Consider the following 83,518-nt stretch of genomic DNA (forward strand, 5'->3'; position numbering starts at 1 on the left):
TACGTCGGCGAGCAGGACGGCGCGGGTGGAGTGCCGTTCCGCACGCTGCTGGGCGAGCACGTCACCGGCGGCACCGGCCGTGACCAGCCCGGCGACGGCTCCGCCGATGGCGATGACCGCCCACACGGCGAGCACGATCCACGCCTCGACGATGTCCTCGTGGCGCCGCAGCGGATTGCTCCGGAACCGCCACAGCCTCTTCCTTCCAGACCTGCCGCCCATTGTCCTGCCCCTCCTCCTCGTGGTCACGGCACGACGGTGCCACCTGGCGGGGCGTGCGGGGATGGGCCGGTCAGGCGCCTACCCGGGGTCCGACCGGGACCCACCTCCCCGCGGCGCCGGGCCGTTCAGCCCCCGGTCCTCAGCCCGCGGCGGCGGTCAGTCCCACCGGCTCCGGCCCGGGGGTGAGGGCCTCGGACAGGCGGGTACACACGTGGAAGACGCCCGCCAGGCCGGCGGGGCGCAGCAGCCGAAGGAAGCCGGGGTCGTCGGAGACCAGCCGCAGCCGGCCGTGCCGCGCCAGGACGCGGTTGCGCACCCGGCACAGCACTCCCAGTCCGGAGCAGTCGATGAAGGACACCGCCCGCAGATCCACCACCACGTCGGGGTTCGGAGACGACGTCAGCGCGTCGAGCCGAGCCGACAGGGACGGTGCCACGAGCAGGTCGATCTCGCCGCGCAGCGCCACGACGGTCCTCCCGGCGACGGTGCGCACGGTGGGGTCCGGCGTGCGGCTGGAGTGGGTTTCGGCCATGGTCAAAGACAAGCCGTCCGGGGCCCGCGCGGGGAAGTGCCGATCGGCCCACCGCATCGCGCCGGGCCTGGGCCGGACGGGCCGAACCGGGCCGGTAAGGATCCGTCCGGCGGCGCCCGCAGGGCCGACCGGCCCAAGCGGGCAGGGCCGTGGCGGCCCAAGCTGAAGCTGCGGGGCAATCCCGGCGCCGCACCGGCATCCGGTGACCCCGGACTCACGGGCCCGGGGAACCGAGGAGGGAAAGATCGCCATGAAGGGCTATGTCTTCCACGGCCCCGGCCAGTCCTCCTGGGAGGACGTCCCGGACCCCGGCATCCAGGAGGCGACCGACGCCATCGTCCGCGTCGACGCCGTCACCATCTGCGGCACGGACCTGCACATCCTCAAGGGCGACGTGCCCGAGGTCCGGCCGGGTACCGTCCTCGGCCACGAGGCGGTCGGCGAGGTCGTCGAGACCGGCAGCGACGTGCGCACCGTACGGCCGGGGGACCGGGTCCTGGTCTCCTGCATCAGTGCCTGCGGACGCTGCGCCTACTGCCGCACGGGGATGTACGGCCAGTGCCGGGGCGGCGGGGGCTGGATCCTCGGCCACCTGATCGACGGCACCCAGGCCGAGTACGTGCGCGTGCCCTACGCCGACCTGTCCGTCCACGCGCTGCCCAGCACGCTGGACGCCACCCAGGCCGTGCTCCTGGCGGACATCTTCCCCACCGCCTACGAGGTGGGCGTCCTCAACGGGAAGGTGCGGCCCGGCGACACCGTGGCCGTCGTCGGAGCCGGCCCGGTCGGACTGGCCGCGATCGCCACCGCCCGGCTGTTCAGCCCCGAACGCATCGTCGCCGTCGACCTCGCCCCCGCCCGGCTGGACGCGGCCAAGCAGCTCGGCGCCGACGCCGTGGCCGACGCCCGCGAGGCGCCCGAGCAGCTGATCGCCGACCTCACCGACGGACTCGGCGCCGACGTCGTCATCGAGGCCGTCGGCACCCCGGCGACCTTCGAGATGAGCACGCGCATGGTGCGCCCCGGCGGGCACGTCGCCAACGTCGGCGTGCACGGCAGCCCCGCGACGCTGCACCTGGAAGACCTGTGGATCAAGAACGTGACCATCACCACCGGCCTGGTCGACACCAACACCACGCCGACCCTGCTGCGCATGGCGGCCGCCGGCCGGCTGCCCGTGCAGGCGCTGGTCACCCACACCTTCCCGATGCACGAGATGCAGGAGGCGTACGACGTCTTCGCGCGGGCCGCGGACACCGGCGCCCTGAAGGTGGTGCTCGGTGGGGAGAGCCACGAGACCCTCGCCGTCCGGACGGCATGACACGGACGTGACCGGAAGGAGTGACGGGGAATGACAGCAGCGGGTCCCGGCGCGCCGAACGCCCTCGCGGCGGGCGATCTCGGGCGCCGTCTCGCACGCAGGCGCAACCGTCTCGGGCTCAGCCGCGAGGAGACGGCCGCCCGGGCCGGCGTGGCCCCCGGATACCTCCAGTACCTGGAGGAGCAGCCGGCCGCCGCACCGGGCACCGGCACCCTGCTGAGGCTCGCGGAGGTCCTCGGCACCACCATCACGGAGCTGACCGGCGGCGAGGCCGACGCGCCGCCCGGTCCCGGCAGGGCGGCCCGCCACGCGGAGTTCACCGAACTCAGCGTCCAGGAGTGCCGCGCACTGCTGTCCACGCACGGCGTGGGACGCATCGCGGTGCCCACCGTCGAGGGACCCCTCGTGGTCCCCGTCAACTACAGCCTCGTCGACGGCGCGATCGTCTTCAGCACCTCGCCGGGCACCGTACCGGCGCAGGCGGCCGGCTGCCGGGTGGCGTTCGAGGTCGACCGCATCGACGACGTCTTCAGCCAGGGCTGGAGCGTGCTGGTCCGCGGCCTCGCCCGGACCGTGACCGACCCGGACGAGGTGCGCCGGCTGGTCGAGGGCTCCTACAGCGAACCCTGGGCCGGCGGGCGGCGCGAGGTGTGGGTGCGCATCGAGCTGCTCGCTCTGACCGGGCGCCGGATCACCGTGTGAAAGGGCTGTTGTCCATCCTGGTCGGGACCCATGGCCCTAAGCCGGCGGTCCCGGCCGACACATGATGGACCTGTTCCCATACCGCCGCACAGAGCGGTCCCCACGCGCTGAAAGACGGCCGGCCATGTACCCCAACGACGGATTCCGAGAACTCGATCGGCAGGAGTGCCTGCGTCTGCTGGCGAAGGTGCCCGTCGGTCGCATCGTCCACACGCGCAAGGCCCTGCCGGCGGTGCTGCCGGTGAACTTCTGCCTCGACGGGGACGGCGCCGTGCTGCTGCGCACCTCGGCGGCCTCCGAACTGGTGCGGGCGATCGACCAGGCGGTCGTCGCGTTCGAGGCGGACGAGGTCGACGCGGTCGCCCACTCCGGCTGGAGCGTCGTCATCACCGGACGGGCCGCGGTGGTCACCGACCCCGTACGGCACGAGATCCTGGCCCGCACCGGCCCCCGCTCGTGGGTGGCCTCGCCGCGGGAGGTCTTCGTCCGCATCGAGCCGGAGCTGGTGACCGGACGCGAACTGGTCGCCGGACGCACCCTGTACGGCGTCGATCTCGACATCCCCGCCTGAACGCGCCGGCCCCGCCCGGGGACCGTACGGCCCTCCCACAAGGGGCCGTACGGCGTGCCCGCCGGTTCCCGCGGGCCCTGCCCCCCGGCGTCCCCGTACCGCGAGCATCGGACCCGTAGCCGTAGCGGGATTCCCGCGAGCCGTCCGGCGGGGTACACGCCCCGGTTCCGGCGGCCCCTTCCCGCCGCACGAGAAGACAACGGCACCAGAAGGGAAACGGGACAATGACTCTCCACCACGTGGTCGTCGGCGTGGACGGCACGCCGGCCGCCGTACGGGCTCTGGACCTGGCCGCGGACGACGCCGCGCGGCGCTCCGCCGAACTGCGCGTCGTCTACGCCGTGCCCGACCGCGACGAGGCGGGACCGATCCTGTCGTCGGCCGCCGCGCGCATCCGCGAACGCCACCCCGGCCTGCGGGTCGTCACCACGGCCGCGCAGGGCGGCGCCGTCCGGGCACTGGCCGCCGAGAGCGAGGGCGCCGCCCTCACCGTCGTCGGCACCCGCGGCTTCGGCGGGGTCACCGGGACGCTGTTCGGCTCGGTGAGCCTGCGGCTGGCCGCGCAGGTGCACGGTCCCCTCATGATCGTCCGCGGGGACCACGTCTGCCACGGGGAGACCGCCGGGAGCGACGCGGGCGAGCGGCTCGGCACCGGCCACGAGGTGCTCCTCGGTCTGCAGGACGACACCGACGTCACCGCGGCGGCCTTCGCGTTCGAGGAGGCGGAGCGCCGCGGCGTGTGGCTGCGCGTCCTGCACTCCTGGGACCGCCCGCACATCACCCCCGAAATGCCGTCGCTGGTGCCGGCGACGAGCCCCGGCCAGCGGCGCATGGCGCAGCACGACCGGGCGGAGGAGGCGGTGGCGCGCTTCAGCCTCGCCCGGCTGCAGGAACAGCACCCCACGGTGGGCGTCGACGCCCGCACGGTGCGCTCCGGCGCCGCCCAGGCACTGCTGGAGGCCACCCGCGAGGCCGCCGTCGTCGTGATCGGCTCGCACGGTCGCGCCGGCCGGCTCGGCCCCCACCTGGGCACGGTCGCGCACACCCTGCTGCACCACGCCCACTGCCCCGTGCTGCTGGTCCCCTCGACGGACCGCTGACGGGCGCTGTGCCGGGCCCCAACTGGTCCGGCACAGGGGGCCGTTCGGACTGTGCGGTCAGGCCTTGCAGCCCCTGCGGCAGATGCCGCGGCCGCGAGACATTGAAGGTGCAACAAGGGCTCGGAAAGCCCGAGTGACACTCTCGGAGGGGATGAAGATCATGGCAGTCCACAACCACCCGCAGCGCCTTCACGGGTTCCACTTCTCGTTCCAGCGCAAGGCCGCGACCGCCCCGCAGACCGTGGACACCGCGGCATCGACGGCGACCGTCGCGCACGCTCTCGCCGGGCTGCGACTGCTGACCGGCTTCGTCTTCCTGTGGGCGTTCCTCGACAAGACCTTCGGCTTCGGCTACGCCACCCCGTCCGGCAAGGGCTGGATCGACGGCGGCTCGCCCACCAAGGGCTTCCTGAGCTCGGTGGCGGTCGGTCCGATGGAGTCGACGTTCCACGACTGGGCGGGCGCCGGCTGGGCGGACTGGCTGTTCATGCTGGGCCTGCTGGGCATCGGCGTCGCGCTGGTCTCGGGAGTGGCCCTGCGGCTCGCGGCGGTGGCGGGCACGCTGATGATGGCCTTCATGTGGATCGCGGAATGGCCGCCGGCCAAGCACCTCTCGGACGGGTCGCTGAGCATGTCGACCAACCCGTTCGCCGACTACCACGTGATCTACGCGGTCGTGCTGATCGCCCTCGCGGCAGCGGGCGCCGGCGCAACCTGGGGCCTGGGCAAGGTGTGGGCGCGGCTGCCCTTCGTCAGCCGTAACCGCTGGCTCATCTGACCGCTCGATGCGCACCGGACCGGGGCGCCGCCACTGAGGAAACCCACCTCAGCGGCGGCGCCCTTTCGCATGCCCTGCGCCGGCCGCGCCGGGCGGTCCCCCGTGTCGGGCGGTCCGCCGCGCCGCGCGGGATGCGGTGTCCCACGGACCGCGGCACCGCGCCGGGCCGCCGTGTCGCGCGGGCCGCTCCGGCCGCCCCTGCGACACGGCAGCCCGTACGAGGCGGGCGGCGAGGCACAAGCCGGCGCCCTGCGACACGATGGCCCGCGCCCCGGGGCTTCCCGCACACCGCGACGGCCCACGCGACGCAGACGGCATGCAACACGGCAACCCCGCACCCAGGTGCGGCCGGAACGGCACAATCCGGCGCCCCGGCGCGGCGCAACCGCCCGCCCGGAGCATCCCGTGCACCGACGGTCCACGCCGCAGGACGGCCCATCCTGGGCGCGGGGCCGCACCGGGCCGCAGTGCTCCGCCGGAGCGCGCGGGCCGCTCCCGTGTACGGACATCGCGTCGTACGGGCCGCTCAGGGGACGGGGCGGCGCGGGGAGGGGTGGGACTCTCAGGGGTCACTCGGGGACCAGTGGACCTATCCGGGGCGGGTGGTGGGACAGCACAGTGGGGTCCGACACGAAGGAGGCCCGATCATGTTCCGCACCGTCACCGTCGGCCTGGACGGCTCGCCCGAGAGCCTCGCCGCCGCCGACTGGGCAGCCAGGGAAGCCCGGTTGCGGGCGGCCGTGCTGCGCGCCGTGTACGCCGGAGAGCAACAGCCCTCCGTCTACGTGCCGTTCGCGGGGGAGGCGGTCGCACAGCCCGACGAGGACCGCACCGAGCGGATGCTGCGGGAGGTCCGGGCGTCGCTGGCCCACCGCCACCCCGGACTGGACGTCACCGCCGAACGGCTCGCCGGCCGGCCCGCCGCCGCCCTGGTGGAGGCGGCCGGGGAGAGCGTCCTGCTGGTCCTCGGGTCCCGGGGGCTGGGCCGGGCCGCCGGTCACCTGCTCGGCTCCGTCGCCTCGGCCGTGACGGGCCGGGCCGACGGGCCCGTGGTGCTCGTACGGGCCGGCGCCGAGGCCCCGGGCGAGCACCGGCCGGACGCGGACGGCACCCCCTCGGCGGCCACCCCCTACCGCGACGTCGTCCTCGGCGTCGAGCTGGCCGACCGCACCGGTGACGCCGTGCTGGAGTTCGCCTTCGACGCCGCCCGGCGCCGCGCGGCCGGCCTGCGGGTGGTCCACGGCCGCCGGCTGCCGTCGCACGCCGACACGCCCGCGCGGCCGGAGGACGGGCCGGAGAGCCTGCTGCGGCCCTGGCGGGAGAAGTTCCCCGACGTCGAGGTCACCGAGGAGGCCGTGGTCGGACACGCGGGAGCGCACCTCGTCGACGCCTCGCGGGACGCGTCCCTGATCGTGATCGGCCGCAGGAACCGCCGGAGCGCGACCGCCGCCCGCCAGGTCGGCCCGGTCACCCACGAGGTGCTCCGCCACGCGGTCGCCCCGGTGGCCGTGGTGCCGCACGACTGAGGACCGGCAGGCCCCGGTCGGAGGGGGTCAGGGCCCTACGTGGAGATGAGCCGCCCAGAGGTCGGGTCTGCCGGGGTGGGCTCGGCGGATCTCGGTGGTGGCTGAGTGGAGGGCTCGGGCGGCGTCGTCGGGGCCGTGGGCGGCGATCAGGGCGTAGAAGTGCTCGGCGATGTCGGATGCGACCCGGTCGTCGACGGGCCAGAGGGTGCCGATGACGTGGCGGAAGCCGGCCAAGTGGAACGCGGCGGTCATGTGCATCGCTTCGTCGGCGCCGGTGAGGACGACGTCGCTGGTGGCGCAGGCCGACAGGTAGGCGAGGTCGGCGTCCAGACGTCCGGGCAGGTCTCGCGGGGTGAGCGGCTTGTCGTGGAGAAGCAGGCGGCTCAGGGTGGGGACGCGTGTGTCGGGCTCCGCGTGGCAGGCGAAGTGGACGATCCGGGTGCGGGGCAGGGCGGCGAGTACGGCGTCGCGGGTGGCCTGCTCGTTGTGCAGGACCGTGGCGCCGAGCAGCCGGGTGAGGCTGTTCGCCTCGGAGACGGCGCCCGCCAGGAAGGCTTGGTCGGGCGTTCTGCTCATGGCGACCGCGAGGGCTTCGCCCGGCGGGGCCGGGGCGCGGCGGGCGGCAGGCATGGCGCGGACGGTGGGCAGGTAGGAGGACACGGTTCTGGCCATGACGGAGTCCTCGCCGTCGCCCGCCGCGTGCAGGGGGAAGAGCGACATGATGCCTGCCGGGCACCACCACAGGCGGGAGCCGTTCCACCCCGTCGCGGTCAGCGCATCGAGCACGGGGCGGCCGACGGTGTGCCAGAGCCAGCCGAGGACGCCGACGACATCCTCGCCCGCCCCGGAGCCGAGGGCGTTGTGGAGGACGTCGAGCCGGGCCCGGGCCTCGCCGAGGGTGAGGCCGGGCAAGGAGACGGGCTGGACGCCCGCGGGAGTGACGAGGAGCGCCAGACCACCGGTCTCGACGGTGCTGACCGTGACGACCGGGCCGCGGTCGGTGTTGCCGCAGAGCTCGCCCGCCGTGCTCCGCGGAGCGCCGCGCACGGTGTCGGCGAGGATGCCCCGCGCCCTTTCCAGCAGTTCCAGGGCGCGGTCGGGGCGGTGGGCCCGGACCGCGGCGTCGGCTGCCTTCGCGCCCAGACCGGAGTGCACCTGGAGCATGAATTCGTTGTCCTCGTAGTACCTGCTGCGCATGCCGAGGTCGGGCAGCAGGCCGACGGCCGCCTCGAGGGCCTGGAGTCTTTCCGTCGGATCCGCTGTGGAAAGCGCGGCCAGTTCGGCCTGTTCGAGTCTGATCTGCAGCTGGGTCCTCGACGACAGACCGGGAAGACGGATGGCCTCGGTGACCGCCGCTTCCGCCCGGTGGAGATCGCTCGCGTCGTCGGAGCGGCCGAAACGCAGTCGGAGGGCGGCGCCGAGGTCCAGGAGACTGTCCGCCCGTGAGCCGGGAGGGGCGAGCTCCAGGGCGCGTTCGCCCACCGCGACGGACTCGTCGAGCAAGGCGCTGTCGCCCGTCAGTTCGTACGCCTGCCAGAGCGTCGTGGCCAGCATCGCGTGCGGGTGGTAGCGGTCGGGTGCGCTGGCGATGGCGGCGCGGAACAGTCGTACCGCCTCGGGCACGGCGTCCGGCTCACGGCGGCATGTGAAGCGTGTGAACCAGACCACGCCCAACCCGCCCAGGAATTGGGAGCGGCGCGGGTCGGTGGCCGCCAGCAGGCCGACGGCCGCCCGGCCGTTGGCGGCGGCCCTGTCCAGGTCCTCGATCGAGCCGGTCCGCCGGTACCAGTGCATCTGGGCCTGGCTGAGGGCGTGCAGGGCCCCGGCCCGTGAGTGGCCGTCGTCAGCGGGAAGTCTCCGTACGACGCGTTCCCTCCGCCCGAGGGACCGGTGGAGGCGCTCGCTGTCTCCCGTACGCCGGTACTGGGCGAATTCGATGTCCGCGGCGAGAGCGGTGAGGGGAAGCTGACGCGGAAGACACATCCCGGCCTCGATCACCGCTGCTTCGGCCCGGTCGAGGTCGTCGGCGGCGCCTTCTCGCTCATAGCGCTGGAAGTACAGCCCGGCGAGATGCCACTGCAGGACCGGGTGGTCCTTGTGGTTCCGCTGGACCAGTGCCTCGGCCTGCTGGGCCGCGGCGACCGCCTCGGGCAGGAAGCCGGGGTCCTTGGCGGCGGCCAGCGACAGGGCGCGCGAGAGAAGCAGCAGCCGGGTCGGCTGCTCGGGACCGGGGAGTGCGGCCGACTTCCGCAGGAAGCCGATCGCGCGGGCCAGATCCGGAACGTCGAAATCGCGGAGGAACCGTTGCCAGAGCTTCTCCCCGCACAGGAAGGCGAAGTAGCGGCCGTCGGGATCCTGTCCCGGGGACAGCGCGGCCAGTTCCTCGGCGCACTCGAGCGCGGCCTCGTGGTCCGCCGTGTCACCGGTCGCTTCGTAACGGTGCTCCAACGCCAGGAAGAGTTCATGCAGAGTGGCGAGGCGCTTGCGGCGGCCTCGCGGGGCGAGTCGTTTTCGCGCCACGGCGACGACCTGGTCGACTTCCGTCGTGTCACCCTGCCGTGCGGCGAGCAGCCGGACCGCCCTCACCATGGCGGTCATGCGTTCCACGCGCTTGGGATGGTCGTCGTCGGTGGCCATGACGATGCGCCGCCAGGCGAACGCCGCACGCTCGGCCTGCACCGGATCGGGCGAGTCGCGGGCGTCCTGCCGCAGCAGTTCCGCCTCGCAGACGCCGAATTCCGCGAGGAAGGAGAGCATGTCCGGCGGCAACGCCGTGTCGCTGTACAGCAGGCAGGGAGTGAGCGCCATGACGGCCGAGCGCATGTCGGTCGGCTCGTGTGCCGCCAGATAGCGGTAGAAGAAGAAGATCCCGACCGTCCGGGACGCCTCCGTGGCCTCACCGTCCCAGTCCACCCAGGCTTCGACGAGGTGGTCGTGCATGCCGTCCGCAAGGGTGAGCCGCACGTCGCCGGCCGAGTGCACCCGTTCGACACAGGCTGCGAGTTCCCGCACTGCACGAGAAACCATCAGGTCGTCCCCACTGAGGTCCGGTCACGCGCCCACGCGCGCTGGCGACGGATGACAGTCACGAACGCCCGGACCGCGAGGCAGAACGCGGGTGCCAGGACGATCGTGACGAGCGGCTGAGGTACGGGGAGGAACAGGGCGATCTCACCGAGAGCCAGGCTCACGCCCGAGATGACCGATGCGGAGGTGACCGGGTGACGCAGGACGAGGGGCAGGAGACAGGCCGACAGGCATACCGCGCTCACCACGAGCGCCGGCGGGCCGTCCCAGATGCCGGGGGCCGTCGCCGCCACCGCGACGGCGAGCAGGGCAGCCGCGTCGGCCGCGGCCCGGCGACGAATGCCACGATCCAGAAAGAGGGCCCTGAACAACCAGCCGAACTCGCCCGCGACGCCTGCCGCGCAGACGGCCAGGACCGTCCAGCGGGCGCCGGTGAGCGGGCCGCGCGGCACGCAGGCGACGAGCAGTCCGGTGAGCAGCGCGACGATCCCGGCGTGGTAGAAGCCGCGCGCCGCGTTCGCCCAGCGGTGGGCCTGCAGCAGGTGGCTCCGCTGCATTCCCAGCAGGAAGGGGGTCGGAACACCGTCCGTCTGTTCACCGGGGAACCACTGCAGAAGGTCCCCCGGCGTGCACACGTAGCGTCGGGTCCACGCCGTTGCCTGGACGGTCGCGATCTGCAGCAGGCCGGCCGCCACGAACAACGCCAGCGACGCGTCCGGCCACCGGCTGACGGCCACGGGGCCCGGGACGGACGACTGCAGCGCCAGCACCGCCAGCGTGAAGCTGCCTCCGGCGAGCAAGGGGGCGGCCACCCCGCCGACCGCCTGGATGCTCTCCAGGTAGCCCATCGGGACGGGCGGCCGCCAGTTCACGTTCCCGCCCTCGGGCACTGTTCGGTGTGATCGCCGTCCACCCCGCCGCAGGAGCAGTAGTAGCCGCGCCCGGCGACTCCCCGCTCAGCGGCGGTCTCCTGCTCGAAGGTGATCCGCGGCGAGGGGAGGGCCAGCGCGTTTGCGACCGCGTCCCCGAGGGCGATCAGGTCGGCCGTCTCGGGGATCGCGACCGGCAACCGGATGTCACCGGGGGCGACGCCGATCACCCCGTCCAACTCCGCACCGAACGGTGCGAGCGCGGCGGCGATCAGCGCCGTGTCGGGTCGTTCGGCGTGCCGCCACGCCCCGCGTAACCGCAATATCAGCTCTTCGCGCACGGGGTCATGATGTCAAGCCTTCCGTCACGCCGGTGCTGATTCCGGCCATCCGCTCGGGCCGCGACGCCCGGTGAGCCGGCCCGGCCGAATCGGGGCCTTTCCGGCTCAGGTGTCGGCGGGGGTCAGACGGATGCCGGTGATGAGGTCCGGGCGGATGCGGACGGCGAAGTCCATGGCCTGGCCGACCCAGGGATGCAGCATCGACTGGTAGCGGGTCAGCAGCACCGGATCGGTGACCAGATGGGCGTAGCCGGTGACCACCACGCTCCAGCCCAGGTGGGTCGCGGGGTCGATGGTGTCGGCCTCGTAGGCGACGACCACGCCCGGCGAGCCGGCCTGCCGGGTGCGGGAGGTCAGGGCCGCGCCCTCGTGGGTGCGGATGACGATCTCCCCCTCGTCGAGGACGTGGTTGACCGGCCGGATGGTCGGCAGCGCGTGCTGCGTGAAGACGATTCTGCCGAACGAGACGCTGCCCAGCAGCTGGAGAGCCTCGGCGCTGTCGAGCGCGACGCTGTGACGGGGGCCGACGGGAATCGGCTGGGCTTGGTCGAGGGCCATGGGCGGCGTCCGTACGTTCACTCGGCGGTCGGGCGTGGGGTGGTGCGGGCTCGGTCGAGCAGCTCATTGCAGCGGGCACGGGCACGCTCGCGCTAGGGCCGTTCGGACCTTTCCCCGGGCCCGGGTGGGCCCTTCCCACCGCATCGGCTTTCCGGGCGAGCCCGCCCGCGAACAGGTGGGAGCGGCGCCACGGGGGATTGGCGCCGCTCCCGATTCCACTGTGCCGCGGTGCCCCCCGGCCGCCCAGGGCCGATGGTCCCCGCACCGGGTCCGACAGGCCCCGTGCCGCCGCACCGCGCATGACGGGCGGCGTCAGACTCCGGACGGCCGGGCGTCGTCGACGCGGTAGGTGAGGCCGTTGACGACGCCGACGACCCCCTCGACCCGGTACGCCGACCGCACCGCCGGAGGGATGTCGCTGCGCCGCTCCACCCGGCCCGCCAGCGTGACCATCCCGTCGCGGACGGAGACGGCGACGGCGTCGGGCGGCAGACCGAGGGCGCCGACCACGATCTCGTCGATGACCTGACGGCGTATCGTCCCGTCGGTGCGCAGGAAGACCCGCAGCAGGTCGCGCCGCGTGACGATGCCGATCAGCCGGTCCTCCTCGTCGATCACGGGCAGCCGTTCGATGCCGTGCCGCTCCATCACGCGCGCGGCGTCGGAGACCGACTGCTCCGGGTGCACGGTGACCGCGGGCGTCGACATCAGCTCCCCGGCGGTCCGCCCGCCGGCCGGCGCGCGGGCCAGGTCGGTGCCCGAGACCATCCCGAGCACCTTGTCGTCGTGGTCGACGACCGGAAGCCCGCTGATCCGGTGCCGTTCCAGGAGCCGGACCAGCTCCCGTACGGGCGTGTCGCGGTGGGCTACCACGACCTCACCGGTCATCACCTCACCGACGGGATGCGGTTTCACGACGTCTTCCTCCTTGACCTGGCGGCCGGGTGCGGGAGCGGCGCCGTCGTCCCGGAACGACGGGACAGGCGCCGCTCCCGCCGCGGGCCCTCAGCCCTGCCGTGCGTCCGCCGGCCCGCCCCGCCACGGCGGGGGAGCGGCCGACCTGCGGGCGGTGGCCCAGCGGTCGGCGAGCCGGTCCAGCCGGCCGCGCAGCCGGTCCTGCAGCCGGTCGGCGAGTTCGTGGGCGCTCGCCTCGTCGGCGTGGACGACGAGCAGCTCGCTCCCCACCCGGATCTCGGCCGCGGCCGACCAGGGCTGTTCCACATGGTGCGCGGTGGCCTTGGCGATCCGTACCTCGCCGGTGACGGCCGGCAGACCCGGCCGGTCGAAGACCGCGTTCACCTTGGTCCGGACGTAGCCGAGGGTCGCCTCGTCCACGTCGCCCTCGGCCCGTACCTGTACGGCCTGGGTCGTGCGGGCGTCGGTACCGGTGTCCCTGGGAGTCATGTGCTCCACTCCTTATGCGCTTTCGTGATCGGTTACAGCCTCTCCCGGGCCCCGGCCGGGCCCCAGGGGCCGCCCGGCCCCCGCACCCGGGCCGTCGGTCCCGGTGCGCCGCTCAGGTGCGGGAACGTCGGTCCCGGGTACCCGGCAGCCGTGCGCGCGGGGCGGCAATCAGGGCCGACCGGCCCCTGGCCCGTCCACCCCGGGACGACGAAGATCTCCTGGTGGACACGGTTCCGTCGCGCCGAGCGCGGGACCACGAGACGTGACGAGGAGCATCTGATGGCGGACAGCCAGCGGCCCGGCCCCGGCGAACCGATCCGGGTCTTCCTGCTGGACGACCACGAGGTGGTACGGCGAGGCGTGCACGACCTGCTCAACGACGAGCCGGACATCTCCGTCGTCGGGGAGGCCGCGACCGCCGAGCAGGCGCTGGTCCGCGTCCCCGCGCTGCGCCCCGACGTGGCGGTGCTCGACGTACGCCTGCCGGACGGCGACGGCGTCAGCGTGTGCCGTGAACTGCGTTCGCGCATGCCGGAGTTGAGCTGCCTGATGCTGACCTCGTTCGACGACGAGGAAGCCCTGCTGGACTCGATCATGGCGGGCGCCTCCGGATACGTGCTGAAGCAGATCCAGGGCTCCGACCTGGTCTCCGCCGTGCGCACGGTGGCCTCCGGGCAGTCCCTGCTCGACCCGAGCGCCACCACCCGGCTCATGGCCCGTCTGCGCCACGACCAGCAGCACGAGGAGGAGCCGGACACACTGCCGGGCCTGACCGACCGGGAACGGGAGATACTCGCCCTGATCGGCGAGGGACTGACCAACCGTCAGATCGGCCAGCGGCTGTTCCTCGCGGAGAAGACGGTGAAGAACCACATCTCCCGCCTGCTGGCCAAGCTGGGCGTGGAGCGGCGCATCCAGGCCGCGGTCATCGCCACCCAGGCCCAGGACCGGCTCAGGCAGCAGGGCCACTGACGTACCGCCCGGCGCGACCGGTGGGTCCGAATGTCCCCCCGGTCGCCCCCGTACGGCCCATGCCCCGCCGGGCCCGGCCCGAGCACGCTGGCATCGCATCCCGGACGCCACCGGGTTCCCAAGGGGAGGACGAACGGACATGAACGTGCGCGTGGGCATCAACGGCTTCGGCCGCATCGGCCGCAACTACCTGCGCTGCGTGCTGGAGCGCGCCGAGGCCGGCGGCACCCCGGTCGAGGTCGTCGCGGTGAACGACCTCACCTCGCCGGAGGCCCTGGCCCACCTGCTGGCCTACGACTCGACCTACGGCCGGCTGGGCCGCACCGTCGAGCACGACGACTCCTCGCTGACCGTGGACGGCCACCGGGTCGCCGTCAGCGCCGAGCGCGACCCGGCCGCGCTGGCCTGGGGCGACCTCGGCGTGGACGTCGTCATCGAGTCCACCGGCCGCTTCCGCACCCGGGAGACGGCCGGGGCGCACCTGGCGGCGGGCGCGCGCAAGGTCCTGCTGTCCGTGCCCGGCAAGGACGTCGACGCGACCGTGGTCATGGGCGTCAACGAGGGGACGTACGACCCCGCGCGGCACGACGTGGTCTCCAACGCCTCCTGCACCACCAACTGCGTGGCCCCCATGGTCAAGGTGCTCGACGAGCGCTTCGGCATCGTCAAGGGCCTGATGACCACGATCCACGGCTACACCAACGACCAGGTCGTCCTCGACGGTCCCCACAAGGACCTGCGCCGCGGCCGCAGCGCCGCCGTCAACATCATCCCCACCAGCACCGGCGCCGCCCGCGCCGTCGGCCTGGTGCTGCCGGAGCTGGCCGGGACGCTGGACGGGATCGCCGTGCGCGTGCCGGTGGAGGACGGGTCGCTGACCGACCTGAGCCTGGTGCTGGAGCGGCCGGTGACCACCGAGGAGATCAACGCCGCCTACCGGGAGGCCGCCGACGGCCCGCTGAAGGGCATCCTGCGGGTGTCCGACGCACCGATCGTCTCGCGCGACGTGGTGGGCGACCCCTCCTCCTGCGTCCTGGACGCCCCGCTGACCCAGGCGCACGGCGAACTGGTCAAGGTCTTCGGCTGGTACGACAACGAGTGGGGCTACACCAACCGGCTGCTCGACCTCACCGAGCACGTCGCCGCCCGGCTCTGACGGCCTTGTCCGGCCCGGCGGGCAGCGGTCCCCACGGGATCCCGTATCGTCCCCTTGCCTGGACCGTTACCGTGGCACGTGACCGGAACGGCAGGCCGACGGCACGCACGGCATGGGATGTGGAGGATCACGGGTGGGACGCTCCGAGGACGCCGGGGAGGCCCGCATTCGGCTTCCGCAGCTGAGGCTGGACGAGCTGCTGGAGGAACTGCAGGCCCGGCTGGACGCGGCCCGCGGCACGCGCGACCGGGTGCACAGCCTCCTGGAGGCGGTGCTCTCGGTCGGCCGGGAGCTGGACCTGGAGCAGGTCCTGCACAGCATCGTCGAGGCCGCCGCGGCCCTGGTCGACGCCGAGTACGCGGCCCTCGGCGTGATCGGCCCCGACGGCAAGCGGCTGTCGGCGTTCTACACCGTCGGCGTCAGCGAGGACCAGATCGCCAGGATCGGCCCCTACCCGGAGGGCCACGGCATCCTCGGCGAGCTCATCCGCCGTCCCGCGCCGCTGCGGCTGGCCAAGATCTCCGAGCACCCGGCGTCGTACGGCTTCCCGCCCCACCACCCGCCGATGAACACCTTCCTCGGCGTCCCCATCCGGGTGCGCGACCAGATCTTCGGCAACCTGTACCTCACCGAGAAGCGCGGCGGGATGCAGTTCGACGAGGAGGACGAGTCGGTCCTGTCGACCCTGGCCGTGGCGGCCGGCGTCGCGATCGACAACGCCCGCCTGTACGAGGAGTCCCGGCAGCGCGAACGGTGGCTGCAGGCCAACGCGGAGATCACCCACCGCCTGATGTCCGGCAGCGGGCGCGGCGAGGTGCTCGGCCTGATCGCCGGGCGGGCCATGGAGATCACCGGCGCGGCCCTGGCCGTGGTCGCGATGCCGATGGAGGACACCGACGCCCTCACCGTCGAACTCGCCGTCGGGGAGGAGGCGGAGACCCACCGGGGTCTGGTGCTGCCGGTGGACGACAGCCTGATCGGCGAGGCGTTCTCCAGCGCCGCCCCGGTCACCAGCCCGGACATCTCGCACGACGACCGGGTCTCCGCCGGGCCGCCGCGCTTCAGCCGGCTCGGCCCGGCCGTCGCCGTACCCATCGGGACGGGTGAGGGCGGGGTGCGGGGCGTCGTCCTGCTGGTGCGCGAGACCGGTCAGATGGCGTTCTCCGAGAAGGAGATCGAACCGCTGCAGAGCTTCGCCGCGCAGGCCGCGATCGCCATGGAGCTGGCCGAACGCCGTCAGGACTCCGAGGAGATCGCGGTGCTCAAGGACCGCGACCGCATCGCCCGGGACCTGCACGACCTGGCCATCCAGCGGCTGTTCGCCACCGGCATGACGCTGCAGAGCGCCGGCCGCTTCATCGAGCACGCGGAGGCCGGGCAGCGGGTGGCGCGCGCGGTGGACGACCTGGACGAGACCATCAAGATCATCAGGTCTACGATCTTCGGCCTGCGGGCGCGTGACGGGGGAGCCGGGACCGGGCTGCGCGCCCGCGTCGTCCGGGCCGTCGGCGAGGCGTCGCCGGTGCTCGGCTTCGCGCCGAGCGTGCGCATGGAGGGCCTGGTCGACACCGACGTGCCCCGCGAGATCGCCGACCACGTCATCGCGGTCCTGTCCGAGAGCCTGACCAACATCGCCCGCCACTCCGGGGCCGACCGCGCGGACGTGGCCCTGGTGACCGACGGTCACGAGGTGCGGCTGACGGTCTCCGACAACGGCGTGGGCATCCCGTCCGGCGGCCGTCGCAGCGGCCTGCGCAACATGGCCGAACGAGCGGAACAGCTCGGCGGCTCCCTGACGCTGGACTGCCCCGAGAACGGCGGCACGACCCTGGTGTGGCGGGTCCCGCTGGACTGAAACCCCGCGACAGGGCCGGCCCGGCCCGGCGCCGGGCGGCCCGCCCGCGGAGGGCCGGTGCGTGCTGTCCCGGCTGGGGCGCCGTGCGCGTGCTGCCCCGCCCGCGGACGGCCGGTGCACGCTGCCCAGGCAGGGGCCGGCCGGGGCGCCTGCCCGTGGATGACCCCGCCCGCCGTCCCTGGCGCCCCGCCCTGCCCCGCCCCCGTCCCTGGCGCCCCGCCCCGCCCTGCCCCGCCCCCGCCCCCGCCCCCCTGGCGTTCCCACGCCGGGCGCCCCCGCAGGAGCGCCGGGCCGGTGTGTGCCCGGGTGGGGCGGGTAGCAGACGGGCACCCGTGCAATGCCGGCCGACCGGGGCCGTGCGGTCGGCCCGGCGGGCGGGTGGCACCCTTCTCACCGCCCGGTCCGCCGAGTGGTCCCGCAGGGCGGGGTCCGGGAGGGAGGAGGCTCCGGCCGGTCGGCGGCGCGGGGTCCGAGCGGCCCCGTGAGCGGGGTCCTTCGGCCTCTGCTGCCCGCCCCGCGCGCGCGTGAGGCTGGTGGACCGGACCGGGTAGGGAAGGCACGGGAGGTGCCGTGGACGCTCGGCACGTCACCGGGACGCACGCGACGGCGCGCCCCGGCGCACCCGCTGCTCACCGCCTCGCGGCCGGGAACCCGCCGCACTGCGTGACCCGGCTCCAAGCACCCCCGCCTGCGGACCAGTTGAGGAGCAGACCATGAAGGCAGCGGTCGTCACCGACTTCGGCAAGCCCCTGGAGATCCGCGACCTGCCCGTCCCCGAGCCCGGTCCCGGCCAGGTGCTCGTGAAGATGGAGGCCTCCGGGCTCTGCCACACCGACATCCACGCGGCCCACGGCGACTGGCCAATCAAGCCCCGCCCGCCGTTCGTCCCCGGCCACGAGGGCGTCGGCCCCGTCACTGCCGTCGGCGCGGGCGTCAGCGCCGACCTCGTCGGCAGGCGGGTCGCCGTCCCGTGGCTCGGATCCTCCTGCGGCACCTGCCGCTACTGCGTCTCCGGCCGGCAGACCCTGTGCGAGAAGCAGGTCAACTCCGGCTACTCCGTGGACGGTTGCTTCGCCGAGTACGCCGTCGCCGACGCCGGCGGCGTCGTCCCGGTCCCCGACGGCGTGTCGTCGTTCGACGCGGCCCCGCTGACCTGCGCGGGCGTGACCACGTACAAGGCGATCAAGGTCGCCGGGGTGACCCCGGCCGAGCGCGTCGCGGTCTTCGGCGTCGGCGGCCTCGGCCACCTGGCGCTGCAGTACGCGCGGCTGGTCGGCGGCTTCGTCACCGCCGTCGACCTCGAACCCGACAAGCTGGGCCTGGCCCACCGGCTCGGCGCCGACGAGATCGTCAACGCCCGCACCCACGACCCGGTCGAGGAGATCGAGCGGGCCGGCGGCGCGGACGTGGCCGTCGTGCTGGCCGCCGCGCCCACGGCGTTCGAGCAGGCCTACCGGACCCTCAACCGGGGCGGACGCCTGGTCATGGTCGCGCTGCCCGGCGACGACGCGGCGATCAGCGTGCCCGTCTTCGACACCGTCCTCGGCGGCATCTCCGTCATCGGCTCCATCGTGGGCACCCGCCAGGACCTGGCCGAGGTGTTCGCCCTGCACGCCGCCGGACGCACCCAGGTCGTCGCCGAGCCGCGGCGGCTGGAGGAGGTCAACGACTCCTTCGAGGAGGTGCTCGCGGGCCGGGCCGAGGCACGGCTCGTGTTCGAGTTCTGACCCGGCCCCCGGTCCCCCGGCACACCGGGCCACGACGAGAGGCAGCAGATCATGGGAACCGTCACCGTCGGCGCCGTACGGGGGCGGGCGCCCGGCGAGCGCCGTGTCGCCCTCGTCCCCGAGGCCGTCACCCTGCTGCGCCGGGACGGGATCGACGTCCTGGTCGAGACCGGAGCCGGGGCCGGCGCCTGGTTCGCCGACGCCGACTACGCCGAGGCCGGCGCGGCCGTCGTGCCGTCGCAGGAGCTGTACGCCAGGGCGGACGCCGTGCTGTGCGTGGGCCCGCCGGACCCCGGTACCGCCGAGTCGCTGCGCGCCGGGCAGGTCCTGATCGGCCTGCTCGAACCGCTGCGCCGGCCCGCCCTGGTCTCCGCGCTGGCCGCGCGCGGGGTACGCACGGTGAGCCTCGACCTGCTGCCGCGCACCCTCAGCCGCGCCCAGTCCATGGACGCGCTGACCTCCCAGGCGAACGTCGCCGGCTACAAGGCGGCCGTGCTCGCCGCCGACACCTACGGCCGGTTCTTCCCGATGCTGACCACCGCGGCGGGCACCGTGCGCCCGGCGCAGGTCCTCGTCCTCGGCGCCGGAGTGGCCGGACTGCAGGCCATCGCCACCGCCCGCCGCCTCGGCGCCGTCGTCACCGCCTACGACGTCCGCCCCGAGTCGCGGGAGGAGGTCCAGTCGCTGGGCGCCCGGTTCCTGGACGTCGCGGCCCTGCCGACGCGGGAACAGGGCGCGGGGCAGGGTGCCGGACAGGGCGGCTACGCACGCGAGCTGACGGAGTCCGAGCAGCGGGCCCAGCGGGCGGCACTGGACGCGCACATCGCCCGTACGGACATCGTGATCACCACCGCCCAGGTGCCGGGCCGCAAGCCGCCGCTGCTGGTCACGGCCGCCGCGGTGCGGGCCATGAGGTCCGGTTCGGTGGTCGTCGACCTCGCGGCGAGCGAATTCGGCGGCAACGTCGAGCTGTCCGAACCCGACAGGACGACCGTCCTCGACAACGGCGTCACCGTCATCGGCGCCGGACGCCTGCCGTCCGCGATGGCGACCGCCGCGTCCACGGCCTACGCCCGCAACCTCGTCGCGCTGCTGCGCCACCTCGTGCGCGACGGAGAACTGGTCCTCGACCCGGCCGACGAGATCACGGCCGCGCTGACGGGAGGAGCCCCCGCATGAACAACCTCGATCTCCTCACCGCGATCACCGTCTTCGTGCTGAGCGTCCTGGTCGGCGTCGAGGTCATCAGCAAGGTCCCGGCGACCCTGCACACCCCCCTGATGTCCGGCTCGAACGCCGTGCACGGCATCGTCGTCATCGGCGCCATGCTGATCGCCGCGGAGTCGCACACCTGGCCCGGCTACGCGCTCGCCTTCGTGGCGATGGTGTTCGGCGCGATGAACGTCGTCGGCGGATACGCGGTCACCGACCGGATGCTGGAGATGTTCAGGGCCAGGCCCGGTGAGAAGAAGGACGGGTGACCGCCATGGACACCGTCTCCAACGCCGTCCACTACGTCTTCCTGGCCACCGCCGCCTGCTTCGTGCTCGGCCTGCACCTGATGAACCACCCGCGCACCGCCCGCCGCGGCAACACGGTCTCCGCCGGCGCCATGGCCGTCGCGATCGCCGCCACCGTATGGCTGGTCGCCCACCAGGGCACCATCACCCGGACCGGCTGGCTGGTGCTCGCCTCGGGCGGGCTGATCGGCGCCGCGCTCGGCCTGTACGCCGCGCGCGGGGTCAAGATGACCGCCATGCCCCAGCTGGTCAGCCTCTTCAACGCCGTCGGCGGCGGGGCGGCCGCGCTGATCGCGGTCGACGGCCTGCTGCAGGCCGCCGATCCGGCCGCGCTCGGCGCGCGGGTCTCCCTGCCGGGCGCGCTGGACATCGTCATCGGCGCGGTCACCTTCTCCGGCTCGCTCGTCGCGGCCGGCAAGCTGCAGGGCGTGATCCCCGGCGCACCGGTGGTCTTCTCCGGGGCGCGGCTGCTCGACGTGGTGCTGCCGGCCTCCTTCGTGGCCGGCACCGTCCGGCTGGTGCTCGCCCCGGACTCCCGTACCGCCCTGTTCGGGCTCGTCGCCGTCGCGCTGCTGTTCGGCGTGACGATGGTGCTGCCCATCGGCGGCGCCGACATGCCGGTCGTCATCGCCCTGCTGAACGCCTTCACCGGCTCCGCGGTCGCGATGGCCGGCTTCGTGCTCGACGAGACCGCGCTGATCATCGCGGGCATGCTGGTCAGCTCCTCGGGCGGGATCCTCACCAGGCTGATGGCCGACGCCATGAACCGGTCCGTCGCCGGCATCGTCGTCGGCGGCTTCGGCACGGGCGACGGCGCCCCGGCAGCGGCCGGGGGAGCCCCGGCCCAGGTGCGGTCGGTCTCCGCGGACGACGTGGCGATCCAGCTGGCGTACGCGCGCAAGGTCGTCCTCGTCCCCGGCTACGGCCTCGCCGCGGCCCAGGCGCAGCACGAGCTCGGCGACCTCGCCAAGCTGCTCACCGACCACGGCGTCGACGTCAGCTACGCCGTCCACCCGGTCGCTGGCCGCATGCCCGGGCACATGAACGTGCTGCTGGCGGAGGCCGACGTGCCCTACACCCAGCTCAAGGACATGGACGAGGTCAACCCCGAGTTCCCGCAGGCCGACGTCGCCCTCGTGGTCGGCGCCAACGACGTCACCAACCCGATCGCCCGCCGCCCCGGCAACGCGATCTCCGGCATGCCGATCCTCGACGTCGACAAGGCCAGGAGCGTCGTCGTCATCAAGCGCTCCATGGGCCACGGCTACGCCGGTGTCGACAACGAGCTGTACACCGATCCCAGGACCGGCATGTTCTTCACCGACGCCAAGCAGGGGCTGGCCGAACTGAAGGCGGCCGTCGGCGAGTTCGTCGTCTGACCCGCACCGCACGGCGCCCCCGCGGTGACCCGCGGGGGCGCTCGCGCCGTCCGCTCACGTGGGCAGGAAGCCCTCCCGGCTCAGGTGGGCAGGAAGCCCTCCCGGCTCAGGTGGGCAGGAAGCGCTCCCGGAAGACCCGCTCCGGCGCGACGCCCCCGGCGAGCGCCGCAGCCGTCACGCTCTCCACCAGCGGCGGCGGCCCGCACACGTACACGTCCGGTGCCTCGTCCGCCGCGCGCAGCGCCTCGGCGACCCGTTCGGCGGGTGTGCCGGTCACGCCCTGCCGGCCGGGGCCGGGCCGCCACACGCAGATCTCGTGGTCGAAGGCCGCCGACTCGGCCGCCACCTCTTTCAGCAGGTCCTCCCCGAAGACGTCCGCGTCCTCGTTCACGCCGAAGAAGAACCGCACCGGCTGCGGCTCCTGCCACTCCGCCATCTGCCGGGCCATCGACAGCAGCGGAGCGAGCCCCGTGCCGCCGGCCACGAACCAGCGCGGCCTGAGGCCCGTCTCGTGCAGCCCGAAGGCGCCCTGCGGGCCGTGCACGGTCAGCCGGTCGCCGACCCGGGCCCCCTCGCGCAGGTACCCGGAGAACAGCCCGCCCGGCCGCAGCCGCACGAACAGCTCCACGCGGCCGTCCCAGTTGCCGGTGTTGGCCAGCGAGTAGGCCCGCCGCTCCTCCCGGCCGGGCACCTGCACCTCGACGAACTGCCCGGCGTCGAACTGGAATCCGGCGCCCTGCTCCTCGTCCTCCGCCAGCATCAGCTCCAGCCGTACGGTGTCCCGCGCCACCCTCTCCAGCGCGGTGACCGTGCCCTCGCGCTCCGGTATCCCGCCGTACAGGATGCGGGAGTTGTCGTACGGCAGCGCCGCGCTGAACGCCCCGCGCGGGTAGGTGCGGCACAGCAGCACGCCCCCGGCGTCCCGTTCGGCGCCGGGCAGCGCGTCGGCGGCGCAGGCGCCGAGGTCGTAGGCGCCGTCGGTGACGTCCGCCCGGCAGGAGCCGCAGGTGCCCTGGCGGCACGCGGCGGGCAGGGCGGCGCCCCACTCCGCGGCGGCCTCCAGGACGCTCTGCCCGTCGGCGCAGCCGAACTCCAGCCGCTCGCCGTCGGCGGTGGTGAGGGTGACCGTGGCCGTGGACGACGCCGTCATGCCCCGGCCCTCTGCAGCGCCGCCTCGATGTCCGCCTGGGCGTCGCCGATGATGCGCAGCCCGAACCGGTCCACCATCGCGCCCACCAGCGTGGGCGTCAGGAAGCCCGGCAGGGACGGGCCGAGGTGGATGTCGCGCAGGCCCAGCGCGAGCAGGCTCAGCAGCACCGCCACCGCCTTCTGCTCGGTCCAGGACAGGGCGAGCGTGAGCGGCAGGTCGTTCAGACCGCAGTCGAAGGCGTCGGCGAGCGCCGCCGCGATCCGGATGGCGGAGTGGGCGTCGTTGCACTGCCCCAGGTCCAGCAGCCGCGGGATGCCGTCGATCGCGCCGAAGTCGTGCCGGTTGAAGCGGTACTTGGCGCAGCCGAGGGTCAGCACGACCGCGTCGTCGGGCGCGCCGAGCGCGATGTCGCGGTAGTAGTCGCGGCCGACCGTCGGACCGTCGCAGCCGCCGACCAGGAAGAAGTGCTTGATGGCGCCCTTCTGCACCGCGCCGACCACGTCGTCCGCGACGGACAGCAGCGCGTCCCGCCCGAACCCGACCGTGATGAACCGCTCCTCGCCGTCCTCCTTGAAGCCCGGCATCGCCTTCGCGGCCTGCACGACGGCGGAGAAGTCGCCGTCGCCGAGGTGGCGGACGCCCGGCCAGCCGACCGGGCCGGTGGTGAAGATGCGCCGGCGGTAGGCGGGGTAGGGCTCGATGATGCAGTTCGACGTCATCAGGATCGGGCCGGGGAACTTGGCGAACTCGCGCTGCTGGTCCTGCCACGCGCCGCCGTAGTTGCCCACCAGGTGCGGGTAGCGCTTCAGCAGCGGGTAGGCGTGCGCCGGCAGCATCTCGCCGTGCGTGTAGACGTTGATGCCGGTGCCCTCGGTCTGCTCAAGCAGCGCCGCCAGGTCGCGCAGGTCGTGGCCGCTGACCAGGATCGCCTTGCCCGCCACGGGCGTCGTGCGCACCGCGGTCGGCTGCTGGGCGCCGAACGTGCCGGTGTTGGCGGCGTCCAGCAGTTCCATCACCGCCAGGTTGAGGCGGCCCAGGCCGACCGCGCGCTCCAGCAGTTCGTCGGCGTCCGCCGGCTCGCCCGCCAGGTACGCCAGCCCGTCCTCCACCCCGGCGAACACCTGCGCGCTGTGTTTGCCCAGGACGTGCGCGTGGTGGGCGTAGGCGCAGATGCCCTTGAGGGCGTACAGGTGCAGCGAGCGCAGCCCGACGACGTCCGGGCCGACCACGTCCAGGCCGGCGTCCACGCGGAAGTCGGGCGCCTGCTCCAGCAGCCCGGTGAGGTCGCCGGCGGGCTGCCAGCGCGCCGGCCCGTCGAGTTGCTCCGGCTCCAGGCCGTGCTCCCGCGCCGCCTCCTCGTAGCGGCCGCGCACCCGGTCCCGTACGGCCGCCGCCTCCTGCAGCAGGGCGACGAAGCGGGTCGGGTTGAAGTTCACGTTGGTGAGCGTGGTGAACATGGCGTACAGGATGAAGCCCGCCGCCTCGTCGTCCGCGGCGCCCAGCGCGCGGGCCCGGCTCGCGTACTGGGCGATGCCCTTCACCGAGTGGATCAGCAGGTCCTGTACGTCGGAAGTGGCCTCGTCCTTGCCGCAGTTGCCCAGCGGGCCCGCACAGCCGGGGACCTCGCCCGTGCGGTCGGTCTGCTCGCACTGGTAACAGAACATGCGTGAACTCCTTCGGAGAGGTTCGCTCGTTACGATCAGTGACGCTAGATCCCGGTCACGCGCGGATCCTTGATCCAGGTCAAGCCGGCGCCGTGACGCGGATCACCGCCACTCGAGGCGGGCCGCCAGCCGGGGCGCGTCGTGCAGGGTGACGCACCGGCCCCGGACGCTGATCAGCCCGTCCGCGGTCAGCCCCCGCAGGGTGCGCGAGAGCGTCTCGGGGGTGAGGTTGAGCCGGGACGCCACGGTCTGCTTCGCCGCGGGCAGTACGACCTCCCGGCCGCCGTCCTCGCCGCGCGCCTCGTGCAGCAGGAACCCGATCACCCGCTGCTCGCTGGTGCGCAGCGAGTACGACTCCACGTCGCGCACCAGGCGCCGCAGCCGGACCGCCATGTTGGCCAGCATGCGGCGGGCGAAGGACGGGTCGCGGTCCAGCAGGTCCAGCACCGCGCGGCTGGACACCGACAGCAGTTCCGTGTCGACCAGGGCGGTGGCGGTGACCGGGTAGGTGATCCCGTCGAAGACCACCGCCTCGCCGAAGCTCTCCCCGGCCGGGACGATCTCCAGCACCTTCTCCGCGCCGTCGGCCGCGGACACCGTCAGCTGCACCTGGCCGCGCACGACGAAGAAGAAGCCGCGCACCGGGTCGCCCTGGTGGAACAGGATCGTGCCCCGGTCCACCGCGCGGACGTGCGAGCCCGCCGCGATGACAGTGAGCTGCTCCCGCGTCAGTCCCGCGAACAGCGGGATGCGCGGGAGCAGTCCGGGCATCGTGAGGGTGCTGTGGGTCATGTGCCGGAATCCTCCTCGGGAACCATCTCGATCGCGCCGCACGGGCATTCGGCCACGCACAGCCCGCACCCCTTGCAGTAGTCGAGGTCGATCGCGAACCCCTTGCCGGGGCCCAGCTTGGTGATCGCGTTGTCGGGGCAGACCCCGTAGCAGTTGTCGCACTCGAAGCAGTTGCCGCAGGACATGCAGCGCCGCGCCTCGAACAGCGCGGTGGACTCGTCGAGCCCCCGCACCACCTCGTCGAACGTCGAGACGCGGCGGGCCGGTTCGAGCCGCGGCCGGACCGAGGCGGGCGCGTCGGAGTAGTACCAGGTGTTGAGCCGGTCGAAGGACGCCGGGGGGTGCTTGTCGCCCGGCTCGTACTCCTCGCCGCGCAGGTACGCGTCGATGTGCCGCGCCGCCTTCTTCCCGTGCCCCACGGCCACCGTGACCGTCCGCTCGGCGGGCACCATGTCGCCGCCGGCGAAGACGCCCTGATGCCCCGTCATCAAGCCCTCGGCCACCCGCACCATGCCGTGGTCCACGGTCAGCCCGGGCACCGCCTCCAGCAGCGACAGGTCCGACTCCTGGCCCAGCGCCAGCACCACGCTGTCCGCCTCCAGCTCCTCGAACTCGCCCGTGGGCTGCGGGAATCCGGTCTCGTCGAGCCTCATCCTCTCGATGGTGAGGCGGCCGCCGTCGGCGTGCTTGATGGTGGACAGCCACTTCATCCGCACGCCCTCCTCCAGCGCCTCCTCGACCTCCACGTCGTGCGCGGGCATCCGGTCCCGGGTGCGCCGGTAGACCACCACGGCGTCCGTCGCGCCCAGCCGGCGTGCGGTGCGGGCCGCGTCCATGGCCGTGTTGCCGCCGCCGTAGACGGCGACCCTGCGGCCCAGCAGCGGCGGGCCCGCGCCCTCCATGCTGCCCAGCAGCGACACCGCGTCGACGATGCGGGCGCTGTCCCCGGCCGGGATGTAGGCCCGCTTGCCGATGCCCGCGCCCACCGCCAGGAACACCGCGTCGAAGCCGCCGTCGCGCTGCGCGGCCGGCACGTCGTCCACGCGCGTGCCCAGCTCCAGCGTGACGCCCAGCGCGAGGATCCGGCCGGTCTCCGCGTCCAGCACCTCACGCGGCAGCCGGTAGCGCGGAATCCCGTAGCGCATCATGCCGCCGGGCCGCGCCTGCGCCTCCCGGATCGTCACCTCGTGGCCGAGCAGGCGCAGGTGGTAGGCGGCGGACAGCCCGGCCGGCCCGGAGCCGACGACCAGGACGCGCCTGCCGGAGGTCGTGGCGGGCGCGGTGACGGTCCAGCCGCGCCGGATCGCCTCGTCGCCCAGGAACCGCTCCACCGAGTTCATGCCGACCGCGTCGTCGACCTGCACCCGGTTGCAGGCGGTCTCGCACGGGTGGTAGCACACCCGGCCCATCACGGCGGGCAGCGGGTTGTCCCGCATCAGCTGCCGCCACGCGGACTCGTAGTCGCCGCTCTCCGCGTGGTAGAGCCACCGCTGGATGTTCTCCCCGGCCGGGCACGCCTGGTTGCACGGCGGCATCCGGTCGACGTACTCCGGACGTTCGGTGCGCCAGGCGCCGGTGCGGTTGGCCAGGCTGGAGCCCACGTCCAGCGTGATCGCGAACGGCTTCTCCTTCACGACGGCACCTCCTCCTCCGTCAGCAGTCCGAAGCGGGCGATGTTGCGGTCGGCGGCCTGCTGCAGCCGGGCGATGACGTCCGTGCGCGGCTCCGGCTCGAAGAGGTGCGCGTACCGCTTCTGCGGACGCAGGTACTCCTCGACCGGCAGCCGCCGCCGGATCGGGGTGACATCGGTGACCACGCCGTACTCCGCCTCGAACACCGGGAACAGCCCGGTCCGCTCGGCGAGCCGCGCGATGCGGACCGTGTCGTGGGACGGCGTGCCCCAGCCCAGCGGGCAGGGCACCAGCACGTGCAGGTAGCGGGCGCCGCGCATCCCCATCGCCCGGTGCGCCTTGGCCTCCAGGTCGCGCAGTCCGGCGACGGTGGCCGTGGCGACGTAGGGGATCTCGTGCGCCATCGCGATCAGCGGCAGGTTCTTGCCCTGCCCGAACGGGGCGCCGGGGTCCTCGCCCACCGTCTGGGTGGTGGCCGTGCGCGCGGTCGGGGGAGTGGCCCCGGAGCGCTGCACGCCGGTGTTCATGTACGCCTCGTTGTCGTAGCACACGTACAGCACGTCGTCGCCCCGTTCGAACATGCCGGACAGGCAGCCGAGGCCGATGTCGACCGTGCCGCCGTCGCCGCCCTGCCCGACCACCCGGACGTCCGTGCGGCCCTTGGCGCGCAGCGCGGCGGCCACGCCCGCGGCGACGGCGGGCGCGTTGCCGAACAGCGAGTGCAGCCACGGCAGTTGCCAGGACGTCTCCGGGTACGGCGTGGAGAACACCTCCAGGCAGCCGGTCGCGTTGACGGCGATCACCTTGCCGCCGGCCGCCCGCTGGGCCGCGTCCAGCACGTAGCGGGCGCCCAGCGCCTCGCCGCAGCCCTGACAGGCGCGGTGGCCGCAGGTGAGCGCGTTGGACCGGCCCGGGTCGGCCTGGTCGGACTGGGCCTCCGGGCCCAGCAGCCGGTTCCCGGCGGCGAAGCTGCCCACCTGGTAGAACTTGACCTGCGGCGCGGCACTCATCGGTTGCTCCCCACATCGCGCAGGATGTTCTCCGCCGACGGACCCGACCGCCTGGTCCGCGCCATCCGCGTGAGCTCCCGCTCCACCAGTTCGGTGTTCAGGTCGAGGAAGGTCAGCTGCTCCAGCCGCCCGGCGAGCGCGTCGCCGAACAGCCGGTGCAGGGACTCCTTGGTGATCGCGCGCCCGCCGAGCCCGGCGATCACGGTGTGGCCGTCGAGGTGGATCCCGGACAGCGCGGTCCGCACGTTCGCCGACACGATGCCGCCGACACCGACGGCCAGCGCCCGCTCCAGCACGACCACCTGGCGCGCCCGGCCGAGCACGGTCCGCACCGCCTCCAGCGGGAACGGCCGGAACGACGTGATCGCCAGCGCGCCGATCCGCACCCCGCGCTCGCGCATCTCGTCGACGACGTCGCACACGGTGCCGAACGTGGAGCCGAGCACCACCACGATCGTCTCGGCGTCCTCGCAGGCGTAGGGGTGCACCAGCCCGCCGGAGGAGCGGCCGAACACCGCGCGGAACTCCTCGGCGACCCGGGGGATCGCCTCCAGCGCCCGCATCTGCTTGGCGTGCGCCAGATAGCGCACCTCGGTGAAGGCCTCCGGCCCCACCATCGCCCCGATCGACACCGGGTCGTCCGGGTCGAGCACCTGACGCGGCTCGTACGGCGGCAGGAACGCGTCGACCTGCGCCTGCTCCGGCACCTCGATGCGCTCCCAGGCGTGGGTGAGGACGAAGCCGTCCATGCACACCATCACCGGCAGCGACAGCTCCTCGGCCAGCCGGAAGGCCTGCGGGTGCAGGTCGGCGGCCTCCTGGTTGTCGAGGGCGTACAGCTGGATCCAGCCGGAGTCGCGCTGCGACATGGAGTCGCTGTGGTCGTTCCAGATGTTGATGGGCGCCCCGATGGCCCGGTTCGCCACGGTCATCACGATCGGCAGGCCGAGACCGGAGGCGTTGTAGAGGGCCTCCACCATGTACAGCAGGCCCTGGCCGGCGGTGGCCGTGTAGGCGCGGGCGCCGGCCGCGGACGCCCCGATGCACATGGACATCGCGGCGAACTCGGACTCGACGTTGACGTACTCGCACGGCTTCAGCGCACCGGACTTCACCAGGCGGCTGAGCTCCTCCACGATGTGGGTCTGCGGCGAGATGGGATAGGCGGCGATCACCTCGGGACGGCAGTACGCCACGGTCTCCGCCACCGCGCGCGAGCCCTCAGTCTGCTTGAGCACGGACGAACTCCTCACGCTCGGCGCGGACATGGTCGAACGCCTCCCGGGCCGCGGCGGCGTTGGCCGCGCCCAGCTCTGCGGGGAAACGCTCCTGGACCGCCGCGGTCAGCGAGTCGATCCGCACGCATCCGGTGAGCGCGGCCAGACCGCCCAGCAGCACGGCGTTCGGCACCGGACGCCCGAAGTGCCGCAGCGCGAGCGCGGTGGCCGGCACGGTCAGGGCGACGGCGTGCGGCACGGTGGCGGCGAGACCGGCGAGCCCCGGCTCATCGACGCGGCCGGGCGAGTTGATCAGCACGGCTCCGTCCGGCCGCAGCCCGTCGAAGACGTTCACCTGGTGCAGCAGCGTGGCGTCCTGGATCACCAGGGCGTCCGGTCGGGTCACCGGTTCGCGTACCCGGATGGGGACGTCGTCGATGCGGCAGAACGCCATCACCGGCGCGCCCGTGCGCTCCGAGCCGAAGCTGGGGAACGCCTGCGCGTGACGGCCCTCCAGAAACGCCGCCACCGACAACAACTCCGCGGCCGTGACGGCGCCCTGGCCGCCGCGGCCGTGGATGCGTACCTGGAACACGGCACCTCCTCCGGAGCCCTGGTCCCTCCAGTGGTAACTCCGGGGCGGGCGGCTCCCGCAGGGGCCGAACGTCCCCGCCGCGGGGCCCATGCTCCTTTCAGTCGTGTCCCACGCGTGTCCCACTCGTGTCTCACTCGTGCGGGACGATCGCGACCGGGCACCGGACGTGGTGCATCATCGCGTGGGCGACCGGGCCGGTGTGCGTGCCGAACCGGCCCGGACGGGCCTTCCGGCCGACCACCAGCAGCCCGGCGTCCGCCGCCGCGTGCAGCAGCTCCTGCGCGGGATGCCCGATGCGCACCACCTCGCTGACCTGGACCGCCGGGAACTTCTCACGCCACGGCCGCACCAGCGCGGTCAGCGCCTGCTCGGCCTCGGTCCGGGCCGCGTCGGCGGCCTGGACGTCCGCCGGGCCCGGCAGGCGCGGCGGCTGCCAGGTGTGGACCACCCGCAGCGGAGCGGTGCGCAGGGTCGCGCTCTCGAAGGCGAACCTCAGCACCTCCTCGCACGGGTGCGCGGTGTCCACACCGACCACGACCTCGCGGTACGGCTCGCGCTCGGACGGCCGGCCCCCGGCGTCCGGGACGTGCTCGTCCGCCGCGGTCCGCTCGGCGCGCACCAGCACCACGGGCCGCCGCACGTGGGCCACCGTCGCGAGCGCCACGGATCCGGCCATGAAACCGCCGAAACCGCTGAACGCGCGGCTGCCCAGGACGAGCAGTTCGGCCCCGTCACCCGCCGAGACCAGTGCCTCCGCGGCGGGCCGCGCGATCTGCTCGCCGCTCAGGTACACCTGCGGGTACTGCTCGTTGAGCCGGTCCAGCGCGGCACGCAGGATCCGACCCGCCCAGTAGCGCGGCGCTTCCAGCTCCGGCAGCTCCGACACGTCCGGGGGCAGGCCCTCGTAGGCGTGCACCAGTCGCAGCGGCAGTCCGCGGCGCAGCGCCTCCCGGGCCGCCCAGTCGGCGGCGGCGAGGCTCTCGCGGGAACCGTCGAGTCCTACGACAACGGGGCGAACCACAGTCAACACCTCCCCGGGTCGGTGCCCGCGCGGTCCGCTCCGGCACGGGCCCTCCGCTACCAGCATCCGGGGGCGGCCGATGGCCCGGGCAGGGGCTGCGCGGCCTCCCGGCAAGGGCCGAACGGCCCTTTCGCCCCAGCTCAGACCGTCCTCGGAGCAGGACACCGACCACCTCACCACGCGCCGGCCCGACGCACCCCGGGCCCTGTGTCCGACCGCCGTTCCCGGGCCCTGTGTCCGACCGCCGTTCCCGGGCCCCGTGCCCGACCGCCGTCCCGGGCCCCGCGCCCCGAGCGCCGGGCGGCACCGACCCGCCCCGACCGCGCTCACCGGTCACCGGGGCCGGCAGCCGACTCGTCCCGCTCGCGCCCACCGGCCTCCGGTGTTGAGCGGCAGTCGGCCTGTCCCGGCTCTCGCCACCGGCCTCCGGGGCCGAGTGGCGGTCGGCCTGTCCCGCTCGCGCTCACCGGTCTCCCAGGCCGAGAGGGAGCAGGCTCGTCCCGGCCGTGGCCACCGGCCTCGGGCCGAGTGGCACTCGGCCCGTCCCGCTCGCGTTCACCGGCCTCCGGCGTCGAGTGGCAGTCGGCCCGTCCCGACCGAGCTCACCGGTCCCCGGGGCCGAATGGCGGTCGGCTCGTCCCGGTCGCTGCCACCGGTCCCCGTCAAGGCGCTCGCCCGCGTCCGCCCGTCCCAGCTGATCCCCGACATCCCGCGCAACGCCGAGCCGTGCACCGGCCTGTCGATGGGCGAGCACGCGGCCGTCACCGCCGGCGCCTGGGGCATCACCCGCGAGGCGCAGGACGAACTGGCGGCGGCCAGCCACCAGAAGCTCGCGGCGGGGTACGCACGCGGCTTCTCGGGCCGAGTGGCAGCTGCCCCGTCCCGGTCGCGGCCACCGGTTCCCGGGGGCCGAGTGGCGGCCCGTCCGTCCCGGGGCGGCGGCCCGTCCGTCCCGGCCGTGGCCACCGGTCCCGGCACACCGGGCCCTACGGCGTGCGGCCGGGGCCGTTCGGCCCAACGTGGTACGCCCCGCGGCGCGCATAGCGTCCGGCCTCATGGAGAACGACAAGATCGCGCACCCACCGCAGGGCCGCGGTGCCGAAGGCTGGCCGCTGGCCGCCCGCCGGCTGCTGACCCGCCGGGAGGTCTCGGCCGACGGACGAGCGGTGTTCGGGGAGGGCGACTCCGCATGGGAGGGCTTCTACCGCGACCGCTGGGCGCACGACAAGGTGGTGCGCTCCACCCACGGCGTCAACTGCACCGGCTCCTGTTCGTGGATGGTGTACGTCAAGGACGGCATCATCACCTGGGAGCACCAGGCCACCGACTACCCGTCGATCGGCACCGACTGCCCCGAGTACGAGCCGCGCGGCTGCCCGCGAGGGGCGTCCTTCTCCTGGTACACCTACTCGCCCAGCCGGGTGCGCTACCCCTATGTCCGGGGCGCGCTGCTGAAGCTGTGGCGGGAGGCCCGGCGCCGCCTCGGCGACCCCGTGGCCGCCTGGGCCGAGATCACCTCCGACCCGGCCAAGGCGCGCCTCTACAAGAAGGCCCGCGGCAAGGGCGGCCTGGTCCGCGCCGACTGGGACGAGGTCGCCGAGCTGGTCGCCGCCGCACATGTGCACACCATCAAGACCTACGGCCCCGACCGGGTCGCCGGCTTCTCCCCGATCCCGGCGATGTCGATGGCGTCCTTCGCCGCCGGGGCCCGCTTCATGTCGCTGATCGGCGCCACGCTGCTGTCGTTCTACGACTGGTACGCCGACCTGCCGGTCGCCTCCCCGCAGGTCTTCGGCGACCAGACCGACGTGCCCGAGGCGGCCGACTGGTGGAACGCCGGCTACCTGGTGATGTGGGGCTCCAACATCCCCGTCACCCGCACGCCCGACGCGCACTTCCTCACCGAGACCCGCTACAACGGCACCAAGGTCGTCGCCGTCAGCCCCGACTACGCCGACAACGTCAAGCACGCCGACGAGTGGCTCGCCCCGCACCCGGGCACCGACGGCGCGCTGGCCATGGCGATGGGCCACGTGATCCTCCGCGAGTTCCTGGTCGACCGCGAAGTGCCTTATTTCCAGCAGTATTTGAGGACTTTCACGGACGCGCCGTTCCTGGTGACGCTGCGCGAGCACGGCACGCACGGGCTGGTCCCCGACGGCTTCCTCACCGCGGCCGACCTCGGGCGCGGCGACGAGGAACACGCCGAGTTCAAGACCGTCCTCCTGGACCGGGCCACCGGCGATCCGGTGGTCCCCGGCGGCTCGCTCGGCTTCCGGTGGGGGGAAGCCGGGCGGGGCCGCTGGAACCTCGACCTCGGGGACGTGGTCCCCGAACTGTCGCTGCTGGAGCGGGCCGAGGACACGGTGGAGATCGCGCTGCCCCGCTTCGACGAGGGCGCCACCGAGGGCGGCTCGACGATGGTCCGCGGCGTCCCGGTCCGCAGGATCGGCGGCCGCCTGGTCACCACCGTCTTCGACCTGATGCTCGCCCAGTACGGCGTGCACCGCCCCGGACTGCCCGGCAGCTGGCCCGAGTCGTACGACGACGCCGACCAGCCCTACACCCCCGCCTGGCAGGAGACCATCACCTCCGTGCCGGCCGCGCAGGCCGCCCGCATCGCCCGCGAGTTCGCCCGCAACGCCGAGCGCACCCAGGGCCGTTCGATGATCGCGATGGGCGCGGGCACGAACCACTGGTTCCACTCCGACACCATCTACCGCGCCTTCCTGGCGCTGACGACCATGACCGGCTGCCAGGGCGTCAACGGCGGCGGCTGGGCGCACTACGTCGGACAGGAGAAGGTCCGCCCGGTCACCGGACTGCAGCACCTGGCCTTCGCCTTCGACTGGCAGCGGCCCACCCGGCACATGGCGGGCACCTCGTACTGGTACCTCAACACCGACCAGTGGCGCTACGAGGCCTTCGGACCCGACGAACTGGCCTCCCCGCTGGGCGAGGGCCGCTTCAAGGGCAAGGCGTTCGCCGACTCCCTCGCGCAGGCGGTACGGCTCGGCTGGACGCCCGGCCACCCCGGCTTCGACCGCAACCCGCTCGACCTGACGGACGAGGCCGCCGCGCGCGGCCGCCCGGTCGCCGAGCACATCGTCGACGAACTGAAGGCGAACCGGCTGAAGTTCGCCGTCGAGGACCCCGACGACCCGGCCAACTTCCCCCGCGTGCTGACCGTGTGGCGGGCCAACCTGCTCGGCTCCTCCGGCAAGGGCAACGAGTACTTCCTGCGCCACCTGCTGGGCACCGACAGCGCCGTGCGCAGCGCGGAGACACCGCCCGAGGCGCGGCCGGCGGACGTCGTCTGGCACGACGAGGCGCCCGAGGGCAAGCTCGACCTGATGGTCGCCATGGACTTCCGGATGACCTCCACCGGCCTGCTCGCCGACGTCGTCCTGCCGGCCGCCACCTGGTACGAGAAGGACGACCTGTCCAGCACGGACATGCACCCCTTCGTGCACGCCTTCACCCCGGCCATCGCCCCGCCGTGGCAGGCCCGCACCGACTACGACACGTTCCTGACCATCGCCGACCGCTTCAGCGAACTGGCCCGCGAGCACCTCGGCACCCGCACCGACGTCCTCGCCGTGCCGCTGCTGCACGACACCCCGGACGAACTCGCCCAGCCCGGCGGCGTGGTGAAGGACTGGAGGGCGGGCGAGTGCGAGCCGATTCCCGGCCGGACCATGCCGAAGCTCGTCACCATCGAACGCGACTACGCGGCCGTCGCCGACAAGATGCGCGCCGTGGGCCCGCTCCTGGACACCCTCGGCACCACCACCAAGGGCGTCACCGTCCACCCCGACCGGGAGATCGAGGAACTGCGGCACCGCAACGGCACGGCCCGCGACGGAGCGGCCGCCGGACGCCCGTCACTGGCGACCGCCTCCGACATGTGCGAGGCGATCCTCGCCCTGTCCGGCACCACCAACGGCCGGCTGGCCACGGAGGGATTCAAGGAGCTGCAGCGGCAGACCGGCAGCGAGGGGCTCGTCGAACTCGCCGCCGAGCGCGAGGCGGAGCGCATCACCTTCAGCGACACCCGCACCCAGCCCCGCTCGGTGATCACGTCGTACGAGTGGTCCGGCAGCGAGACCGGCGGCCGCCGCTACTCCCCGTTCGTCATCAACACCGAGCACAGGAAGCCCTGGCACACCCTCACCGGCCGTCAGCACTTCTTCGTCCAGCACGACTGGATCGCCGAACTCGGCGAGCAGCTCCCCGTCTACCGGCCGCCGTTGAACACACCCCGGCACTACGGCGACGAGCGTCTGGGCGACGGCCGGGCGGAGGTCACGGTCCGCTACCTGACCCCGCACTCCAAGTGGTCCATCCACTCGAACTACCAGGACAACAAGTACATGCTCGACCTGTCCCGCGGCGGCCCGACGATCTGGATGTCCGGCGCCGACGCCGAGAAGATCGGCGTCAAGGACAACGACTGGATCGAGGCGTACAACCGCAACGGCGTCGTCGCCGCCCGGGCCGTGGTCACCCACCGGATGCCCGAGGGCACCGTGTACATGTACCACGCCCAGGACCGCAACGTGAACGTGCCGAAGACCGAGGTCACCGGCAGGCGCGGCGGCATCCACAACTCCCTGACCCGGCTGCTGCTCAAGCCCACCCACCTCGCGGGCGGCTACGCCCAGCTCACCTACGCCTTCAACTACTACGGCCCGACCGGCAACCAGCGCGACGAGGTCACCGTCATCCGCCGTCGCAGCCAGCAAGTGGAGTACTGACATGCGCGTCATGGCCCAGATGGCGATGGTGATGAACCTCGACAAGTGCATCGGCTGCCACACCTGCTCGGTCACCTGCAAGCAGACGTGGACCAACCGCACCGGCGTCGAGTACGCCTGGTTCAACAACGTCGAGACCAAGCCCGGCGTCGGCTACCCCCGCCGCTACGAGGACCAGGAGCAGTGGAAGGGCGGCTGGATGCTCGACAAGCGCGGGCGGCTCGTCCTGCGCTCCGGCGGCCGCGTCAAGCGCCTGCTGTCGCTGTTCTCCAACCCGGACCTGCCCGCCATCGAGGACTACTACGAACCGGTCACCTACGACTACGACAACCTCGTCAACGCCCCCGCCGGCCAGGACATCCCGGTCGCCCGCCCCCGCTCCGTCCTCACCGGCCGGCCCACCGCCATCACCTGGGGCGCCAACTGGGAGGACGGCCTCGGCGGCGCGCCCGAGAACGCCGGCGGCGACCCCAACCTGACGGGGGAGTGGGCCGAGAAGGTGAAGTTCGAGTTCGAGCAGACCTTCCTCTTCCACCTGCCCCGCCTGTGCGAGCACTGCCTCAACCCGGCCTGCGTGTCGGCCTGCCCGTCGGGCGCGATGTACAAGCGCGTCGAGGACGGCATCGTCCTCGTCGACCAGGACAAGTGCCGCGGCTGGCGGATGTGCGTGACGGCGTGCCCGTACAAGAAGGTCTACGTCAACCACGCCACCGGCAAGGCCGAGAAGTGCACCTTCTGCTTCCCGCGCATCGAGGCCGGCCAGCCCACCGTCTGCTCCGAGACCTGCGTCGGCCGGCTGCGCTACCTCGGCCTGCTCCTCTACGACGCCGACCGCGTCGGCGAGGCCGCCGCCACCCCCGACGAGCAGGACCTGCTGGACGCCCAGCGCGGCGTCTTCCTCGACCCGCACGACCCCGAGGTCGCCGCGGCGGCACGGGCGGCCGGCATCCCCGAGGACTGGCTGGCGGCCGCCCGCCGCTCCCCGGTGTACGACCTGGTCTCCCGCTACAAGGTGGCCCTGCCCCTGCACCCGGAGTACCGCACGCTGCCCATGGTCTGGTACGTCCCGCCGCTCTCCCCCGTCCTCGACGCGGTCACCGCGGCGGGCGGCGACCAGGACGACCCCGACCACGTCTTCGCCGCCGTCACCCGGCTGCGCATCCCGCTGGACTACCTGGCGAGCCTGTTCACCGCCGGAGACACCGACGTGGTGGCCGGCGTACTGATGAAGCTCACCGCCCTGCGCTCCTACATGCGGGAGGTGACGCTCGGCGAGACCGGCGACGAGGACGCCCTGAAGGCCGTGGGGCTCACCGCCCGCGAGGCGCGGGACCTGCACCGGCTGCTCGCCGTCGCCAAGTACGAGGACCGCTACGTCGTCCCCGCCGCGCACAAGGAGGACGCCGCCGCCCTCACCGCGATGGAGAACCGCTGCCCGGTCGAGTCCTCCGGTGAGCCCTCGGAACGCCGGGTGATGCTCGGCATCCCCACCCTGCGCCGTACCCGGACGGGAGAGTCCGCATGAGCCCGCTGTCGGCCACCGTGCCCGCGATCGTCCGCACCCGTATCCGGGCCGCCGTGCGCCGCCGGCCCGCGCCCGACCCGGTCGCGCCCGAGGACCGCGGTCTGGTGCTGCGGCTGATGTCCCTGATGCTGCAGTACCCGGACGCCGAACTCGTCGCCGCGCGGCCCGCCGTGGCCGCCTCCGTCGCGGCCCTGCCGGCCTCTCCGACCGCCGCCGAACTGGCCGCCTTCGCCGACTGGTTCACCGGTCAGGAGCCCGACGCGCTGGAGCGGCACTACGTCGAGACGTTCGACCTGCGCCGCAGGAGCAGCCTGTACCTGACCTACTACCTGCACGGCGACACCCGCCGCCGCGGCATGGCGCTGCTGGCCCTGGCCCAGCGCTACAAGGCGGCCGGCTGGGACACCGACGGCGGGGAACTGCCCGACCACCTCCCGGTCGTCCTGGAGTTCGCCGCGCTCACCGGCCCGGGCCCGGGCGAGGCCCCGCTGCGCCAGCACCGGCGCGGGCTCCAGCTCATCCACCGGGCGCTGGGCGACGCGGACTCGCCCTACCGGCACGTCCTCGCCGCGCTGCTCACCCTGCTGCCGCCGCCCACCGAGGCCGACGAGAAGGCGGTCGCGGAACTGGCCGCGCAGGGACCCCCGAACGAGGACGTCGGCCTCGACCCGTACGGCGAGCTGTTCGCCCCGCCCGGCACCTTCGTCCCGCCCGCCCCCGCCCCGCCGACGACCGTGGAAGGTCACCGATGAACGTCTCCGGCACCGATCTGCTCCTCTGGGTCGCCTTCCCCTACATCTGCCTGGCGGTGTTCGTCGCCGGACACATCTGGCGCTACCGGCACGACCAGTTCGGCTGGACCTCGCACACCAGCCAGCTCCTCGAACACCGCTGGCTGCGTTTCGGCAGCCCGCTGTTCCACCTCGGCGCCTTCATGGTGATCGCCGGACACGTGATGGGGCTCGCGGTGCCGGCCTCCTGGACCGAGGCGGCCGGCATGTCCGAGCACGCCTACCACACCACCGCCGTGGTGGGCGGCTCCGTCGCGGGCGTCGCCATGGTCACCGGCCTCGGCATGCTGTGCGCCCGCCGGCTGCTGACCCGCCGCATCCGGATCACCACCGACCGCAGCGACAAGGTCCTCTTCCCGCTGCTCGCCGCGGCCGTGGTCCTCGGCATCACCGCCACCGCCACCCACAACGTCTTCGGCGGCGGCTACGACTACCGGGAGACCGTCTCCGTCTGGTTCCGCGGCCTGTTCACCCTCCAGCCGCAGCCCGACGCGATCTCCGGCGCCCCGCTGCTGTTCCAACTGCACGCGCTCACCGCCTGCCTGCTCTTCGCGGCCTGGCCGTTCACCCGGCTCGTCCACGTCTGGAGCGTGCCGCTCGGCTACCTGACGCGCCCCTACCTGGTCTACCGCCGCCGCTCCGGCACGACGACCCCGCTCGCACCGCCCACCCGCGCCCCCGAAGAGGTGCGCTGACCGCCGCCGGGCACGAGGCCGTACGGCCGCGGGCAGCCGCCCGCGCGGCACCTCGCGCGGCACGCCGCGTCACAGCCGGAGCGTGAACCAGGTCGTCTTGCCCTCGTCGGTGGGCCGTACCCCCCAGCTGTGGGCCAGCGCCCGCACCAGGAGCAGGCCCCGGCCCGACTCCTCGTCCTCACCGGCGAGGCGCGGCTGGGGCAGGTGCGGGCTGCGGTCGCTGACCTCGACGGTCAGGTCGGTGGCCGTGCGGCGCAGGTGCAGGCCGATGGGCCCCTCCGCGTGCCGCACGGCGTTGGTCAGCGTCTCCGACAGCAGCAGGAGCGCCTCGTCGGCGGCTTTGGCGCAGTCCCACGAGGTGAGCGCCTTGTGGAGGAACTCCCGCGCCTCCGGCACGGAGGACGGCAGGGCCGGCAGGTCGGTCGTCAGGGCGGCCAGGGGCGCGGCCGGCAGCCTGGCCAGCAGGAGCGTCACGTCGTCGTTGTGGCTCTCCGCGTCGGGCAGCAGACTCGCCAGCACATGGTCGGCCGCGCTCTCCAGGCACGGCGTGCCGCCGGTGAAGTAGTCGTCCAGGACGACGGTGAGTTCACCGACCCGGACCTCTATGTCGCTGCCCGGCGTCTCGATCAGGCCGTCGGTGTACAGCACGAGCGTCGCGCCCGGCGGTATCGCCGTGCAGGACTGCTGGAACAGCACGCCGCCCACGCCCAGCGGCGCGTTGACCGGGGCCAGCAGGCCGCGGACCGTCTCGTCGGCGCCCGCGACGAGCACCGGCAGGTGCCCGGCCGAGCAGACCGTCACCGTCCCGGCGTCCGGGGCGATGACCAGGTAGCAGCAGGTGACGAGCTGGTCCGGCACGTCCAGGTCGGCCACGCAGGTGTCCAGGGCCTGCATCAGCTGCCTGGGCTGCATGCCGGTCTTGGCGAGCGCGTGCGCCGCCGAACGCAGCTGCCCCATCACGGCGGCGGCCTCCAGCCCGCGGCCCATGACGTCGCCGATCAGCACCCCGACCCGGTCGGCGCCCAGCGGCACCAGGTCGAACCAGTCGCCGCCCACGCCGGCGCCCTGGGTGGCGGGCCGGTAGCGGCTGGCGGTGGCCAGGCCCGGCAGGGCGGGAGGGGTGCCCATCAGACTGCGCTGCAGGGTGAGGGCGATGTGCCGCTGCTGCTCGTACAGGGCGGTGAGTTCGGCCTCCGCCTGCTTGCGGTCGCTGATGTCCCGCACTATGGCACACGCCCCGACCACGGTGCCGCCGGCGTCCCGGGTCGGCCACAGGGTGACGTCGACGTCGAGCAGGGCTCCGGTGCTGGTGACCCGCAGCGTCTCGAAGTGCTCGACCTTCTCGCCCTGCCGCAGCCGCTCCAGCAGTACGAAGACCTCTTCCGTCAGCTCGGCCGGGGCGAGCATGGACACGTGGCGGCCGATGGCCTCCTCGGCGGTGTAGCCGTACAGGTTCTGCGCGGCCGCGTTCCAGTAGGTGATGTACCCGTCGAGGGTCTTGGCGAGGATCGCGTCCTGCGACGACTCCACCAGCGCCGCGAGTTCGTTGATGCGCGCCTCGGCGGCCTTGCGGTCGCTGACGTCGCGCACGGCCGCGGACACCAGCAGCCCCTCCGCGGTCTCCAGCGGGCTGAGGCTGATCTCGACCGGGAACTCGGTGCCGTCCCTGCGCAGCCCGTGCAGATCCAGGCCGGCCCCCATGGGCCGCACCTGACGGTTGGCGGCGTAACCGCCGCGGTGGAAGGTGTGCTGGGCGCGGAAGCGCTGCGGGATCAGCAACTCGACCGGACGGCCGAGCAGTTCACCGCGCGGATAGCCGAAGAGGGCCTCGGTCTGGGCGTTGACGAGCCGGATGGTCCCGGTGTCGTCGACGATCACCATGGCGTCCGGCGCCGCCTCCAGCAGCCCCCGGAACCTTTCTTCGGCCCCCCGAGGCATGTCCTCACGGACCTCGTGGACCTCGTGGACCTCGCTGACCTCGTGCACCTGACGTGCTTCGCGGAGCCCCGCGCCGCACGGGCAGCGCCGCAGCCCGTCCGCTGCCGAGTCCTGCTCCGCTTCGACGAAGTCGGCCACCTCCGTCTCACCTCCACCCCTCCGATGATCAGGACAGCTCAGCGCCTCCCTGCCACGGACACGCCGGAATGTCGCCTACTGTCCGTATGCTGTCCTGTCCTGTGCGTGAGGGTTTCGCGGTCGCTCGGTAACCATTCGGCGGTCGCTCCGCCGACGGTTGCACCGCAGTCCGCGGGAAGTGTCCACGGGATCCCCGGTCGGGGCCACTCGGCCCATGCCCGGCGCGTCCCCGTGGCCCAGCCTGAAGACGGGCGCTCACGCGCACCGCGCCACCCCGCGTCCGAGCCACGCCGGAGGACACCATGTACGGCACCCCGCACACCGTGAGCGATGTGATGACCCGCACCGTCGTCGCCGTGACGGACGGTGCCCCCTTCAAGGAGATCGTCCGGGCGATGCGCCGCTGGCAGGTCAGCGCCCTTCCCGTACTGGACGACGCCCACCGTGTGGTGGGCGTCGTCTCCGAGGCCGACCTGTTGCCCAAGGAGGAGTTCCGGGACGACGACCCCGACGTCTACACCCGGCTGCGCCGCTCGCCCGACCTGGCCAAGGCCGCCGCCCGGACCGCCGGGGAGCTGATGACGGCGCCGGCCGTCACCGCCCGGACCGGCGACACGCTGGCGCAGGCGGCCCGGGCCATGGCGCGGGGCGGCGTCAAACGACTGCCGGTCGTGGACGAGTCGGGTGTGCTGCAGGGCGTCGTCAGCCGTTCCGACCTGCTCGGCGTGTTCCTGCGGACCGACGAGGACATCGCCCAGGAGGTGCGCCACGAGGTCGTCGCCGCGCTCTTCCCCGACCAGGCGGAGCGGGTACGGGTACGGGTGCGCGAGGGCGTCGTGCGGCTGACCGGACGGGTCCGCGACACCACGCTGGTGCCCGTCGCCGTGCGTCTGGCCCGGGCCGTGGAGGGCGTGGTGGACGTCGACTGCGCGCTGCTGGGCCCGCCCCGCCGGGTGGACCTCGACCCCGACCTCCCCGACGCCCCCGACACCCCCGGCGAGCAACCCGCACGGCCCGCCTGACCGCCTGGTCCGCGGACCGCTCGCCGGTACCGTTCGGTCCGTGTGCCGGGCCGGGCGGGTCATGAGGCGTGCCCCAACGTCCCGGCGATCGCCCCGGTCGGCCCCTGACCCTCGGGCGGCCGGACGTGAGACGTTGCAAGCGGGGGAACGGAACCTGACGCGGCACGCGCGAAGGGGTGTCTCCCATGAAGAAGGCGCGTCCTACCCGGTCGGTGAAAGTACGGTTCTGGCGCTGGCGGCGGAACCCGCTGCGGCGCCACAGTGACCGCGTGGAGTCCTGGATCGTCCTGGCCGCCTGGCTCCTCGCCCTGCTCGCGGCCCTGTGCACCGGGCTCGCGGTCGGCGGGTGGGTGACGGACGGCCTGGCGGCGCGACGGGCGAACGCCCACCCCGTGTCGGCGGTCCTCACCGACGACGTCCCCAGCGCCCCGGCCATGACCGGGTACGGCTCCGACGGGACCGTGTGGGCGAAGGTGCGCTGGACGGGCGCCGACGGCGCCACCCGCACGGACCGCGTCAAGGTCGACCCCGGCGAACCGGCGGGCACCCGGGTCACCGTCTGGCTCGACCGCACGGGCACCCCGGTCACGCAGCCCCCGAGTGCGACGGAGGCCCGGGTGCAGGCCGCGCTGCTGGGCGTGCCGGCGAGCCTGGGCGCCGGAGCCCTCGTGCTCGGCGGCGGGCGGCTGGCGCGCGGCCGGCTGGACCGGCGGCGGTACGAGGAGTGGGCCGCGGAATGGGAGCGGATCGGCCCCCAGTGGAGGAAGCGCATGCTCGGCTGACCGGGTTGACCGGGTTGACCGGGTTGACCGGGCTGACCGGGCCGACAGGGCCGACCGGGTCCCGTACTGGGCCGGACGGCCCACGCGTCCGCCGGGCCGCGGTAGGAGCCTGGGAGGGAGCGGACGACGAAAACCACGAAGAAGATGACGAAAACCACGAAGACGACGAAGAGGAGGGAGACATGAGCAGCATGATCGAGCGGCTGCCCGGCTGGTCCACGCTCCCCGACCCGTTCGGCTGGGTCGAGGCGCCGGGCACGCACGGCATTCGCATCGAGGAACAGATGAAGGACGGGGCGTACGTGCTGCGGGCGGAGCTGCCGGGCATCGACCCCGCCGAGGAAGTCGAGATCACCGTCGCCGAGGACGTTCTGACGCTGCGGGCCGAGCGGAGCGAGGAGAAGACCGAGAAGCACCACTCGGAGTTCCGCTACGGCACCTTCACCCGGTCCGTCCGGCTGCCGGCCGGCGCCAGGGGCGACGAGGCGACCGCGGAGTACAAGGACGGTGTGCTGACCGTCACGGTGCCGGTGCCCGAGAAGGCGGCGGACACCAAGACCATCCCCGTGCGGCACGTCTGAGCGCTGTCCCGCGCTGAGCCGCACCTGGTGCGCGGCCGGTGGACCCACCGGCCGCGCACCCGCGTCCGCGGTCACTGGAAGACCGCGTGGACCTCGCTCTCCGTGGCGGTGTGCGAGACGATGAGGAGTTCGTCGCCCTCCCGCAGCCGCAGATCCGGTGCGGGCGCCAGCGGCTCGCCGCCGCGCACGACGGCGGTGACGACGATGCCCGGCGGGACGGCGAGCTCTCCCAGCGTGCGGCCGGCCGCACGGGAGTGCGTGGTGATGGTCGTCTCGATCACGTCGACGCCCGCCTTGCTCAGGCGCAGCAGGGCGACGGTGTCGGTGGCGCTGGTCGCCTCCTCGATCAGGGAGATGAGGGGCGCGGCGGCCGGGACGGCGGTGTCGACGCCCCAGTGCGGGGTGAACATCCAGGCGTTGTCCTCGTCGTTCACCCGGGCGAGCACCCGGGCGACTTTGAACTGGCGTTTCGCCAGGAGGCTGATGACCAGGTTGTCCTCGTCCTCGCCGGTCGTGGCCACCAGCAGGTCGGCGGCGCCCGCACCGGCGTCCTCCAGGACGCCCGGCTCGCAGGCGTCCCCCCAGTAGAGCTCGGCGGGCACGTGCCCGCCGAGCTCGGCGACGCGTTCGTCGTCCCGGTCGATCAGCGTGACGCGGTTCTGCGCGGCGCCCAGCACCTGGGCGATCTGGGTGCCGAGGCGGCCCGCCCCGGCGACGATGACGTTCATGTGCCCAGCTCCTTGTCCAGGAAGCCGCGCAGCCGGCCCAGGGCGTCGGCGGCGACGGCGAACGTGACGAGATCGTCGGCCTCGGCCGGGGTGTGGTGCGTCGGCAGGAACGACCGGCCGCCGCGGGTCACCTCCACGACCCGGATCTCGCCGTCGACCTCCAGCTCGCCCAGGTGCCGGCCGGTGAGATAGGCGGGCAGCCGGGAGCGCAGCAGCAGTGTCTCGCCGTTGCCGAAGTCGAGTTCCGGGGTGAGGTGGCGGTGCAGCAGCATCTGGTGCAGCTGGTGCACGGTCCAGCGCACGCTCGCGATCGTCGGGATGCCCAGGTCGCGGTAGATGTCGGCGCGCCGGGGGTCGTAGATGCGGGCCAGCACGATCGGCACCCGGTAGGTCTCCTTCGCGGTGCGGGCGCTGACGATGTTGGTGTTGTCGCCGGAGGTCACGGCCACGAACGCGTCGGCCAGCTCGATGCCGGCCGCCTCCAGCACGGTGCGGCTGAAGCCGTTGCCGGGCAGGAACTGACCGGAGAACCCGGCGGGCAGATGACGTCGCGTCTTCGGCTCGCGGTCGATCACCCGTACGTCGTGGCCCTCGTTGACCAGCTGGGCGGCGAGCGCGGAACCGACCCGGCCGCACCCCACCACGATGACCCTCATGGCGTCTCCTCCTTCTCGTTCCCGGCGGCTTTCTCGGCGGGCTTCCCGGCGGCCTTCCCGGCGGGGGCGGGGGTGCGGCGCACCCACCACTTGCGGGTCTCCTCCGCGGTCAGAAGCAGCATGCCGAAGCCCGCCAGGACGGCCCAGTCGGCGAGTGCGAGGGGCGCGGTGTGGAACACGTCCTGCAGCCAGGGCGTGTAGCTGATGGCGGCCATCAGGAGGATGCCGAAGCAACCGGCCGCGATCAGCCGGGGGTTGGAGAACAGCCCCACCGTGAACACGCTCTGCCGGTCCGTCCGCACGGCCAGCGCGTTGAAGAACTGGCTGACCACGATCGCGGCCTGGGTGAGCGTGATCGCCTTGCGGTAGGCGGGATCGCCGCTGGTGAAGTCGGCGAACGGGATGCCGGCGGAGTGCACCTGCCAGAAGAAGACCGTGCACACGCCGATGGACTGCACGAGCCCCAGGAACACGAACCGGCGCACCAGCTCGGCGGAGAACAGCCGCTCGCGGCGGGAGCGGGGCGGGCGGTCCATGGTGTCCGGCTCGGGCGGCTCCGCGCCCAGCGCGAGGGCCGGCAGCACGTCGGAGCCGAGGTCGATGGCGAGGATCTGGATCGCCGTCAGCGGCACCAGGGGGAACCCGGCGAAGGTGGCGGCCAGGATCGGGGCGAGCTCGGCCAGGTTGTGGCTGAAGAGGTAGGCGAGGAACTTGCGGATGTTGCGGTAGACCGACCGGCCCAGCTCGACGGCCGCGGTGATGGAGGCGAACGAGTCGTCCAGCAGCACCATCACCGAGGCCTCACGGGCCACGTCGGTGCCGGTGGCGCCCATGGCGACACCGATGTCGGCGTGCTTGAGCGCGGGCGCGTCGTTGGCGCCGTCCCCGGTGACGGCGACGACCTCGCCGCGTGCCTGCAGGGCGGCCACGACGCGCATCTTGTGCTCCGGGCTGACCCGGCACAGCAGCAGCTGACCAGACCCGGCGAGCAGTCCGTCGAGCGCGTCCGAGTCCATGGCGTCCAGCCGGGAGCCGGTCACCACGGTGGGGGAGGGGTCGGTGACGATGCCGACGCGGCGGGCGATCGCCTCCGCCGTCAGCGGGTGGTCACCGGTCAGCATCACGATGCGGATGCCGGCCCGGTGGCAGGCCCGCACCGCCTCGGACACCTCGGGCCGGGGCGGGTCGAGCATGCCGATCAGGCCCAGGAACGTCAGCCCCGCCTCGGCCTCCTCCGCCGTGCCCGGCACCGCGTCGACCGGGCGCACCGCGACGCCCAGCACCCGCAGTCCCCGCCCGGCCATCTCGTCGTTGGCGGCGACCACCGCGTCCCGCAACGGTGCGGTGAGCTCCTCGTCGCCTCCCGCGTGGCGCACCCGGGCGCACCGGGCGAGGAGTTCCTGCGGGGCGCCCTTGACGCACAGCAGGCCGCCCCGTGACGTCCGGTGGGCGGTGCTCATCAGCTTGCGCACGGGGTCGAAGGGGAACTCCCCGATCCGCGGGGCCGCCTCCTTCTCCGCCGCCGTGTCCAGCCCCGCCTTGGCCGCCGCGACGAGGATCGCGCCCTCCGTGGTGTCGCCGAGCACCCGCCAGCCCTCGGACCGCGCGGGCGGCACCAGCCTGGCGTCGGTGCACAGCGCCCCCGCCCGCAGCAGCGCGCGCACCCCGTCGGCACCGGCGACCTCGCCGACCGGGGCGTAGCCGACGCCGGAGACCGCGTGCGAGGCACCGTCGCTCCACAGCTGCGTCACGGTCATCTCGGCCTGGGTGAGCGTGCCGGTCTTGTCGGTGCAGATGACGGTGGTGGAGCCCAGCGCCTCCACCGCCAGCAGCCTCTTGACCAGCGCCTGGCGGCGGGCCATCCGCCGCACGCCGATGGCCAGCGACACCGACAGCGTCGCGGGCAGCCCCTCGGGCACCAGCGCGACCATGACCCCGAGGGCGAACACGAACGCCGACACCAGCGGCTGCCCCGTCTGCAGGCGCAGGGCGAACACGCCCGCGCCGATCGCGACGGCCAGCGCCGCCACGCGCCGCGCCATCACCGCCACCTCGCGCTGCAACGGCGTCTTCTGCTGCGGCGCCTCGTCGGTGAGGCGGTAGATCCTGCCGAACTCCGTCGCCGCGCCGGAGGCGTACACGACGGCCTTGCCGGAGCCGGACACCACCGTGGTGCCCATGAAGACGCAGTTGCGGGACTCCAGCGCGGTGTCCGCGGCAGTCTGTTCGCTCACCCGGCCGACGGCCGAGCTCTCCCCGGTCAGCGGCGCGTTGTTCACCGACAGGCCGTGGGCCTCGACGACCCGGCAGTCCGCGGACACCGCGTCCCCGGCCTCCAGGGCCACCACGTCGCCGGGCACCAGCGCCCCCGACGGCAGCTCCAGCCGCTCCCCGTCCCGCAGCACCCGGCACGTGTGCGGCACCATGGCCTGCAGGGTCTGGGCGGTGCGCTCGGCCGAGTACTCCTGCACGAAGCCGATCACCGCGTTCAGCAGCACCACGCCCAGGATCGCGAAGGCCAGTTGCAGGTTCCCCACGTCGCGCGGATCCTGCAGCGCGTAGGCGAGGAACGTCAGCGCCGCCGCGACGATCAGGACGACCGCGAACAGATCGGTGAACTGGGCGGCGAAGCGCCGCCACATCCCCTTGCGGCGGGGCCGCGGCAGCTGGTTGGGGCCGTAGTGCTCCAGGCGGGCCGCGGCCTCCGTGCCGGACAGGCCGCGGACCGAGGTGCCGTACGCGCCGAACACCTCGTCCGGACGCAGTCGCTGGACCGGCGCCGACGAACCGTCGGGCCGCGGCAGGGACTCCCCGGGGCGGGGGTGACCGGCCGGAACGCTCGCGGTGAGATGACTCGGCACCGTACCCCCTGGCTGGACGGCAACTCTCCGTTCCAGCCTGGACCGGCGAAGATCGTGTCGCCAGGGGCCACCCGGCCCACGCCCGGGGTCGGGCAGGCCAGGCGGGCACGGCAGGCCCGGACACGCGAAGACCCCCTGGAGACGACGCTCCCGGGGGCACAGACGAACCTGCGAGGTGGGCTCCCTTCGCCGGCATGGTCCGGATCAGGTTGTGGAGGTCGCCGTCCGGTCTCTCGACCATCCGGCCTCTCAGCCCACCCGTCTGCGGCGTCCTCTGACAGGGGCGGTGACTCCCCTGCTCGGGAACTGCCGTTCCGGGCGGACTCCCTCGCTCGCCCCGCAGGCTGATTCCAGCCTACGTCCGCACGAGTGCGGCAACAGGGCTGTTCGGGCCGGCGGGGGTGGGCCGTTCGGCCCCGCTTCCGACGGCGGGTGGGCCGTTCGGCCCCGCCGCCGGCGGCGGGGACCTCTACGGCCGGCGCGGGCGGTGCGACGCTCCGAGGCAGCCGCCGGGTCCCGGCCGGCGGCGGGGTGGGGCCGGGCAGGACTCCAGGTCAACCCGGCCGGGCCCGGGCCCGGGGACGTTCGGCCCAGTGCACGGGGGTGCGCGCGGGGCGAACGATCGAAGCAGGGGCGAAGCATGGGCGGAAGCCCGGTGGGCTCCCGGCCCGACCAGGCCGGCACGACAAGCCGTGCGCCGGCAGGAACAGGAGCGAGCGATGAGCATCAGTGGTGACTGGTACAACGAGGTCGGCTCGCACATGAGGATCACGGTCGACCCCGTCGGAGGAATCAGGGGGACCTACATGTCGGCCACCGGCCACGCCGCGGGTGCCTACCCGCTCGTCGGCCGCTACGACACGGCCGACTTCCCCGACCACGGGACCACCCTCGGCTGGACAGTGGCCTGGCACAACGAGCGCAGCGACGCCGCGTCGGTGACCAGCTGGAGCGGTCAGTACCACAAGGAGGGCGGAGAGCGGATCTGCGCCACGTGGCTGCTCACCGCGTCCGCCAATCCGGCCAACACCTGGGAGGCCACGGCCGTCGGGCAGGACGTCTTCACGCGTGAACGGCCGTCCCCCGAGCGGATCGCCGACCACGTCCGGCAGAACCGGACCGTCTCCCACCCGCACCACGCCGGGGAGCGGTAGTCCGGGCAAGCCATGAGTGCGCGCGAGGCGCGCAGGTGGGGAGGCAGACCATGGTGAGGATCCCGCCCGACGAGGCGCTGAACGCCCGGCTGGCCCGCTGGGTGGCGGAGGGACTGCTCGACGCCGGCCAGGCGGAGCGGATCGAGGCCGCCGAACGGACCCGCGCGGCAGAGGGCGCCGATCAGGCCGGTGCGGCCCAGACCCGTACGGGCAGGGCCGGTGCGGCCCAGACCCTTACGGGCGAGGCCGATGGCGCTCAGACCCCTGCGGCCGGAACGCATCCGGCCGGCCGGGTGCCGCTGGTGGTCGAGGCGCTGGGCTATCTGGGGGCCGCGATGGCGGTCGTCGCCGGGTTCCTGGCGGCGGACCGGCTGTGGCCGGACATCCCCACGGGCGCGCAGCTCGCCCTCGCGGCGGTGGCCGCCGTCGTCCTGGGCGTCGCCGGCGCCCTGCTGCGCGATGCGGCCGAACCGGCGTTCGTGCGGCTGCGCGGTGTGCTGTGGCTGGCGTCCACCGGCTCGGTGGCCGCGTTCGCGGGCGTGCTCGCCGTCCGTGTCGGAGACTTCTCCCCGCAGGTCACGGCACTGACGACCGCCGGTGCCGCGACGGCGTACGGCATCGTGCCGTGGCTGGTGAGGCCCGCACCGCTGCAGCAGCTGGCGGTGTTCGCGGGCACCGCGGTCACGCTCGCCGCGGGTATCGAATGCCTCGGCGACGACGTGCCGTTGTGGGTGCCGGGGGTCGGTGTCTGGCTGCTGTCCGCGCTGTGGGGCGCCGCCGCGCACCGCGGCCATGTGCGTCCGCGGGAGACCGGGTATGTCGCCGCCGCGCTCGGTCTGCTGGTCGGCGCGCAGCTGACCATGAACCTCGCCGCCGGTCACCTCCTCGCCCTGGCCACCGCCGGCGCGCTGCTCGCCCTGGGCGTGGCCCTGCGCAGGGTCTGGGCGCTGCTGCTCGGCGCCTTCGCGACCCTGCAGACGGTGCCGCAGACGGCGGAACGCTACCTTCCGGGATCGCTCGCGGCACCGCTGTCGATCCTCGTCGTCGGCGCGGTCCTGCTGGTCCTCGCCCTGCTGCTGGCACGCTGGTCGAGCAGGACGGCAGGGACACCCCGGCCACCCCGGTCGCCTCGCGCCGTCCGCTGACCCCCGCGGCCCCGCGCGCGGCCCCGTCTCCCGGTCGTCACCGCGGCCCCGTCCCCCGGTCGTCACCTCCTCGTACGACCGGGGGACGGGGCCCCGCGCTTCCGGCTGCTCACACCGCGATCAGGTGGTCCACCACCTCCACCACGTCCGGGATCCCCGCCACCGACTCCGTCAGCCGCGGGACCACCTCCGCGTCCAGCGAGCCGCTCAGCGTCACCATCCCGTTGCGGACCTGTACGTCCACCTGCGCCGGGTCGATCCCCAGCTCCTCCTTCATGACCTTGGAGACGACCTCCTCGCGGATGGCCGCGTCCTCCCGCACCAGGGCGTGCAGCAGCTCGCTGCGGCTGACGACGCCGACGAGCGTGCCCTTGTGGTCCGTCACGTAGATCTGCCGGATCCGGGAGTGGGCTGCCGTACGGGCCGCTTCGAGCACATGGGTCCACGGGTGGACGGTGAGCGCCGGTGCCGTCATCAGCGTGGCCGCCGTCCCGCCGTCGCCCCCGGGGGCCTGCCGTCGGCCGAACAGCCGCTCGAACGTGCCGGGCCGCTCGTCCGATGCGAGGGAAGCGGCCCGCGCGAGCAGATCGGACTCCGCGATCACCCCGATGACGCGCTGGTCGGCGTCCACCACGGGCGCGGCGCCGACCTGCTCACGGGCCAGCAGCCGGGCGACCTCAAGGAAGGGCGTGTCCGCGGAGATCCCGGCGACGGTCCGTCGCATCACGTGCCGCACCTGGAGCTCCGGGACAGGGATCGCGTGGGCCGCGGGCTGTACGGCCGCACGTGCGGCGGCGGTCGTGGCCGGCTCCCGCGCCGCGGCCTCCGCCGACTGCGACGCCATGGCCTGCAGGTAACGCACCATCAAGTCCTGGCGGAACTCCTCCGCCGGTTTCGGGGCCAGGCCCGGTACCGCACGACGGGCCTCAGCCGACGCCGTACCGGCTTCGCGTGCGTCTCGGTCATCCATGGCAACCTCCGGCCGTACGCAGAGTCGAGAGTCCTCCGAGGCCACCTTCCCGCCCCTGTGGCCGCGACCACAGGGGCCGCACGGCCCCTTGCCCAGGTCAACCGGCCCCTGTGGACACCCCGCGCCACCTCCGTACCGTGGAATGCGAGGACATCCGAGGACAAGAGGACATCCGAGGACAAGGGGACAACCCGGGGCGAGAGGGCATCCCGAGAGGGCGAGCGGTCATCGAGCGGGCCGGGAGGTGCTCATGCCGGACTTCCGCGCGTTCCTCGCGCGTTTCCGGCCGGCCGGTTCACCCGGTCCGGCGGCCGCCGGTGCCGTTCCCGCCGACCGGTCCGCCGAACTCGCGGCCGAACTGCGGGCCCCGCTCGCCGCGACCGACGCCGCCGCGGCCGAGGCCGCAGCGATCCGCGAGGCCGCCGCCCGCGAGGCCGCGCGCCGGCGCCGTGTCGCCGCCGAGCGTGCCGAACGCATCGTGCGCTCGGCCCAGGAGCGGGCCCTCGACGTACGCCACGAGACCGCGGCCCGCCTCCGCCAGGAGGCCGCCGCCGAGGCCGCCCGCGCGGACGCCGCCGCCGAACGAGCCGTGGCGGACCTGCGGCAGCGGGCGCGCGCACGCATGCCGGACCTGGCGGCGCGGCTGGCGGCCCGGGCGACGGACGAACTGACCGGCACGCCGGACACCGAGGACGCCGGGAAACGCCCCGAAGCACCAGCACCACACCGGGAGACGCCATGGGCGCAGGGTGGGTCGCGGGAGTGACCCGGGCCGAAGCCATGGCCGCCGGGCGGGCCGGACCCGACACGGCACGGCGCCTGGCGGCCGCGCCGAGCCTGTCCGACGCACTGCGCGAACTCGCCGGCACCTTCTACCGGCGCGGACTCGACGTGACGGCCGGCGCCGCCGACGCGCAGCGCGCCGTGTCGGAGGCCTTGGTGTGGCAGCTGCGGGTGCTCGCCGGATGGCAGCCGCGGCCCGGCACCGTCGCCGTACGCCTGCTGGCCTCCGCCTTCGAGATCGAGAACACCCACCACCACCTGCGCGCCCTGTCCGGCGGGCCGCGTCGCGCCCCCTACCGGCTGGGCGCGCTGTCGACCGCGTGGCCGCGGCTGTCACGGACCACCTCCCCGGCCGGGCTGCGCGCCGTGCTGGCCACCTCCGCCTGGGGCGATCCCGGAGCCGAGTCACCGGCCGCCGTGGTCACCGGCATGCGGCTGTCGGCGGCCGCCCGGACCGCCGCGAACGTGCCGCGGGCCGCCCGCTGGGCGGCGGGCCAGGCCGCGCTGCTGGTGGCCCGTGAGGTTCATCTCACCGGCCGGCGGCTGACCGGACCCGCCGGGCGGCACGCCGCGTCGCTGCTCGGACCGGCCGCCCTGCGCGCGCCGTCGTTCACCGGCTTCCGTGACCGGCTGGCGGCCCCGGCCCGCTGGGCGCTGGCGGACGTCGAACGGCCGCAGGACCTGTGGCGGGCCGAGGCCCGCTGGTGGCCCGCGGTCGAGGGGGAGGCCCTGGGGATGCTGCGCCGGGCGCGGCTCGACGCCTCACCCGTCGTGGCCGCGGCCGCCGTGCTGGGCGTCGACGCCTGGCGGGTCCGCGCCGGCCTGGAGTGCGCCGCCCAGGGCGGCCGGGCGCTGGAGGCGTTCGATGAGCTCATGGGCTGACTCCCTGACCCCGGCCCGGATGCGGCGGGTGGCCGTCGTCTCCCCGCGCGCGGCGCTGCGGGACACCCTGGTGCGGGTCGCCGACGCGGGCTGCGTCGAACTGGACCACGCCGACGACGCCGACCGCGGCGCCCCGGGCCCCGCCGCCCGCCGGCTCCAGGCACTGGGCGCGCGGCCCGCCCGGCCGCTGCTGTCCGCCACGGAGCCCGACCTCGACGCGCTGCGGCGTCAGGGCCGGGCCGACCTGCTGGCCGGCGAGGCGGAACTGGAGGCCCACCGGGATGCGGCCGTGCTGCACGGCGACGTGGCCGCGCTCGCCGGCTGGTGCCCCGCCGCCGACGTGCCCCGGCTCGCCGGCCTGCTCGCGGACGTCGGAGGCGCCGTGGTGCCGCTGCGGCCGCCGCGCGGAACCGACCCGCCGACCCGGCTGGCCGAGCACGGCACGGTCCGGCGCTCCCTGGTGCCGCTGGTGCGCACCTACGGGACCGTCCCCTACGCCGACGTCGACCCCACCCTGCCCGCCGGGATCGCCTACGTCGTCATGTTCGGGATGATGTTCGGCGACGCCGGCCACGGACTCCTGCTCCTCCTCGGGGCGCTGCTGCTGCGCTCCGGCCGCGTCCGCCGCCTGGCGCCCCTGCGGAAGGTGTGGCCGTTCCTGGCCGGTGCCGGGGTGACCAGCATCCTGGCCGGCATCGCCTACGGGGAGTTCTTCGGCCCCACCGGCGTGCTGCCGGTGCTGTGGCTGAACCCGATGGACCAGCCGCTGCGCCTGCTGGGCAGCGCCGTCGCCCTCGGCGCGGCCCTGCTCTCCCTGGCCTACGCGGCGGGCATCGTCAACCGGTGGCGCGAGGGCGGCCCGGGCCGTGCCCTGTACGCCTCCTCCGGCATCGCCGGGAGCGCCGTCTTCCTCGGCCTCGGCGGACTCGCGGGCGGCGTCGCGCTGCACACGCCCGCGCTCCTGACGGCGGGCGCGCTGCTCGCCGTGACCGGACTGGCGCTGGCCGGCACCGGTCTGTACACGGCGTCCGGAGGCGGCGCCGCGGGCGCCCTGCAGACCGGCATCCAGCTGTTCGACGTGGTGATCCGCATCGGCTCGAACACCGTCTCCTTCGCCCGGCTCGCCGCCTTCGGGCTGACCCACGCCGCACTCGGCGCCATGGTCTGGCAGGGCACCACGGCGCTCGCGGGATCCGGTCCCGCGGTGTTCGTCGCGGCGGCCGTCGTCTTCCTGGCCGGCAACGCGCTCGCCTTCGCGCTGGAGGCGCTGGTGGCCGGCGTCCAGGCCCTGCGCCTGGAGTTCTACGAGCTGTTCTCCCGTGTCTTCGACGCCGAGGGGCGGCCGTTCCGGCCCTGGCACGTACCCACGCGGACCGCCGAGCACGAGGACGTGCCCGCACCGCACAGCACGGAGGTGACGACATGATCGCTTGGCTGATCGCACTGCCGGCGCTCGTCGGGGCGTTCGCCGTGACGCACCGGCTGCTGCGCCGCCGCAGCAAGGCCGTGCTGCGGTCCGTCCTGGCGGCGGACGCGGCCCTGTTCGCGGGCGCCCTGGCGCTCCTGGTGGTCGGGCTGAGCGGCGGCTCGGCACACGCGGACGCGGCGACGACGGCGGCGGCGCAGAGTTCCGGCTCCAGCTCGGCGGCCCTCATCGGAGCCGCCATCGCGGTCGCCGGGGCCTCGATCGGCGCGGCCGTCGCCGTCGCGTACACCGGCGCGGCGGCGCTGGCCGCGCTGAGTGAACGCCCCGAACTCTTCGGCCGCGCCATGGTGATCGTCGGCCTCGCCGAGGGCATCGCCATCTACGGCCTGGTCGTCGCCATCCTCCTGATCGGGAAATCCTGACATGCCCGCCGACAACGACGCCCTGACCGGGCGCACCGCGCCGCATACCGGTTACGGCGCGACACCGCACGGAGTCGGCGGAGAGCCGGCCGCGCCAGAGGTCGCCGCCGCCGGGGCACCGGGGCTGCGGGACGGGCGGTCGCGGGTTGCGGCGATCGGGGAGTGGGTGCGGGTCGCGGGGCTGACGGCGGCCGGCGTCGACGTGTTCGCCGCGGAGGATCCGCCGGCGGTGCGCGCCGCCCGGGAAAGGATCCCGGCGGACGTGGGGCTGGTGATCATGACGCCCGCCGCGGCCGCCGCGCTCGGCCCGGAACCGTTCGACGACACCGGACCGCTCACCGCGGTGATGCCGTCATGAGCGCCGCCACGAGGCCCACGAAGCCCACGAAGCCCGTAAAGCCCGCGAAGCCCGCGCTTCCCGTCCGGGCCGACGCGGCCCTCGAGCCGGTGCGCGACCGCCTGCTGCGGGACGCCCGCGCCGAGGCCGAGGCCCTGCTGGCGGCGGCCGACGCGGACGCCGCCGCCGCGCTCCGCGACGCCGAGGTCCGGGCCGCCAAGATCCTGGCCGAGGCCCGGCGGCAGGGCGCGGCCGACGCCGAGAACGTCAGCGCCGCCGCCCGCGTCCGCGCCCGCAGGACCGCCCGGGCACGGGAGCTCGCCGCCCGCCGCGAGTGCTGGGAGGAACTGGGCCGGCAGGTCGTCCAGGGCGTCGAGGAACTGCGCGGTACCGACGCCTACCCGCGGCTGCGGGAACGGCTGACCGCGTACGTACGGCAGGCCCTGGGCCCGGACGCCGTGGTGACGGAGGCCCCCGGAGGCGGCGTGACCGGCGAGGCCCCGGGACGCCGCATCGACTGCAGCCTGGCCGCGCTGGCCCGCCGGGCGCTGGAGCGGACGGGCGTGGAGGCGGAGCGGCTGTGGACACCCTGACCGGCACCGGCACCCCGACCGGCGCCGGGTACGGCACCGGCCGCGTCCTGCGGGTCAACGGCCCCCTCGTCGAGGCCGAGGGCGTGGCCGGCACCGCCATGTACGACCTGGTCGAGCTGGGCGAGGCCCGGCTGCCCGGGGAGGTCGTCGCCATCCGCGACACCGTCGTCACCGTCCAGGCGTACGAGTACACCGGCGGCCTCGCACCCGGGATGCCGGTCCGTCCGCTGGGCAGGCCGCTGTCGGCGGCCCTCGGCCCCGGCCTGCTCGGCGGCGTCTTCGACGGGCTGCTGCGCCCGCTGGCGGACGCGGGCCCCTGGCTGGAGCCGGGCGCCGCGGGCCGCCGCTCCGGCGGGCCGGCGCGGCGGTGGGAGTACGTCCCCCTGGCCGCGGACGGCGACTTGGTCGCCCCCGGCGACATCCTCGGCGAGATCCGCGACGCGGGACCGGTGCCGGTGCGGGTGCTGGTGCCGCCCGGCTGCAAGGGAACGGTGGCACGACCCGTCGCGGCGGGCCGCCACCCCGAGGACGCGGTCGTCGCCACCGTCGTGGGCACCGACGCGGGCACCGACGCGGGCACCGACGCCGACACCGACGCCGGCACCGACGCGGGCACCGTCGTGGGCACCGACGCCGGCACAGACGTCCGGATGACCACCCACTGGCCGGTCCGCACGCCCCGCCCGGTCCGCGGACGCCGGGACGCCGGCCGCGCCCTGCACACCGGGCAGCGGGTCATCGACCTGCTCTTCCCGGTGGCGCTCGGCAGCACCGTCGCCGTGCCGGGCGGCTTCGGCACCGGCAAGACGGTGCTGCTGCAGCAGATCGCCAAGTGGTGCGACGCCGACGTGATCGTCTACGTCGGCTGCGGCGAGCGCGGCAACGAGATGGCCGACGTCATCGAGGAGTTCGGCGCGCTCACCGACCCGCGTACCGGAGGCCGGCTCGCCGACCGGACGGTCATCGTGGCCAACACCTCCAACATGCCGATGATGGCGCGGGAGGCCAGCGTCTACACCGGCGTCACGGTCGCCGAGTACTTCCGCGACATGGGCCTGGACGTGGTCGTCATCGCCGACTCCACCTCACGGTGGGCGGAGGCGCTGCGCGAGTTCGCCTCCCGCACCGGCGCCCTGCCCGCCGAGGAGGGCTACCCGGCGGGCCTCGCCTCGGCCATCGCGGCGTTCTACGAGCGCGCCGGGGCCGTCACCACCCTCGGCGGCCGCCCCGGCTCGGTCACCGTGATCGGCGCGGTGTCCCCGCCCGGCGGCGACATGGCGGAGCCGGTCACCGCCCACACCCAGCGCTTCGTGCGCTGCCTGTGGACCCTCGACCGCGATCTCGCCTACGCACGGCACTACCCGGCCGTCTCCTGGGCCGAGTCCTTCTCCCGCGACGCCGGCACCATCGGCGCCCACCACGCCGACACCGACGACCCGGACTGGCCCGCGCGCCGGGCCCGCGTCGCCGAGGTGCTCGCCGAGGCCGACCGGCTCGCCGATCTGGTCGACCTGGTCGGCATCACGGCGCTGCCCGCCCAGGAACGCGTCAGCGTCCTGGCCGGACGGCTCGTCCGGGAAGGCGTGCTCCAGCAGAGCGCCCTGTCCGCGCGGGACGCGTACAGCGGCCCGGAGAAGACGGCCGCGCTGGCCGAGGCCGTGCTGGCGGTGATCGCCCGCTGCCGCGAACTGGCCGACGCGGGGGTGCCGCCCGCCCGTATCGAGGAGGCCGACTTCTCGCCCGTGCTGCGCGCCCGCGAGGAGGCCGGCCCGCAGGACGCGGCGAAGGCCGGCGAACTCGGCGCGGCCATGCTCGCCCGGCTGGCGGAGGTGTCGTGAACGGGACCGGGACACCGGACTGGGTCCGCGTCGAGTACACCTCGGTGCGCGAGCTGCGCGGTCCCCTCGCCGTCGTCGACAAGGTCGAGGGGGTCGGCTGGGACGAGTTCGTGCTGTTCACCCTCGACTCGGGCGAGCGGCGGCACGGACTCGTGCTGGAGGTCGACCGCGGCACGGCCGTGGTCCAGGTCCTCCAGGACACCGGCGGCATGGACCCGGCGCGCGTCCGCGCCGCCTTCACCGGCACACCCCTGCGCGTCCCCGTCGGCACCGGCTGGCTGGGCCGGGTCTGCAACGGCCGCGGCGAACCCCTCGACGGCGGCCCGCCGGTGTTCGGCGCGGCCACCTCGGCCGTCGGCGGCAACCCGGTCAACCCGGTGCGCCGTGAGCCGCCCGCCGAGCCCGTGCTGACCGGCGTCAGCGCCATCGACGCGCTCACCACCCTCGTGCGCGGGCAGAAGCTGCCGGTGTTCTCCGCGGCCGGCCTGCCGCACCTGGAGCTCGCCGCCCAGATCGCCGCCCAGTCCACGGCCGGCGGACAGCCGTTCTGCGTGGTGTTCGCGGCGATGGGCGTCACCCACGCCGACGCCGCGTTCGTGCGCGACGCGCTGGAGGAACGCTCGGCGGCGGGCGAACTGGTGCTGCTGCTCAACACCGCCGACGACCCGGTGATCGAGCGCATCCTCACCCCGCGCATCGCCCTCACCGTCGCCGAGCACCTCGCCTTCACCGCCGGCCGCCACGTCCTGGTGGTGATGACCGACATGACGAGTTACGCCGAGGCGCTGCGCGAAGTGTCCGCCGCCCGTGGGGAGATCCCGGCGCGCCGGGCCTACCCCGGCTACCTCTACAGCGACCTGGCGTCCCTGTACGAACGCTGCGGACGCATCCGCGGGCTGCCGGGTTCGGTCACCGTGCTGCCGGTGCTGACCATGCCCGCGGGCGACATCACCCACCCCGTCCCCGACCTCACCGGCTACATCACGGAGGGTCAGGTCGTGCTCTCCCGCGACCTGCACGCCCGTGGCGTCTACCCGCCCGTGGACGCGCTGTCGTCGCTGTCGAGGCTGATGCGCAAGGGCGCCGGGCCGGGCCGTACCCGCGACGACCACCTCGACGTCGCCGCGCAGCTGCTGTCCGCGCTGGCCCGGGCGCGCCAGGTCAAGGAACTCGCCGACCTCGTCGGGCAGGCGGCGCTCGGCCCCGCGGACCGCGGCTACCTCACCTTCGACGAGGCTTTCGCCCACGGCCTGGTGGACCAGGGCAGCGCCGAACTGCGCACCCTGGAGCAGACGCTGGAACGTGCCTGGCAGGTGCTGCTCACCCTGCCGCGCAGCCAACTCGCCATGCTCCCGGCCGAGTTCCTCGACGCGCGCGAGCCCGCGCGGGGAGGCGGGTGACGCCATGGCCCAGCTGCGCGTGCCGCCCGGCCGTGCCGGACGGATGAAGCTGCGCCGCAGCCTGGACGCGGCCCGGCGCGGCGCGGACCTGCTCGACCAGAAGCTGCGCATCCTGCGCGCCCGCCACCAGGAACTGTCCGAGGCCGAGCGCGTCGCGCGGGAGCACTGGCACCGACGGCTGGACGAGGCGGAGTCGTGGCTGCGCCGGGGACTGCTCCTCGCCGGCGAGGAGGCCCTGGACACCCTCGCCCGCACCCGCCCGGCCGAGCTGGAGGTCTCCTGGACGTCCACGATGGGCGTACGGCATCCCGGGCACGCCACCTGCACGATCCCCGGACGGCAGCCGGGCGACCCGGCGCCCCCGAACACGGCGCTGGTGCACGCCGAGTCGGCCTACGCGGACGCCGTGCGCGCGGCCGCGGAGTACGCCGCCGCCCGAGCCGCGGCCCGGGCCGTCGGCGCCGAGGTCCTCAGCACCGGCCGCCGGGTGCGAGCGCTGCGCCGCCACTGGGTCCCCCGCCTGGAGGCCGCCGTCGCCCGCGCGGACGCGGCACTCGAACAGACCGAACACGAGGACGCGGTACGCAGACGCTGGGCAGCGGGCCCCCAAGAGCCACCCCCAGCCCCTTGACCGCCACCTGCCTCAACGGCGGCCTGGCGGCCTTCCGGCCTGGCGGCCTTCCGGCCTGGCGGCCTTCCGGCCTGGCGGCCTTCCGGCCTGGCGGCCTGCGGCCTGGCGGCCTTCCGGCCTTCCGGCCTGCGGCCTGGCGGCCTTCCGGCCTTCCGGCCTGCGGCCTGGCGGCCTTCCGGCCTTCCGGCCTGCGGCCTGGCGGCCTTCCGGCCTGGCGGCCTTCCGGCCTGGCGGCCTGCGGCCTGGCGGCCTGCGGCCTGGCGGCCTGCGGCCTTCCGGCCTGCGGCCTGGCGGCCTGCGGCCTTCCGGCCTGCGGCCTGGCGGCCTGCGGCCTTCCGGCCTGCGGCCTTCCGGCCTGCGGCCTTCCGGCCTGCGGCCTGGCGGCCTGCGGCCTGGCGGCCTGCGGCCTGGCGGCCTCCCCGCCGGTGTCAGGGACCGTAGCCGCTACTGCGCTCCGGGCAGCGACGTGCCGGCGTGTGGCAGGGGCAGGGGCAGGGGCAGGTGGGTGGTGAACCAGTCGCGGGCGGCTTCGGCGACCGTGGACAGGGTGCCGGGCTCGGGGAAGAGGTGGGTGGCGCCGGGGACGACGGCGATCCGGTGCTCGCAGTGCATCCAGTCGGCGGCGAGCCGGTTGAGGCTGAGGACCCGGGGGTCGGCGGACCCGACGACGAGCAGTGTCGGCGCCCGCACGTGCGCCAGGGCGGCGGGCGTGGCCAGGTCGGGTCGGCCGCCGCGCGAGACGATCGACACCACGTCGGCACCCGGCACGGCGGCGGCCTCCAGCGCGGCCGCGGCGCCCGTGCCGGCCCCGAAGTAGGCCACCGGCAGGCCCTTCTCGTGCCGCAGCCAGAGCGTGGCGGCGTGCAGGCGCTGGGCGAGCAGGCGGATGTCGAAGACGTTGTGCCGGTTCTGCTCCTCGTCCGCGGTGAGCAGGTCGAGCAGCAGCGTCCCCAGGCCGGCCCGGTTCAGCACGCCGGCGACGTAGCGGTTGCGGGGGCTGTGCCGGCTGCCGCCGCTGCTGTGCGCGAACGCCACGACCGCCGGGGCCGCTTCGGGGACGACGAGCTGTGCGGCCAGCCGCACATGCCCGGCGGGCACCCGCACCTCCACGTCCCCGTGCGCACCGGGGTCGAGCCGGGGCGCGGCCGCCGGCGCGGCGTGGGCGGCTCGCTCGAGCAGGGCGGTCACCTGCGCGTCGCCGACCCGGGCGAAGTCGCGGTACCAGGCGCCCACCGAGCCGAGGCGGGGCGGCCGTTGCAGGGCGATCACCTGGTCGGCCGCGTCCCGCAGCCGGGTGACGGTGGACTCGGGACCGACCGGCACGGCGAGGACCACCCGGGCGGCGTGCAGCGCGCGGGCCACCCGGCAGGCGGCCTCCGCGGTGGCGCCGGTGGCCAGCCAGTCGTCGACGATCACCACGGCCCGCCCCGCCACCGGCACGGGCGCGCGGCCGGCACGGTAACGCAGCGTCCGCCGGTCCAGTTCGGCCCGTTCGGACCGCTCCACGGCGGCCTGCTCGTCAGGGCCCAGCCCGGTACGGCGGACCACGTCGCCGTCGAGGACGCGCACCCCGGCTTCTCCGATCGCGCCGAAGCCGAGCCCCGGCTGCCGGGGCACAGAGAGTCTGCGCACCACCAGCACGTCCAAGGCGGCGCCGAGTTCCCTGGCCACCTCGTAGGCCACGGGCGCTCCACCGCGCGGCAGCCCCAGCACGACGACGTCCTGACCACGCAGGTGCGCCAGACGATGGGCCAGCCGCAGACCGGCCTCCGTGCGGTCCTGGTACCGCATGGGCACCTCCTCGTGCGCGTACCGCGTCGGCGGCACCCGCCTGCTCCCATTCGACCCCCGTTCCGGACGGCCCGGCAGGGGCGCACGGGTCCGTCCGCGGGGACCATCGGCCCGCGGCGCCGCCACCGCCGCCGACCCGCCGGGGAGACCGGACGGGCGGGAGGACACCCGGTCCCCGGCGCGGGCCCCTTCGGCCCATGCCAGGGCGTCGCGGGCCCCGCAGTCTGAAGGCACAGCAGCAGAGGGAGAGGACAGACCATGGTGGTCCCCACCCGTGTCGCGGGCCGGGTTGCCGACGCTGACATCGGCGCCGGCAACCCGGCCCGCGACGACGGCGCCGACGCGGCGGTCGGCGCCCGGCAGCGGGAACGGACCGCCGCGGGACCGCTGCCCCCGGCCACGCCGTTCGCCGAGTGCGACGGTGCCCCTGGCCGGCCGGCGGTCCCTGGAGCGGTCGCGGACCTAGCGGTCGCGCCCTGGATTGTCGGCACTCGCGCGGGACGTGGATGTGACGGACCTGCGGCACCCGGCCGGACCCACCGGCTCGCCCCGGCCGTCGCCGAGCCCCGGTGGGGGCGGTCGTACGCCGTGGGGCCGCAGGGTTCCGGAGCGGTTGCCGGGCCCCGGGCGCGCGTCGCGTCCGGGGCGGTAGCCGCGTTCGTGCGGAAGCCGCGCCGACCGTGCGGACGGCCGGTCGCCTACGTCGTCGGGGCCGCCGGCGTCTCGTCGGCCGGGCTCTGCCCGGGCCCGTCGCGGCACCGCTCGTCCCGCCCCCGGACCGGGTGGCAGACGACATCGCGGTCAACCCCGCGGCAGCGGCCCGCCGCCGCGCACAGCAAGGCGGGAAGGACCCATCCGCTTCTCGCGGATCCTGATTGCGCGGTGCGCGGCCCGAGGGCCGTTGCTCCGCGTCTTTCGCCGGGTCCTTCCCGTCACCTCCAGCACACCACGGCGGTCACCTGCCCGCCAGGGCCGATCGGCCCCGATCACCCGAGGAGAGCGACATCATGACCACCGCGGCACCGGCGACCGACGACCGGCAGGCCACCCCGGGCCGGCCCGCACTGCTCAGCTTCCTGGGCGGTGTCGGCACGGTCACCGGCAGCAAGTTCCTGGTCGAGAGCGACCACGCCCGCGTCCTCGTCGACTGCGGCCTCTTCCAGGGCGTCGCCGACCTGCGCCGGCGCAACTGGCGCGCGCTGCCCTGCGACGCCGAGGACATCGAGGCCGTCGTCGTCACCCACGCCCACCTCGACCACTGCGGATACCTGCCCCGCCTGGTGCGCCACGGCTTCCGGGGCCGCATCGTGACGACACAGTTCACCGCCCGGCTGATGGAGATCGTGCTGCGCGACAGCGCCAAGCTCCAGCTGGAGGCCGCCCAGCACGCCAACGAGCACGGCTGGTCCAAGCACCGTCCCGCGGAGCCGCTGTACGACGACTCCGACGTGGACCGCACCCTGAAGCTCGTGGACGCGGTGCCGCTGCGCACGTCCGTCGACATCGCCGCCGGCACCCGGCTCACCCTGCACTCCGCCGGCCACATCCTGGGCTCGGCCTGGGCCCGCCTCATCCTGGAGGACGGCCACACCCTCGCCGTCAGCGGCGATCTGGGCCGCCCCGGCCACCCGCTGCTGCGCCCAGCCGAACCGTTCTCCGGCGCGGACGTCCTGCTCATGGAGTCGACCTACGGCAACCGGCGCCACCAGGAGCAGGAGGGCCGGACCCGGTTCGCCGAGGTGATCACCGCCACCCTGGCCCGCGGCGGCACCGTGGTGATCCCGGCGTTCGCCCTGGACCGCACCGAGGTCGTCCTGCACGAGCTCGCGGAACTGCGCCGCACGGGCCGGTTGCCGGCCGCGGTTCCGGTGTACGTCGACAGCCCGATGGCCCTCGCCGCCCTCGACGTCTACCGGGACGCCCTCGCCGCCGGGGCCCCGGAACTGCGCGCGGACATCACCGAGGGCGGCACGGCGGCGCTCCGCCCCGAACCGTTCCAGACGGTGCGCTCGCTGCAGGAGTCCATCGACCTCGAGCATGTCTCCGGACCGTCCGTCATCGTCTCCGCGTCCGGCATGGCCACCGGCGGCCGGGTGCTGCACCACCTGCGGCGCCTGCTGCCCGATTCGCGCAACGCCGTCGTCGTCGTCGGCTTCGCGGCGCAGGGCACGCGCGCCCGCGACCTCGTCGACGGGGCGAAGGTGCTGAAGATGTTCGGTGAGTACGTCCCGGTGCGCGCCCAGGTCGCCGACGTGCCGCATTTCTCCGCCCACGCCGACGCCACCCAGATCGTCGACTGGCTGCGCGACGCCCCCGCCCCGCACGCCACCTACCTCGTGCACGGCGAGCCCGAGGCCGCCGAGGCGCTGCGCGACCGCATCGACCGCACCCTGGGCTGGACCGCCGTCGTGCCCCGCTCCGGGGAGCGGGTCCTCGTCCGGTGAGCCGCCGGCCGGCGCGGCAAGGGCCGCGCCGGCCCGCCCTCCGGGCCGGTCGGCTCATGCGCCGTGCGCAGCAAGGGAGTTGGCTGGTGGCGAGGGAGACCGGGGCCTCGGCGGCACGGCCCCGGGACGACGTCCGAGGAGAGGAGGGGGACACAGTGGGTACGACGCTCACACCTGAGTTCTGGGAGCGGTTCGCCGTCCTGCTGGTCGCGGCGATGGCCGTGACCTACAGGCTCGCCGCACTGTTCGACGCGCTCGCGGTGCGGTCGGCCGGGCGGCACGGGTGCGGACCAGCCGGGCGGCACGGGTGCGGACCGGCCGCGCGGGCCGCGCACCGGCCGACGGGCGCGGGTCACCGTACTGCCGTCGGTCGCTGAGCGGCGGGGCGCGGCGGGGCGCGGCACGGTGCCGGGCGTCGCACGTCGCCCGTCGAACCGCCGTGGATCCGCACCGGCTTCAGGCCGCGGCGGCGCGCCGTCAGTCGCCGGTCAGTTCTCCGGCGATCCCGGCCGCCCAGCGGTCGATGGCGTCCCAGTCACGGAAGTCGCCGAACCGGCCGCCCATCAGCCGGAACACCACTCGCCCGGCCAGCGGCAGCTGGGCGGGGCGGACGACGCCCGAGAACAGGCGGTGACCGCGGTACGGCAGATCTCCCGGCAGAGCCCGCACAATCAGCGGTTCCTCCTGCGGCCCCATGCGCTTCCACGGTCCGCGCAGGGCGGCCGGCATCCCGACGCTGAAGATCCACACGGGCCGGGTCGCCAGCACGTCGAGGTTGGCGCGCAGGAACGCCTTGGCCGGTTCCAGCCAGGCCTGCCCGTGCACGGCGCTGCCGAGGACGAACGCCCCGTAGGCGTCCGCGTCGTCCACGGCCGCCAGGTCCCGCGCCTCGGCCTTCAGCCCCGCCCGGCCCAGCTGCCGGGCCAGGTGCGCGGCGATCTCGCGCGTCGAGCCGTGAGCGGTGGCGTATCCCACCAGAACGTCCATGCCGACCTCCCGTTCCGCCTCCGTCCCCGTCCGCCGCCCCCGGCCGACCGCCCGCCGCCCGACCTGCCGACTCCCCGGCTGACCGTTGCCTGCCCGACCGGCTTCCCCTTCGCCCACCGTCTGGTTCCCCGCCGCCCACCGCCTGGTTCCCCGCGGCCTGCCGTCCGCCGCCCGCCGACCGGCTTCCCCGCCGCCCACCGCCTGGTTCCCCGCGGCTTGCCGTCCGCCGCCCACCGACCGGCTTCCCCGCCGCCCACCGCCCGGTTTCCCGCGGCCCTCCGCCCGCCGCCCGGCTTCCCCGCGGCCCGGTTCCCCGGTCGCCGTCGCGGGATCGCCGGGACGCCTGCTCACCCGGTCGCCGGATCACCCGGTCGCCGGGTCACCCGGTCGCCGGATCGCTCGGCCGCCCGATCGTCCAGTCACCCCCCGGCCCGGCCGGGGGCCGCCCGCTCCCCCCCGCCCGCTGCCGCTAGACGACGACCACCTGCCGCAACGCCGGAACCGGCGCCTGCGCCGGCTCGGGTGTGTGCCCGGGCCGGACGCGGACGGGTGCGGGCACCGTCACCACCGGGACCGTGGAGTACCGCAGGCACTCGCGGCCCACCGCGCCGGCGGCGGGACGTTCCCACTGGCCGTGGGCCTCGTGCCCCAGGGCGAGCAGCCGCGCGCCGCGCGCCTGCTGCAGCAGTACCCGCGCGGGCGGCCCCTGTACCAGGACGGCCCGTACGACCGGGCCGACGCGCGGGCCGAACACCTCGCGCACGCACGAGGCGAGGAGCTGGGCGGCCCGGTCGCGCTGATCGGCCGCGGTGGGGCACGCGGACGCCGGAGCGTACGGGGCGTACCGCTCCGCGGCCGGCTCCCAGGCGTGCACGGCGACGACCTCCAGGTGCAGGGCGCGGGCCTGCTCCCCGGCCCAGCGCAGGGCGGCCAGGGACGCCTCCGACCCGTCGACACCGACCACGATGACGTCGGCGAGGGCGCTTTCGGTCATGACTGCCTCCAAGAGTGTCCTGGACTTCCAGGCTGCCCGGAGCGGCGCCCGCGGGATGTGGGCCGTGCGGCACCCGTGCGTGCCGGTCGGCCCCTTCCCGGCTCCCGGGGCGAACCCCGGGACGCGGATCACGGCCGGTGGTGGCGGTGATCCCGGTGCTCGTCGTAGTCACCCAGGTAGTGGCGCTCCTCGATGACCGTCCCGTGTTCGCCGGGACGCCGGACCATGCCCGGCGTCGCGAGGAACATCAGCAGGCCGAGCACACCGACCACCATCAGCACGAAACCGACGACGAACGAGCTGTAGCCGAACACCAGGCAGGCGCCGAACACCGCCACACCGACCAGGACGAGAGGTAACATGACCGCCTTCTTTCGTGTCACAGCCTGCGCAGATGGGGATCGTTGCCGCGGCGCGGCACCAGCCGCACGCGGGCCTCGACGGCCAGCACGCCGTCCGCCCCGGCCAGCAGCGGATCGAGGTCCGCCTCCGCCAGTTGCGGCAGGTCGCAGGCCATCCTGGAAAGCCTGTGCAGGAGTTGTCCGAGCGCCTCCACGTCGGGCGCCGGGCCGTCGCCGCGGCCGAAGAGCACGGGCGCGCACCGCGCGGACGTGATCAGTTCGCGCGCATCGCGTTCGGTGAGCGGGGCGAGCCGTCCCTCCCGGTCGCCGGGGAGTCCGGCCGGCGTGCCGCCGGGCCCGAGCAGCACCAGCGGCCCGAACACGTCGTCCTGCACCACCCGGGCCGCCAGTTCGGCGCCGCGTCCGGCGACCGGCCGGACCACCACGCCGGCCAGCCGGTCGCCGTAGCGGGCCACCAGCTCCCGGTGGGCGGCCCGCAGCCGGGAGGTGCTGCGCAGGTCGAGACGGACGGCCCGCTCCGCACCGAGGTGTGCCGGCCCCGGCCCGTACGCCGTCATCACGAAGCGGCCGTCCGCGCCCGCCAGCCGTTCGGCGGCGGCGATCGCCTCGTCCTCGTCACGGGCCCAGGCCCAGGGGATCTGCGGAACCGCGTAGCAGCCGAGCAGCGCGGCGGTCGTCCGCGGGTCCAGCGGCCCGCCCTCCGGGTTCCGCTCCAGGAACGAGTCGACGACCGTCCTCGCCCGCCGGGTCTCCACGTCCGGCAGCGCCGGTACGGGACTGGCCGGCTGGGCGAGCCAGGCGGCCCGCCGCGCCGCGTGGGCCAGCGCGCGGGCGGCGTCCTGGGCGTCGGAGTACGCGGGCACGCCGCCCCCGCCGCGGGCGGGCAGCAGGTCCACCCGCGCCGCCTGGGCGGGCAGCACCGCGACCACCGGGCGGGGGCGGGCCCCCGGGTCGGTCACCGCGCGCACCAGGTCGTCGCCGGTCGCCGCGGCGACCGCGGTGGGCACCAGACCGACCAGGACGGCGTCCACCGCGGCGTGGCCGGCCAGCAGGTCGACACAGGCGCGCAGCTGCTTCTCGCCGACGGACGCGGTCGCGTCCACGGGGTTCGGGGCGTCGGCGCCCTCGGGCAGCAGCCGGAGGAGCTCGCCGGTCAGGGCGGCCGGCAGCTCGGGCACGGTCAGCCCGGCGTCCGCGCAGGCGTCGGCGGCCAGGACGCCCGCGCCGCGCGCGTTGCCGACGATCGCGACCCGCGGCCCCCGGGGCAGCGGCTGCGCGTGCAGGAGGGCGGCGGCGTCCAGCAGTTCGCCGAGGGAACGGGCGGCGGTGACACCGGCCTGGGTGAACAGCGCCTGCCGGGTCACGGTACGGGCGGCCGCCGCGGCGGTGTGCGCGGCGGCGGCGCGCCGTCCGGCCTCCGAACGGCCGGCGTCCACCGTCAGCAGCGGCATCCGGCGGGCCACCCGGCGGGCGGTACGGGAGAAGGCGCGCGGGTTGCCGAAGGACTCCAGGTGCAGCAGCGCCAGGCCGGTCCGCCCGTCGTCCTCCCACCACTGGAGCATGTCGTTGCCGCTCACGTCGTACTTGTCGCCGAGGGCCACGAACGTGGACACGCCGATGCCGAGCCGGGTCAGCCCGTCGAGCAGCGCGATGCCGACCCCGCCGGACTGCACGGCCACCCCGGCCGGGCCGGGGCCGGGCGCGTGGGTGGCGAAGGTGGCGTCGAGACGCACACCGTCCTCGGTGTTGGCCAGGCCCAGGGCGTGCGGGCCGGCCATCCGCATGCCGTGCCGGCGGCAGGCGGCCAGCAGGGCGCCGGTCTGGCCGGCGTCCAGGTGCGAGGAGACGACGAGCAGGGCACGCACGCCCGCCGCGCCGCACTCCCGCGCCACGGCGGGCACGTCCGGCGCGGGCACGGCGACCACGGCGAGGTCCGGCACCTCGGGAAGCCGGTCCACGGCCGGCCGGGCGGGCACCCCGCACAGCAGCGTGGCCCGCGGGTCGACGGCGTACAGGCGCCCGGCGAAGGACCGGGTCCGGATGTCGCGCAGGATCGCCCGCCCCACCGACCCGGGTCCGCCGCCCGCGCCGATCACCACGACGCTGCGGGGCCGCAGCAGCGGCCGCAGGCTGACGGTGTCGGCCAGCCGGCCGCGGGCGTCCACGGCGCGCAGGTAGTCCTCGGTCTCGGCCAGGTCGATCGTGCAGCGCATCCGGGGGCCGTCGGCCCTCCGGGTGACGCGCAGGCCCAGGTCCCGTACCAGGGCGAGCGGTCCGTGGTCGTCGCACAGGGAGTCCGCGGTGAAGGCGGTGACGCCGTCGCCGCGGGCGGCGTCCGCGAGGTGCTCCACGAGCAGCGTGCCGACGCCGCGGTGCCGCCAGTCGTCGGCCACGGCCAGGAACAGCTCCGCCGCCGTGCCCTCCCGCGGTTCCGCGCAGGCGGCCACACCGAGGAGGCGGCCGGCGTGCTCGGCTACCAGGGCCCGCCGGCCGGGGAACCACGGCGGCTCGCCGGCCGGCGCCTGTCCGCACAGCCGCAGCACGCCACCACGGTCGGCGGAGCCCGCCGGCCTGATGCGAACGATGGTCCCGTCCGTGAGCAGAGCGTGCACGGGGGCTTGCTGGACCTCGGCCATGGCGCACCTTCTCCCCGGCTCTTCCACAGTCTCCGGCCCGCGCCCGCGGGCGCCCCAGGGGCTGAACGGGCAGCCGCCTGGGCCGAACGTCCCGCTGCGACAGCCCCGGGGCGGATGCGACAGTGACCGTGGAGGCCCGCAGCACAGGACCCCGTGACGCCCGACGAAAGGCGGTGGGCACCATGGAGGCGGCTCTGGTCGTAGGTGTCGACGGATCGGAGTCGAGCCTGGAGGCGCTCGACTGGGCGGTGCGCGAAGCGGCCCGGCACGCCCTGCCGCTGCGCCTGGTGTACGCCTCCCTGTGGGAGCGCTACGAGCCCGCCGTGCCGTCCGCCGGCGCGCGCAACCCGTTCGAGCAGGTGACGGTGGAGAACACCGTCGCCTCCGCCGTGCAGCGCGCCCGCCGGACCGACCCGGGGGTGAGGATCGGCGCCGACGTGGTCGCCGACGATCCGGCGGCCGCACTGCTGCGGGCCGGACGGGACGCCTTCGCGGTGGTGACCGGCTCGCGGGGCCGGGGGGAGCTGGCCGGCCTGCTGCTCGGCTCGGTCGGCCTGACCGTGGCAGCACGCGCCGGCTGCCCGGTGATCGTGGTCCGCGGCGACCAGGCCGGCATCCACGGCACCCACCAGCGGATCCTGCTCGGCGCCGCAGACCCGGCCCGGGCCGGCGAGGCGGCCCGGTTCGCCTTCCGCGAGGCCCTGGCACGCGACTGCACCCTGGACGTCGTACGAGCCTGGCGCCGCCCCGCGCCCCCGGCCGCCGACCGCCGGCCGCCGGCCGGGGAAGCCGCGTCCGACCACGAGCAGCGCGCCTCCGCGCTCCTCGACGACCTGCTGCGGCAGCCCGCGGCGGAACGGCTCGGGCCGCGGCTGCGCCGGCACACGGTGGAAGGACCGGCCCGCAGGGTACTCGTGAACCGCTCGGCCGCCGCGGACCTCGTGGTCATCGGCGCGCAACGCCGGCACGGCCGCCACGGCCTGCAACTGGGGACGGTGGCGCACACGCTGCTGCACCACGCGGCCTGCCCGGTGGCCGTGGTGCCGCAACGGGCGTGACCGGCGGCCGGGTCCGGCCCGGCGCCGCAGTACGCACCGTCAGGCAACGCGAGGAGAGGACGGGTCGAGTGACGGACGGCATCTGGGAGTACGAGGGCTACGACCCCGTGGACGAGCGGCTCCGGGAGTCCCTGTGCACCCTCGGCAACGGCTACTTCGCCACCCGCGGGGCGCTCCCCGAATGCACCGCCGACGACGTGCACTATCCGGGCACCTACATCGCCGGCTGCTACAACCGGCTCACCTCCGAGGTGGCCGGACGCCGGGTCGAGAACGAGGACATGGTCAACGTGCCGAACTGGCTGCCGCTGCGCTTCCGCCTCGACGGCGGGCAGTGGCTCACCCCCGACACGGCGACGGTCCTCGACCACCGGCAGCTGCTGCACCTGGCGTCCGGCCTGCTGGAGCGGTGGACACGCTACGGCCTGGGCGAGGGCAGGGTGCTGGTGGTGCGTCAGCAGCGGCTGGCGCACATGGGCGACCCGCACGTCGGCGCGCTGCGCACCGAGTTCACGGCCGAGGGCTTCTCCGGCGAACTCCAGGTCGAGGCGGCCCTGGACGCCGGAGTCACCAACAGCGGAGTGGCCCGCTACCGCGACCTCGACGGCCGCCACCTGATCCACGTGCACACCGGCACCGCCACCACCGACACGGTCTGGCTGCGCTGCCGCACCCGCACCTCCGACATCCGCATCGGCATCGCCGCACGGCTGACCGCCGACGCGCCCGCCACCGCCCGGCACGAGGGGCGGCGGGCCGTCCAGGAGGTCCGCCTGCACCTGGCGGAGGGGCGCCCCGTGGTCATCGACAAGACCGTCGCGCTGCACACCTCCCGCGACCCCGCGATCAGCGACCCGCTGTACGCGGCGACCCATCGGGTCGGCCGGGCCCCCGGGTTCGACGTCCTGGTCGACGACCACCTCACGGCCTGGGACCAGCTGTGGCGCCGGGCCGACCTCGACGTGCCCGGCGAGTCGGGCCGCATCCTGCGCCTGCACCTGTTCCACGTGCTGCAGACGCTCTCGCCGCACACCGCCGACCTCGATGTCGGCGTGCCCGCCCGGGGACTGCACGGCGAGGCGTACCGGGGCCACGTCTTCTGGGACGAGCTGTTCGTCCTGCCGTATCTGAACCTGCACTTCCCCGAGGTGTCCCGGGCCTTGCTGCGCTACCGCCACCGGCGCCTCGAACAGGCCTGCACCGCCGCCCGGGACGCGGGCCGCCGGGGCGCGATGTTCCCGTGGCAGAGCGGCAGCGACGGCCGCGAGGAGACCCAGCAGCTGCACCTCAACCCCCGCTCGGGACGCTGGCTGCCCGACCACTCGCGGCTCCAGCACCACGTCGGCTCCGCGATCGCGTACAACGTCTGGCAGTACTGCGAGGCCAGCGGCGACGCCGAGTTCCTGCACACCAAGGGCGCCGAGATGCTGCTGCAGGTCGCCCGCTTCTGGGCCGACGCGGCCGTCTACGACGAGGGTATGCGGCGCCACCGCATCAGGGGCGTCGTCGGCCCCGACGAATACCACGAGGCCTACCCGGACGCGACCCGGCCCGGCCTCGACGACAACGCCTACACCAATGTCACGGCGTCCTGGGTGCTCAGCCGCGCCCTGGAGCTGGTGGACCTGCTGCCCGAGCCGCGCCGCCGCGAACTCGTCGAGCGCACCGGGCTGGACGGCAGCGAACTGGAGCAGTGGGAGGACATCTCCCGCACCCTCCACGTGCCCTTCCACGAGGGCGTCATCAGCCAGTTCGAGGGCTACGGCAACCTCGCCGAACTCGACTGGGAGGGCTACCGCGAGAGTTACGGCGACATCCGCCGCCTGGACCGGATCCTGGAGGCGGAGGGCGACAGCGTCAACCGCTACCAGGCATCCAAACAGGCCGACGTGCTGATGCTCGGCTACCTGTTCTCCCCGGCCGAACTGCGCGAGCTGTTCCACCGGCTGGGGATACGGCTCGACGAGGACACCTGGATCCGCACGGTCGACTACTACCTGCGCCGCACCAGCCACGGCTCCACCCTCAGCGGCCTGGTGCACGGCTGGGTGCTGGCCCGGTGCCGGCGGTCGGAGGCGTGGAAGTTCTGCCAGGATGCCCTGCAGGGCGACATCGCCGACGTGCAGGGCGGCACCACCGGCGAGGGCATCCACCTGGGCGCCATGGCCGGCACCCTCGACCTCGTCCAGCGCGGCCTGACCGGCCTCGAGACCAGGAGCGGCGCGCTGTGGCTGGACCCGGTGCCGCTGCCGGAGCTGTCGTCGTACGGGTTCGCCATGCGCTACCAGGGCCACTGGGGCGTGCGCCTGCGGCTGCAGCGCGGGCAGATGGAGATCATCGTGCCGTCGTCCGAGGAGTCCCCGATCGACGTGCGGCTGCCGGACCGCGCGGTACGGCTGGAACCGGGGGAGACCAGCCGCCTGACGCTCCTCGGCTGACCGCCGGGCGGCCGGACCGGGACGGCGGGGACGGGGGCGGCGGAGCGGCGGGGCGGGGTGCGGCGGGACGGGGCGGGACGGTGGTGCGTGCCGGGCGGTCAGGCCGTGACCACGGCGAGCGGGCAGGCGGTGTGCCGGGCGACGGCGTACGCGACCGGGCCGAGTCCGCCCCGGCCGTCGCACCCCACGACCATCAGATCGGCGTGGTGCGAGGCCCGGATCAGTGCCTGCGCCGGATCGGACAGGACGACGTCCTCGAAGACCCGGACGGCCGGGTACTTCGCCCGCCAGGGCCGCAGCGCCCGCGTCAGCAGCCGCAGCTCCCGCTCCGCCCGCGCGGCGTGCCGCGCCGCCGACGTCGCGCGGTCCGCGGGCCCGGGCGCACGGAGCGGAGGCGGCCCCGCGTACAGCGCGTTCAGCCGCGCCCCGTGCAGCCGCGCGGTGTCGAACGCGAAGTCGACCGCGCCGTCCGCCGGATCGTCGGCGTCCACGGCAGCCAGGACCTTGTCCGGACGGCCGGCCGGGGGCCGCGGGGCCGGTCCGGCCGCGGTCCGCGGGGCCGGTCCGGCCGGGGGCCGCGGGGCCGGTCCGGCCGGGACCAGCACGGCCGGGACCAGCACGACCGGGCACCGTGCGGCGCCGGCGACCACCCGGGCCGTCGAGCCAGGCGTCAGCCCGGTGCGCCTGCCCTCGCCGCGCAGGCCGAGCACCGTCATCGCCGCGTCCGCACCCCGCTCCAGCAGGACGGCGCCGGGCTCGCCCGTCAGCCGTACGTTCTCCACCGCCACCGTCGGGCACCGCTCGGCGGCGAGAGCGGCGGCCACGGCCTCCGGGCGCGGCGCGTCCGGCCCGGCGGGCGGCGCCACGTGCACCACACACAGCGGCAGGTCGCGCAGCACGGCTTCCCGCGCGGCCCACTCCACGGCCGGGCGGCTGCGCGCCGACCGGTCCACACCGACGACGATCACCTGCTTCATGGCGTCGGCCTCCAGCTCGGCGTTCCGTCCCCCTCCATGCCAGCGTGGCCCGGCCGGCTCCGCCGAGGATGGGCCGGATGGTCCCGTGCCGAGTCCCGGCGGCCCCTACCCGCCCGTCGGCGGGCCGGGGAGGCTGGCCATCAGCGGCGGTATACGCGCCGAACGGGGCGGGCCCCGCCGCACGTGGTGAGGCACGAACGGGAGGTGGCGGCCGTGATGTACTGGAACCGGCAGGGCATGCCGGGCTGGGCCTGGTCCGCCGGGTCGGTCGGCATGGTCCTGTTGTGGGCCCTGCTCATCGTCGTCGCGATGGTCGTTCATCGCGCGGTGAGCCGGACTCCCGAGCCCCCGCACCCGCCCGCGACGACGTCGTCCGAGCAGCTGCTCGCCGAGCGGTTCGCCCGGGGCGAGATCGACGAGGAGGAGTACGGACGCCGCCTGCGCGTGCTGCGCGCGGACTGCCCCACCCTCAGCAAACACTGACCCGCGACACCGGCCGCCCCGGCTCCTGCGAGGGGAGGTGCGCCATGTCGGCGCAACCCATTGACACGACCACCATCACGGACCTGGTGGCAGCCGCGACGGCCGCCCCCTCGATGCACAACGCACAACCGTGGCGCTTCCGGTACGTCTCCGGCACGCGCACCTTCGAACTGCGCCCCGACCTCAGCCGCGCCATGACGCGCACCGACCCCGACAACCGCGCGCTGTGCCTCGGCTGCGCGGCCGCCCTGTTCAACCTGCGCGTCGCCGCGGCCCACGCCGGCTGGGACGTGGACACCCGGCTGCTGCCCAGCCCGTCCGACCCCGACCTGTACGCCACCGTGCGCCTCACCGGCACCGGCGGTCCGGACCGCGAGCTGGCCCGGCTGTTCCCGGCGATCAGCCGCCGCCACACCAGCCGGCACCCCTTCACGGAGCAGCCCATCCCGCGGGAGGTGGCGGACGCCCTGTGCGACGCCGCCCGGCAGGAGGGCGCACAGATGGCCTTCCCTGACGCCTGGCACGTGGAGGCGCTGCTCGACCACATCTATGACGTCGAGGGGCGCGACAGCGTACGGCCCGAGCGGTTCGAGGACATCCAGAACTGGACCCGCATCGGGCCGCAGGAGGCCGAAGCGGCCGTCGACGGGATCCCGGACTACGCCTTCGGCCCGAGGAAGTCGGGAGGACGGGCCCCGGTCCGGGACTTCGCCGGCCGCCGCCCCGTCCCCGGCCGGACGGCGGCGGTCTTCGAGACCGTTCCGCAGCTGGCCCTGCTCGGCACCACCAACGACCGCAGGGTCGACTGGCTGCGCGCCGGACAGGCGATGGAACGGGTGCTGCTGCTCGCCACGCTGCACGGACTGTCCACGTCCCTCAGCTCCCACTCCCTGGAACAGCACGACCTGCGTGAGCTGGCCCGGGACCCCGTCTCCGCGATGGGTTTCGTCCAGATGGTGCTGCGCCTCGGCTACGGCCCCACGGGCGTCGCGAGCCCACGCCGACCAGTACCCGAGGTACTCGACATCGACTAACCCCCACCCGGCCGCCCACGCCCGCCCCGGCCGCCCGCGCCGGGCGTGGCCGCCCGTACCCGCCTCGGCCGCCTGTTCCGCAGTGCGGTCGCCCGGTCCCCGGCGTGGTCGGCCCGACCCTGCACGGTCGCCCGTCGCTGGGCCGGTCGCCCGCCCTCGCCATGGTTGCCCCGTTTCCGGCGTGGCCGCTGGTCCCGGCGTGGTTGCTCGGTCCCCAGCGCGGTCGCCCGGTAGCCGCCGCGGTCGCCCGGTCCCCGGCGTGTTCGGCCCGTGCTGCCACAGTCGCCCGTCCCTGCATAGTCGCCCGTCCCTGCACGGTCGCCCGTACCCGCCTCGGTCGCCCGTTTCCGGCGTGGCCGCCTGTTCCGCGGCTTGGCCGCCCGGTTCCTGGCGCGGTCGCCCGTCGCTGGGCCAGTCGCCCGCCCTTGCCATGGTCGCCCCGTTCCCGGCGTGGCCGCCGTTCCCGGCGTGGTTGCTCGGTCCCCAGCATGGTTGCCCGGTAGCCGGCGTGGTCGGCCCGTCCCTACACGGTCGCCCGTACCCGCCTCGGTCGCCCGCGCCCGCCTCGGTCGCCTGTTCCGCGGCGCGGTCGTCCGTCGCTGGCGCGGTCGCCTGCCCTCGCCATGGTCGCCCCGGCCCTGCCACGGTCGTCCCGTCCCCGGCGCAGTCGCCCCGTTCCCGGTGCGTAGCCCGTGCCCTTGCCTGTCCCCGTCGTCGCCTGCCCTGTGCCGTGGCCAGTGTCCGGCGTCGGCGCCGTCCCCCGCGCCCAGGTGCCCTGGTACTGCTCCGGCGTCGACCCCTCGTGGCCGACGGCGGCGCTCCTCGGGCCCGGGTCGGCTTGCGGCGCGTTTCTCGGTCTGGAGGTCGGTCGGAGCACACGGACGCTGCCGAGCGGCGCGCGTGGCGTGCCGCTCGGCAGGCGGGAGCGGTCGGCCCGGTGCCGTGGTCTGCCGTGACGTGGGAGGCGATCGGTAGCAGGCTGCGCTGCGCTGCGCTGCGTTCGCGAGAGGCGGCGGCGATCGTGCGGGCTGTGCCGGCGTGAGTCGGTCGCCGGCGTCTCTGTGCGCGTTGGGCACAGCACCTTGGCCTCTCGCCCGGGGCAGGCGGAAGCCCTGCCGCCGACGGTGTCTGCAGCGTTCGCCAGGGGGCGGGAGGCGGCGTGGCTGCGGTCGGGGTCGGCCGGCGGTGCGTGTCTGCGCTCGCTACCGGCGGGGGCGGACGGCCGCCGTCGGTGGCGTGGCGGTGTGTGCCGCGTCGGCCCGGGTCGGTCGGTGGCGCCCGCCCGCGCCACGCCCGAGGCTGCGGCCTGTCGCCGGTGCGGCGGACGCCCCTCCGGCCGGTGCCGCGGCGCATGGCCGGTGGCCGGTCCTTGGCGGCCGGGGGCGAATGCGGGGGCGGCGGGTGCGGTGGTGTCGGGTGGGCCGGCGCGCGGTCAGTCCGGTGTGTCCAGGGACTGCGCGGCCAGCTCCTTGATCCGGGCCTTCTTCGCCCGCAGCCGCTCGCCCTCGGCGCGCCAGCGGCGGCGGGCCAGCGGGTGCCGGCGGGAGGGCTCGCGCCGCTGCCAGTCCCGCAGCGCGATCACGGCGCACGCGTCCTCCACGACCAGCACCATCACCGTCGGCAGCACGAGCGCGGCCTCCACGCCCACGGTGCGCTCGGCGCACGGCAGATGCAGCAGCGTCGCGGGGCGCCGGTCCGACCGGCGGGAGGGAAGCGCGTTCATGGGAACCACCTCCGGAGGTCCTGCCGGCGGTCCACGGCCGGCGACGGACAGGGCATGCCGCCATCCTGCCGGGGCCGGGAGCCGGTGCGGCATGGGCCGACCGGCCCTCCGCACGGTCCACCGGGCCCTCGACCCGCGCGCACCGACGCCGGCCGGGCAGCGCGTCGGCGAGCCGGCCGCGGCCCGGGGCTGCGGACCGGTCCCCCCGGCACCCCTGACTCCGGATGTCGTTCAGCGGGCGAGGGAGAAGTAGTTCTCCTCCTCCTGCGTGAAGTGCAGGCGCAGTACCGTGTGCAGCCCGTAGAGGCTGGCCCGCAGGTCGTCGAGCTGCTCGGGGGCGAGCGTCCCGTCCGGTCCGGCGAGCGCGAGGTGGGTGGCGATGCGCCGCGAGAGGCGTTCGATCTCGGCGTGCGCGCGGCTCATGGTGGCCGTCGCCTCGGGACCGCCGAGCGCGGGCGCCAGCGCCGGATACAGCTCGTGCTCCTCGGCGTACTCGTGCGGCAGCAGCCGCTCGGTCAGCAGCCGGTGCACTTCGGCCACCGGCGCCAGGGACCGCGGACCGGCGCCCTCGGCGAGGTGGTCGGCGGCGTCCCGCACGGCCTCCAGGACGTCCTGCAGATCGTCGTGCTCGGCCGCGAACCGGTGGATCAGGGCCTCCGCGGCGGGCTGCAACTGCGGCCGTTCGGCCCGGTCGTCGCGCAGCGCGCGCAGGGCGTTGAGGATGACCGCGACGTCGATGCCCTCCTGCAGCAGCGCGCCGACGGCGGGCGGCAGCAGCCCGAAGGCGGCCGCGGCCATGGCGGCCAGCGACAGCAGCATGCCGCCCAGCGCGCTCTGCACGGCGATGCGCCGGGACCGTACGGCGATGGCGACCGCGTCGGCGAGGCGGTCCACGCGGTCGGTCGTCAGCACGATGTCGGCGGCCTCGGAGGAGGCGGTGGAGCCGCGGGCGCCCATCGCCACGCCGATGTCCGCGGCGGCCAGCGCCGGCGCGTCGTTCACGCCGTCGCCGACCATCACGGTCACGGCGGACTCCCGTTCGGCCCGCACCGCGGCGACCTTGCCGGCCGGGGTGAGCCCGGCCCGCACGTCGTCGAGGCCGAGCACGGCGCCGACCTCGCGGGCGGGTTCGGCACGGTCGCCGGTGAGCATCACCAGCCGCTCGAGCCCGGCCGCGCGCAGCCTGCGCAGGGTCCGCGGCGCGTCCGGCCGCACCGGGTCGCGCAGCAGGACCGCGCCGACCGGGTGCTTGTCGACGCTCAGCCAGGCCACGGCCGCCCCGTCCAGCAGGGCCCGGTTGTCCGCCGCCCGCGCCCAGTCCGGCCGTTCGGCGTGCTCGGCGAGCCGTCCCACGGCCATCCGGCGTCCCGCCACGACGCCGGTGACCCCGGTGCCGGGCTCCTCGGTCATGTCCGAGGGCACCGACAGGTGCAGCCCCCGCCCGAGGGCGGCGCCGACGACGGCCTCCGCGAGGACGTGCGGGGAGTACTGGTCGAGCGAGGCGGCCAGCCGCAGCACCTGGGCCGGCTGCCACCCGGGCGCCGCCACCACGTCCAGCACCCGCGGGCGCCCGCCGGTGAGGGTGCCGGTCTTGTCCAGCAGCAGGGTCCGGGCCCGGCCGAGGTTCTCCAGCGCCCCGCCGTCGCGGATCACCACGCCGAGGCGGGACGCGCGGGACAGGCCGGAGACGACGGCCACCGGCGCCGCCAGCAGCAGCGGACACGGCGTGGCGACCACCAGCACCGCCACCGCCCGCACCGCCGACCCCGACACCAGCCAGGCCAGCCCCGCGGCCGCCACCGACAGCGGCAGGAACCAGGCCGCGTAGCGGTCGGCCAGCCGGACCACGGGAGCGGACTCGGCGCCGGCCTGCCGCGCCAGCCGCACGATCTCCGCGTAGGTGCTGTCCTGTTCGGTCGCCGTGGCCCGCAGCTCGAAGGCGCCGCCCGCGTTGACCGCGCCGCTGCGCACCGTCTCGCCCTCGGGGCGCCGCACGGTCAGGGACTCGCCGGTCAGCACGGACTCGTCGAGGACGGCCGGATCGCCGACGACCCGGCCGTCCACCGGGACGACCTCGCCCGGGCCGACGACCAGCAGGTCACCGGCCGCCACCTCGGCCAAAGGCACCGTGCGCACCTCGGCGCCGGTGCGCCGCCGCGCGTTGCGGGGCGCGTGCTCCAGCAGGGCGCGCAGGTCACGGGAGGCCCGCCGCTGGGCGGCCGCCTCCAGGGTGCGTCCGGTGGCGAGCATCAGCGCGATCAGCGCACCGGCCAGGTACTCGCCGACGGCCAGCGTGCCCCCGAGCGCCAGCACCGCGATGACGTCCACGCCCGCGTGCCCGTGCCGCAGCGCGTGCAGCACCCACACCACCGCGGGAACCACCGCCGCCGCGGTCCCCACGGCCCAGGACAGGTCGGCGAGTTCCGGCATGCCGAGGAGTCGGAGGACGCCGCCGACCAGCAGCGCCGCCGCCGTGACGGCCAGCAGGAGCGGTTCGAGCCCCGGAGGCCGAAGCGAGTTCAGCGTGCGGCGTAGCGGTGTCCCCGACATCATGTGCTCCTAACTCTTTCCCCCTCTGTCCCCGGGCCGTCAGTCGTGCGGGACGACGGCGACGGGGCACGGCTCGTGGTGCAGGGCGGCGTGCGCGACCGGCCCGAGCTTCCAGGCGAGGTAGGACGGGTGCCGGCGGCGCCCGACCACGGTGAGCCGGCTGTGCTCGGAGGCCGACAGCAGCACCTGGGCCGCGGAGCCCTGCGCCAGGTGCTCCACCACGCGGATGTCCGGGAACTTCTCCCGCCACGGGGCGAGCACCGCCGTGAGCCGGGCGTGTTCCTCCGTCTCGTGCAGCACGGCGGCCCCGTGCGGGTGCGGCAGCGGGGACTCGGCCGGCAGGGCGTGCACCGCCCGGACCGCGCACCGGTGCGTCCCGGCGGCGGTGAACGCGAACTCCAGCAGCGCGTCGGAGGCCGGGCCGTACTCCTGCACACCCACCACCACCTCGTCGCGCCCGCTCGCCGCGGGGTGCTCCCACCCCTCCTCGACGGCCGGGTCACCCGCCCGGACGGTGACGATCGGGCACTGCGCGAGGGCGAGGACGTGCAGGCTGATGGAGCCGAGCAGGAAGCTCGCGACCGAGCCGAGTCCGCGGGAGCCGAGCACCAGCATGGCGGCGCTCTCACTGAGCTCCAGAAGCGCCTTCGCGGCCGGGTCGGAGACCAGTTCGGTGGTCATGGACAGGTCGGGGTACCGGTGGAGCAGCTCCGCCTCGGTGCGCTGCAGCACCTGTCCGCCGTACCGCTGCTTGCTCAGGGCCTCCTGGGCGATGGGCACGTCGAGCGGCTGGGTGGTCCAGGAGTGCAGCAGCAGGACGGGCAGCTTCCGGTCCGCCGCCTCGCGCGCGGCCCACCAGGCGGCCGTCACGCTCGCCGGCGAACCGTCGAGCCCTGCGACGACGGGACGACTGGTCATGGCGCACCTCCCACTCGGACAGCCGGGGCAGCGCTGCCGCGCGTGATTCCCCGATTTCAGGGTCCCTCCCAGGACGTCCGGCCCGGGAGGGCCGGTCGGTGTGCTCTTCGGGCCCGTACGGCCCACTGCGGCGCGGCGGCGCGGGACGGAGGGTGGGACGCGTAGGAGTGAGCCGGGGGCCGCCCGGCCGACGACGCCGGGCCCCGGGCACTGCCGCACGCCGTGCGACGGCCTCCGGGACCCACCGAGAAGGAGGCCTGCGATGACCGGTCCGGCTGCGGCGGGGACGGACGGTTCGGCGTCATGACCGTGGACGAGCCGGCGACGGCCTTGCCCCTCCGGCCCGGCTCCCCGGGGGAACGCCCCGCCGGGCTGCCCGGCGCCTGCCGGATGGCGCCCCGGCAGGTCGCGGCGCGCCTCGGGGTCGACCCGGCCCGCGGACTCGGCTCCCGTGAGGCCGCCGACCGGGCGGCCGCCTGCGGGCCCAACCGGCTGGCCGAACCGGCGCGGCGGCCCGAGTGGCTGAAGTTCCTGGACCAGTTCCGCAACTGGCTCATCGGCGTCCTGCTGATCGCGGCCGTGGTCGCCGGGGCGATCGGCGAGGTCAAGGACGCCGTGGTGATCACCGTCGTCCTGCAGATCAACGCCGTGCTCGGCTATCTGCAGGAACGGCGCGCCGAGCGCAGCCTGGAGGCGCTGCGCCGGATGCTGGTGCCCACCGCCCGGGTCCGCCGCGACGGCCGGGAACGGCTGGTGGACGCGGCGGACCTGGTCCCCGGCGACGTGGTGGTGCTGGAGGCCGGTGACCGGGTGCCGGCCGACGGGCGGCTGGTCGTCGCGGAGTCGGTGGAGGCGGCGGAGGCGGCCCTGACGGGGGAGTCGCAGCCCGTCGCCAAGAACCTGGCGGTGGTCGGAGGGGAGACGGACGCCCCGGTCCAGCTCGCCGAGCGCACTGGTGAGCTGTTCATGAACACCTCGCTGACCAGGGGCCGAGCCGAGATGATCGTCACGGCCACCGGCATGCGCACCGAACTCGGCGCCATCGCCGAGTCGCTGCGCACCAGCACCGAGCCGCCCACGCCGCTGCAGGTCCAGCTGGACAGCCTGGGCCAACGGCTGGCGCTGCTCAGCGGCGTCGCGGTCGTCGTCTACGCCGTCATCTCGCTGCTGCGCGGCGAGTCGCCGGGGGACATCGCGCTGCGGGCCGTGGCGCTGGCCGTCGCCGCCATCCCCGAGGGCCTGCCCGCCGTCCTCGCCCTGACCCTCGCGCTCGGGGTGTACCGCATGGCGCGCCGCGGCGCCGTCGTCAAGCGCCTCGCCTCGGTGGAGTCCCTCGGCTCGGCGACGGTCGTGTGCAGCGACAAGACCGGCACCCTGACGCTCAACGAGATGACCGTGCGGACCCTGTGGACCCGCGGCCGCTTCTTCGACGTCACGGGCGAGGGCTACGACACCGCGGGCGCCCTCCGCCCGCACGGCGCCGACGGCGACGTGTCCGGCGCCGGCGCCGGACACGTCGTCGGCGCCGGAGCCGGTGCCGACGCCGACGCCGAAGCGCTGCGCACGGCGGTGGTGCCCTTCGCCCTGTGCAACGACGCGCGCCTGGCCGACGGCGGGCCCGTCGGGGACCCCACCGAGGCGGCGCTGGCGGTGCTGGCGGTGAAGGCCGGGGTGGACGTCGACGGGCTGCGCGCGCGCCGGCCGCGCACCGGCGAGGTGCCGTTCGACGCGGCCGCCAAGTACATGGCCACCTTCCACGACGAACCCGATGAACCCGGCGAACCCGGCGGCCGCACCCTGGTCCAGGTCAAGGGCGCCGTGGACGTGCTGCTGCCGCTGTGCGACACCGTCCTCACCGACGACGGCGTACGCGACCTCGACGACCGGCGCAGGAGCGAGATCCTCGCCGCCGCCTCGCGGCTGGGCGGCCGGGGCCTCAGGGTCCTCGGGGCGGCCGGCGCCGTGGTGGACGGCGCGGCCCCGGCGCGCGGCCGCGGCGGACTCGGCGGGCTGACGCTGACGGCGGTCGCCGGCATCGCCGACCCGCCCCGGCCGCAGGCGCGGGACGCGCTGGCGCTGTGCCGCACGGCGGGCGTCGCCGTCAAGATGATCACCGGGGACCACGCCGACACCGCGGCGGCCGTCGCCCGCGAACTGGGGCTGGGCGGCGAGGTGGTGACGGGCGCGGACCTGGACCGGATGACCGACGGCGAACTGGCCGCGCGCATCGAGGACATCGGCGTGTTCGCCCGCGTCGCACCGGAGCACAAGGTGGCCATCGTGCGGGCGCTGTCCAGCCGGGGCCACATCGTCGCCATGACCGGTGACGGCGTCAACGACGCGGCGGCGCTGCGGGCCGCCCACATCGGGGTGGCCATGGGCCGCACCGGCACCGACGTGGCCAAGGAAGCCGCCGACATGGTGCTCACCGACGACGACTTCTCCACGATCGTGCGGGCCGTGCGCGAGGGACGCGCCATCTACGACAACATCGTCAAGTTCGTGCGCTTCCAGCTGGCCACCAACATCGGCGCCATCCTCACGCTGCTGGGCGCCTCCCTGGCCGGGCTGCCCGCGCCGCTGACGACGGCCCAGCTGCTGTGGGTCAACATCATCATGGACGGGCCGCCCGCGATGGCGCTGGCCGTGGACCCCGCCCGCGACGACGTGATGCGGCAGCCGCCGCGCGATCCGGCGGAGCGCATCCTGGACGCCCGCCGGCTGCGCGCCATCGGCCGGGCCGGAGCCGTCATGGCCCTCGGCACGGTCGTCCTGCTCGCCGCGGCCCGCTCCGCCTACGGCACGGACACCGCGCTGACCATGGCGTTCACCACGTTCGTCCTCTTCCAGCCGTTCAACTCGCTCAACGCCCGCGCGGACGACGGGCCCGTGCTGGGCCGCCACCAGCTGCGCAACCGGACGCTGTGGCTGTGCCTGGCCGGCATCGTCGCCGTGCAGGTGGCGGCGGTCCACGTGCCGTGGATGCGCGCCCTGTTCGGGACCGTGCCGCTCGGGGCGGCGCAGTGGGCCCTGTGCCTGCTGACCGCCTCCACCGTGCTGGTCGTCGAACTGCTCGTGCGGGCCGTGGGCTCCCGCCCGGCCCGGCGCCCGGCCGCGGGCTGAGGGCCGGTCGGTGGGGCCGTACGGGCCCGTACGGCCCATGCGGGAGCGGAACGGCGGCCCGACGCTGGATGCGGCAGGCGCGAACCCCGCCGCGGCCGGGCCGCCCGGCGAGGGGTTCGGCCGCGAGGGGACTGCCGTCCGCGGTACCCGGCCGCCGTGACCGGGCCGCACGGAGAAGGGATGAGCTGCCATGCGTGAACCGGTCGTGGTGGGGGTGGACGGCACTCCGTCGAGCCTGGCCGCCGTCGAAGCGGCGGCGTGGGAGGCCGACCGGCGCGGGGTGGGGCTGCAGCTGGCGTACGCCGTCGCATGGCCCTCGGACCCCGTGCCGGCGGGCGTGCCGCCGTGGGACCCGGACGGCGCCGGGCCGGACGGGACGCTGAGCCTTGCCGAGGAGCGGGCCCGCCGGGTCGCCCCCGGCCTGCCGATCACCAGCGAGGTCCTCGTGGGCGAGCCCGCGACGGTGCTGGAGAGCGAGTCGCGTCACGCGACGCTCACCGTGGTCGGCGGTGCGCGCACCGACCGGTTCGGCGGGCCGGCGCGCGACTCGGTCACCGGACGGCTGACCGCTCACGGCTCCTCCCCGGTGCTCGTGGTCCGCGGCACGCCGCAGCCCGGCGGCCCCGTCGTGCTGGTCGACGACGCCTCGACGGCGGGCCGGGCCGTGGCCGCCTTCGCCTTCGCCGAGGCCGCCGAGCGGGGTGTCGACCTGGTGGTCCTGCACGTGGACGGTCAGCTGCCCCACCTGCCGTTCGGACCGGTGGACGGTACGAGGTCCGCCCACCGCGCCGCGACCCTGTCCGTGCTGTGCCAGCGGCACCCGGACGTCACCGTGCGCCTGCGGCGCAGCAGGGGCCGGACCGGTGCCGCCGTCGAGAAGGAGACCGCCGGCGCCCAGCTCGTCGTGGTCGGCGCGTACAGCCGCGGCCGGGTCGCGGAAGCGATGCAGGGCTCGGCGGGACGCGCGGTGCTGCGGCACGCGCGGTGCCCCGTCGCCGTGGTCCCCACCGTGAACGGCGCCGAGGTTCGCACCGCGAACGGCGTCGAGGTCCCCACCACGAATGGCGTCGCGGCTCCCACCATGAACGGCGCCGCGGTTCGCACCGCGGACGGCGGGGGATCGACGACCGCGGACGGCAAGGGATCGATGACCGCGGACGGGGAGGGAGTGATCGCGGCGGACGGCGAGGGATGACGACCGCACGGTGCGAGCGGGGGGGGGGGGGGGGGGGGGAACCCCCGGGCCCCCCCCCCCCCCCGGGGGGGGGGGGGGGGGGCGGGGGGGCCCCCCCCCCCCCGCGCGGC

At 74.9% G+C, this 83,518-nt stretch carries 69 protein-coding genes and 1 pseudogene (1 of these 70 running past the window's edge); 40 read left to right on the top strand and 30 right to left on the bottom strand.

The annotated features are described in order from the left end of the window. Both ACH4ZX_RS26100 and ACH4ZX_RS26105 read right to left on the bottom strand, forming a co-directional pair. A protein-coding gene (locus ACH4ZX_RS26100) for a hypothetical protein (protein ID WP_398277314.1) crosses the window boundary here: on the bottom strand, positions 1 to 222 show its 5' portion. The gene continues 354 nt to the left of window position 1, outside the view; only the first 222 of its 576 coding nucleotides appear in the window; its start codon is at positions 220 to 222; the stop codon falls past the left edge of the window. A 139-nt stretch (positions 223 to 361) separates the two neighbouring features. Further along, entirely contained in the window at positions 362 to 754 is a 393-nt protein-coding gene (locus tag ACH4ZX_RS26105; protein WP_398277317.1) for an STAS domain-containing protein, read from the bottom strand. 250 nt (positions 755 to 1,004) lie between these two features. Here ACH4ZX_RS26105 and ACH4ZX_RS26110 point away from each other — a divergent pair, with 250 nt between their 5' ends. From ACH4ZX_RS26110 to ACH4ZX_RS26135, 6 genes are all read left to right on the top strand, one after another. Then, positions 1,005 to 2,075, top strand: coding sequence for a zinc-dependent alcohol dehydrogenase family protein (locus ACH4ZX_RS26110; protein ID WP_398277320.1), 1,071 nt, complete (start codon positions 1,005 to 1,007; stop codon positions 2,073 to 2,075). Between the two features lie 30 nt (positions 2,076 to 2,105). Then, on the top strand, positions 2,106 to 2,777 hold the full coding sequence (locus ACH4ZX_RS26115) for a helix-turn-helix domain-containing protein (RefSeq protein ID WP_398277323.1): 672 nt from the start codon (positions 2,106 to 2,108) through the stop codon (positions 2,775 to 2,777). A 124-nt stretch (positions 2,778 to 2,901) separates the two neighbouring features. Next, a complete protein-coding gene (locus tag ACH4ZX_RS26120) occupies positions 2,902 to 3,348 on the top strand; it encodes a pyridoxamine 5'-phosphate oxidase family protein (protein ID WP_324787792.1) in 447 nt (148 codons plus the stop codon). Positions 3,349 to 3,572: 224 nt separating this feature from the next. Then, positions 3,573 to 4,448 (top strand): universal stress protein, encoded by an 876-nt coding sequence (locus ACH4ZX_RS26125; protein WP_398277326.1) that lies wholly within the window; start codon positions 3,573 to 3,575, stop codon positions 4,446 to 4,448. A 160-nt stretch (positions 4,449 to 4,608) separates the two neighbouring features. Further along, complete coding sequence (locus ACH4ZX_RS26130) at positions 4,609 to 5,226, top strand: hypothetical protein (RefSeq protein WP_398277516.1); 618 nt, start codon at positions 4,609 to 4,611, stop codon at positions 5,224 to 5,226. Between the two features lie 647 nt (positions 5,227 to 5,873). Next, the gene (locus ACH4ZX_RS26135) at positions 5,874 to 6,752 is read left to right on the top strand and encodes a universal stress protein (protein WP_398277328.1); all 879 of its coding nucleotides are present in this window, start codon (positions 5,874 to 5,876) and stop codon (positions 6,750 to 6,752) included. A gap of 27 nt (positions 6,753 to 6,779) precedes the next feature. Here the strand turns inward: ACH4ZX_RS26135 and ACH4ZX_RS26140 are convergent, their stop codons facing one another. From ACH4ZX_RS26140 to ACH4ZX_RS26165, 6 genes are all read right to left on the bottom strand, one after another. Then, positions 6,780 to 9,779 (bottom strand): CHAT domain-containing protein, encoded by a 3,000-nt coding sequence (locus ACH4ZX_RS26140; protein ID WP_398277331.1) that lies wholly within the window; start codon positions 9,777 to 9,779, stop codon positions 6,780 to 6,782. After that, positions 9,779 to 10,651 carry a hypothetical protein gene (locus ACH4ZX_RS26145; RefSeq protein WP_398277334.1) on the bottom strand — a complete coding sequence of 291 codons (873 nt, stop codon included), beginning with the start codon at positions 10,649 to 10,651 and terminating at the stop codon, positions 9,779 to 9,781. The genes ACH4ZX_RS26140 and ACH4ZX_RS26145 overlap by 1 nt, the downstream gene beginning before the upstream one ends. After that, positions 10,648 to 10,989: a hypothetical protein gene (locus ACH4ZX_RS26150; protein WP_398277337.1), complete on the bottom strand. Its 342-nt coding sequence runs from the start codon at positions 10,987 to 10,989 to the stop codon at positions 10,648 to 10,650. The genes ACH4ZX_RS26145 and ACH4ZX_RS26150 overlap by 4 nt, the downstream gene beginning before the upstream one ends. A 105-nt stretch (positions 10,990 to 11,094) precedes the next feature. Next, on the bottom strand, positions 11,095 to 11,547 hold the full coding sequence (locus ACH4ZX_RS26155; protein WP_398277340.1) for a pyridoxamine 5'-phosphate oxidase family protein: 453 nt from the start codon (positions 11,545 to 11,547) through the stop codon (positions 11,095 to 11,097). 312 nt (positions 11,548 to 11,859) lie between these two features. Continuing rightward, complete coding sequence (locus tag ACH4ZX_RS26160) at positions 11,860 to 12,462, bottom strand: CBS domain-containing protein (protein ID WP_398277343.1); 603 nt, start codon at positions 12,460 to 12,462, stop codon at positions 11,860 to 11,862. A gap of 90 nt (positions 12,463 to 12,552) precedes the next feature. Beyond that, a complete protein-coding gene (locus tag ACH4ZX_RS26165; RefSeq protein ID WP_398277346.1) occupies positions 12,553 to 12,951 on the bottom strand; it encodes a hypothetical protein in 399 nt (132 codons plus the stop codon). Positions 12,952 to 13,230: 279 nt separating this feature from the next. Here ACH4ZX_RS26165 and ACH4ZX_RS26170 point away from each other — a divergent pair, with 279 nt between their 5' ends. From ACH4ZX_RS26170 to ACH4ZX_RS26200, 7 genes are all read left to right on the top strand, one after another. Further along, complete coding sequence (locus tag ACH4ZX_RS26170; protein ID WP_360748727.1) at positions 13,231 to 13,923, top strand: response regulator transcription factor; 693 nt, start codon at positions 13,231 to 13,233, stop codon at positions 13,921 to 13,923. Between the two features lie 139 nt (positions 13,924 to 14,062). Then, on the top strand, positions 14,063 to 15,079 hold the full coding sequence (gene gap / locus ACH4ZX_RS26175; RefSeq protein ID WP_398277350.1) for a type I glyceraldehyde-3-phosphate dehydrogenase: 1,017 nt from the start codon (positions 14,063 to 14,065) through the stop codon (positions 15,077 to 15,079). A gap of 112 nt (positions 15,080 to 15,191) precedes the next feature. After that, entirely contained in the window at positions 15,192 to 16,934 is a 1,743-nt protein-coding gene (locus ACH4ZX_RS26180) for a GAF domain-containing protein (protein ID WP_398277353.1), read from the top strand. 713 nt (positions 16,935 to 17,647) lie between these two features. Then, positions 17,648 to 18,661 carry a zinc-dependent alcohol dehydrogenase gene (locus ACH4ZX_RS26185; protein ID WP_398277356.1) on the top strand — a complete coding sequence of 338 codons (1,014 nt, stop codon included), beginning with the start codon at positions 17,648 to 17,650 and terminating at the stop codon, positions 18,659 to 18,661. Positions 18,662 to 18,712: 51 nt separating this feature from the next. Further along, positions 18,713 to 19,840: an NAD(P) transhydrogenase subunit alpha gene (locus ACH4ZX_RS26190; protein ID WP_398277359.1), complete on the top strand. Its 1,128-nt coding sequence runs from the start codon at positions 18,713 to 18,715 to the stop codon at positions 19,838 to 19,840. After that, positions 19,837 to 20,142: an NAD(P) transhydrogenase subunit alpha gene (locus tag ACH4ZX_RS26195; RefSeq protein WP_398277362.1), complete on the top strand. Its 306-nt coding sequence runs from the start codon at positions 19,837 to 19,839 to the stop codon at positions 20,140 to 20,142. Before ACH4ZX_RS26190 ends, ACH4ZX_RS26195 begins: the two co-directional genes overlap by 4 nt. Before the next feature lie 5 nt (positions 20,143 to 20,147). After that, positions 20,148 to 21,560: an NAD(P)(+) transhydrogenase (Re/Si-specific) subunit beta gene (locus tag ACH4ZX_RS26200; RefSeq protein WP_398277519.1), complete on the top strand. Its 1,413-nt coding sequence runs from the start codon at positions 20,148 to 20,150 to the stop codon at positions 21,558 to 21,560. A gap of 106 nt (positions 21,561 to 21,666) precedes the next feature. On the opposite strand, the gene ACH4ZX_RS26205 is transcribed toward ACH4ZX_RS26200, so the two are convergent. The 8 genes from ACH4ZX_RS26205 to ACH4ZX_RS26240 form a co-directional block, all read right to left on the bottom strand. Then, on the bottom strand, positions 21,667 to 22,710 hold the full coding sequence (locus ACH4ZX_RS26205) for an FAD-binding oxidoreductase (RefSeq protein ID WP_398277365.1): 1,044 nt from the start codon (positions 22,708 to 22,710) through the stop codon (positions 21,667 to 21,669). Continuing rightward, complete coding sequence (gene hcp / locus ACH4ZX_RS26210; protein ID WP_398277368.1) at positions 22,707 to 24,374, bottom strand: hydroxylamine reductase; 1,668 nt, start codon at positions 24,372 to 24,374, stop codon at positions 22,707 to 22,709. The genes ACH4ZX_RS26205 and hcp overlap by 4 nt, the downstream gene beginning before the upstream one ends. A gap of 102 nt (positions 24,375 to 24,476) precedes the next feature. Beyond that, positions 24,477 to 25,166, bottom strand: coding sequence for a Crp/Fnr family transcriptional regulator (locus ACH4ZX_RS26215; RefSeq protein ID WP_398277371.1), 690 nt, complete (start codon positions 25,164 to 25,166; stop codon positions 24,477 to 24,479). Further along, positions 25,163 to 26,800 carry an NAD(P)-binding protein gene (locus tag ACH4ZX_RS26220; protein WP_398277374.1) on the bottom strand — a complete coding sequence of 546 codons (1,638 nt, stop codon included), beginning with the start codon at positions 26,798 to 26,800 and terminating at the stop codon, positions 25,163 to 25,165. The genes ACH4ZX_RS26215 and ACH4ZX_RS26220 overlap by 4 nt, the downstream gene beginning before the upstream one ends. After that, complete coding sequence (locus tag ACH4ZX_RS26225; RefSeq protein ID WP_398277377.1) at positions 26,797 to 27,807, bottom strand: thiamine pyrophosphate-dependent enzyme; 1,011 nt, start codon at positions 27,805 to 27,807, stop codon at positions 26,797 to 26,799. Before ACH4ZX_RS26225 ends, ACH4ZX_RS26220 begins: the two co-directional genes overlap by 4 nt. After that, entirely contained in the window at positions 27,804 to 29,045 is a 1,242-nt protein-coding gene (porA, locus tag ACH4ZX_RS26230) for a pyruvate ferredoxin oxidoreductase (protein WP_398277380.1), read from the bottom strand. The genes ACH4ZX_RS26225 and porA overlap by 4 nt, the downstream gene beginning before the upstream one ends. Continuing rightward, positions 29,029 to 29,619, bottom strand: coding sequence for a 2-oxoacid:acceptor oxidoreductase family protein (locus tag ACH4ZX_RS26235; protein ID WP_398277383.1), 591 nt, complete (start codon positions 29,617 to 29,619; stop codon positions 29,029 to 29,031). Before ACH4ZX_RS26235 ends, porA begins: the two co-directional genes overlap by 17 nt. Positions 29,620 to 29,749: 130 nt before the next feature. Next, positions 29,750 to 30,640, bottom strand: coding sequence for a universal stress protein (locus ACH4ZX_RS26240; protein WP_398277386.1), 891 nt, complete (start codon positions 30,638 to 30,640; stop codon positions 29,750 to 29,752). 661 nt (positions 30,641 to 31,301) lie between these two features. On the opposite strand from ACH4ZX_RS26240, the pseudogene ACH4ZX_RS26245 reads away from it, so the two are divergent. The 5 genes and pseudogenes from ACH4ZX_RS26245 to narI form a co-directional block, all read left to right on the top strand. Continuing rightward, positions 31,302 to 31,500: pseudogene (locus ACH4ZX_RS26245) on the top strand (acetyl-CoA C-acyltransferase); the annotation flags it as partial. 195 nt (positions 31,501 to 31,695) lie between these two features. Beyond that, on the top strand, positions 31,696 to 35,397 hold the full coding sequence (locus ACH4ZX_RS26250; protein ID WP_398277389.1) for a nitrate reductase subunit alpha: 3,702 nt from the start codon (positions 31,696 to 31,698) through the stop codon (positions 35,395 to 35,397). Position 35,398: 1 nt separating this feature from the next. Further along, on the top strand, positions 35,399 to 36,922 hold the full coding sequence (gene narH / locus ACH4ZX_RS26255; protein ID WP_398277392.1) for a nitrate reductase subunit beta: 1,524 nt from the start codon (positions 35,399 to 35,401) through the stop codon (positions 36,920 to 36,922). Beyond that, entirely contained in the window at positions 36,919 to 37,674 is a 756-nt protein-coding gene (gene narJ, locus ACH4ZX_RS26260; RefSeq protein WP_398277395.1) for a nitrate reductase molybdenum cofactor assembly chaperone, read from the top strand. The genes narH and narJ overlap by 4 nt, the downstream gene beginning before the upstream one ends. Continuing rightward, a complete protein-coding gene (gene narI, locus ACH4ZX_RS26265; protein WP_398277398.1) occupies positions 37,671 to 38,408 on the top strand; it encodes a respiratory nitrate reductase subunit gamma in 738 nt (245 codons plus the stop codon). Before narJ ends, narI begins: the two co-directional genes overlap by 4 nt. Before the next feature lie 69 nt (positions 38,409 to 38,477). Here narI and ACH4ZX_RS26270 read toward each other — a convergent pair whose 3' ends face one another. Next, entirely contained in the window at positions 38,478 to 40,346 is a 1,869-nt protein-coding gene (locus ACH4ZX_RS26270; protein ID WP_398277522.1) for a PAS domain S-box protein, read from the bottom strand. 440 nt (positions 40,347 to 40,786) lie between these two features. Between ACH4ZX_RS26270 and ACH4ZX_RS26275 the strand changes: the two genes are divergently transcribed. The 3 genes from ACH4ZX_RS26275 (at position 40,787) to ACH4ZX_RS26285 (ending at position 42,869) form a co-directional block, all read left to right on the top strand. Continuing rightward, positions 40,787 to 41,506 (top strand): CBS domain-containing protein, encoded by a 720-nt coding sequence (locus ACH4ZX_RS26275; RefSeq protein ID WP_398277401.1) that lies wholly within the window; start codon positions 40,787 to 40,789, stop codon positions 41,504 to 41,506. Between the two features lie 269 nt (positions 41,507 to 41,775). Further along, complete coding sequence (locus ACH4ZX_RS26280; protein WP_398277404.1) at positions 41,776 to 42,288, top strand: hypothetical protein; 513 nt, start codon at positions 41,776 to 41,778, stop codon at positions 42,286 to 42,288. 182 nt (positions 42,289 to 42,470) lie between these two features. Beyond that, entirely contained in the window at positions 42,471 to 42,869 is a 399-nt protein-coding gene (locus ACH4ZX_RS26285) for an Hsp20/alpha crystallin family protein (RefSeq protein WP_398277407.1), read from the top strand. Positions 42,870 to 42,940: 71 nt separating this feature from the next. On the opposite strand, the gene ACH4ZX_RS26290 is transcribed toward ACH4ZX_RS26285, so the two are convergent. The 3 genes from ACH4ZX_RS26290 to ACH4ZX_RS26300 are packed head-to-tail and all read right to left on the bottom strand — an operon-like array spanning position 42,941 to position 47,114. Beyond that, a complete protein-coding gene (locus tag ACH4ZX_RS26290) occupies positions 42,941 to 43,597 on the bottom strand; it encodes a potassium channel family protein (protein ID WP_398277410.1) in 657 nt (218 codons plus the stop codon). Further along, a complete protein-coding gene (locus ACH4ZX_RS26295) occupies positions 43,594 to 44,253 on the bottom strand; it encodes a potassium channel family protein (RefSeq protein WP_398277413.1) in 660 nt (219 codons plus the stop codon). Before ACH4ZX_RS26295 ends, ACH4ZX_RS26290 begins: the two co-directional genes overlap by 4 nt. Beyond that, a complete protein-coding gene (locus tag ACH4ZX_RS26300) occupies positions 44,250 to 47,114 on the bottom strand; it encodes a cation-translocating P-type ATPase (RefSeq protein WP_398277416.1) in 2,865 nt (954 codons plus the stop codon). Before ACH4ZX_RS26300 ends, ACH4ZX_RS26295 begins: the two co-directional genes overlap by 4 nt. Before the next feature lie 719 nt (positions 47,115 to 47,833). Here ACH4ZX_RS26300 and ACH4ZX_RS26305 point away from each other — a divergent pair. Together ACH4ZX_RS26305 and ACH4ZX_RS26310 are read left to right on the top strand one after the other, a co-directional pair. Continuing rightward, positions 47,834 to 48,268: an avidin/streptavidin family protein gene (locus ACH4ZX_RS26305; protein WP_398277419.1), complete on the top strand. Its 435-nt coding sequence runs from the start codon at positions 47,834 to 47,836 to the stop codon at positions 48,266 to 48,268. A 50-nt stretch (positions 48,269 to 48,318) separates the two neighbouring features. Beyond that, complete coding sequence (locus tag ACH4ZX_RS26310) at positions 48,319 to 49,413, top strand: hypothetical protein (protein ID WP_398277422.1); 1,095 nt, start codon at positions 48,319 to 48,321, stop codon at positions 49,411 to 49,413. Positions 49,414 to 49,522: 109 nt separating this feature from the next. On the opposite strand, the gene ACH4ZX_RS26315 is transcribed toward ACH4ZX_RS26310, so the two are convergent. Further along, a complete protein-coding gene (locus ACH4ZX_RS26315) occupies positions 49,523 to 50,383 on the bottom strand; it encodes a CBS domain-containing protein (protein WP_398277425.1) in 861 nt (286 codons plus the stop codon). A 250-nt stretch (positions 50,384 to 50,633) separates the two neighbouring features. Here ACH4ZX_RS26315 and ACH4ZX_RS26320 point away from each other — a divergent pair, with 250 nt between their 5' ends. From ACH4ZX_RS26320 to ACH4ZX_RS26360, 9 genes are read left to right on the top strand one after another with little or no spacing between them, the layout of a single operon-like run. Further along, positions 50,634 to 51,149, top strand: coding sequence for a hypothetical protein (locus ACH4ZX_RS26320; RefSeq protein ID WP_398277428.1), 516 nt, complete (start codon positions 50,634 to 50,636; stop codon positions 51,147 to 51,149). Next, entirely contained in the window at positions 51,122 to 52,048 is a 927-nt protein-coding gene (locus ACH4ZX_RS26325) for a hypothetical protein (RefSeq protein WP_398277431.1), read from the top strand. The genes ACH4ZX_RS26320 and ACH4ZX_RS26325 overlap by 28 nt, the downstream gene beginning before the upstream one ends. Beyond that, positions 52,032 to 53,474, top strand: a complete 1,443-nt coding sequence (locus tag ACH4ZX_RS26330) for a V-type ATPase 116kDa subunit family protein (RefSeq protein WP_398277434.1) — start codon at positions 52,032 to 52,034, stop codon at positions 53,472 to 53,474. Before ACH4ZX_RS26325 ends, ACH4ZX_RS26330 begins: the two co-directional genes overlap by 17 nt. Beyond that, the gene (locus tag ACH4ZX_RS26335) at positions 53,471 to 53,896 is read left to right on the top strand and encodes an ATP synthase subunit C (protein WP_360760260.1); all 426 of its coding nucleotides are present in this window, start codon (positions 53,471 to 53,473) and stop codon (positions 53,894 to 53,896) included. The genes ACH4ZX_RS26330 and ACH4ZX_RS26335 overlap by 4 nt, the downstream gene beginning before the upstream one ends. Position 53,897: 1 nt before the next feature. After that, positions 53,898 to 54,254 (top strand): hypothetical protein, encoded by a 357-nt coding sequence (locus tag ACH4ZX_RS26340; RefSeq protein ID WP_398277437.1) that lies wholly within the window; start codon positions 53,898 to 53,900, stop codon positions 54,252 to 54,254. Further along, entirely contained in the window at positions 54,251 to 54,826 is a 576-nt protein-coding gene (locus tag ACH4ZX_RS26345) for a hypothetical protein (protein WP_398277440.1), read from the top strand. Before ACH4ZX_RS26340 ends, ACH4ZX_RS26345 begins: the two co-directional genes overlap by 4 nt. Beyond that, entirely contained in the window at positions 54,814 to 56,664 is a 1,851-nt protein-coding gene (locus tag ACH4ZX_RS26350; RefSeq protein ID WP_398277443.1) for a V-type ATP synthase subunit A, read from the top strand. The genes ACH4ZX_RS26345 and ACH4ZX_RS26350 overlap by 13 nt, the downstream gene beginning before the upstream one ends. Then, positions 56,661 to 58,064 (top strand): V-type ATP synthase subunit B, encoded by a 1,404-nt coding sequence (locus ACH4ZX_RS26355; protein ID WP_398277446.1) that lies wholly within the window; start codon positions 56,661 to 56,663, stop codon positions 58,062 to 58,064. Before ACH4ZX_RS26350 ends, ACH4ZX_RS26355 begins: the two co-directional genes overlap by 4 nt. 4 nt (positions 58,065 to 58,068) lie before the next feature. Next, positions 58,069 to 58,695 carry a V-type ATP synthase subunit D gene (locus tag ACH4ZX_RS26360; protein ID WP_398277449.1) on the top strand — a complete coding sequence of 209 codons (627 nt, stop codon included), beginning with the start codon at positions 58,069 to 58,071 and terminating at the stop codon, positions 58,693 to 58,695. Between the two features lie 444 nt (positions 58,696 to 59,139). Here ACH4ZX_RS26360 and ACH4ZX_RS26365 read toward each other — a convergent pair whose 3' ends face one another. After that, the gene (locus ACH4ZX_RS26365) at positions 59,140 to 60,486 is read right to left on the bottom strand and encodes a phosphoribosyltransferase family protein (protein ID WP_398277452.1); all 1,347 of its coding nucleotides are present in this window, start codon (positions 60,484 to 60,486) and stop codon (positions 59,140 to 59,142) included. A 1,007-nt stretch (positions 60,487 to 61,493) separates the two neighbouring features. On the opposite strand from ACH4ZX_RS26365, the gene ACH4ZX_RS26370 reads away from it, so the two are divergent. Both ACH4ZX_RS26370 and ACH4ZX_RS26375 read left to right on the top strand, forming a co-directional pair. After that, positions 61,494 to 62,930 (top strand): MBL fold metallo-hydrolase RNA specificity domain-containing protein, encoded by a 1,437-nt coding sequence (locus ACH4ZX_RS26370; RefSeq protein ID WP_398277455.1) that lies wholly within the window; start codon positions 61,494 to 61,496, stop codon positions 62,928 to 62,930. 155 nt (positions 62,931 to 63,085) lie between these two features. Further along, positions 63,086 to 63,307: a hypothetical protein gene (locus ACH4ZX_RS26375; RefSeq protein WP_398277458.1), complete on the top strand. Its 222-nt coding sequence runs from the start codon at positions 63,086 to 63,088 to the stop codon at positions 63,305 to 63,307. A gap of 100 nt (positions 63,308 to 63,407) precedes the next feature. Here the strand turns inward: ACH4ZX_RS26375 and ACH4ZX_RS26380 are convergent, their stop codons facing one another. From ACH4ZX_RS26380 to ACH4ZX_RS26395, 4 genes are all read right to left on the bottom strand, one after another. Beyond that, complete coding sequence (locus tag ACH4ZX_RS26380; RefSeq protein ID WP_398277461.1) at positions 63,408 to 63,917, bottom strand: flavodoxin domain-containing protein; 510 nt, start codon at positions 63,915 to 63,917, stop codon at positions 63,408 to 63,410. Positions 63,918 to 64,386: 469 nt separating this feature from the next. After that, positions 64,387 to 64,911, bottom strand: coding sequence for a universal stress protein (locus ACH4ZX_RS26385; protein WP_398277464.1), 525 nt, complete (start codon positions 64,909 to 64,911; stop codon positions 64,387 to 64,389). 128 nt (positions 64,912 to 65,039) lie between these two features. After that, positions 65,040 to 65,273 carry a hypothetical protein gene (locus ACH4ZX_RS26390; RefSeq protein WP_324787738.1) on the bottom strand — a complete coding sequence of 78 codons (234 nt, stop codon included), beginning with the start codon at positions 65,271 to 65,273 and terminating at the stop codon, positions 65,040 to 65,042. Between the two features lie 17 nt (positions 65,274 to 65,290). Next, on the bottom strand, positions 65,291 to 67,909 hold the full coding sequence (locus tag ACH4ZX_RS26395) for a GNAT family N-acetyltransferase (protein WP_398277467.1): 2,619 nt from the start codon (positions 67,907 to 67,909) through the stop codon (positions 65,291 to 65,293). Positions 67,910 to 68,091: 182 nt separating this feature from the next. Here ACH4ZX_RS26395 and ACH4ZX_RS26400 point away from each other — a divergent pair, with 182 nt between their 5' ends. Next, entirely contained in the window at positions 68,092 to 68,967 is an 876-nt protein-coding gene (locus ACH4ZX_RS26400) for a universal stress protein (protein WP_398277470.1), read from the top strand. Positions 68,968 to 69,035: 68 nt separating this feature from the next. Beyond that, a complete protein-coding gene (locus tag ACH4ZX_RS26405) occupies positions 69,036 to 71,405 on the top strand; it encodes a glycoside hydrolase family 65 protein (protein ID WP_398277473.1) in 2,370 nt (789 codons plus the stop codon). A 98-nt stretch (positions 71,406 to 71,503) separates the two neighbouring features. Here ACH4ZX_RS26405 and ACH4ZX_RS26410 read toward each other — a convergent pair whose 3' ends face one another. After that, complete coding sequence (locus tag ACH4ZX_RS26410; protein WP_398277480.1) at positions 71,504 to 72,382, bottom strand: universal stress protein; 879 nt, start codon at positions 72,380 to 72,382, stop codon at positions 71,504 to 71,506. A 204-nt stretch (positions 72,383 to 72,586) separates the two neighbouring features. On the opposite strand from ACH4ZX_RS26410, the gene ACH4ZX_RS26415 reads away from it, so the two are divergent. Together ACH4ZX_RS26415 and ACH4ZX_RS26420 are read left to right on the top strand one after the other, a co-directional pair. Beyond that, entirely contained in the window at positions 72,587 to 72,865 is a 279-nt protein-coding gene (locus tag ACH4ZX_RS26415; RefSeq protein ID WP_398277483.1) for an SHOCT domain-containing protein, read from the top strand. A 44-nt stretch (positions 72,866 to 72,909) separates the two neighbouring features. After that, positions 72,910 to 73,899 carry an Acg family FMN-binding oxidoreductase gene (locus ACH4ZX_RS26420; RefSeq protein WP_398277486.1) on the top strand — a complete coding sequence of 330 codons (990 nt, stop codon included), beginning with the start codon at positions 72,910 to 72,912 and terminating at the stop codon, positions 73,897 to 73,899. A gap of 1,432 nt (positions 73,900 to 75,331) precedes the next feature. Here the strand turns inward: ACH4ZX_RS26420 and ACH4ZX_RS26425 are convergent. The 3 genes from ACH4ZX_RS26425 to ACH4ZX_RS26435 form a co-directional block, all read right to left on the bottom strand. Then, complete coding sequence (locus ACH4ZX_RS26425) at positions 75,332 to 75,622, bottom strand: hypothetical protein (protein WP_398277489.1); 291 nt, start codon at positions 75,620 to 75,622, stop codon at positions 75,332 to 75,334. Between the two features lie 231 nt (positions 75,623 to 75,853). Beyond that, positions 75,854 to 78,172, bottom strand: a complete 2,319-nt coding sequence (locus ACH4ZX_RS26430) for a heavy metal translocating P-type ATPase (RefSeq protein WP_398277492.1) — start codon at positions 78,170 to 78,172, stop codon at positions 75,854 to 75,856. A 39-nt stretch (positions 78,173 to 78,211) separates the two neighbouring features. Then, complete coding sequence (locus ACH4ZX_RS26435) at positions 78,212 to 79,090, bottom strand: universal stress protein (protein ID WP_398277495.1); 879 nt, start codon at positions 79,088 to 79,090, stop codon at positions 78,212 to 78,214. 303 nt (positions 79,091 to 79,393) lie between these two features. Between ACH4ZX_RS26435 and ACH4ZX_RS26440 the strand changes: the two genes are divergently transcribed. Together ACH4ZX_RS26440 and ACH4ZX_RS26445 are read left to right on the top strand one after the other, a co-directional pair. Then, positions 79,394 to 82,213: a cation-translocating P-type ATPase gene (locus ACH4ZX_RS26440; RefSeq protein ID WP_398277498.1), complete on the top strand. Its 2,820-nt coding sequence runs from the start codon at positions 79,394 to 79,396 to the stop codon at positions 82,211 to 82,213. A 190-nt stretch (positions 82,214 to 82,403) separates the two neighbouring features. Continuing rightward, on the top strand, positions 82,404 to 83,408 hold the full coding sequence (locus ACH4ZX_RS26445; protein ID WP_398277501.1) for a universal stress protein: 1,005 nt from the start codon (positions 82,404 to 82,406) through the stop codon (positions 83,406 to 83,408). The last annotated feature ends 110 nt before the right edge of the window (positions 83,409 to 83,518 follow it).

Origin of the sequence: Streptomyces sp. NPDC020490 (genome assembly GCF_044335305.1) — a bacterium.
GTDB lineage: Bacteria > Actinomycetota > Actinomycetes > Streptomycetales > Streptomycetaceae > Streptomyces.

What these genes read in the sequence shown, in the direction of transcription:
- ACH4ZX_RS26410 (WP_398277480.1), bottom strand. Translation starts at nt 72,382, where the DNA reads ATGAAGCAGGTGATCGTCGTCGGTGTGGACCGGTCGGCGCGCAGCCGC.
- ACH4ZX_RS26120 (WP_324787792.1), top strand. Translation starts at nt 2,902, where the DNA reads ATGTACCCCAACGACGGATTCCGAGAACTCGATCGGCAGGAGTGCCTG.
- ACH4ZX_RS26250 (WP_398277389.1), top strand. Translation starts at nt 31,696, where the DNA reads ATGGAGAACGACAAGATCGCGCACCCACCGCAGGGCCGCGGTGCCGAA.
- ACH4ZX_RS26445 (WP_398277501.1), top strand. Translation starts at nt 82,404, where the DNA reads ATGCGTGAACCGGTCGTGGTGGGGGTGGACGGCACTCCGTCGAGCCTG.
- ACH4ZX_RS26340 (WP_398277437.1), top strand. Translation starts at nt 53,898, where the DNA reads ATGCCCGCCGACAACGACGCCCTGACCGGGCGCACCGCGCCGCATACC.
- ACH4ZX_RS26290 (WP_398277410.1), bottom strand. Translation starts at nt 43,597, where the DNA reads ATGAACGTCATCGTCGCCGGGGCGGGCCGCCTCGGCACCCAGATCGCC.
- ACH4ZX_RS26315 (WP_398277425.1), bottom strand. Translation starts at nt 50,383, where the DNA reads ATGGATGACCGAGACGCACGCGAAGCCGGTACGGCGTCGGCTGAGGCC.
- ACH4ZX_RS26225 (WP_398277377.1), bottom strand. Translation starts at nt 27,807, where the DNA reads ATGAGTGCCGCGCCGCAGGTCAAGTTCTACCAGGTGGGCAGCTTCGCC.
- ACH4ZX_RS26330 (WP_398277434.1), top strand. Translation starts at nt 52,032, where the DNA reads ATGAGCTCATGGGCTGACTCCCTGACCCCGGCCCGGATGCGGCGGGTG.
- ACH4ZX_RS26295 (WP_398277413.1), bottom strand. Translation starts at nt 44,253, where the DNA reads ATGAGGGTCATCGTGGTGGGGTGCGGCCGGGTCGGTTCCGCGCTCGCC.
- hcp (WP_398277368.1), bottom strand. Translation starts at nt 24,374, where the DNA reads ATGTTCTGTTACCAGTGCGAGCAGACCGACCGCACGGGCGAGGTCCCC.
- ACH4ZX_RS26270 (WP_398277522.1), bottom strand. Translation starts at nt 40,346, where the DNA reads ATGCCTCGGGGGGCCGAAGAAAGGTTCCGGGGGCTGCTGGAGGCGGCG.
- ACH4ZX_RS26395 (WP_398277467.1), bottom strand. Translation starts at nt 67,909, where the DNA reads ATGGCCGAGGTCCAGCAAGCCCCCGTGCACGCTCTGCTCACGGACGGG.
- ACH4ZX_RS26200 (WP_398277519.1), top strand. Translation starts at nt 20,148, where the DNA reads ATGGACACCGTCTCCAACGCCGTCCACTACGTCTTCCTGGCCACCGCC.
- narJ (WP_398277395.1), top strand. Translation starts at nt 36,919, where the DNA reads ATGAGCCCGCTGTCGGCCACCGTGCCCGCGATCGTCCGCACCCGTATC.
- ACH4ZX_RS26400 (WP_398277470.1), top strand. Translation starts at nt 68,092, where the DNA reads ATGGAGGCGGCTCTGGTCGTAGGTGTCGACGGATCGGAGTCGAGCCTG.
- ACH4ZX_RS26140 (WP_398277331.1), bottom strand. Translation starts at nt 9,779, where the DNA reads ATGGTTTCTCGTGCAGTGCGGGAACTCGCAGCCTGTGTCGAACGGGTG.
- ACH4ZX_RS26305 (WP_398277419.1), top strand. Translation starts at nt 47,834, where the DNA reads ATGAGCATCAGTGGTGACTGGTACAACGAGGTCGGCTCGCACATGAGG.
- ACH4ZX_RS26105 (WP_398277317.1), bottom strand. Translation starts at nt 754, where the DNA reads ATGGCCGAAACCCACTCCAGCCGCACGCCGGACCCCACCGTGCGCACC.
- ACH4ZX_RS26190 (WP_398277359.1), top strand. Translation starts at nt 18,713, where the DNA reads ATGGGAACCGTCACCGTCGGCGCCGTACGGGGGCGGGCGCCCGGCGAG.
- ACH4ZX_RS26370 (WP_398277455.1), top strand. Translation starts at nt 61,494, where the DNA reads ATGACCACCGCGGCACCGGCGACCGACGACCGGCAGGCCACCCCGGGC.
- ACH4ZX_RS26205 (WP_398277365.1), bottom strand. Translation starts at nt 22,710, where the DNA reads ATGACGGCGTCGTCCACGGCCACGGTCACCCTCACCACCGCCGACGGC.
- ACH4ZX_RS26180 (WP_398277353.1), top strand. Translation starts at nt 15,192, where the DNA reads ATGGGATGTGGAGGATCACGGGTGGGACGCTCCGAGGACGCCGGGGAG.
- ACH4ZX_RS26335 (WP_360760260.1), top strand. Translation starts at nt 53,471, where the DNA reads ATGATCGCTTGGCTGATCGCACTGCCGGCGCTCGTCGGGGCGTTCGCC.
- ACH4ZX_RS26390 (WP_324787738.1), bottom strand. Translation starts at nt 65,273, where the DNA reads ATGTTACCTCTCGTCCTGGTCGGTGTGGCGGTGTTCGGCGCCTGCCTG.
- ACH4ZX_RS26185 (WP_398277356.1), top strand. Translation starts at nt 17,648, where the DNA reads ATGAAGGCAGCGGTCGTCACCGACTTCGGCAAGCCCCTGGAGATCCGC.
- ACH4ZX_RS26130 (WP_398277516.1), top strand. Translation starts at nt 4,609, where the DNA reads ATGGCAGTCCACAACCACCCGCAGCGCCTTCACGGGTTCCACTTCTCG.
- ACH4ZX_RS26345 (WP_398277440.1), top strand. Translation starts at nt 54,251, where the DNA reads ATGAGCGCCGCCACGAGGCCCACGAAGCCCACGAAGCCCGTAAAGCCC.
- ACH4ZX_RS26115 (WP_398277323.1), top strand. Translation starts at nt 2,106, where the DNA reads ATGACAGCAGCGGGTCCCGGCGCGCCGAACGCCCTCGCGGCGGGCGAT.
- ACH4ZX_RS26430 (WP_398277492.1), bottom strand. Translation starts at nt 78,172, where the DNA reads ATGTCGGGGACACCGCTACGCCGCACGCTGAACTCGCTTCGGCCTCCG.
- ACH4ZX_RS26215 (WP_398277371.1), bottom strand. Translation starts at nt 25,166, where the DNA reads ATGACCCACAGCACCCTCACGATGCCCGGACTGCTCCCGCGCATCCCG.
- ACH4ZX_RS26170 (WP_360748727.1), top strand. Translation starts at nt 13,231, where the DNA reads ATGGCGGACAGCCAGCGGCCCGGCCCCGGCGAACCGATCCGGGTCTTC.
- ACH4ZX_RS26275 (WP_398277401.1), top strand. Translation starts at nt 40,787, where the DNA reads ATGTACGGCACCCCGCACACCGTGAGCGATGTGATGACCCGCACCGTC.
- ACH4ZX_RS26440 (WP_398277498.1), top strand. Translation starts at nt 79,394, where the DNA reads ATGACCGTGGACGAGCCGGCGACGGCCTTGCCCCTCCGGCCCGGCTCC.
- ACH4ZX_RS26385 (WP_398277464.1), bottom strand. Translation starts at nt 64,911, where the DNA reads ATGACCGAAAGCGCCCTCGCCGACGTCATCGTGGTCGGTGTCGACGGG.
- ACH4ZX_RS26435 (WP_398277495.1), bottom strand. Translation starts at nt 79,090, where the DNA reads ATGACCAGTCGTCCCGTCGTCGCAGGGCTCGACGGTTCGCCGGCGAGC.
- ACH4ZX_RS26155 (WP_398277340.1), bottom strand. Translation starts at nt 11,547, where the DNA reads ATGGCCCTCGACCAAGCCCAGCCGATTCCCGTCGGCCCCCGTCACAGC.
- ACH4ZX_RS26125 (WP_398277326.1), top strand. Translation starts at nt 3,573, where the DNA reads ATGACTCTCCACCACGTGGTCGTCGGCGTGGACGGCACGCCGGCCGCC.
- ACH4ZX_RS26365 (WP_398277452.1), bottom strand. Translation starts at nt 60,486, where the DNA reads ATGCGGTACCAGGACCGCACGGAGGCCGGTCTGCGGCTGGCCCATCGT.
- ACH4ZX_RS26320 (WP_398277428.1), top strand. Translation starts at nt 50,634, where the DNA reads ATGCCGGACTTCCGCGCGTTCCTCGCGCGTTTCCGGCCGGCCGGTTCA.
- gap (WP_398277350.1), top strand. Translation starts at nt 14,063, where the DNA reads ATGAACGTGCGCGTGGGCATCAACGGCTTCGGCCGCATCGGCCGCAAC.
- ACH4ZX_RS26165 (WP_398277346.1), bottom strand. Translation starts at nt 12,951, where the DNA reads ATGACTCCCAGGGACACCGGTACCGACGCCCGCACGACCCAGGCCGTA.
- ACH4ZX_RS26380 (WP_398277461.1), bottom strand. Translation starts at nt 63,917, where the DNA reads ATGGACGTTCTGGTGGGATACGCCACCGCTCACGGCTCGACGCGCGAG.
- ACH4ZX_RS26420 (WP_398277486.1), top strand. Translation starts at nt 72,910, where the DNA reads ATGTCGGCGCAACCCATTGACACGACCACCATCACGGACCTGGTGGCA.
- ACH4ZX_RS26360 (WP_398277449.1), top strand. Translation starts at nt 58,069, where the DNA reads ATGGCCCAGCTGCGCGTGCCGCCCGGCCGTGCCGGACGGATGAAGCTG.
- narI (WP_398277398.1), top strand. Translation starts at nt 37,671, where the DNA reads ATGAACGTCTCCGGCACCGATCTGCTCCTCTGGGTCGCCTTCCCCTAC.
- ACH4ZX_RS26110 (WP_398277320.1), top strand. Translation starts at nt 1,005, where the DNA reads ATGAAGGGCTATGTCTTCCACGGCCCCGGCCAGTCCTCCTGGGAGGAC.
- ACH4ZX_RS26135 (WP_398277328.1), top strand. Translation starts at nt 5,874, where the DNA reads ATGTTCCGCACCGTCACCGTCGGCCTGGACGGCTCGCCCGAGAGCCTC.
- narH (WP_398277392.1), top strand. Translation starts at nt 35,399, where the DNA reads ATGCGCGTCATGGCCCAGATGGCGATGGTGATGAACCTCGACAAGTGC.
- ACH4ZX_RS26310 (WP_398277422.1), top strand. Translation starts at nt 48,319, where the DNA reads ATGGTGAGGATCCCGCCCGACGAGGCGCTGAACGCCCGGCTGGCCCGC.
- ACH4ZX_RS26195 (WP_398277362.1), top strand. Translation starts at nt 19,837, where the DNA reads ATGAACAACCTCGATCTCCTCACCGCGATCACCGTCTTCGTGCTGAGC.
- ACH4ZX_RS26325 (WP_398277431.1), top strand. Translation starts at nt 51,122, where the DNA reads ATGGGCGCAGGGTGGGTCGCGGGAGTGACCCGGGCCGAAGCCATGGCC.
- ACH4ZX_RS26425 (WP_398277489.1), bottom strand. Translation starts at nt 75,622, where the DNA reads ATGAACGCGCTTCCCTCCCGCCGGTCGGACCGGCGCCCCGCGACGCTG.
- ACH4ZX_RS26285 (WP_398277407.1), top strand. Translation starts at nt 42,471, where the DNA reads ATGAGCAGCATGATCGAGCGGCTGCCCGGCTGGTCCACGCTCCCCGAC.